The sequence below is a fragment of the Collinsella phocaeensis genome (assembly GCF_900119895.1).
Lineage (GTDB): Bacteria > Actinomycetota > Coriobacteriia > Coriobacteriales > Coriobacteriaceae > Collinsella > Collinsella phocaeensis.
In genome coordinates, this window is sequence record NZ_FQLR01000004.1 from 229,834 (window position 1) to 345,176 (window position 115,343).

Here is a 115,343-nt window from a genome sequence, read left to right on the forward strand (position 1 = left end):
CCGGGCAGCACCAAGGTCATCGAGTCCGTGGGCCTCACCGCCGACGACGCCGAGCTTTGTAAGGCCATGGAGGAGAAGGGCGTGAAGGTCTACTTCCAGAAGATCCCGAGCTCCGAGAACGTGTCCCTGTCCGCCGCACTTGCAAAGATGGGTTAAGCGATATCTATGGATTACAAGATCGCAATCGTTAACTCCTCGTCCTTCGGCACGCGCTTCCCCGATCAGATGGAGCGCCTCGAGAAGATCGGTACCGTCGAGCGCGTCCGCGTCGCCGGCACCGCCCACGGTGCCGAGCTGGCCGAGGCCCTGAAGGACTACAACATCGTCATCTCCTCGGTGACGCCGTTCTTCGACGCTGAGTTCTTCGAGCACAAGACCGACCTGGTCCTGCTCAGCCGCCACGGCATCGGCTACAACAACGTTGACGTCAAGGCGTGCAACGCCACCGGCTGCATCCTCACCACCGTCTCTCCGCTCGTCGAGCGCGACGCCGTGGCCGAGGGCGCCGTGGCCCTGCTCTGCGACGCCATGCGCCAGGTGAGCGACTCCCATGTGGCCGCTAACGACGGCCGCTGGGCCGAGCGCGCCAAGTTCGTGGGCAACGGCCTCTCTGGCAAGACCCTCGGCATCATCGGCTGCGGCAACATCGGTTCCCGCGTCGTCGAGATCCTGGCCCGCGGCTACGACATGAAGGTCCTCGCCTGCGACCCGGTCCACCACGACGAATGGGCTTCCAAGCTGGGCGTCGAGTTCGAGTACACCGATCTGGACACCGTGGTCTCCAACTGCGACGTCCTGACGCTGAACGCCGACCTCAACCCCACGTCGCTGCACATCCTGAACGCCGACGCGTTCGCCAAGATGAAGAAGGGCGTGTACGTCGTCAACAACGCGCGCGCCGACCTCATCGACCAGCCGGCCATGCTCGATGCGCTGGCGAACGGAACCGTCAAGGCCCTGGCCATCGACGTCATGCACGACGAGCCGCCTGCGCCCGACGATCCGTACTTCAACCACCCGCAGGTCCTCGTCTGCCCGCACATCTCCGCCTACACGGAGGAGTGCCTGCGCGGCATGGGCGAGAAGTGCGTGGGCGACGTCGAGCGCTTCGTCGCCGGCGAGGAGCCGGTCAACGAGATCCGCGCATAGTTGCACGTTGTCCGTTATGGCCTGCATCCCCGGTTTCCGTCGGGTGCAGGCCATTTTTATCGGGCGGGGAGGGCTGTCCCTTCCCGCACGGAGGTCCGCGGGGCGGATGTCCCGCGGGTCTCCTTACTCAAGGCAGGGAGGAGAAGCCACGTGAACCCCGTATCTGCGGTCATCTTCGATATGGACGGCCTGATCTTCGACACCGAGCGCATCTGCTACCAGATCTACCTCGAGGCCGCCCGCAGGTTCGGGTTCCAGATGACCCGCAACATGTACACCTGCCTCTGCGGTCGCACCGAGAAGGGGATTCTCGACGGCCTCGCCCGCGCCTACGGCCCCGAGCACGACGTCGCCAGCTGGCGCGCGTTCGTGCGCGAGCGCAAGGCTCCCGCCCGCGCGGCCCTGAACGGGCACGTCGGGAAGAAGCCGGGCCTGCTCGAGCTGCTCAGCTATCTCGCCGAGCGCGAGATTCCCTATGCGATGGCGAGCAGCTCCACGCGTGACGTGATCGACTCCTGCCTTGCGGGCGAGTACCTCACGCACGCGTTTCCCGTCATCATGGACGGCTCGATGGTCGAGCACGGCAAGCCCGACCCCGAGATCTTCCTGCGCGCTGCGGACGCCCTGGGCGTCGCGCCCGAGGACACGCTGGTCCTCGAGGACAGCCGTGCGGGGATCCGCGCCGCCAACGCCGGCGGCTTCATGTCCGGCTTCGTCTACGACGACATGTCGGACCTCCCGGAGGTGCACGAAGGGTTCCCCATCCTCGTCGAGTTCGAAGGGCCCGAGGCCATCGCCGCCGAGGCGCGCTTCACCTTCGACACGCTCGCCGACGCGGTCCCGTTCATCGAGGGATCGCGCACCTGCACCGACCGCTAACGTTTGTCAACGAAACGAGGCATCTGCACCATGGAGAAACTCGTCATCAATACCGATACCCGCAAGCTCTCGATGATCAGCGCGTCGTTCGTCCTGATCGCCGTCATCGTCGTGGCGCTCGGGTTCTCGCAGCAGTCCAACCCCTTCCTGATGGTCGTCTGCTGCGCCCTCGCGATCGCGCCGCTCGCCGGCGCCGTGAGCAACATCAAGAAGATCCGCGCGGCGGCCCCGCTGTTCGAGTTCACCGCCGACGGCGTGACCGACCTCACCAAGCCCGAGGACGTCATCACGCTGCCGTGGGACCAGGTCCTGGGCATCCAGCTCAAGGCCGCCAACAGCAACGACCTCATGCTCGACATCATGGGCTACAAGACCGCCGACCAGCACGACGTCGTGACGCCCGAGATGCGCGCGCAGATGGCCGCCAACAACTCCGACCGCGTCTACTACGCGCTCGAGCTCTCCGGGCTGTGGGTGCGCCGCAGCCGCGTGAAGGAGGCGTTCGAGTGGATCCGCGAGAACATCGTGCCCACGCATCCCCAGATCGCCGTCGGCGAGCTGGAGGACCCGCTGTCCAAGCTTGGAAAGAAGAAGGAGCAGTAACCCTGCATGCGGGTTCGGCCCGCATGCAGTCGGGAAGGAGGGACCATGCCGAAGCGCGCATTGCTCATGCATGAGGGCGACGACGTCGTCACCGTCATCGAAGCCGTCGCCGCTGGCGAGACCGTGAGGGTCGCCACGAAGGCCGGCGCGTACGCATGCGAGCTCGTGTCGCTCGAGGACGTGCCCCGGTTCCACAAGGTCTGCCTCTCCCCGCTGGCCCCGCACGACCTCGTCCGCAAGTACGGCGAGGTCATCGGTGAGGCGACTGCGCCCATCGAGCGTGGAGCCTATGTCCACACGCACAACATCGCGAGTTTGAAGACGGGGGTGCGCGCATGAGGGGATACAGAAGGCCCGACGGCCGCTTTGGGATCCGCAACCACGTGCTCGTGCTCTCGAGCGTGGGGTGCGCCAACATGGTGGCCCGCCGCATCGCCGAGAGCGTGCCCGGCTGCGTGGCGCTCGAGAACTCCAAGGGCTGCGGCCAGGTGGGGAGCGGCCGCGAGATCATGCGCCGCTGCCTGTTGAACCTCGCCGACAACCCCAACGTGTACGGAACGCTCGTCGTCGGCCTCGGATGCGAGACGATGAAGCCCTACGAGCTCGCCGCCGCCATGCGCGAGGCGGGCGACAAGCCGGTCGAGGTCATCACCATCCAGGACTGCGGCGGGACCGTCGCCGCTATCGAGGAAGGCGTCCGGCTCGCCCGCGGGCTCGCCGAGCGCGCCGCTCGCGTGGAGCGGGAGCCCATGGGCCTCGGCGACCTGGTCCTCGGCACCAACTGCGGCGGTTCGGACGCCACGAGCGGCCTTGCCGCCAACCCCGTGATCGGCCGGGTGAGCGATGCCGTCGTCGCAGCGGGCGGAACCGTCATGCTGGGGGAGACCACCGAGCTCATCGGCACCGAGGACATCCTCGCCGCCCGCGCGGCGACGCCTGAGGTCGCCGAGGACATCTACCGCATCGTGCACGGCCTGGAGCGCAGCTTCACCGAGGCGGGCGTGGACGTGCACGGCGCCAACCCGAGTCCCGGCAACATGGCGGGCGGCCTGTCTACGCTCGAGGAGAAGGCCCTGGGGGGCATCTCCAAGGGCGGCAGCTCGACGATTCGCCAGGTGGTCGCCTACGGCGAGCGCCCGAGCGAGCGCGGCCTCGTGATCATGGACACACCGGGCTACGACATCGAGAGCGTGTCGGGCATGTGCGCCGGCGGCGCGCAGGCGCTCATCTTCTCCACGGGCCGCGGCACGCCGATCGGCAACCCGGTCATGCCCGTCATCAAGGTTACCGGCAACTGCGAGACTTACGCCCGTATGCCCGTGAACATCGATTTCGACGCATCCGGCGCGGTCGAGGGAACGTCGACGATCGACGAGCTGGGCGCGGAGCTGCTCGGCCTGCTCGAGCGCGTCGCCAACGGCGAGCAGCCGGCGGCCGAGGCCCTGGGGATGAACGACTTCTCCATCTTCCACAACCAGGAGCTGTGGTGCACCTGCCTGCCGTGAGGCACGGGTCGTACCGCCCCTGTTGAATAGGAATGCAACCATTTCGAGAGAGGAATTGAAATGTCAGCTACCCAGTACATGATCGACAACGGCTTCTACGCGCAGCTCGAGAAGACGGGCGTCGTTCCCGTCGTCGTGCTCGAGAAGGTCGAGGACGCGGTGCCCATGGCCAGCGCCCTCGTCGCCGGCGGGCTTCCTGCCGCCGAGGTGACGTTCCGCACCGCCGCCGCCGCCGACTGCATCAAGAAGATGGCTGACGAGTGCCCCGACATCCTGGTGGGCGCCGGCACCGTCGTGAACCTCGAGCAGTGCAAGCGCGCCGTGGAGGCGGGCGCCAAGTTCATCGTCTCCCCGGGCTATGACGAGCAGATCATCGACTGGTGCCTCGAGAACGAGGTCAACCTCGTCCCCGGCGGCGTGACCCCGGCCGAGCTCACCTACCTCATCAACCGCGGGTTCGACATCACCAAGTTCTTCCCGGCCAACCTCTACGGCGGCCTCAAGGCCCTCGAGGCGCTCGCCGCCGTGTTCGTCGGCCATCGCTTCATGCCCACTGGCGGCGTGAGCCCCGACAACGTTCGCGAGTTCCTCGGTTCCAAGGCGATCATCGCCGCGGGCGGCACCTGGATGGTCAAGCCCAACCTGTTCGCCGACGGCGATTTCAGCCGCGTCGAGGCGCTTGCGGCCGAGGCCGCCGCTGCGGTCCAGGAGGTCCGCGACTAACCCTTCGGGTATCCCCGTGCCCACTGAGGACGCGGATACCGCCTGCGTGCGAGGGGTTCGACAGGCACGGAACGAGCCCCTTGCGCGCATCTGGGGTGCAAGCCGGGGTGAGAGAGCTCGGCTTGCGTCCTCTTTCGACCTCAATTTGGGGACAGGCACCGAATTGAGGTCTCGGCCCGCGGCGCCGCGTTGCGTGCGCCCGCGAGCGATGCCCGCGCCGTCGCGATGCGCGCCGCGGGCAGGTCTGAAGTCATCCACCTCATGGGGAACATCTAAGAGAGAGGATCATTCCCATGGCAGTTGCACTCGATACCGCAATCAAGTTCGGAGCCGGCCGCGTCCGCGCGGAGCAGGGCCTCATCGCCCAGCTCGGCGAGGAGATGGCCCGCTTCGGCAAGAAGATGTTCATCGTCGCCGGCCCCCGTTCCTGGGATGCCGTCAAGGAGCAGCTCGAGCCCAGCATGAAGGCTGCCGGCGTCGAGTGGGAGCTCGAGATCTACACCGGCTGGTGCTGCTACGAGGGCGCCGAGGAGCTCGCCGCCAAGGCGCACGCCGCGGGCTGCGACGAGATCGTGGGCGTCGGCGGCGGCAAGATCATGGACTTCGCCAAGGCTGTGGGCGAGGTCGCCAAGCTCGGCACCATCAACATCCCCACCTCCGCTTCCACCTGCGCTCCGTTCACCTGCATGAGCGTCATGTACACCGTCGAGGGCGGCAAGAAGACCTCCTGGCGCTTCGACCACGAGATCGACGCGGTCTACATGGACTACGACGTGATCGCCGCGTGCCCGCACCGCTACAACGCGGCTGGCATCCTGGACGCCATGGCCAAGAAGATCGAGATGCTCAACGGCCGTCCCGAGATGAAGCTCGACGACAACCCGATTGACGTCTTCACGGCGTACAACATGGCCGCCTACGTGTACGACGTGCTCGCCGAGCGCGGCCAGCAGGCCATCGAGGACAACCGCGCGGGCGTCTACACCAAGACCCTGGGCGACGTCGCGTTCCTCAACGTGATCACCACCGGCGTCATCGCCAACACCACCAAGAGCTTCCGTCAGTCCGAGCTCGCGCACGTCATCTACGACGGCGTCCGCACGCACTTCACGCATGAGGCCGCCGATGCGATCCACGGCGAGATCGTCGGCGTCGGCCTGTTCTGCCAGCTGTACTTCAACGGTCTCAAGGAGGCCGAGGAGGAGCTGCGCGCCTACATGAAGGCGATGGACCTGCCGACCACCCTGGGCGAGATCGGCATCGAGCCGACCGAGGAGAACATCGCGACCATCGAGGAGTACATCGTCAACTCCCGTCACTACAACAGCGACGACCCGGCTGATCGCGTGCGCCTGCACGAGGCCGTCCTCGAGATGGTCTAGCACGCATAACGTGCTAGAGTAAGGGATGCTCTGCCCGCTTTGGGCGAGGAGATAAGAGCGCGGGTGCGCGAGCTCCGCGCGGGAGAGAACAAAGGAGACCGCATGTATTCTCAGGAGACCACGATCGTTAACGCCACCGGCCTGCACGCCCGTCCGGCTTCCGCCTTCAGCAAGATGGCCATGGGCTTCAAGTCCAACGTCACCATCAAGAAGGCCGACGCCGAGGGCGACGGCGCCAACGCCAAGTCCATGCTGTCGCTGATGACCCAGGGTCTCGCATGCGGCACCAAGGTCGTCATCGCCGCCGACGGCGAGGACGAGCAGGAGGCCGTGGCCGCCCTCGTCGAGTTCATCGACGGCGGTTGCGGCGAGTAGCCCTTCGGCTTCTTACATACGCGTTATCGCATGAGCCCGGCAGGTCCCGTACCTGCCGGGCTTTTTATCTCGAGGAAGAGGCGGCGTGTCGTTGGGGGCCATTGGGGGCGTGCCCCTTTGGCGCACGCTGTAGGATGAGCCTCGCGGGTGTATCGGCTGTGCGCGTGCTGCAAAATGACGGAAGTATCGGTGTATCCCGCGCACCCGTTGCGGGGACCTGGCAAAAGGCGAGATAGCCGAGCGCTAAAAGTGGGTCACATAAACAGCCCGGAAGATCAACTCCGATAAATCCGTCATTTTGCAGCAACTGAGGTCCGCCGGTGCGCTGCGATGCCGCTGGCGCATGAAAATGCCCCCGGCATGTGGAGGCATGCCGGGGGCGAGGGGCGAGCGGTGCGCGTCTGCGATGCGCGCCGCGCGGGAATTTAGCAGCCGAGCAGGGCGCCGTCCTTGGCGGGGCCGACTTCCTTGAGGTAGCGGCGCAGGACCTTGCCCTTGAAGTCATGCACGACGGGCGTCCAGTTGGCGCGACGCGCCTCGAGCTCCTCATCGGAGACGTCGAAGGAGATGGCGTTGGAGGCCAGATCGATGTGGACGATGTCGCCGTCCTGGATGAGGGCGATGGGGCCGCCCTCAGCGGCCTCGGGGCACAGGTAGCCGACGGAAAGGCCGCCGGAAGCGCCGGAGAAGCGGCCGTCGGTGATGACGGCGGAACCCGGGATGCCCTTCATGATCTCGGTGACGCGGTGGAGCTCCTTCATGCCGGGGCCGCCCTTCGGGCCCTCGTAGCGGATGATGACCGCGGTGCCGGGCTTGATCTGGTCGGCGTTGTAGGCGGCGAAGCACTCCTCCTCGGAGTTGAAGCACATGGCCGGGCCTTCGAAGGTGTGCTGGTCGGCCGGCACGGCGCTGGTCTTGACGAGCGTGCCCTCGGGAGCGAGGTTGCCGTAGAGCACCTGGATGCCGTTGGCGACGGAGGCTGGGTCGTCCTGGGTGCGGATGACGGAGCGGTCGATCTTGATGTCCTCGGCGAGGTTCTCGGCGAGCGTCTTGCCGTTGATGGTCATGACGGAGGTGTCGAGGTCGCGCTCGATGGTCTTCATGACGGCGGGGATGCCGCCGGCCTTGTAGAGGTTGACGCAGGACATGTCGCCGTTCGGGGTGATGTTGGTGACCAGCGGCACGCGGCTGGTGGTCTCGGCGACCTGCGCCCAGGTGACCTCGAGGCCGAGCTCGGAGGCGATGGCCGGCAGGTGCAGCAGCGCGTTGAGCGAACCGCCGATGGAGGCGAGCAGCGTGACGGCGTTCTGGAAGGCGGCGGCGGTCATGACGTCGCTCGGCTTGATGCCGCGGCGGACAAGCTCGACGACGGCGGCGCCGGTGCGGCGGGCGAGGAAGCGGCGCATGCTGGTGGCCGCCAACACGATGTGCTGCCTGGCCGAGGCCCTCGGCCAGGCAGCACATCGTGTTGGCGGTGCCGAGGAACGGGCAGATGCCAGGGCCGGTGTAGTACTTCAGCGTGCCCTCGATGACCTCGTGCTCGGTGGCCTCGCCGCGCAGGAACGCGGCGCGCAGGGCCTTGGAGTCGCTCGGCTTGATCTCGTCGTAGCAGGGGCCCGCGGAGACGAGGGCGCCGGGGAGGTTGATGCGGCCGGCGGCCATGAGCATTGCCGGGACGATCTTGTCGCAGCTCGCCATGTAGACGACGCCGTCGAAGACGTTCTCGCCGAGGACCTGGGCCTCGACGGAGTCGGCGATGATCTCGCGGTGCGGGAGGCTGTAGTGCATGCCGGCATGGCCCTGGGCGATGCCGTCGCAGATGGCGATGGTGTTGAACTCGATGGGCTCGCCGCCGGCCTCGAGGATACCCTTCTTGACCTCGGACGCGAGCTGGCGCAGCGGCTCGTGGCCGGGGCACATCTCGTTCCAGCTGTTCGCGATCGCGATCAGCGGCTTGTCGGGGTTCTCGAGGGAGTCCACCGCAACGCCCGTGGAGGCGAGGTGGGCCTTGGTGATCGCCCTCTGGAACGGCTCGAGCTTATCGATGGCGCGAATCACAGCGGCTCCTTTCGTTGTGGCCCCGCAGGGCCGGTGTCGCACCGCGGGCGCGGCGCGCGATGACCGTGTCGATGGGCCCCGCAAGGAGGCTGCATCATCTTTATAGTCCGCGATTGCCCGGTGCTTTTCAAGTGTTTATCGCTAATCGGGGAAAATTATTTTTCGAACAAGAACACCAGCTCAAAATAGATTAATTAGGTAGATAGAGGATACATTTCATCAAGTTGCCGCGGCCTCAGTCAAAAGAATTTCGAATGCGTGGGAAACGCCGCCGCGCCCCATGCGCTCGGGCCTTGGTCGCGGTGTCGACAGGGGTCGGCGCGCAGGTATGCCGACTTCGCCCTCGTGGGCGGAATTCCCCGTGCAAGCCGGCTCGTCGGGAAATGCCCGACCTGTGGCCCTCCGGTGCTATCGCGTGGGCCTGTTCGGCGAATCTGGATGCCGATGGGAAAAGTCGGCAAAGTTGCGCGAGGCGGTCTGCCGAGAGCGTGAGCATAGGGCTGTAACCGCGAGAATGCGCTCGTCTTGCGAGCTCCAAGGGCACGGGGTACATGTTGGGCGTTGTGTCCTTGGAGCCGGGCCTGCATCTCAGGGTCGTTTCGCCAAAGGGCGGCATATGCGCGAGAGGAGGGTGGAGCGTTGCCATTCGAGAAGATACGTATCTCGATGAACCCCTCATCTTCTCGGCGTTCCGTCATTGCGATTTGATTAAGTTGCCGTCTCTTTTGTACGGATGATTTTCAGGATTAAGGACGAGTTGCGACGTCGAAAGCTGCGGGCAATCGGATGCTTCGCGCTGATTGGGAGCCAATTACTGATCGCATGCGACCGCATACCGATGCCAATCATGCGGAACAACGCATAAAACACCCACCGGAATAAGATGACAGGCGCCATGTAAGAGTGCGCCAATAAGGAGGAGGCCTCATGGATAGGCGAACGTTCCTTACATCTGTCGGTGCTCTTTTAGGTTTGGGGCTTGCTGCCCCAGCGAGGGCATTCTGCGACGAGTATGGTTGCCTTGTTCAGTTCTCACCAAGTCTTGCAGAGGAGTATGCCCTGGCTTTCGCAAGTTCTTTTGCGCCGGATAAAAGGCTTAAAGCTGAGCAGCCGATCCCAATGTGCGATGCCGATGGAAACATGATCGGATACGAAGTCGATTTCGTTGATGGGGGCGCGCCGTCTGGATATGTCGTATTGGACGTCACCTGCTCGAACCTTGTATCAAGGTTCTGCTTCGATGTGAACTGTGAGGGCGTGTATCGCCAATCGCTCAAGGCAAATACGCTGACGAGAGAGGTTTCCCCCTCGAGCAGTCCGGTACTAATAAAGCTGAATCCAATTGAATATGCCGCCACGCAGGATGGGGAGGAATGCCTGTACGTAAACAGTGGGATAGCTCTTCAAAAAAGCGAACGTATATCTAGGTCAGGACCGACCACAGAATGGTCAAAACTGATGGTCAGTAATATTTACTCGGGGTTCGACATAACGGAGACAATCTATGGGGCTCCGGTGGCAAACCTTACCGAATCATCGGTGGTGAGCCAGCTTAAGAGATATGCTTGCGGGGCCACCGCTCTATATTGCATAGCATGTTCGGTTCCCTATCCAAGTGCATTAAACTGGCAGAGATGGTTGATTGATTTCAACGATATCAATCAATATACGAACATATGGAACGATACCAATACAAGCGTCGACCACACGACCGGAGGCGTATCGTACGGAGAGACAAATACCAACGATATCGGGCTTGGATTCGCCAAATTCTGCGCACGACAGGGACGAGATATCGATTATACATACACTGCGGTCCCTTCTTATGAGGCGTTCAGAAATCAAGCAATGCTCGGCTGCCATTCCGTTTTCACGGGCGGAATAATACGAACCAGCACAGGTAAACGGGCTGGACACATTATGGCTGTTCAGGGCGTCGCTACATTCGGGCCAAGTGGAACTGGGACTAAAGACCAATATCTTTATGTGTATGACGGATGGTCTAATAACGTGTTCTTAGAATTGAATAGCCCTTCATACACTGACCGATATGCGACGTACTTCACATCATGAAGAAGGGCATCTTTAAAGACTGCGAGCCGCCGTATGGCGTGATTTTGGCGACCTTCTTCTGCATATGCTGCGTTGTGGCGGTTGCGATGTACATGCAGACCCAGAGGCCTTACGATACACACCCGATCCTGCGCCATGTCGAGGGAACGATTGAGGATATACGCCAATTGGACGGTAAGCAAGAGCTTGTCGGTGGGCATAAACTGCAACGGCGCTATGCAATCCTGACGGTCAAGGGGCTTGGCGAAGACCAGGATACGGTCTTCGAATTTACGATCACAAACGAAACGGAATGTGTCGAAGAGCTGGCGTTGGGAGATACGGTAGAGGTTGGCTTCATCTATGATTTGGGCGACACTGCGACAAGTTATCTTGCGAGGTCAGTTGGCAAAATAGGCGCAGGGCAAGAGCCGGGTGAAGAGGCTTCGACGCTGAGATGAGCATCGGGATGTCCGTCACGTGGAGCTGCATCTCAAAATCGGACGCGCGCCATCGCGATGGGACGACGAGGGCCTGATTCCGGATCTTATCCGGGGCCGGGCCCTTCATCAGCTCATTGCATGCGGGCGCGTCGGTCACAAGCGCTCGCCTTGGGCGGCTTGCCCCCGAGACGAATAGTGTTTGAGCCATCCGAGCGGTCGCACGCTCCATGCCCAGACGGCTGCCGCTTTGGCTATAGCTGCTACTATGGAAAACAGTTCTGAAACCCGATCGCGGATTGGAGAGCCATGGAGGCTTACAAGCAGGAGTTCATCGAGTTCATGGTCGAGTCCGACGTGCTCAAGTTCGGCGACTTCACCCTCAAGAGCGGCCGCAAGTCGCCGTTCTTCATGAACGCGGGCGCCTATGTCACGGGCGAGCAGCTCATGCGCCTGGGCGAGTACTACGCCCGCGCGATCCACGACAACTTCGGACTGGACTTCGACGTGGTGTTCGGCCCGGCCTACAAGGGCATCCCGCTGTCCGTCGTCACCGCCATCGCCATGCACAAGCTGTACGGCAAGGAGGTCTGCTACTGCTCCGACCGCAAGGAGGTCAAGGACCACGGCGCCGACAAGGGCGGCATGCTGGGCTACGAGCTCAAGGATGGCGACCGCGTGGTGATGGTCGAGGACGTGACCACCTCCGGCAAGTCCATCGACGAGACCTACCCCAAGCTCATGGCCGCCGCGAACGTTGAGGTCAAGGGTCTTATCGTGAGCCTCAACCGCATGGAGGTCGGCAAGGGCGGCGTGACCACCGCGCAAAAGGAGATCGAGGCCAAGTACGGGTTCCCCGTGGCGAGCATCGTGTCCATGGCCGAGGTCACCGAGCATCTGTACAACCGCGAGGTCGCCGGTCGCGTGGTGATCGACGATGGGCTGAAGGCCGCCATCGACGCCTACTACGAGCAGTACGGCGCGCGCGAGTAGGTGCCGCGGCATCGGTCGAGGTGCGACGGCGCATGCGGCCCGTCGGTCTTCCTGCCCGCAACGGGCGGGGACGGCCGACGGGCCGTTTTCTATGCGGATCGGCCGTGCGGACAGATTGCGCGCGGCCGGGTCGCGCGAGCGCGAACCCTGTCGCGTGCGGACGAGTCCGGTCCCCGTCCGGTTGACGGTGCGTGCGGGAAGGAAGCGAGGGCAGGCGGGTTCTTGGCGCCAGGCGCGCCGGTGTGGTGTTCAGCTGCCGTTTGGCCTGCTTGACTGCCCGCCTGCGCCACCGACGCGCATCCCACCATGCCGCTTGGATATAGTGGCGCCATGGTTGCGCGCCCGCCCGTCGGGCAGAATGAGACATGGAGGAGAACCATGAAGAGGAAACTTGCCGCGCTGCTGCTTGCCGTTCTGTGCGCGCTCGGTGCCGTCGGTCTGGTCGGCTGCGGCGGGCCGTCCGCCGAGGAGGTCATCCGCGAGGGCGTGACCGCTGAGTTCGAGGCGGTGGTGGACACCGAGTCCGAGGAGTATCAGGAGCTGGTCGACGCGCTCGAGCAGGCGGGCGACCTGGCGACGTACGGCGTCGACGAGAAGGCCTTCATGGACTCGATGTACGACGGCTTCGCGTACGAGATCGGTGACATCGCGGTCGACGAGGAGGCCGGTACCGCCGTCGTGGACGTGAAGCTCACCTGCAAGACCTTCGCCGAAATCTTCAACACGATGATGGGGGACGCGCTGGCACTCGCCGAGGACCCGGCGGCTGCGACCATGACGCAAGATGAGCTCAACGCCAAGCTCGGCGAGGTCATGATGGGCGCGGTCGATGGTGCCGAGCTGCAGGAGACCGAGCTCAAGCTCGATGTCGTTCGCGACGACGACGGCACGTGGAACTGGGACGACACGGCTGAGGACGAGGTGACCGCCGCGCTGATGGGCGACTTCTAGGCCCTTCGCGCGGCACGCGCGAGGTCCCGGCATCGCTCGCCGGGCGTCTGCGCTGCCTGAAAATCGACCTGCGCGATCGAGCGCTAGGGCTTTCGGGCCTCCCGACCCCTGGGTCGGGAGGCCCGATGCATGTCTCCGGCTGCGCCCGATGCGTGCCGCGGACGGACGGGGCGCGTGAACGTATCGCAACGATATGTCTCCAAACGGCTTCGTCCGCATCATGTAACAAAGAGGAAATCTGAAAACGCGAGCATTGACTCTGCCTAGCTAAAGCGCGAATATGCTTACCACCATACAGGGAGCGACGCGATACGGACCGCGCCGCCAATGGAAGAGAAGGTTATCGGACCATGAGCATGCAGCAGCTATCCATTATCAGCGTGATTATTTGACACGGGTTGGCATGCTCGAAGCCAGCCCGTGTAATAACGGGCGGCTGATAAGGACGAGGGCCGTCGACGCACATCGACGGCCCTCGTTTTCTTTTGATTCGATAGGCGTTCTTGGGAAGGGAAGCACATATGAACGGAATCGTATTGATGGTGGTGGCAGCGGCGGCGCTGGCTGTCGGATACCTCGGCTACGGCCGCTGGCTCGCCAACAAGTGGGGCGTCGACCGCGAGGCCATCACCCCGGCGCGCCGCATGGAGGACGGGAAGAACTTCTCCCCGGCGTCTGCCTTCACGGCGTTCTCGCACCAGTTCTCCTCGATCTGCGGAGCTGGCCCTGTCACGGGCACGATCGTGGCCATGGCGTTCGGCTGGCTGCCCGTCGTGCTCTGGGTGCTGGTCGGCGGAATCTTCTTCGGCGCCGTCCATGACTTCGGCGCCCTGTACGCCTCGATGAAGAACAACGGCAAGTCGCTCGCCCAGCTCATCGAGAAGTACATCGGCAAGACCGGCCGCCGCCTGTTCCTGCTCTTCTGCTGGCTGTTCTGCCTCATCGTCATCGCCGCCTTCACCTCCATGGTCGCCGGCACGTTCAAGTTCACGCCGGACGCCGCGGGCGCCGTCGACTTCACCAAGTCCTACGCCGCCGGCTGCGCGGGCACGATCTCGATCCTGTTCACCTTCGTCGCCATGGCGTTCGGCTGGGCCGTGCGCAAGTTCAACCTCACGGGCGCCAAGGAGTTCGTCACCGGCGTCGTGCTCATGGTCGCCATGTTCGCTGTCGGCATGCAGTTCCCCGTCTACCTCGACCTCAACGGCTGGATCGCCGTCGTGATGGTCTACCTGGTCTTCGCCGGCGCCATGCCCATCCAGACGCTCAAGCAGCCGCGCGACTACCTCACCTCCATCATGATGATCGTCATGATCGTCTGCGCCGTGCTCGGCATCGTGGTCCTCGGCGTCAAGGGCCAGGCCACCATCACCGCCCCGATGTTCACCGGGTTCACCACCGCCTCCGGCATGATGTTCCCCGTCCTGTTCGTCTCCGTCGCCTGCGGCGCGCTCTCCGGCTTCCATAGCCTCGTGTCCTCCGGCACCTCTTCCAAGCAGGTCGAGAACGAGGCCGATGCCGTCAAGGTCGGCTACGGCGCCATGATCGTCGAGTCCTTCGTGGGCATCCTCGCCATCATCGTCGCCGGCATCATGTTCTCCGACATGAACACCGCCGGCACCGGCGCCCTCAACGCCGGCGTCGCCTCCACGCCCTTCGCGATCTTCGCGACCGGCATCGCCCGCGGCATGCAGGCCTTCGGCATCGACGGGACCGTCGCCACCGTCTTCATGACCATGAACGTGTCCGCCCTGGCGCTCACCTCGCTCGACGCCGTCGCCCGCATCGGCCGCACGTCCTTCTCCGAGTTCTTCGCCGAGAGCAACGACGCCCTTGCGGTCGAGACCGCCAAGTCCGGTGCCATGAAGGTCCTGGGCAACCCCTGGTTCGCCACCGTGGTGACCCTGCTGCCCGGCCTCGCCCTCACTTTCGGCGGCTACCTCAACATCTGGCCGCTCTTCGGTGCCTCCAACCAGCTGCTGGGCGGCATGACGATGATCACCCTCGCCGTCTTCTGCAAGTGCACGGGCCGTTCCGGCTGGATGCTCTACGCCCCCGTCGCGTTCCTGCTGGTCTGCACCTTCACCTCGCTCGGCATGAGCATCATGGGCTGCGTCACCGCCCTGCAGGCGGGCGGCATGGCCGCCATGGCGACCGCCGGTCTGCAGCTCGTCTTCGCGGTGCTGCTCGTCGCCCTGGGCCTGATCGTCGCGGTCAACTGCCTGAAGGAGCTCGTGGGCAAGAAGTCCGGCTCCCTGCCCGATGAGGAGCCCGAGTGGAGCGAGATGGGCCGCGCCAACGTTCGCGCTCAGGCTGCCGAGGCGGCTGTGGGGTCCGACGCCGTCAACGCGTAGGATTCGGTTGGAAGCCAGTTGAGTTGCAACATAGTTTGAGACTCGGAGGGCCGGGTGCCGCAGGTGCGGTGCCCGGCCTTGTTTTGTTTGACCGCCCAGCCCGCGCTCGTTCTCAAAAAGGGGACAGGCACCTTTCTGAGAGGCGGCGAGGCGGTCGGTCCGCAGGCCCCGGCTTTTCCCACCTCAATTCGGTGCCTGTCCCCTTTTTGAGGCGAAGGTGACGAGCGGTGTGCGCTTGTGGTCCGGAGCTGCGGCATGAAAGATGCTCTACGGGCCGGGTTGGGGAGTCTCGTGGGCATAGCAACGGTTGGCGACCGCGGGAGTGCCTCCGGGCACGCGGCCCCCACCTCAATTTGGAACCTCAATTTAGTGCCTGTCCCTAATTTGAGGTGCGCGTCTCGCTGCGGGGCCTGGCGGCCCCTCGCGCGCTGCGCCGGAAAACGGCTCCGCCGTTTCCTCGGCTCCGCGCCCTCGCGGGTTCGAATCCCCGCGACGGGTACGAAAAACCCGGCTACCGTGAGATGGCCGGGCTGTTCTTTCTCTGGCTGGGGCAGAGGGATTCGAACCCCCGTAACCGGCACCAAAAACCGGGGTCCTGCCGCTGGACGATGCCCCAAGACGACGCTCGGCACCGCAGGGCGGCGCCGGCGCAACAAGTGTACCTAATCGGTCAGGGCGGCGCAAACGCCATCGAGCAGGCGAATCGCGAGCGTCTGGGCGTCGCTCGAGGTAAACATGCCGTCGTATCCGGTGAAACCGGTGAGCTCTATGCGTAGGTGCGCAGGACGCTCCTTGTTCGCGGCGAGCGCAGTGGAGATGCGCTGGGCCAAGTTGCTGCACTCCGCGAGGGTGATCGTGGGGCGCGGCGCGGCGTCGCTGGGGAGCTCGTGGCATGCGATCTCCAGGACGAGGTCTCCGTCTTCGGGCGCCTCGTCGTCGCAGAGCACCATGCCGCTCGTCTCCGTGGTCGCAGATGCGATGTTCCACATGCGCGACGCGACGTTGCGGGCGATGGGGTCCTCGCCGGTGAGCGCGATGCGGTACCGCTCGAGCACGTTGGCGGCGCGGGCGAACCCGATGCGCGACTCGGCCTCGGCCACGGAGGGCTTGCCCTCCCACACGTGATGCAGGCGCTGGATGTAGCTGAACGTGTCCTGGAACGCCATGCCGTCGGCGAACAGGCCGACGTTCTCCTGGAACTGCTGCAGCGCCGCCTCGGTATGGGGGCCGAAGTAGCCGTCGTCGGCGCCACATGCGAAGCCCAGGACGTTCAGGGCCTTCTGCAGGGCGCGGACGTCGGCGCCATGGAAGTTGGGGAGACGCAGGTACAGCGTGCGATCGCCCAGTTTATAGGACGCGTCGACCAGGGCTGACCAACAGGGGAGGTCGACGGCGCGCCCCTGCTCGAGCGCGGCGTCGCGCCGGAAGGCCTCTACGGCCGCGGCGGTGGAGGGGCCGAATGCCTGCTGCTCGAGCTCATCGGCATCGATTTCGTGGCCGAGCTGCACAAGGCGCGTCTGCACGTCCTCGACTGCGGCGCCCCGCATTCCCTCAACGATCGGTTCCATGCGAACCCTTTCTATTTCGACATCCGGGCGGCGGGCCCGGTGGGCAAACGTATTGAACAATCAGTTTACCAGCGAAGGCGCGCTCGCGTCGTTCGCGCGCCGGTTTGCGGCTTCCGCCCATAATAGTCGCACCGTCGGCAGTTCGTAGACAAAGCCGTTGCACAATGGTTCGCTGAAAAGGTCTGCGCGCCGGAGGCGACGCGCTGTTCGGCGAGGAGGGGCCTGCCATGACGGAGAATGCGGTGCGGCGCGGGGCCGCGGGGAAGCGACCGGGCGCGGACGATGCGTCCCGCCGTGTCGGGGGCGCCGGCGAGCGGGACGTCGCTGCGACCGCGGGCTCATCAGACCCGGCGAACGACGCGCGCATCCTCATCGTGGACGACGAGGAGGCCATCGCGGGCATGCTCGACGAGTTCTTCCGGATGGAGGGCATGCGCACCTCGGTGGCGACGTGCGGGGACCGTGCCCTCGGAATCGCCGGGGATGCCGATGAGGACGACCCTATCGACCTGGTGCTGCTCGATGTGAACATGCCCGGGATGGACGGTTTCGAGGTGTGCCGCCGCCTGCGCGAGCACCTTGCGTGCCCCATCATCTTCCTCACGGCGCGCGTGGAGGACGTCGACCAGATCGACGGGTTCGCGGCGGGAGCGGACGACTACGTGCTCAAGCCCTTCTCGCTGCCGGTGCTCGGGCAGCGCGTTCGCGCCCACCTCGCCCGCGAGCAGCGCAAGCGCGTCGCCGAGCTGGGGCGCGTGCGGTACTTCGGCTGCCTCACGGTCGATTACGGGGAGCGCGCGGTCGAGGTGCGCCGCGAGGGTGCGTCGCGTCCCGTCCCCCTCACGCGGACCGAGTTCGACATCGTCGCGCTGCTGAGCAAGAGCCCGGGGCGCGTGTTCGACCGCGACCTGATCTACGAGCGCGTATGGGGGTGGGAGGCCGAGGGCGACCCGTCGATCGTGCGCGAGCACATCCGCCGCATCCGCAAGAAGCTCACCGGCGCCGGGGCGGCCGAGGACTGCATCGAGACGGTCTGGGGCGTGGGCTACAAGTGGGCCGCGCGATGAAACGCGGGGCGCGGTGGCGCGACCGGCTGGGCGGCGAGGCCGCGCGCGCGGCGGACGAGCCCGGTGCGCGCACGGCGGCCGAGGACGGCGGGCGAAGTGCGGCCGACGACACGGGCCGTGACGGCCGGGATGCCGGCCCCGCCCAGCGGCCGGTTCCTTCGGGTCGGCGCGCCCGCGTTGCCCACTGGTGGCGCACGCGGCCCCTGGGCGTCACCTTCGGGGTGTACCTGGCGGTGTACCTCGTCGTCGCGACGGCGCTCACGTTCACCGCGATCAATGCGTTCGACAGCGAGGACATGTACCGGCGCTACACGATCGAGGTCGCCCTTTCCGACGGCTCCACGGTGCGCGGCGTGCCGGATTCGGGTCCCTACATCTACAACCCGACGACCGGCGAGCTTTTGCCCGCGACCGAGATCATGGTGCCGGGCGAGAGCTCCTACGCGGTGTTCGCGAGCTTCGACGCCGACGCGGTGCCGGCCTCCCGTCCTGCGGAGGACGAAGACTACCGCGAGGTGTACGCGACGGCCGACGCGCTGCGGCGCGGCCAGGTGGAGCTGTTCGACTGGGGCCTCAACTACAACGAGAGCTATGCGATGACCGAGGTCCTCGATTCCGACGAGCGCATCACCGCCAAGAACATCGCGTTCTACGATGCCGCCATGCGTGCGGGCCGAGCGGATGCGGTCGGGGCGTTCGAGCGGGCGACAGGGGTCGACCTGGCCGAGGTGTTCGGTGCGGAGAACGTGTCCAACGTCGCCTACTACGCGGATTCGATTCCCTCCGACGACCCGATCTACCGCATTCGGGTCGTGCTCACGGGAATCTTGCCGTTCGTGGTGTACGGAGGGCTCGCCTGGGTGATGTTCCGCCGGTTCTACCGCGTGCACATCGCCGCGCCGCTGGAGGGCCTCGGGGCTGCGGCGCAGCGTATCGCGGAGCAAGACCTGGATTTTTCCATCGAGCCGGTCCAGGGCAAGGAGCTCGGCGCGCTCGGCGCGACTCTCGAAGACATGCGCGCCTCGCTGCTTTCCGCCCAGCGCGAGCTGTGGCGCACGGCGGAGGAGCGCCGCCGGCTCAACGCCGCCTTCGCGCACGACCTGCGCACGCCGGTGACGGTCCTGCGCGGTACGGTCGATTTGGGCAGGATGCGCTTGGCGCGAGGGGCGGCCGTGGGCGAGGCGCAGCTCGATGCGCTGTCCGAGCAGGTCGACCGTTTGAGTCGATATGCCGACACCATGAGCGGGCTCACGAAGCTCGAGGACCGCGTGCTCGCGTGCGAGGGCGTTGCCGCCCGCGAGCTCGTGCGCCGCGTGCGCGCACATGCCGGCGAGGTCGTCGCGGCGCGCGGCGGCGGATTGCGGCTGGAGATGCTCGGCTCTGAATCCGGCGACGCGGACCTGCCGGGATCCCCCGAGGTCTCCGTCGACCTCCCCCTGGTGGAGGAGGTGCTCGAGAACCTGCTGAGCAACGCGTGCGGGCATGCGGCCTCCACGGTGCGCCTCGGCGTGCGCCTCGAGCGGCGGCCGCGGCGGACGACCTCGGCGTCCGGCGAAGATGGCGGCTTGATGGAGGAGGAACTTCAGCTCGTCTGCATCGTGGAGGATGACGGTCCCGGGTTCAGCGCCGAGGCGCTGCGTCGCGCATGCGAGCCCTTCTACAGCGAGTCCAAGTCTCTCGAGCACTTCGGCGTGGGCCTCAACATCGCGCACACGCTGACGGCGCTGCATGGCGGCGCTCTCGAGCTGGGGGTCGCCGATGTGGGCGGGGCGCGGGTCGTGGCTCGGTTCGCCTGCTGTGTCGTCGGCGGGGCAGAGTCCTCGCCCGACGCGGATGCGCGCCCGCAAGGTTGAGGTTTCATTTCTTGCCGACTGTTGACGGGGAGTTGACATTCATTTGAGACCCTCATGATGTTCCGAAATCCAGGAGGTGCATCATGGGGTTCAAGCAGATGGTTCCGGTCCCGGAGGCGGAGACGCCTGTCGTGTCCGAATCCGCGCCTGCGCGCCGCCCCGTTCTCGAAACCGCGACGGCCCGGCTTCGCGACGACCGCGCTCGAGGCGGGCATCGCGCCCGCCTGGTTCAGGGGTCCGCGCCGCGCCGCCGCGCGCGGCTCATCGCCTTCGCGGCGCTCGCTGTCGTCGCGGTCGCGCTGGCTGCGGCTTGCGTCAACTGGCTGCCGGCCGTATATGCCTGGCTGTCCGATCCCGCTGCGGTGCGTGCGTTCGTCGCGGAGCATGCGGTTCTCGCGCGCCTGGCGATCGTGGGCGTCAACGTGCTCCAGATCGTGCTGGCGTTTCTTCCGGGTGAGCCGGTCGAGCTTGCAAGCGGCTATGCGCTCGGATTCTTCGAGGGGACCGCGGCGTGCCTTGCCGCCAGCGCGATCGGTACCTCGATCATCTATCTTGCGGTCCGGCGCTGGGGCCACCGTGTCGTCGATCTGTTCTTCGACCAGGGGTATTTCGAGCGGTTCGACTGGCTGCACCGCACGCGCCGACTCGAGCTCATCATGCTCGCGGTGTTCCTCATCCCCGGGACGCCCAAGGATTTTCTCACCTACTTCGCGGGGTTGACGGACATGCGTTTCGGCACCGTCCTCGCGATCGCCACGTTCGGCCGCATCCCCTCGATCGTCACCTCGACGATAGCGGCGTCCTCGTTCGCGTCGGGGGATTACGGGCTCTTGGTCGGTGCGCTGGCAATCGCGGCGCTGCTGATCGCCGGGGGTGGCGTCGCGTATCGATACGTGCGTGCTCACGCGGAGCAGGATGAAACGTCGGATGCGGTTGCACGGTAGGCGCATGCCGCGGGCGCGTGGTTCGCACGGGCGCCGCGGACACGGTCCGAAACGGACACTGTGGGCATGTCCGGGCTGACGGTGCGGGAGTTTTAAGGTTTGATCGGATGGCAAGGGGAGAGACCCATGGAAGATGTTGTTATTGGGGCGACCGGACCCGAGCGTATCGGTACCGATGTTGCGCTGGACACGGTGGTCAACGCGGACGGCACGCTCGCCGGCGTGACGCCGCTGCGCGAGGACCGCGCGGCGCTCGCTTCGCTTGCGGTGCTCGTCGTGTCGGCGGCGCTGCTCGCGGTGTTCGCGTAGCGCATGGTTCCGCTGGCCCGGCGCGCCGAAGGGGGACGCGCCCCTTTTGGCGCGCCGGGCGAAATGACGTCGCCTTCCCCGCGCGATGCGGCGCGGTGCGGCCCGTGTGGCCGCCGGGCGTCCGCGGCACCAGGTTCGGAGTGGCGCCGCAGGGACGCGATGGGGCCGCGCGGCACCGGCGCGGGCGCGATACGGGGCCTGGTTGGGTGCAGCGCGGTGCCGCGCCGTGCGCGTCCCGAGCCAAAGCGGGCTCCCGGCGGCGTCGAATCCGAACAAGGTCGACGCTATAAGGGGGTTGGTCCTTGCTCTCACCCCCGAAGTGAGTGGATTTTAACGAGTCTCGGTTGAAGCCGTGCTTTGATGGGCGATTCGGTCGACATCTTCCCAGTTGAATGCTCTGTCAAGATAAAGCATAGAGAGTGGGTCCCTCAAAATCCACTCACTTCGGGGGTGAGACGTTCTTTTCGTCTTGGGAGCAGGCCTAAACCGAGCGCGCGTGGCGGTAGAATCTCCCCATCGAGACAACCTCCGTCGAAGGGGAGACGCATATGGATACGCGAAACGTCAGCATCGGCCTCATCGGGTTTGGAAACATGGCGAGCGCCATGGCGGACGGCTGGATCGCGAGCGGCGCGGTTGCCGCGGGTAACCTGCGAGCGTGCGCCGGGCGCTTCGAGGCCCTTATGCCCCGCTGCGAAGCGCGCGGCATGGTTGCGCTGCCCGATGCCGCCGAGGTGGTTGCCGCATCGGATGTCGTGGTCGTCGCGGTAAAACCCTACATGATCGAGGGCGTACTCGTGCCCGTGCGGGAGCAGCTCGCCGGCAAGGCGATCCTGTCCGTGGCCGCGGGCTGGAATTGCGAGGCGTACGAGCGCGTCATTCCGGGGACGAACCATCTGTCCACGGTTCCCAACACGCCCGTCGCGATCAACGAGGGCGTCATCGCTTGCGAGAAGGCCTCGACGCTCGATTCCGAGCAGCGCGATCTGGTCTTTTCGCTGCTCAAACTGCTGGGTTCCCCGATCGAGGTCGAGAGCCGCCTGCTGTCCGTCGCCGGCACCGTTGGCGGATGCTCGCCCGCGTTCATCGCGATGGTGATCGAGGCGCTGGGCGATGCGGCGGTCAAGCACGGCATCCCGCGCGCCACCGCGTACCAGATGGTGAGCCAGATGGTGGCAGGTACCGCCAAGCTGCAGCTCGCGACCGGCGCGCACCCCGGTGCGATGAAGGACGCCGTGTGCTCCCCGGGAGGGACCACCATCCGCGGCGTCGCGGAGCTCGAGGCCGCGGGCATGCGTTCGGCCTTCATCCGCGCGATTGATGCGATCGAGGGCTAGTTAGTCAGAGGGCCTTCCGAGGTGGAGGGCTCCGTGCCAAAGGGGACGGGCCCTCGCCAGAAGGGGCGTGCCCCAACGACATGTCGTGCCATGAGGGTACGCCCCTTCTGGCACGGGGCCTCGGCTGCGCGGGAAGGGCTGGGCGCCACGGAGCGAAAACGCCCCCGCCTCGCGCTCGATTGAGCGGAAGGCGGGGGCGCTCCTCAAAGTCCAAGGGACTGGCGGCCGATGCGCTACACCTTAGAACCAGCTGTCGTCATCGTCCGTCTTGGGGCCGCGGTCGACGTAGATCTTGTGCGTGCGCTTCTCGAGAACGAACGCGACGATCGCGAAGATGACGAGGCCCGCGACGAACAGCGTCGCCACGCCCTCGCGGGTTCCGAACAAAAAGGAAAAAATCGCGTCCATATCCTGCCTTCTCGCCTTCTCGACTGTGGAAAAACTCACACAAGTATATACTGGCCAGTGCATGCTCATTACGCCAACCTGAACGAACATCGCCCCGGGCGCGCCCGGGGTGTTCAGGCGAATACCGGAGGCATTATGCTCGATATCAAATTCGTCCGCGAGAATCCCGACGCCGTGGATGCGGCCATGTCTAACCGTCAGACCTCATGGGACCGCGAGAAGTTCTTCGCACTCGACGACGACCGCCGTGCCGTGATCGCCGAGGTCGAGGAGCTTCAGGCGACCCGTAACGCCGAGTCCAAGAAGATCGGCTCCCTCATGAAGGAGGGTAAGAAGGACGAGGCCGAGGCCGCCAAGGAGGCCGTGCGCCAGGTCAATGAGAAGATCGAGGGCCTGAGCAGCCGCCGTTCCGAGCTTGAGGCCGAGCTCGCCGACTTCATGAGCCGCCTGCCCAACATCCCGTGCGACGCCACTCCGGTGGGCGTGGACGAGACCGAGAACCCCGAGCGCCGTCGCGTGGGCGAGCCCCGTGACTTCGCCGCCGAGGGCTTCGAGCCCAAGGCCCACTGGGACCTGGGTACCGAGACCGGCATCCTGGACTTCGACCGCGGCGCCAAGCTCTCCGGCGCCCGCTTCACGGTGCTCTCCGGCGCCGGCGCCACGCTCGACCGCGCGCTGCAGAACTTCTTCCTCAACACCCATATCTCCCGCGGCTTCACCGAGTTCATCCCGCCGGTCATCGTCAACCGCGAGATCATGTACGGCACCGGCCAGCTGCCCAAGTTCGAGGACGACGCCTACCACACCGGCGAGGACCAGTTCCTGATCCCCACCGCCGAGGTCGCGCTCACCAACCTGCACGCCGGCGAGACGCTCGACGCCTCCCAGCTTCCGCTGCGCTACACCGCGGGCACCCCGTGCTTCCGTGAGGAGGCCGGTTCGGCCGGTCGCGACACGCGCGGCATCATCCGCCAGCATCAGTTCACCAAGGTCGAGATGGTCAAGTTCGCCCGTCCCGAGGAGTCCGATGCCGAGCTCGAGAGCATGGTGGCCGAGGCCGAGTTCATCCTGCAGCAGCTGGGCCTGCCGTACCGCGTGATCAGCCTCTGCACCGGCGACCTGGGTTTCTCGGCCCGCCAGACCTACGACATCGAGGTCTGGCTGCCCAGCTACAACGCCTACAAGGAGATCTCCTCCTGCTCCAACTGCGGCGACTTCCAGGCCCGTCGCGCGAACATCAAGTACCGCGATCCCGAGAACTTCAAGGGCACGCGCTTCGTGCACACGCTGAACGGTTCCGGCCTGCCCACCGGCCGCACCATGGCCGCCATCATGGAGAACTACCAGAACGCCGACGGCTCCATCACGGTGCCCGAGGTCCTGCGCCCCTATATGGGCGGCATCGAGCGCATCGAGCCGCTGGCGTAGCGGTCGCGCGTCGACGCGTGTTTCGGGGAGGCGCCCATCCGGTTGTTCGGGTGGGTGCCTCTTTCCTTTAAATCCCTGGACCCCGCGATTCTTTTCGCCGGAAATGCCGACGTCGCGGGCGCTGCGACTGCGCGGGCCCGCCGGCCTAGCGGTCAGAGAAGAACCGCAGGGCGTTTTCGCCGCACAGCTTGGCGGTGATCTCCATGCCGAAGCGGGAGTTCAGAAGCTCCTGGAACGGCGGCATGTCGGAGGCGGTCCGGATAAACTCGGGCGTGTCGCATCCGTCGAAGTCGCTGCCGAGCGCCAGCACGTTCTCGCCGCCGCGCTCGAGGAACCGGTCGATGTGGCGAGAGAGGTCGTCGAAGTCCGGCGCGCCGCCTTCGGCGATGAAGTCGGTGCAGAAGTTGAGGCCCACGAGCCCGCCGCGTTCGCGAATGAGGTCGAACTGCACATCGGTAAGGTTGCGGGGGTGCCCGCAGACTGCGCGGCTGTTGGAATGGCTGGCGACGAGCGGGACGTCTGCGGCTCGCGTGACCTCCGAGAAGCAGCGGTCGTTGAGGTGGGAGACGTCGATGGCCATGCCCGCCTGCTCCATGCGGCGAAGGGCTGCAAGCCCCGCTCCGCTCAGCCCCTCGCCGGTGTCGTGCCCGCTGGCAAGGGGCCCTGCCGCGTTCCAGCTGAGAGACGCCATGATGACGCCGGATCGCGCGGCCGCATCGACATAGGAAGGGTCGAGCGCGAAGAACCGGGCGTTCTCAACGGTGCGCAGGGCCGCGACCTTGCCGCTGCCGAGCAGCTCCCTGGCCTCGGCGCCCGTGCGCGCGAACGCGACGCGCTCCGTATTTTTCGAGACCTGCCGGTCGAGATAATCCCCGACGTGCCGAAAGAACGCGAGGGACTCGGTGCAGGAGAGCTCATCGGGGATGAAGCAGGCGAAGCATTGCGCCCACGGGGTCGCGCCGATGCGGTCCAAAGACACCTGGCAGCGGTTGGACCCGAGTTCCCGGCAGGCAGACGGTTGCAGTTCGTCCCCCGGACCGTAAAACGGCATGCCGCAGCTGAGCTTGAGCGATTCCGGAAGCGCTTGCCATGCTAGGCGGTCCGCGGTGTCGCAATGCAGGTCGAAAACGGCGTGAGCCATGTGTCCCCCAATCCTCTGCCTTTCAGCCTAGCACGAGAATCGAGGATAGGGAGGGTAGGCTCGAAGTCTAAAAAACGAACACAAGTTCTCACGAACATACGTTTGTATTTCGGATATACTGGATCCAAGGCGAACGGGAGACGGGAGTTGCGATGGATGCAGAGTTTGTAACCGATGCCCTGCTGTTCGAGAGCGAGCGGGACGAGGAGCGGGTCCGTATAGTATGCGGTGTTACCCCGGAGGGGGAGGTCGTGATCGTGCAGAGGACCTCAGGCCCCTTGACCTTATGGTGCTTCGAGGAGGAGGTGCACGACGTGGAGGTGCGCATCGCGGAATCGCAGGCTCCCGTTCTCCTGGGGCGTCTGGGGATGGAGAGCATCGAGAAGATACCGGCGGCCCTTCAGATTCGTTTTGCCGGCTACGACAGTGCCCTGCGCATCCGGGAATTCTGTCGTGAGGAGGGCGTGCCGTATGAGGTGCGCGAGCGTCAGGTCTGCCGGTAGGAGGTGCGGCGATAATTATTTCAAAAAAATCTTGCAATTTAGCTTGACGGAGTGCGGGTGTGATGGCATTATATTCACTGCATTGCGGCGTTACCTCAGCTGGATAGAGGGTCTGACTACGAATCAGAACGTCACAGGTTCGAATCCTGTACGCCGCACCAGTTGAATTGCAAAGGACACCTTCGGGTGTCCTTTTTCTGTCTAAATGGCCTTGCTGGAGGGGCGTCGCCGCTGGCCCAGGTTTTTCTGCCCGGGCTCGCTCTTGTTGTCCGGCCGGGGCGGCTGCGCATCATGGTGTTCCTGCCGTCTAGGTGAGCGCGGCGTTAGCGGGATGCGCGATGAGCGGGTCGCTGCTCCGGCATGCCAAAGGGCGTGCGCTGCCTTTCGGCATGCTGCCTCGGAGCTTGGGGTCAGCGCCCTTTCGGTTGCGCATCCGTCCGGTGTCCGGGCACGCCGTTTCGCACGGATGCGTCGGCAAGCACAAAACGGGTGCGGCGGAGTGCACAAATCGGCGTGCGCGCGATTTTACCCGTTCTTCAGGTTGGCGGCATCCAAAGCGATGCTATGCGTTATGGTGAACAAGAAGTGGACAACCGGGAGGCGATTCATATGGCCGCGGACTTTGGTATTCGGGAAAGCGATGCGCACGGGCCGGTGGCGGTTCACACAAGGCGCGGTATCTCGAGGAATTCGACCGATCTCCCTGCTCTGACATCGAATGATCCTATCTATCTGCAGCTGGCGGCCATCATGCGTGAGCGGATTTTTTCGAAGCGATGGACCGCTGGGAGCAAGATCCCCTCGGAACATGAGCTCATGGAAGTGTTCGGCGTCGCGCGCGGAACGGTGCGTAAGGCGTTGAAGTCCCTGGTCGACGAGGGATTGCTGGTTCAGGTGCGCGGCAGCGGCACGTATGTCGCGGAACCCGGCATCTCGCATCCGGCGGGCGTGCGCCCGCTCTCCTTTGCCGACTCGTTGCGCGAGCAGGGAAAAGAGTTCGAGACGCACGTGCTCGAGCAGAGCGTTTCCCCGGCGAGCGTTGAGGTGGCGGCGGAGCTTGGCATCGAGGAGGGCGTCGAAGCCATGTTCATGCGGCGCGTGCGCACGGTGGACGGAGAGCCCATCATGTGCCAGGAGAGCTGGCTCAATCTGCGGGAGTGCCCCGGCTTGCTGAATATCGACTACACGAAGGAGTCGCTGTTCAACGCCGTCCAACAGTGCTCCGGGCGCAAGATCAAGATCTCCCACATGCGCTACAGCGCGCGCACGGCGGGCATCGAGTACGGCGAGCTGCTCGGCTGCAGCGAGTCGGCTGCATTGCTGCTGCTGGAGCAAAACATCTGCCTGGAGGACGGCGTCTGCATCGAATGGACCTACACGTGGTTCAAGCCGGGCCAGACGATCGTCGGGACTGCGGAGCAGGCAGATTAACCGGAGCGCGCTGCGGGTTTTCCGACGATGTCGGTGCATTTGGCTGCGCCGTTCAAGAGGAAAATCCGACCATTCGTGGAGTATGGCTTCATATGAGGCACACAAAGCTGTTCATGGTGGTGTATACAACTGGATGTACACAGTGAGGTGTACAACTAGTCCACTAGTTGTCCAGCGTCAGCCGGACAGCGGGGCAGAGAGTAGAGAGGCTTGATGCTATGGAGAAAACTCAGCTCAGGACGCCGTTCTTCGTGGTGAACCCCAAGTCGTACCTGTACGGCGAGGAGATTTACGCGCTCGCGAAGAAGACCGATGAGCTTGCGGCCAAGTACGATTTCGACGTGCTGTTCACCGCTCAGCTTATCGACCTTCCGCACATCATCGAGACCTGCCCGCACCTGATTCCGTGCGCTCAGCACATGGAGAGCCTCAAGCCCGGTCGCGGCATGGGCCACGTGCTCCCCGAGGCGCTTGCCGCCGCGGGCGTCAAGGCGACGTTCCTCAACCATGCGGAGAACCCCTGCACCGTTCACGAGCTGGCCTCCACCATCGCACGCGCCAACGAGGTGGGTATCCTCACCGTCGTGTGCGCCGACTCCGTGGAGGAGGGCGAGTGGATCGCCGGCCTGCACCCCGATGTCATGGTGTGCGAGCTCACGAGCCTCATCGGCACCGGTCAGGTCGCCGGCGAGGATTACATGCGCGCCTCGACCGAGGCCGTGAAGGCCGTCTCCCCGCAGACGAAGGTGCTGCAGGCGGCGGGTATCTCCACCGGCCAGAACGTGTACGACGCCATCAAGTACGGAGCCGACGCGACGGGCGGCACCTCCGGCATCGTCGCCGCCGAGGATCCGTTCGCGACGCTTGACGAGATGTTCGAGGCGCTCGACCGCGCCCGCACCGATTTCTGCAAGGAGGCGTAACGCATGGCCGTTTACAAGGAAACCGTGAAGATGGAGACGCTCGCCGGCAAGCCGACGTACGTCGACGTCACCGCTTCGGTCGCAGCCGCCGTCGAGAACTCTGGAATCAAGGAGGGCGTCGTCACCGTCATCTCCTGCCACACCACCTGCGCGGTGTTCTCGGAGGAGTTCGACCACGACTACACGCCTGCGGGCGACACCTATCTCCAGGCCGACCTGAATGCCGGCCTCGAGCGCGTGTTCCCCGAGCAGCACGACTGGAACACCTACCGCTATCCCGGCCTGCGCCACTTCGAGGAAGTCGAGTCCTGGCCCAACCTGGACGCATGGCTTCCGGGCGGCGACCGCACCATGCTGTGGAACGGCGACGCGCACCTGCGCTCGACGCTGATCGGCAGCAACCAGACCTTCGAGGTCGCCGACGGCAAGCTCGAGATGAACGGTCTGGCGAGCATCTACTTCGTCGACTTCGACCGCACCCGCGAGCGCACGCGCAAGGTGAAGGTCGTGGTGATGGGCGAGTAGTCCAGCGCTTTCATCCGGCAACGGAGAACCGGGTTGTCCGTAGGGCTTGGGAAATATTAAGAGCTGCCGTTTGCCAATTACCGCGCAGTCGCCTTCGCTTCAACGGGTAACCTTTAGCAATACACTTGTTCCGAAAGGAGAAAAACATGAAGAAGATTCTGTTGGCTTGTGGTTCCGGCATCTGCACCTCCACCGCTGTGCACAAGAAGGTTGAGGAGATGCTGAACTCCAAGGGCTACGCTGGTCAGTTCGAGATCACCCAGTGCAAGGTGTCCGAGGCTCCCGCGAAGTCCCCCAACTTCGACTTCCTTATCGCCACGACCATGGCGCCCGCCGGCCTCCAGTGCCCCTACGTCAACGGTATTCCGTACCTGACGGGCGTTGGAACCGCGGCTGCCGAGGAGCAGATTCTGGCCCTTATGGCTGAGTAGCCCACTGCCGTCAAGGGATCACCCGGCTAAAAACTAGCGTTGTGTTGGAAGGGACGCACGTCCCCAGGATAACTTTGTCTATTTTGAAAGGGGAGAGAACGCTGTGGACGCAATTCTTGGGTTTTTCTCGTTCATAAACTCGTTGGGCGTATCGGTCGTTATGCCCATCGTAATTACGATTCTTGGCTGCGTGCTCGGTGCGGGGTTCGGTAAGAGCCTGCGCGCCGGCCTTACCGTCGGCATCGGTTTCATCGGCCTTAACCTCGTCATCAATAGCCTGCTCGGCACGACGCTTGCTCCTGCCGTTCAGGAAATGATCGAGCGCTTCGGCTTCAGCCTGTCGGTTATCGATGTCGGCTGGCCCGCTGCCGCCGCCATCGCGATGGGTTCGGTCGTTGGTACCATCATCATCCCGCTCGGTCTCATCGTTAACATCGTCATGCTTCTGACGAACACTACTCAGACCGTCGATGTCGACATCTGGGATTATTGGCACTTCGCCTTCACGGGTGCTCTTGTTGCCATCGTTACGGATAACATCGCGATGGGTGTTATCGCTGCGGTGCTGAACATGATCATCATCATGGTTCTCGGCGACTACACCGCTCCGCAGGTCGAGAAGTCTCTGGGTATGCCCGGTGTTTCTCTTCCGCACGGCTTCACCACTGCTTATGCCCCGATTGCCATGCTCTTCAACTGGATTTTTGACCACATCCCTGGTCTCAAGGACATCAACATCAACGTTGATGAGCTTCAGCAGAAGTTCGGCATCTTTGGCGAGCCCATGATCATCGGTACCGTCATCGGTCTCGTTATCGGCTCCCTTGCGTACTGGAACGGTGCTGACATTCAGACTTCTCTGGTCAGCGTTCTGACCACGGGCGTATCCCTTGGTGCCGTTCTGGTTCTTATCCCGAAGATGGCTGCCCTGCTTATGGAGGGCCTGATTCCGATCAGCGACTCCGCTTCCGAGTTCGTCCAGAAGCGCTTCAAGAACCGTGGCAAGATCTATATCGGTCTCGACTCCGCCGTGGGCGTTGGTCATCCGACCACCCTTACCATCGCCTACATCCTGGTGCCGCTGATGATCGTTCTGGCCGTCGTGCTCCCGGGCAACAAGGTCCTGCCTTTCGCCGACCTTGCGGTTGTTCCCTGGATGTTCGTCCTTATTACCCCGATTGTTAACAACAACGGGTTCCGCGGCATCCTGATCGGTATCGTTGTTCTTGCTGTCGGCCTGTACATCGCAACCGATCTCGCTCCGCTCATCACTACCGCCGCCAACAACGTCGGGTTCGATGTCGCCGGTGCCACCGGTGCTGCTGATACCATGATTTCTTCCATCTGCGACGGCGCAAACCCGCTCACTTGGGTTATCACTCGCCTGAATGGTTGGCTCGGTTATCTTGGTGCCGGCATCGTTGCCGTGGTCGCCATCGCCATGGCCGTCTGGAACCGCGCTCGCATCCTCAAGGAGGCCAAGGCCATGCATGAGGTCGAGGCGTAAGTTATCCTACAAAGCTGGTTGAACGCAGGGCTGATTTTATCGGATAGGACCTGGCGCGTACGAACTGTGTGCGCCAGGTCTTTTTGAAACGGGGCGCTATGAAGACGACGTATAGCTATCTCAAGCGTTATTTCTTTATCGAGGTGACCTTAACGGGAATAGTGTGCCTAGCGGCCCTTGTTGTGTGCCCCTATCTTGCCTATAAAGGCATTGTGCCCGGAATCATGATCGTTTTGATGGTTCCCGCCGCCTATCAGGTGTGGAATACCTTCATTGCGATTGCGAATCCTGAAACGGTTGAAATCGATGAGGAGGCTATTTCTTTTTCGGCTTGGGGGAGAACCGACCGATACGCGTGGAGCGACGTAAGGTCGTTTCGTGTTAGGGAGTTCCCTTCTGCTGGAAAGATGTACATCAGGATCAACGACAGCAGTCTTTTCAAGGGACGTTATTGGCTCCAGACTCGTGTCATGACCGATGGCAGGGAGCTATTCCAGAGGATCTGCGATCTGGAGTTCAGAATTCATCCGGATACGCTTAAGGCGCGCGCTAGGAGGGTTAACTCCGAATACCTCGAAGCCGAGAGCGCTTCCGGCGGAGATCGGCCGAAGAGCCGTCGCCACGATCGCAAGGGTAAAAAGCGCTAAGGACAATTCGAATGGGGTGATTTTGCCCCCATGACAGCTGCATTGGGAAAAGCCGGAAAATCAGGAGGGAAAGGAATGTTTGACGCACAAAAGAAGGACGTTTTGAACGCCGCTCTCAAGCTCGACCGTTACGGTCTTATCGCGCTGTCGGGAGGGAACGTGAGTTGGCGGATGGATTCCGGAGAGGTTCTTGTCACGCCTTCAGGCATGATTTATGACGAGATGGTTCCTGAGGATATACTCGTTGTTGACCTCGAGGGAAACATCATCGAGGGGGAGCGTAAGGCTTCCGTGGATACCGAGGCCTTGCTGTATATCTATAAGAACATGCCGCAGGTAAACGCCGTGATTCATACGCATCAGCCTTATGCCACTGGTTTGGGTCTCGTTATGGATGAGCTTCCCTGCAATCTGTCGACCATGGCGAATGCGACCGAGGGACCGGTTGCCGTTGCGGAATATGGTGATCCAGGCAGTCTCTCCATGGGTGTAGAGGCTGTAAAGGCGATCGGCGATCGGCTCGCAGTCGTCTTGAAGCACCATGGCGTCATTGCGGTGGGTCGAGACCTTCGGCAAGCGCTGTTCTCTTGCGTCTATCTGGAGGAGGCGGCAAAGACCGTTTCCGTGGCGCTTTCGACGGGCATGCCTATGGCGACCATGACCCAGGAGCAAATTGACGAAGCCGTCGCCGTGTTCCATCGATATGGGCAAAAGCCGATCGACGAAGAAGAATAAGACTTGACCGCGGTCGTTAGACCTTGGAGTCGTTATCTGAAAGGAAGGAACCACCATGCTTGTCAACCTTCGTGACATCTGCGCCATCGCCGAGCAGAACAACATGGCCATCGCGGCGTTCAACACGCCGAGCCTCGAGGCCGTCCGCGCCGCGATCGACGCCGCCGAGGTCACGGGCTACCCCGTGATCATCCAGCACGCCGAGTGCCACGACGACATCACGCCGCTCGACGTCATGGGTCCCGCGATGGTCGCGCTCGCCGAGCGTTCGACCGCGCAGGTCTGCGTGCACCTCGATCACTGCGAGAACCTGTCCTACATGCGCCGTGCGCTCGAGATGGGCTTCAACGGCGCGATGTTCGACGGCTCCGCGCTTCCCTACGAGCAGAACGTCGCCAACTCCGCCCGCGCCGCCGCCATGTGCGCGAGCTTCGACTGCGGCCTCGAGTGCGAGCTCGGCAGCCTCGGCGCCCGCGAGGGAGACCTGCTCTCGGACGGCGCCGCCGCGACCGAGGGCGGTTCCGGTGCGACCTACACCGACCCGGACCAGGCGCTCGATTTCGTCGCCTCCATCGGCCTCGACATCCTCGCGTGCTCCTTCGGTACCGTGCACGGCCTGTACCGCGGTGAGCCCCAGCTCTCCTTCGAGGTGCTCGACCAGATCCGCGACCGCGTCGAGGTCCCGCTGGTCATGCACGGCGGCTCCGGCGTGTCCGACGAGGACTACCGCAAGGCCATCGATGCGGGCATCCGCAAGATCAACTACTACACCTACGGCGTGAAGTACGCCGGCGAGACGGTCTGCGACCTCGTCCAGGCGCGCCGCGCCGACGACCCTGCCGCTGTCGTGTACTGGCACGATATGACCGCCGCCGCGTACAAGCGCCTGCTCGAGGACTTCACCCAGGTCATTCGCGTCTTCGCCAACGGCGCCGAGCCGCTCGCCTAGCCACCCCCTGAAGGCCGCGGGGGCCGATGCGCGCCCCCGCGGTCCTTTGTATGTTCGCCCGCCGGGAACCCGGCGCGGTGGCCCCGTCCGCAAGCGCGGGGCAGGATTCAACCGAAAGGACCGTTATGTCTGCCGTGGATACCAGCCTGTTCAAGCCGGAGCTCGTCTTTTTCGACTTCGATGCGACCGACCGCGAGGACTTCTTCAAGAAGCTCGGCGCCGAGCTCAGCTCGCGCGGCTACATCAAGGACACGTGGTTCGATGCCATCATGGAGCGTGAGGCCAACTATCCGACCGGCCTCGGCTGCCAGGCCATCAACGTCGCGATTCCGCATGTCGACCCCGAGCACCTCGCCAAGCCTTACATCGCCGTCATCAAGCCGAAGAACCCGGTGGTCTTCGAGCCGATGGGTGGCATGGGCGATCCCGTCCCCGCTGAGCTCATCGTGAACCTGGGCCTGCTCGCTCACGCCGAGGGCCAGGTCTTCATTCTTCAGGCACTGATGGGCATTTTCATGGACGAGGCTTCCTGCGCCGAGATCCTGGCTCAGGACACGCCCGAGTCCATGGTTGAGACCATGGTGAAGTTCTGTAGCTAGAGGTTGCGCAACATAGGTCGTTTCTCATCGAGGGGCTCGCTTCGGCGGGCCCCTCGCGCTGTGTATCTGGGATATTCGGCGCAAGCTGCCGCGGCGACCACGTGCGTTTGTGCAAAAAGGGTTTGTATAAACGGTTCCCCCTCGAAGTGAGTGGATTTTTTAGGAGCTGCGTTATATACCGGCTGAACCCGGGGAGTTGCGACCCTAATTCCCCAGGTGAATGCTGCACTAAAATAAAGTGTACTTGGCATGTACCGAAAAATTCACTCACTTCGCGGGGTAGAGCATAAGCCGGTCCCTGTTGACGCGCACATCGGTTCGGCCGATCTGAAACCGGTTTGGGTATTGGGCTATTCATCTATATGGCACAGAGTCTCTATCAATTAAAGCGTGCAATGAAGTAGCATTAGGGAAACTTGACCTCAACGGCGCCTTGTGCGCCTCATCGAACTGAACGGAACGATACGATGGAGACTCCCTCATCCGAACAGCGATCGCGCGCCTTCGTGCGCCCCGGCGCTGTGGCCGACGTGCTTACCGCGGTCGAGCGCGATCCCGACCTGCTCGATTGTGACCTGGCTCTTCTCGACGAGCGCGCCGACGCCTTCGTGCTCCCCGATATGTCGCCCGCCGAGCTGCGCGCCTCATATACGCGCGCGGCGATCGAGCTCACCTCCCCGGAGGCGCCGCGCTGGGAGTTCGTGGCGGCGCGCCTGCTCGCGGCGGACTTCGCCGCCGAGCTTGAGCGCGAACAGGCGGAACGAGGCCTGGAGGGCTTCGTGGACAAGGTTCACTACCTGGTGGGGGAGGGGCTGTACGGCTCCTATATCGTCGAGGGGTACTCGGATGCGGAGCTTGCCGAGGCGGCGTCTTTCATCGACCCGTCGCGCGATGCGCTGCTCACCTATTCCGGCCTCGACCTGCTGCTTCGTCGCTATATCATCCGCGACCGCGCGCATCGGCCCCTCGAGAGCCCGCAGGAGATGTTCCTCGGCATCGCGCTGCACCTTGCGTTGAAGGAGCCCGTCGAGGTCCGCCTCGAATGGGTCCGCCGGTTCTACGACATGCTGAGCAGGCTCGAGGTCACGATGGCGACGCCCACCATGAGCAACGCCCGCAAGCCGCATCATCAGCTGTCGAGCTGCTTCATCGATACCGTGCCTGACAGTCTGGAGGGCATCTACCGCAGCGTGGACAACTTCGCCCAGGTGAGCAAGTTCGGCGGGGGTATGGGCATGTACCTGGGGCACGTCCGCGCCGCAGGCGGAAGCATCCGCGGATTCGAGGGGGTCGCCGGCGGCGTCATCCGGTGGATCCGCGTCATCAACGACACCGCCGTCGCCGTCGACCAGCTCGGTATGCGGCAGGGCGCCGTGGCGGTGTATCTCGATGCGTGGCACCGCGACCTGCCTGAGTTCCTGCAGCTGAGGACCAACAACGGCGACGACCGCATGAAGGCGCATGACGTCTTTCCCGCGGTCTGCTATCCCGACCTGTTCTGGCGCCTGGCGGAAGAGAACCTCGATGCGCCCTGGTACCTCATGTGCCCGCATGACATCGAGCAGCACCGGGGGTATCGCCTGGAGGATTTCTGGGGTGAGGAGTGGGAGCGCCGCTACCTCGCGTGCGTGGACGACCCGCGGATCGAGAAGCGCACCGTGACGGTGAAGGACATCGTGCGCCTGGTGCTCAAGAGCGCGGTCGAGACGGGAACCCCCTTCGCGTTCATGCGCGACACGGTGAACCGCGCCAACCCCAATCCGCATGCCGGCATGATCTACTGCTCCAACCTGTGCTGCGAGATCGCCCAGAACACGAGCGAGATCGAGACCGTCTCGCGCAAGGTCGAGACGCGCGAGGGGGATACCGTGGTGGTGACGGAGACACGTCCCGGAGATTTCGTCGTCTGCAACTTGGCGAGCCTCTCGCTCGGCCACCTGCCCGTCGAGGACGACGCGCATCTCGCGCGCACGGTGGAGACGGCGGTGCGCGCGCTCGACAACGTGATCGACCTCAACTTCTACGCGCTGCCGTACGCCAAGATCACCAACAGGAGGTACCGGTCGGTGGGTCTCGGTGCATCGGGCTACCACCACATGCTCGCGAAGCGCGGTATCGGCTGGGAGACCGAGGAGCATCTCGCCTTCGTCGACGAGCTGTTCGAGCGCATCAACCGCCATGCGATCGAGGCGTCGTGCGCGCTGGCGGCCGAGCGCGGGCCCTACGGGCTGTTCTGCGGCAGCGACTGGCAGACGGGCGCGTACTTCGAGAAGCGCGGCTACGTGTCCGATGCGTGGCGTGAGCTGGCGGCGCGCGTCCGGGTGCACGGGATGCGCAACGCCTACCTCATGGCGGTCGCGCCGACGAGCTCCACGTCCATCATCGCGGGGACCACGGCGGGCCTGGACCCCGTCTTGCGCAAGTTCTTCCTCGAGGAGAAGAAGGGCTCGGTGCTGCCGCGCGTGGCGCCCGACCTCTCGATGCGGACCTATTGGTACTACAAGCCCGCGCACCTGATCGATCAGATGTGGTCCGTGCGCGCCGCCGGCGTGCGGCAGCGCCATATCGACCAGGCGCAGTCGGTGAACCTGTACATCACGGACGAGTACACGTTGCGCGGCGTGCTCGCGCTGTATCTCGAGGCATGGCGAAGCGGGGTGAAGACGGTGTACTACGTGCGCAGCAAGTCGCTGGAGATGGCGGCCGCCTCCTGCGAAAGCTGTTCCGCCTGACGGCGCGCCCCGGGCGCCCGCCCGTACGGCATGCGTCGGTCGCGCATGTCAGGTGACGCTCCTCGCTTGTCGCGCGTCCGGGCGTCTGGGATCGGCGCGCGGCTTGGATCCAACCCGTCGCGTGCCGCGCTCCGTGCGTGCCCGCCTCCCTCGCCTTCTCTTCTAGAAAGGACCTTCCATGACGCTCGACCCCTGCGCTCCGCTCGCGGCGCGCCCGCTCTTCAACCCCGAGGGCGACACCGACGTGCGCGCCCGCCGCATGATCGGCGGCAACACCACCAACCTCAACGACTTCAACAACATGCGGTACGGCTGGGCTTCTGAGTGGTATCGCCAGGCGATGAACAACTTTTGGATCCCCGAGGAGATCAACCTCACCCAGGATCTCAAGGACTACGCCCGCCTGACCTCCGCCGAGCGCACCGCGTACGACAAGATCCTGTCGTTCCTCGTGTTCCTGGACTCGCTGCAGTCCGCGAACCTGCCGAACGTCGCCGAGTACATCACCGCCAACGAAGTCAACCTCTGCCTCACCATCCAGGCGTTCCAGGAGTGCGTGCACAGCCAGAGCTACAGCTACATGCTTGATTCCATCTGCAGTCCCGAGCAGCGCAACGACATCCTGTACCAGTGGAAGACCGATGAGCGCCTGCTTGCGCGCAACACGTTCATCGGCGAGCGCTACAACGAGTTCCAGCGCGACCGCAGCGCGTCGGCGCTGGTGAAGGTGCTCATGGCCAACGTCATCCTGGAGGGCGTGTACTTCTACTCCGGATTCCTGTTCTTCTACAACCTCGCGCGCATGGGCAAGATGCCGGGCAGCGCGCAGGAGATCCGCTACATCAACCGCGACGAGAACACGCACCTATGGCTGTTCACGAACATCATGCGCGAGCTGCGCGAGGAGAATCCCGAGCTCTTCGGGGAGCGGGAGGTCGCCGAGCTGCGCGCGATGCTCGACGGGGGAGTGCGCCAGGAGATCGCGTGGGGGAGCTACGTGATCGGGGACGAGATCGAGGGCCTGAGTGCGTCCATGCTCGAGCGCTATATCACGTACCTGGGCGAGCTGCGCTGGCATGCGCTCGGGCTGGGTGACGAGGCGGCGCCGCGCGTGGCGGACGATATGGCATGGGTGCTGCAGCACGCGGATCCCAACATGGTGAAGACCGATTTCTTCGAGGCGCGCTCGACGGCCTATGCGAAGGCGACGGCCCTGGTGGACGACCTGTAGACGCCACGCACCGAGGCGCGTGCCAAAGGGGACGTACCCTAACGGCACGTCGAACGTTCAGCTGTGCCATTAGGGTGCGTCCCTCTTGGCGAGGGCCTGTCCCTTTGGCACGAGGCGGCGGCCCCGCTAACGTCAACTTCCTGACGTTAGCGGGGCCGATCCGATTCTAACGTCAAAAAACGGGCAAAACTTGACGTTAGAAGTTGATAGCCTGCTCTAACGTCAACAAGCTGACGTTAGAGCAGGGGCTGTTCGCCTTGGTCGCACCTCTATCGCCGACCGTTGCCGGACGGGGCAAGCGGCTTTCGATGGTTCTCCCACTCCGATCCAAGCCATTCGATGCGTGCAGGCCTTCGAGTCTCGAGCCGACATCGACGTGATTACGGTCGACGCAGGCGGCGAATCGCTCCGGCAAGCAGGGAGCCCGCGCCCAGCACGATGGCGCTCAGCGGCCCGGCGGTGGAAGCGTCGCCCGTTGTGGGCAGGCCCTCTGAGGAGCCGTCGGAGTGGTTGTCGTCTGGGGCGCGGTTGCCGCCCTGGTCATTCTGGTCGTCGCCACTCTGGTTGCCGCCCTGGTCACCGTCGTTTCCCGACCCGTTGTCGTCCTGATCCTGGCCGTTGCCGTTGTCCTGGTCTCCTGAACCGTCGTTGCCGGAGCCGTTGCCGCCCTGGTCGCCATCCTGACCCTGGTTGTCTCCGCCCTGACCCTGGTCTCCACCCTGGTCACCCGTGCCGTTGCCGCCCTGGCCTTGGCCGGCGTCGCCCTCCTGGCCATCGGCCGCGATCTCGACCGCGAGGGGCTCCTCGCACACCACGGGACCCAGGCCCGGCAGGCCCGTGACCCGGGCGAAGGCGTAGTAGGTCCGGCCCGGGGTCAGGTTCGTGAATACCGGGTCGGTCGTCCACGCGTTCAGGGGGTTGCCCTGCACCTGCTCGCCGCTCTCGGAAGCCGCCGTCGCGGTGAACGCCCCGGGGCAACCTGCTCCTCGCACAGGGCGTACTCGACCGCGCCATCGAGCCCTTCTGCTCCGTTCACCTGCGCAGATAGCCTCACGGACGTATCGTCGATCTTCTCGGCCGCGATGGCGACCGAGGCGCCGCGGGGTGCGACGTCGATGCTCAAGGGGATCCTGAGCGTGCGGCTCTGCTGGCCCTCGGCGCCGCGATAGGTCACCGTCGCGTCGGCGCTGTACGAACCGGCCGCGAGCCCGGCGGCGGGGCGCACCGTCCACGATGCGTCGCGGGAACCTGCGGCGATCTCGCGGGAGCCCTCGCCCTCGATCACGAAGCCGTCCCCTTCGATCGTCACGTCCTCGATCACGGCTGTCGCCTTGCTGGTATTGGACAGGTCGAGCGGCAGCGTCGGGCGCTCGTCGTCGGCGTACCCCGATTTCAGGCTGTCGAATGCGATCGGCTGCGACTCGAGTCCCGGCGCGTGGACCTCGTAGACGTCGAACAGCGCCGCGCGGTGGTGCTAAACGTTCGGCGTGCCGTTAGGGTACGTCCCTTTTGGCGAGGGCCTGTCCCTTTTGGCACACGGCGGTGGTGGGGGAGGGGCCGCGTGGTTCTGTTATCGATGGGAATGGATGAGTCTCTGTCGGCTGCCGTAGGCTCCGCAGCAGAAATCGCGTTTGAAAAAAAATGAAATCCCTCCATGTCAAAAAGTGGGACAAGCATGCGGATGTCGCACCTCGGCATGTAGGACCGCGGGTCGCCGTGCAAAGTGCATCGGACCGCCGCACCGTTGTAGACCCCCTATAAATCAGCAGGTAAACCATTAAAAATGGGTGGTCATTCGAGCGTTGGCAGATTGTGGCTCCTATGCGAAGTTCCCGTGAAGCGTTCTCATATTTCCATCGTCGAACGAGGAAAAACGCCCAGAGGCTGAGGAAAAGTTGCAGGGGGGGGGCTCAGTGCTATGGTTCCCGAGAGCTCGCTTTTGCGAAGAGTGGGCTTTAATTTGGGATGGAACACGTGGTCTTGGCAGAGGGCGAAGTCGGTTGCGATGACGCATGGCTGCGAGCGATGAGGCTCGCCCCTTCCGGCCACGCGATGGGGATGATAGGGTTGTTCGGGCGGATATGGAATGCGATTCTGGTCGCGTTGACTGTCGCTGCTGCTGCGCTCGTTGTTGCTTTCGCGGGGGTCCGCCTGGTCGGATTGACCCCCTATGCCGTCCTGTCCGGCTCGATGGAGCCGGAGCTCCCCGTGGGATCCCTCGTATATGTGCGCGCGGTCGACCCGTCTGAGGTCGTTGTCGGCGACACCATCACGTTCAAGCTTGAGTCGGGCACGCTGGTGACCCACGAGGTCTATGAGATTGATGCCGCCGCACGTGAATTCAAGACGCACGGCATCGCCAACGTTGATTCAGAAGGAAATATCTCGCCCGATGCGGCTCCGGTCCCATGGTCGAGCCTGGTGGGCTCGGTCGTGGCGTGCGTGCCGCTTCTGGGCTACGTCAACGTGTTCGTCACGCAGCCGCCGGGGGTCTTCATGGTGATCGCCGGCGTGGCCGTGGTGATAGGCGTGAGCATCGTGATCGAGCTGGTGGGTACCGGCAGGCGCGACAAGCGGGAGGCGGCCCACGCCCCCAAACACATGAGGTGACACTGGGCGCAGCGCGTCTTTGTCATAAGCAGTTCAGGTCCGATAGGAGAAAGGAAAGCGGACATGGAAGAGAAACGTACGAACCGCAAGAGGGTGGGCCTGCTGGCTGCGCTCGCTATGTGCTGCGTGCTGGCGGTGGGTGCCGGCGTCATGGCGTGGTTTAGCGCAAATGATGAGGTGAGTAACGTCTTCTTGAGTGGCGACGGCATCACCGATCCCGAGGTTAATCCCAAACCCGATCCTAATCCTGATCCCAACAAGCCGATCGCCCCCGATCCCGACCCAAATAATCCGGTTGTTCCTGATCCCAACAAGCCTCATTTGAACGGCAATATCATCGAGACCGAGTGGCAGCCGAATTCAGCCATTTCCGCTGAGTCTTCCGTGGCGAAGAACCCGAACATCGGCATCGGTAAAACCAGCAAGCCCGCTTACGTGTTCGCTGAGGTCGAGAACGGCCTTGGGGCCGGAACGTACTTCATTCTGAATCCCGGCTGGGAAGCTGTGAACGCTACGAGCTATGACGGCACAAAGGGATGGGCTGCGATCCACGCGAACGATCCGGACAAGCAGGGCAAGGCCTACACCTCCGGCCTCTTTGTCTATGTTGGTGAGAACCCGCAGGGCTCCGATGTTACCGACAGGATGGCGCTTCTTGAGTCCAAGACGGTTACCGGCAAGGACGGCAAGTGGGGCGCCTACACGGGTGAGCTTTTCTCCAAGGTTTACGCTGGAAATAAAGCTGAGATTACCGGTAACAACCAAGATCGCAAGATGGACGTAAAGGCGTTCCTTGCGGCAGCTTCCAGCGATGGCGAGTTTACTGGCGCCAGCGCCTCTGAGGCCAAGGCCGAGATCCTTGCGGCTGCCAAGGCTTGGTGGACGACTAGCAACAACAACTAGCGACCTGCGATAGGCGCTAAGGAGCGCAGATGGGGAGTTCGCTCCCCTCTGCGTTCCTGCGTCTGCGTTTTGCTGTGGAAAGGACCTGCGTGATGAGCTCAGAGAGGGTCGAGCGCGCAAATCAGACGCATGCGGCGGAGGAGGCTGCGCCATGCGTCTCCCCGGAAACGGATGGGTGCTCCGACGCGGTTGACGTTGCGGCATCGGATTCCCCTTGCGCCGAGCGTCCTCGTTCTCGCCGACGGAGCGCCTTCGCTGTGGCGTGTCTTGCGCTCCTCGCCGTTGCGCTCACCGCGCAAGTTCTTTCGTCCATCGTACGTGAGCGTCCTTTCGCGAGCATGCTGACGTTTGGTAATGCTGATATCCAGCTCTCGATAACCACCCACAACCAAAACGGCGACGAGGTTTCCGCTGAGGACGGTCAAGAGATTCCCGTCGGGACCGTGCCCCTTGACCGCCGCGTGAGCGCGACCAACACCGGCTCTCAGCCGCTGTGGGTGCGTGTGCGCTTGGCGTTTATGGCCGAGGCGGGCGACAAAGAGTGGGATATCGCCGAGCTTTCCGATTTCTCTGTTAATACCGATGCATGGGTGCAGCGTGGAGAATGGTTCTATCTGCTGGATCCGCTTGAGGCGGGCGAGACTTCCCCGGTGCTCATAGACGGATTGACGGTTGACACTGCGGCGGCTGCGCAACAATACGGGTCGCATTCGTATCGCCTGTCCGCTCATGCATCTGCTGTCCAGTGCAAAAACAATGCGAACACGGTACTTGAGGCTGAGGGATGGCCGGAATGAGTGGTGTTATGCGTAGACGTGCGGAGGCGGGCTTCCCTATGAAGGATCATAAGAAGAGTGTGGCACAGCGGATGGCTGCCGTGCTGGGCGCGCTCGTCCTGGCGGTCTGCTCGCTCGCGGCGCCTCAGAGGGCGCTGGCCCTCGACCTCGGTGCCGATCCCATCCTGGTGCACAACGTCGATGAGACGATCGAGCTCATCAAGCAGTCGCGCGGCATGGTGGACGGAAACTACATGAGCTTCAAGGGCAAGACGATCGCGCTCGAAGCCGACATCGATTTCAAGTCCATTCCCGACGGCGAGGGAAAGATCGACCAGATCATCACCGAGCTGGGGTCGCTCACCTTCGGCGATAAGGACCATCCCTTCAAGGGCGAGTTCGACGGCCGCGGCCACTACATCAAGCACCTCGACTACCATCGCGACCTGTGGAAACCCAAGGCAAACACCGGCCTGTTCAGCTTCACCGAGGGCGCCTACCTGCATGACGTGCACTTCTCCGATTGCTACGTCGGCGCGGATTTCCGCGGCGGCGTGCTGGTGGGCCAGGCCAGAAACACGCGCATCGAATCGGTGCGCATGGAGGACTGCACCATCTCGGTCACGCCGGCCAACAACGCGGTGTCGCTCATCACCAACGCGGGCGTCATGGGCGGCATCATTGCGGGCGAGATGCTCGACAAGTCGTACATGTACGACTGCACCGTCCAAGGAGGCCGTGCGGTGAACAACTCCGTCGTCGCCGTCTCGGGCCTGGGCGGCGAGGGCCTGTACCTGGGCGCGCTCGTGGGCTCGGCGGAGGATTCCCAGATCGAGTACTGCCGTGTGCTCCCCAATAATCAGTACTACATCGATCGGGCGGCGAAGCCGGATACCAGCGTGTACGCTCGCGACGACAGCGGCCATTACAAATATCAAACCGAGGTCTACAACCGCTACGAGGTGGCGGTCGGTGCCGTGGCTGGCCAGAGCGTGTATGCCGGCGGCATCGTGGGCTATACCAACGACGTCGATGTGGTGGACTGCTTCTCCACTGCTTGGGTGCATACCTGGGTCGCCAACTACGTGGGCGTGGGCTCGGGCAACATCGGCTACGTGGGCGGCATCATCGCGCACGCGAAGAGCGAGAACGAGGGCGCCAACGCGAGCCAGGTCATCCGCTGCCATTACGCCGGCAACATGGAGAGCTACCAGTGGAACGCCGTCGCCGTCATCCCCATCATCCAGAGCAACGTGTATCTGTCCGGCCTGGTGGAGCGCGACTGGAACGAGGATACGGGTCTCTACAACTCGTACTTCAAGCGTAACGATATCGTGGGCAAGGACTCTGCCATCAAGCCGCATCCCAACGGTTACGTACGCGCCTGGGGCGACTGGCTTGGCCTCAACTACAGCGGCGGCGAGCACGGCCCGTCTGCCCAGGGCTTCAGCTACGGCCCCATCGTGGACGACGCGAAGTACGCCGACCGCCTGTTCTGGGAAGGAGAGGGCTACGACTTCGAGGGAGACGAGGTGCGCCTCTCCACGATCGACAACCAGATCCCCGGTCATGTGAACAAGTGGATCATGGACGACTACCTGGGCATCCCCGTCCACGGTGACTCCGTGAAGGCCACGCTCGACTTCCCGGGCGCGGGTGACGTGACTATCTCGAAATCCACGCTCGGCAAAGAGCAGAAGACGGCCGACCCCTACAACTTCGCAGTGCAGCCGGTGAGTGCCAACGAGACGAAGCTTACGTTCACGGCAACGGTGAACAGCGATGCGGGCAGCGATGCGCTCAAGATGGTGTCTTCCGCCGACAACGAGGGCTTCCGCTTCCAGGGCTGGTTCCGTAACGGCGACGTGACGGTGAACCATATCCAGCAGGGCAACCACGCGTTCTTCGACCCCATGGTGCCGCCCGAGCCGAACGGCGAGCAGGTGAGTGCCGAGCTTAAGCACGTGGCGACCAACTCTGGAACGGGTGCCGACGAGGGCGCCCAGTTCTCGGACAACGACCTGTTCGTCGCATATCACCAGGCCCAGGTGCTGTTCCATGACGTGAAGGGCGGCGTGATCGACAAGGGCAGCTCTGCAACGGAGGCGACGCCGCAAACGGATGACGATTGGTACAACCACCAGGACGCGCTGCCCGGCGTGGGCGAGCCGCAGGCCGACCGCGAGGGCGGCGAAAACGCTCCGGTGGCCGGTGCCGCGAAGTTCCTGGGCTGGACCACGCGCCCCAACCCGGCGGACGACGAGGACGGTTGGTCCAACGTGACTGTGTCCGACCTCAACTCGATGAAGGCGGCAGGTGAGTTCTTCGAGGGCGGCGAGTCTATCGAGCGCCCCATGGACCTGTACCCCGTCTACGCATCGCTCGCCGCGAACATCAACGTCATTGCCGAGGGCCACGAGCTCGATTCGACCAGTTCGGATCTGAATGTCCGAGAAGGCGTTGTTCAGGCTACGGTCACTGCGAAAGACGGGAAATACGAGCTGGGAATCAACGGCCTCGGTGCCGAAGGCGCATTGCCCGATGGCTACCGCTTCCTGGGTTGGTACGAGGTTGAACTTGACGAACAGGGCAGCCCCATTGTTGATTCGACACACGATGGTGTGCTTTTGTACGACGAAAGCAAATGGAACAACGAACAGAATGAGCTGCCGGCTACGACTACGAGTGCAACTGTGTACAAACACGGGCTCAAGCTGTCCGCCGACGCCACGTACGTCATTCCCGATTCCGTCGATTTGACGCAGAAGCATTGCTATATAGCGCGTTTTGAATATCGGGTGGACTATTACGTCATGGATCCCAATCCCATCAAGGATACTGAGTGGTCGAAGCCTTATTTGCTTGCATCCGTTTGGGAGCCGTACCTGGGCAAGTTTGACAATATTTCCGGTCCGTATTTTTACGACTGGAAACACGATCACTGGACGCTGGATAAGATAGAAGGATGCGAAGGGTCCGACGCTCATCTTGCCCAGAATCAGCTTGTCGAGGGTGTGGTCTCCTCCGTGCGAGTGAACGGGCATAATGTTGATGTTGGCGGTCATGCTAACTACGGAATAGACATCTATACTGACTTCCCGAATTCTGCCGACATGTGGACCGAGCACTTGGCGAGCAACGGGCTATTCGAGGTGCATGCTAAAACTCACGAGGGCTTTCAACTCATGGGTGGAACGTGGGTGCGCACGAACGACCATGACTACCATGTAAACAGCGCGCATAACGAAGCGCCGCATGAGTATTCATGGAAAATGGGAATCATGCTCGGCACCGCGCAGTATTGGGTCGAGGCACGCTTGGCGGCAGAGGTCGATTTCATGGACGCCGCCGGCACCGCTGATGCACCCGCTCCTGTAACCGTGACGCGCGGCTATGAGAAATACGAGAACTATGATCCTACAACCGGGGCGTATGAGAACAACTATCAGCCGGTGTTGATGAACGAGGACAAGACGTACACATATCGCTATCCCGTTCGCGAGGGATTCGTGGTAAGCGAGTCGGATGAGACCCCCATGAGCGCTGTTCAGTGCGATGACAAGGGCGACCCCCTGACCACCACGAGCAAAGCGTCTCCGAGTAACGAAGAGATGCAGCAAAAGCGCCCCAATTCGCTGTTCTTGGGCTGGATCGATAAGAGCGAGATTGTGCACGGTACCATGACGCAGGCCGAGTACGACACGGTGTACGACGAGACCACGCGTATGGCGAAGGTGAGTCTTGATGTCATCGCACCGTATCTGGTGACGGAAAAGACGCTGTGCGAGCGTCCCATGCAGCTCTACCCCGTGTATGCGGATTATAGCTATGACACCACGACCAACATCACGCGTGGCACGAATTTGACCGACCCGGCGAATCCGACGGCTGCCGAGGTCCGCAACCCTGACGGTACCAAGACGCTGACGCTTGCGGCCGATGTCGATACCGATACGGCTGCGGCATACACCCTTACCTCGTGGACGGTCGAGAGCCCCGAGGGCACCGTGATCGACACCGTCCGCGCAACGAACGATACGGGTGCGCCGGCGATGAGCGGCGGCAAGCCCGTGAGCAACGACAACGCGAAGCTCGTCTACACCATTGAGGCCAGCTCTCACTACGTATTCGTGGCCAACTACGAGGCGAATGCGGCTACCCAGCTCGACGTGACGTACCATGTGCGTCCTTCCGATGGAGCGGATTCCGGGACTAAGGTCGTCGCCAAGACGGCGGGTGACCCGCTCGGTCGCGGCCCGGCGCCCGAGTTCAAGGTGAACGATGCTGCCTTCGTGGGCTGGACCGAGCAGCAGCCCGCCGATGGCGCCGAGTACCTCATGTTCGACAGTGCCGACGCCACCAAGATGGTCGACAAGTACATGATCGTCGAGCGTCCGATGGAGCTGTGGCCGGTGTACCGCACCGTCACGACGGGCGGGGAGGGCGACATGGACGCCAACGTCCGCGTGAACTCGAATATCGATGCCGTGCACGCGGACCCCGACGACCATCGCCGCGCCACGGTGACGACCGTCGACACCCCGCAGGGGGCGCAAGCCTACGTGGCCCTCGAGGCCGATGCGGTGGACGGTTATAAGTTCATCGGCTGGTACAGGGACTTCAAGAAGCTTGAGGTCGGCACCGACGGCAACGTCGAGGTTGCCGGCACGCCTGTGCCCGGCAACCGCGTGACGGGCGACGAGATGTTCGCCGGTTACCTCTACACCGCGGTCTACCAGAAGACACAGGTATACAAGGTGGTCTACCACTTCCCGGACGGGTCCTCGTCCACCGTGGAGCTCGACGAGGGCGATACCACCGCCTTCGTGCAGCAGGTCCGTCCCCCCAAGCTTGATGAGGGCGGCAAGCCGATCATCGGTCCCGACGGCAAGCCCGTGCTGGGCGATCCGGTCGACGCCGTGGTCGTCGGCGGCGAGGAGACGGCTGCCATGGAGGGCTTCCTGTCCAAGAAAGACGCCGAGGGCAAGGTGAAGGAGCTCTTCAAGGAGTGGGAGTGGAAGAAGCAGGATGGCACCACGGTTGCGTGGGATGCGTTCTGTAAGACACCCATCGTGCAGAGCATGACGGATGCGAATGCGACCGAGATGCACCTGTATCCGGTGACGCACCGCCTGAACGCGCTCGATCAGAAGGGCGATCCGTACGCCGCCTCCAACCTGGTGTGGCAGATCGACCCCGAGGCGCTCGCAAGCGATGTGGCGGATCCCAACGCCGCCGACGCGAAGCCTGCGGTGAAGATCGCCTTTGGTCCGCGCACGCTCTATCTGGGCAACCAGCTCACCATCCATATGGCCGAGGTTCACTATGTCGCAGGCGCGCAGCCGACCGAGACGCCTATGAACGACAAGCTCGTCGCCCTCTACGACAACTTCGACTTCACCACGGCCAAGCAGCTTGACCGCAAGGTGACGGGCGTGTCGACAACGGAAGACCCGACTCCCGGCGATGGCAACGCCATCTTCCACTTCGACACCACAGGCTCCCTCACGATCGAGAAGACCGCACCGCTCACGGCGGCGGGCTCAACCTTCACCTTCACGGTAACCGAGTGCAACGAGAAGGGCGAGGTCGCGCAGGGTGCCAAGAGCGCGACGGTCACCATGACCGCGGTGGACAACGGCAAGGGTGCCGCGACCGCCATGGAGACGATTGCCGTGCCGTGGGGCTACTACAAGGTCGTGGAGACCGGCTGGGGCTGGCGTTACGCGCCGACGTATCAGTTCCTCGAGGGCGGCATGACCGTCGAGGGCCGGCCCGACAACGTGGTGCTCGTTCGCAGCCAGGGTACGGCAAGAGTGACCAATACTTTGACGAACGACGAGTACCTCGACGGTGAGGACCGTGCAAAGAACGTGTTCGGAGTCGGCAGGAATCCGGTTGAGAATGGAGGTGGGCGCTGATGGCGATCGGCAAGCGCGATAGGGACCGTCTTGGGGAGGGCACGCCTCAGGGCTCCCGGGGCGCCCATTTCCGCCCCGTCGGCAGCGCCGATGCGTGCGGGTGCGCTGGGGAGCCGACGCAGGGGAGCGCGCCGGTGCGTCGCGGCGGCCGGCGCCCCCTCAAGCGCGCCGCGATCGTCGCCGTCGCCGTGCTCGCCATGTGCGGTGTCGGCGGCGCGGTGGCGTGGTTTGGAGTGCAGGACAACGTGCTCAACACGTTCACGCGTGGCGAGATAAAGCCGAGCATCGAGGAGACGTTTGATGCGGACTCGACCGTCAAGCAGGATGTCTTTGTGACCAACAGGGGCACGGCCCCCGCATACATGCGCGCCGCTGTCTCCATCTACTGGGAGGATGCCGCGGGCAACCAGCTGTGGGATGCGCCGCAGGAGGGCCAGGACTATTCGATTGCGTGGGGCGATGCCCTTACGGCGTCTACGGGTGAGCGCTGGATCAAAGGCGCCGACGGCTATTACTACTGGTCCGTGCCCGTGGAGGCCGGTAGCACGACGTCGAATCTCATCAAATCGGTAGAGAAGCGCGGTGATCACGGGGACAAGCACCTTGTGGTCGATATCGCGACGCAGGCCTTGCAGGCCAATTTGTCTGCCGGCGAAGGGTTCGACGCGGTGTGGTCGGCATCGAGTGGCCTGAAGGTCGGTGCCGACGGCGCCTTGGTCCAAAAGACGACGAACTAGGGGGGAGCCATGGTGAAGAAGTTGTTTGCAATGATGGCCGCCGCCTGTGCGTGCGCGCTCGCCCTCGGCTCGCCGTCTGCCGTCCTTGCAGTGCCTGCCGATGGCAACCCGGCGGTGGTGTACGACGGCGCGGCGAAGGCTTGGCACGGCGAGAACCTGCAGGAGCAGAATGTTATCGCGACGGTTGCCGATGTTATGCCCGGTGACGCGCTCACGCAGGAGTTTCAGCTGATCGTTCGCCATGTCGAGCGCGGCGTGACGCTGAGCATGCGCCCCGATGCGTCCGCCTCGACGCTGGATGCTTTGGGTGATGCGGCGATTGAGGTGCGCGACGCCGCGGGTGCGCTCGTCGCGCAGGGAATGCTCGCCGAGCTTGCTTCGGCGGAGGGGGCGCCTCTTGCCCTCGGTGCCTATACCGCCGATAGCGCTCGGGGCCTGCGCATTACGATGACGGTGCCCACGAGCCTCGGCAACGAGGCGCAAGGCCAGTCGTATGAGATCAAGTGGATCTTCACCGCCCAAGAAGATGGCGAGAGCGTATCGGCGGGGTCCGACGATCTCCTTGCGCAGACGGGCGACGACCCGCTGAACGTCTATGGTCCGATCGTGCTCGGCATTCTGGGCGTTCTGCTGATCGCAGGCGCCATCGCGCTCACGAAGCGCCGGTAGCCCAAGGCCGGCCGCGCCATCGGCCGTGCCAAAAGGGACGTACCCTAATGGCACGCTGAACGTTTAGCCGTGCCGTTAGGGTCTGTCCCTTTTGGCGAGGGTCTGTCCCTCTTGGCACACGGCGGTGGCGCTGTTGGATACGCCGTTCACGGATAAGAACAATTGAATAATGAAATACCCCCATTTCGGTTCTGGCTGGAAATGTGTCTGCGCCTTACAATGCGACGTAAGGCTGCTGTCGTGTTGCATAGCTTATAAACCTATGCGCATAATAGGTAAATAAAAGCAACGCACCATCTGCGCAGCGCACTACGTAGTTCGGAGGTACGGCGTGTTCGGGATATGGGGGAAGCGGGAAGCGGGCGACTGCACGCATCGCCCGCGGAGAAAGACTCATCTGATGGCGCCGGCGCTCGCGGGCATCGCGCTCGCGGCGACCGTTATGACGCAGACGGCGGTTGCGAACCCGCTGGACGATCTTGCGTCGTTGCTCGGCTTCGGTGATGCCGCACCGGCGGCTGCAGGCGATCACGTGGTGGACGACACGGTCTCGCCTTCGGGCACCACGATCGATCTCTTCGATTATTGGCTCACGACCGAGAAAGGTCCCGAGAATCCGGCGAACCTGACGTCTGCTGGCATCAACAGCGGAAATCAGCTCTGGTTCTCCGGCGGCATGCCCGAAGGCTCCGGCTCGGATTTCGGTAAAACAATCAACCACTACACCGGGCGGGGTAAGGGTCCGTATTTTGGCATCGTATCGAATAGCTTGGGAGACGACGGGTATCCGTCGCTGCAGGAGGGTAAGCGGTACAGGCTGGGATACAGAGATTACGAGACGCGCTCGCAGTCCCTTGCCTACCTCTTCAACCCGCTCGTTTCGAACACGTACAAGAAATCCTACCCGAACGCGACCGGTCTGCTGCAGCTGGATGCAGACGGCTACTACTATTACGACTCGAGGCAGAACTTCGCGTCTTACGACAAGGACGCCGGCCGCTTCGTGCTCTATGACGGGGCGGCAGTGGATGGCTCCGGCTTTGCGGGCAGCACGAAGGGTATGTTCTTCCCCTTCAACACGGCCGAGCAGGTGTTTACGAACGAGAGTCTCAACGGCAGCGGTCCGCTCGAAAGCACGGTGGGTCCCGGCGGCCTCAACCACTATTTCGGCTTGAGCATGACGAGCTACTTCATGCAGCCTGCTGGCGGTAAGTCGAACGGCAAGGACATGGTGTTCGAGTTCTCCGGCGACGACGACGTGTGGGTGTTCATCGACGGCAAGCTCGTGGGCGACGTGGGCGGCATCCACGAACGCGTTTGGCCTGAGCATCAACTTCGCGACGGGCGACATCAGGATCTTCAACACGAGCACCGCGGGTGGCAGCGAATATGAGGGCTGGGACTACAAGAAAACCTCGTTGCAGGAGATTTTCGGCAGTGAAAACCTGGAAAACGGAACGTTCAAAGCAGGTTCGTATCATACCCTCAAGTTCTACTACCTTGAGCGCGGGTCCGGGCCTTCCAACTTGAGCCTCAAGTACAACCTGGTGGACATCCCCGCGAGCACCATGACCAAGGTCGACCAGCTGGGCAAGGGCGTTCAGGGTGCCGAGTTCAAGCTGTACCAGACGGATGCTGCGTACGAAAACGAGAAGCTCATCGGCTCGGGCGTCACCGACGCGACCGGTAGCTTCACGTTCACGGACGCCAACACCGTGCCCATCAACTTCATGAACCTCAACGCGTCCGGCATCAGCCATTACGTGCTGAAGGAGACCAAGACCCCCGAGGGCTATCGCAAGAGTCCGGACGCGCGGCTCAAGTACGTGACGAACGCCGACAAGTCCATAGGTTTCCTGCTGTCCGACAACTACTGGGAGTCGGGTGTCTACGCGCGCCCCGAGCAGGTGGTGACTATCGCCGGCGGTACCGTTAAGGAATACGGCAACGGGCGCGAGATCGAGGTCGGGGACGGCAACGTCTTCGCCGTCATCCTCAAGCGCGACCGCTCCGTTGACGATATGAATGCATGCTGGCATGCGGTGTCGGGTAACTCCGTTGCCGGCTGGACGGTATCCAAGAACGCGATCACCTCGACGACGCAGCTCGCCGATGTCCAGAAAGTCTACTTCGAGAAGAACGAGGACGGCAAATACGTGGCCGACCTCAAGGAGCTTCCCGGCGATCCCGAGCAGTACTACTCCATGGTGAGTAAGGAGAATCAGGACGCCGGCAACTTCGATTACACCGTCGCCTTCTACGCGTATGACGGGAAGAGTAACATCAGCCGCCTCGACACGAGTACTCAGTACTTCCAGCGCCAAAGCGCGGCGAACCTGCACGTGACCGACATCAAGAATATGCTCCATGTCCAGAAGGTTGACGACGCCGGGACGCCGGTGAATGGCGTCACCTTCAATTTCTACCGCTCGAACCAGATGATCGAGGCGGACGGGAAGCTTGCGCCCCGCGCGGGCGAGGATCCCGCATTCACCGGCAAGACGCAGGACAACCGGAACAATAATGACGCGACCATCAAGATGGACGGCATGCTGTCGCTCGGTCCGCTGAGCCCCGGGACGTACTATCTGGTGGAGGATGCCGACAAGGCTCCGAAGGGCTATATCCCCAACGATGCCGTCGTGCGCGTCATCGTGGACGACGAGGGCGTGCACGCCGACGCCGGCGTGGAGGGCGATGGCGTCGTCACGCTGGGAGGCATCGGTTCGCTCGTCGACTCGATGAGCCAGTTCGGCGTCAAGGACGATATCGATATGACCCTGTACCGGGTGATCGCCACGAAGGCGACGTCCACAGCTTCCGATGCGGACGGCGATGGTGCGTACGCGCTTGATGCGTGGAAGCCGGGCACCGATACGGTGACGATGGAAAACCGCCCCGGTTCTGCGTACTTGGAATACGTTCCGGTCGACTCCGGCATCAAAGCGCCTGCATTCACGGTGGATACAGGCTACGTGCGCGCCATGGTGTCGCAGGCGAAAAAGCCGGATACGTCCGACTTGGGCTTGGCCAACTGGACCGATCTGTCCAAGGTGGCGAACAAAAACCTGAGCGCCCTGTTCACGGGGACGAACATCGTCCGCATCACCAACGAGCGCACGGCATCGGTCGCGGTGAGAAAGGAGGTCGCGGTCCCCGAGGGCTTCGAGCTGAGCAAGGACGCAAAAGTCCGTGACTTCACGCTGACGTTCACGTTTGGAGATCTTGGAACGTTGCCGGCCGACACCGCATTCGACGCTGCGACGTTCGCGGTGGATGAGAATGGTGCCGAGCATCAGGCCGGTAACGATTACACCATCAAGTCTGGAGATACCCATACCCTGAAGCACGGTGAGACCATCAAGGTCTACGGCTTGCCCAACGGGGCGTCCTATAAGGTGGAAGAGTCGCCCGATACCCTGTACCCGCAGACGCAGCCTGCAGACGGGGGCGCCATCGCGGGCGAGGTCGTTGCAGGCGAGACGCAAACGGGCACGTTCGTGAACACGTATACGCCGACCCCTGCCACTGTCGATGAGAAGGCGTTCTCGTACGAGAAGCACTTCAACCTCATGAAGGCCGTCAAGCAAGCTGATGGCACCTATAAAGAGGAGATGCAAGAGCTGGATGGCGCGTGGGAGAAGTTCTCGCCGGCCGATGCCACGTTCACGATGCTCTTGGCCGAGGTGAAGGAAGGCGCCGATGCGACCGAATGCCCCTTCCCTGATGGTGCGACCACGTCCGAGAAAGACGGAAGCACGTTCATGACGAAATCGGTCATGCGCACGTCTAACTCGGGGGGAGCGTCGGGGAGCTTCGGGTCCATCACGTTCGATCGGCCGGGTACCTACACCTACCTCATCACGGAGGATTTGTCCGGCACGCTCGTCGACGGCATTACGTATTCACGAGCGAACTACCGCGTTATCGTGACGGTGAAAGACAAGGAAGGGAAGCTCGAGGCTTCAGTTGCCAAGTTCCAGACCTTCGGCGAGGCGGGTGTCGAGCTCGACACGCCGCTGTCGCTCGACGCCGCCAAGCCGGTGACGTTCAACAACAGCGCGGCGTACGATTCGATAACGCTTGGCCCCAATGCGTATAAGCAACTGGTCGACACGACGGATGGTCGTGCCCTCGCTGCCGGCGAGTTCACCTTCGGCGCCGTTCCGATTACCGAGGGTGCGCCCATCCCGACTGATCAGAACGGCAATCCGCTTCCGACGGACACCGACGTGAACGGGACCCAGTATTACAAGTCGACGAACGACACGCTGGGCTACATCGCGTTCGGCACCGCCACGTTTACCCAGGAACACGTCAAGACAGGCGACTCCGCAGCGTATGTGTACAAGCTTTTTGAGGTTATCCCCAGTGATGCCGTCAATGCGAGCGTGGATGGCGGGAAGAAGAGCTATGCAGAAGCCGACGAGGTCCAGCGAGCGCAGGCCGGCTGGACCAAGGATGGCGTGACCTACGACAGCTCTGTGTACTATGCGCGCGTCACCGTGAAGATCGATGACAACAGCACCGATAACGTGAATCACGTGACCGCCGCGATCAGCTACCACGAGTCGCCGGAACCGGACGCTGCCGTCATCATCGGCAACAGCGTTACGTTCAAGAACGTGTACGACCCTGTCGACGCGGTCCTTGCGGGCGACGCCCGAATCAAGGGCCAGAAGACCCTCAAGGGCCGTGATGCCCTTGAGGGCGAGGCGTTCACCTTTGAACTGACGGCGTTCGATGACTTCACCAAGCAGGCGCTTAAGTCCGACGCGCTCGTCTTCGGTTCCGACAAGACCGCAACGGAGTTGACCGCGCAAGCGAAGGGGGCGAAGAACGGCGAACCGTGCGGCTTCGCCTTCGATGCCGATATGACGTTCTCGAAGGTGGGAACCTACCGCTTCGCCATCAAGGAGATGGTGCCCGGCGACCCGGCTGCCAACATGACCTACGATCCCACCACGGCTGAGGCCGTGGTGACAATCACCGATGCCGGCGGAAAGCTCAAGGCAGAGGTGAGCTACATCAACCCCCAGGCCCCGTCGATCGTCGATCAGGCGGTCTTCACCAACGTCTACCATGCGGAAGGGGCCCTTGCTGAGGGTATCAAGGTGAGCAAGGTCCTGACGGGCCGCGCGATGAAGGCCGGCGAGTTCTCCGCGACGGTTGTGGGGATCGACAACACCGCCGGCAATACGACCGACGACGATGCGAACGCGAGGCTGCCGAAGGCGGACACCGAGATTTCGTTCCCCAAGGCTTCTGCAGGTTCGCCGGTGAGCAAGAAGATTCTGGGCGATATCCTCTTCACCCAGGAAGACGCCGGCAAGACGTTCTCCTATATCGTTGCCGAGGATGTTCCTGCGGAGGGAATCGATACCGCGGGCGTGTCCTACGATCGCTCCCAATACCGGGTGGACCTTGCAGTGACGGATACGGGCACCGGCAAGCTTTCCGTCACGCCGACCGTCACCAAGATCGTCGATCGCGATGGGAAACCCCTGGCTGGCCTCGGGACGGTCCCGGCGGTGTCGTTCGAGAACCGATACGAACCTGCCCAGACGGTCATCGAGGACACCGCGGGCGCGCTGCCCTTGACCAAGAAGCTCTCGGGCCGCGGTTGGCTGGATACGGACAAATTCGAGTTCTCGTTGACCGCGAAGTCCCTGAACGGCAAGACGGATGCGGACTCGCTGACAAAGATCCCGATGCCTAAGGACGCGCGCGCCGTGGTCACCAAGGATAGCGCGCCCCATTACGACAGCACGACGGGCGCTGTCCTCGATGCGGCGATCAAGGACTTCGGGTTCAAGGGCATCACCTATACGCAGGCGGGAACCTATGTCTACGAGGTCCGCGAGGTCATTCCCGACGATGCGACGAATCCGGATGTTCCGGGCAAAACGTATGGGCTGGCAGGTGCCGATGAGCGGGCCAAGGCTGGCTGGACCAGGGGCGGCGTGACCTATGACAGCGCGATGGTCGCGACCGTCACCTGCGAGGTCAAGGACAACCTCACGGGTCAGCTGTACGTCGAGGCAAGTTGCGAGCCGGCGGCCGTTCCGACCTTCACCAACACGTACACCCCGGGCGCCGTCGAGATGGACCCGGCCGCCGCTGGCTTCTCCTTCACCAAGGTCCTTAAGGGCAAGGCGTGGGACGGCGACGAGTTCGCCTTCACGCTCAAGGGCGCCGACGGCGCACCCATGCCCGAGGCCGACCCGGACGCCGGCGTGACCGCCAACGGCGACGGCACGCTCACCAAGACGGTTTCGGCCGCCATGCGCAAGGCCGACGGCTTCGATGCGGCGGACTTCGGCTTCGGGCCGATCCGCTTCGAGAGGGCCGGGGTCTACGCCTACACCGTGCGCGAGGTCGTCCCCGAGGGCGAAGCCGCCAACCCGGGCATCGCCTACGACGGCCACGCGGCCAAGGTGAAGGTCACCGTGACCGACGACGGCTCCGGCAACCTCGCCGCGACCGCCACGGTCGAGGAGGGGACTTTCACCAACAGCTACGCCACGGGCGCGGTGGACTTCGACGCCGCGGCTGGCCTGCAGATCGTCAAGAACATGACCGGCAAGGCCATTGCCAAGGATGCATTCTCCTTCACCGTGGAGGGCATGGACGACGAATCCGCGGCGAAGCTCAACGGCGGCCACAAGCTCACGGTGGGCACCGCCGGCGCACCGCTTGTCGGAAACACAGCAACCGAGACCCTTTCGGTCGCCACGAAGCTCTCCTTCGCGCAGGAGGATGTCGGTAAGACCTACCGCTACACGGTTTTCGAGGCCGACGGCGGCAAGATCATCGACGGCGTGACGTACGATGGCGCGAAGCACGAGCTCGCCTTCGCGGTGACGGACGGCGGCTCGGGTGTGCTCGAGGTCGCGGTCTCGCTCGACGGCGAGAAGGTGGCGACGTACACCGGTGCCGCGTCCGGCGCACGGGTGGCCGACCCCGTCACCGTGACCTTTAACAACAGCTACGACGCGGGTTCCGTGGACGTGGGCGGGGATGGCGCCGCGGCGATCAAGGCGCACAAGACCCTGACCGGCCGTCCGCTTGAGGCCGACGAGTTCTCCTTCAGCGTGGTCAACACGCTGGACGATGCGGCCGAGCCCGTGACCCGCGGCACCAACGACGCCCAGGGCGATATCGCCTTCGAGCCGATCGCCTATACGGTTGAGAAGCTCAACGGAGACGTGGCGGCAGGTCTCGCCGCCTACGCGGACGGCGTCTACACCTACACCTACACCGTCTCCGAGGACATCTCGTCGCTGCCGGCCGGCGTGACCCCGGTCGCGGCGTCCTTCACGGTCAAGGTCCTCGTGACCGATAGCGGCACCGGTTCGCTCGACGCCCAGGTGGTCTATCCCGAGGGCTCCGACGGCTCACTGGAGTTCCGCAACGCGTACGGGACGGGCGTCGGCGGCTCTGCCGAGCTCGCCGTGGGCGGTACCAAGGTGCTCAAGGTTGAGGGCGGTGAGACCGCCCCGGATATCGCGGGCAAGTACACCTTCACCCTCACCGGCTCCAAGGACGCTCCGATGCCCGAGGGCGCCAAGGACGGCGTCAAGACGGCTGTCAACGACGCATCCGGCTCTGTCGACCTCGGCACGATCTCCTACACCATGGAGAGCGTGTTCGGATCCGGTTCGGGCGAGCGCACCAAGACGTTCGACTACACGGTGACGGAGTCCGGCGAGGTGCCGGGCGTCGTCAACGACCCCGTCTCCAGCCGCGGCTTCACCGTGACCGTCACCGACAACGGGGACGGCACGCTGAGCGCCGTGAGCTCGGAGAAGCCGGGTGCGCAGTTCGCGTTCACCAACACCTATGCGGTCGAGCCTACCCCGTCGTCCCCGACCTCCGCGGGGCTCACCATCACCAAGACCCTGAGCGGCCGCGACATGCTTGCGGGCGAGTTCGCGTTCCAGCTGGTGGACGCAGCGGGCAAGGTCGTGAGCACGGGGACGAACGATGTGGAAGGCAAGGTCGAGCTGCCTGCCGTGACGTTCACCGAGCCGGGTGACTTTGCGTACACGTTGCGCGAGGAGACGGGTGACGCCGCTGGCGTGACCTACGACAACCGGGCATACAGCCTGCGGGCGCATGTGGCCGACAACGGTGACGGAACGCTCGCGGTGACGTGGACCTACGGCTCGGACGACGCCAAGGAGCTCAAGGCCGAGTTCAAGAACGAGTACGCGGTGGCGCCCAGGACGATCACGTTCAACGCCGCCAAGGTCCTGACCGGTCGTGGGCTGCGCGAGGGGGAGTTCTCCTTCCAGCTGTACGACGGCGCGGGCACGCTGCTCCAGACGGTCAAGAACGGAGCTCCGGTCGAGGGCGGCTACGCCCCGGTCGTGTTCGATGCGGTCACGATCGATCGCGCGGGAGCGTATGACTTCCGGATCGTCGAGGTCGCGGGCGACGCCGAAGGTATCGAGTACGACAAGACCGAGTTCACGTATCACGTGGTCGCAAGCGATCTGGACGAGAAGGGCAACCATACCGGCAAGCTCGAGTTCGAGATCACGGAGGGCGAGACCGGCGCACCGGTCTTCCGCAACACGTTCAGCGGGACCGACGGACCGGGCGGCGGCGATACGCCGGGCGGCACCGGAACGACGCCGGGAACCGGTTCGGGTGGCGGATCGCTCGTGGCGACGGGTGACGACTCCATGTTCGCCATCATGGGCGTTGGGGCCGCGGGCCTCGTCGCGGTGGTCGCCGGCATCGTCGTGGCGAAGCGGCGCAACCGCCGATAGCCATTGATCCAAAGGGGGTGGACCTCGTGTGAACTGCGCCCCAAAACTTGGACGCGCTAAATCATAACCGCTAGGCGGCCTTCCGAAGGGCCTGCTCCCGGAACTCAACCGGGGTCAGGCCCTTCAGCTTGACCTGGCGCCTCACGTGGTTCCAGCGGCGGATGTAGGACTCGAGGTCCGCCTTGAACTCCTCGAACGTGTCCCAGTCGCGGCCGCGAAAGAACTCGTCCTTCAGATGGCCGAAGACCTGCTCGGTGGCGCCGTTGTCCAGGCAGTTGCCCTTGCGCGACATGCTCTGGACGAAGCCGTTCTCCGCCAGCGCGCCGACGTAGGCCGCGTGCCGGTACTGCCAGCCCATGTCGGAGTGCAGGACGGGCGCCGTAGCGCGAACGGCTGCAGCAAAAAGCGCCCGCCGACTCAACCGAGCCGACGGGCGCTAGGCGTCAACGCTGTGCCGGAGCGGGGATTACTCGCCCAGCAGCTCCTTCTTCATGGAAGCGGCGGCCTTCTTGCCGGCGCCCATGGCGAGGATGACGGTAGCGGCACCGGTCACGATGTCGCCGCCGGCCCACACCTTCGGGTTGGAGGTGCGGCCGTCCTCGTCGGCCTCGATGAGGCCCCAGCGGTTGAGGTTGAGGTCGGCGACCAGGCTTGCGAACGGGTTCGCGCGCGTGCCGATGGCCGTGATGGCCACATCGCAGGGAATCTCGAATGCGGAGTCCTGGACGGGCACGGGGCGGCGACGGCCGGAGGCGTCCGGCTCGCCGAGCTCCATGCGCTCGAGCTTGACGGAGGACACGAAGCCCTGCTCGTCGGCGATGAACTCAAGCGGGTTGGACAGCTCGAGGATCTTCACGCCCTCCTCCTTGGCGTGATGCACCTCGGCCAGGCGCGCGGGCATCTCGGCCTCGGTGCGGCGGTAGGCCAGGGTGACGCTCTCGGCGCCCAGGCGCAGCGCGGTGCGCGCGGCGTCCATGGCGACGTTGCCGCCGCCGAAGACGACGACGTTCTTGCCGTGGCGGATCGGGGTGTCGTAGACGGGGAAGTCGTACGCGTGCATGAGGTTGGTGCGCGTGAGGTACTCGTTCGCGCAGTACACGCCGGGCAGGTTCTCGCCCGGGACGTGCAGGAAGCGGGGCAGGCCCGCACCCACGGCGAGGTACAGGGCATCGAAGCCCTCCTCGTTGAAGAGCTCCTCGGCATCGAACAAGCGGCCGGCCACGGAGTTGTACTCGAAGTGGACGCCCAGCTGCTCCAGGCCGTCGATCTCGCGCTTCACGATCGCCTTGGGCAGACGGAACTCGGGGATGCCGTAGGTCAGCACGCCGCCGCCGGTGAAGAAGGCCTCGAAGACGGTGACGTCGAAGCCCTCGCGGGCGAGCTCGCCGGCGCAGGCGATGCCGGACGGGCCGGAACCGACGATAGCGACCTTCTTGCCGTTCTTGGGCTTGCACACGGGTGCGCGGCCGACCTCGGAGGCCATGTCGCCCACCATGCGCTCGAGCTGGCCGATAGCGACGGCCTCGCCCTTGCGGCCGAGGATGCACTTGCCCTCGCACTGGTTCTCCTGCGGGCACACGCGGCCGCAGACGGACGGCAGCAGGTTATCGCCCTTGATGGTCTCGAGCGCGCCGGCCCAGTCCTCCTCGCGGATGCGACGGATGAAGCCGGGGATGTTCACGCCGACGGGGCAGCCCTCCATGCAGAGGGGCTTCTTGCAGTCGAGGCAGCGGTTGGCCTCGGCGATGGCGTTCTCTTTGGTGAAGCCGGTATCGACCGGGCGGAAATCGCACGCGCGCTCGGCGGCGGGCTCCTCGTTGGGAGCGGTGCGCGGGGCGCCGATGTTCGGGCGATACTTCTTTACTTCTGGCATGCGCAGGCCTCCTTGTGACGAGCGACGGATACGGCCTCTTCACCGCGATAGGTGGCCTGGCGGGCGGCAAGGTCGTCCCAGTCCACGGCGCTGGCATCGAAGTCCGGGCCGTCGACGCAGGCGAACTTGGTCTCGCCGCCGACCTCGACGCGGCAGCAGCCGCACATGCCGGTGCCGTCGACCATGATGGGGTTGAGGCTGGCGATGATCGGGATCTTGTGCTCGCGGCAGGTGCGCGCGGAGAACTTCATCATCGGGACGGGGCCCACGCAGAAGGCGTGGTCGATCGCGTTGGTCTCGCACAGGCGCGCGAGCGGCAGCGTGACGACGCCCTGCTCGCCCATGGAGCCGTCGTCGGTGGTGACGTACAGGCCGGCGAGCGGCAGCGCGTCGAACTGCTCGTGCAGGATGAGCAGGTCCTTGGTGCGGGCGCCCATGATGACGTAGACGTTCTTGCCCTGCTCGCAGAGCATGCGGGCGACGGGGTAGGCGATAGCCAGGCCGACGCCGCCGCCGATGACGGCCACGGAGTCGCCGTCGACCTCGGTCGGCATGCCGAGCGGGCCGGTGACGTCCTTGATGTAGTCGCCCTCTTCGAGCTGGGACAGGCACTGGGTGGTCTTGCCGATCACCATGAAGATGAACTCGATCCAACCCTCCTCGGCGTTCCAGTTCGCGAAGGTGAACGGCACGCGCTCACCCGTCTCGTCGACGCGCACCATGAGGAACTGGCCGGCGTGAGCCTTCTTGGCCATCCTCGGAGCGTGGACGCGGAACTCGAAGACCTTCTCCGAGAACTGCGTCTTCTTCAGGATCTGGTACATACAACCCCTCTCTACCTTTTGAGGCGCCGGGCCCTATGACGTGGGACGGCGTCTCGGTTGCGACCATGTCCGGTGTGCGCGCGGGCGCATGCCCGGCGTTTGCGCATACCGCTTTCAGTATACCCCTGAGGTTTCTCAAACTGCTTGCGCGAAGGGAGATTCCGGTGGAGGGGAGGGGCGTCCCCGGCGTGCGGTCATCGTCGGCGGCGGGTGGAGGGTAAAGCGTTTTTATCTGCTTACATGACGGGGCGGCCGGCCCGGGTGGGCACGGCCGCCCCGAAGGTGGCGGGCTGGTGCGCGCAGGTGCGCGATGACGTCGCGGGTGCGCTGGCGGAGCCGGGCGAGCTTAGTGCTTGCCGTTGCCCGCCGCGCCCCCGTTGACGTGGTCGCGCGCGTAGACGACGCCCTGCGTGAGGGCGAGCCTGGCGGCGTCGGCCGCGCGGTTGCAGGTATCCTGGAACGCCTCGAGCTCCTTGGGCCGGAACTGCTTGAGCACGAAATCGGCGACGGCCATGCGCCCCGGGGGGTTGCCGATCCCGACGCGGATGCGGGAGAAGTCGCGGCTCCCCATCTTGTCGATGATGGAGCGCAGGCCGTTGTGGCCGGCATGCCCGCCGCCGACCTTCACGCGCACGTCGCCCTCGGGGATGTCGAGCTCGTCGTGGATGACGAGAAGCTCGTCGGCGGAGATCTTGTGCTGCGCGCACAGCTTGGAGATGGGGCCTCCGCTCGTATTCATGTAAGACTGCGGCTTGACGAGCAGGACCTCGCGGCGGCCGCCCCCCGCATCAGGGTCGTGGACCTGGATGGAGGCAACCTCGGCGCCGAGCTGGTTTTTCCAGTACGTCACGTTGGCCTGGCGAGCGAGTTCGTCGATCGCCTGGAAGCCGGCGTTGTGGCGGGTGTCGGCGTACTCGTCGCCCGGGTTGCCGAGTCCGGCGACCATGCGGATCTTCTTAGGTTGGGCTGCTGCCATGGCGTTCCTTTCAGATGGTTTCCACCCATAGTGATGGGCGCGCCTGTCCCTGTCAAACGAACGGCAGCGCGAGCGCGGTGGGGACATGTCGGTTTTTGCGGGGTTTTCGATGGGACTGAACGAGCGCCGATCCGCCAAAGGGGGTCTATACAATGGGAATAAATAGAAACCCCCTAGTTATTTGGACAAATCTGCCAGATAATGACGATCGAAGCGCAGACTGTCCCTTAAAAAGGGGGTCAGAAAAATAAAAATGAGCGGGTTTGGCTCTTTTTTGGGTGCTAAGAGACCATATCCTATCGATCCCTATGAATACCAACATCCTGTAATCGTCATTATCTGGCAGATTTGTCCAAAAAAGCAGGGGGTTATTGAAAAAAGTAAATAAGACAACCCCCTTTTATGCGCGATAGGCGGCTAGATTGCGCGGAGTCCGCTCGCGCGGCGCATGCTGTTGAGAAAATCGAGCTGGCGCGACCTGTAGCCATTGATGCGGTAGCGGAATCTCATCCCGGCGCGCTTGTAGATGGTCGCTGCGATGGCCTCGAGCGCGCTCAGGTTGCGCATCTGCGCGCGATCGAGCACGATCACGTCGATACCCATTGCCTTGAGGCCGTTGTTGCGTCGGTTGTCGTGCAGCTGCGATGATTCCTGTTCGTGGTAGGCGCCGTTGTATTCGAGAACCAGGCGTGCGCCCGGTATGAACGCGTCGGCGATGGCGTAGGGGATGCCGCCGGAGGCGTCTCGGGCTCGTTCGTCGTATCGGATGGTCTCGTTGAGGAGGATACCGCCGGGCAGGCAGCAGACCCCGAATCCTCCGTATCCCATGGGAGCGCCAAACATGCCGTACATGATCGACTCGCAAGGCGATGCCGCGCCCGGGGCGGCGAGACGCACAGCCTGGGAAAACGCCCTATACTCAGAGCTTTTGCCCCATGCGGCGACATTGCCGAGTTCGCGCAGCGTGACCGCGGGTTCGCATCGGTAGTGCGCCTGGTCGACAGAAAGGTCCACGGGGCTATCGCCGCCTTGTTCGGGGCCAATGTATCGGGAGTGGCCTGCGTCGACGAGGCCTGATTCACCCGGGTCGGGCCAGATGCCGCCGTGGGCGATGGGATGCGTCGCCGCTTCGGGCAGTGAGTACGTTCCCAGCAGCTCCATGAGCAGCGGGAGGACCTCGCCCGCGTTGCGGCCCGCCGAGCAAAGCAGGGCGGTGAAGGCGGGGCCGGTGGTGTAGAGGCCGTGACCCAGGTTCACGAGCGCATCGGAGGGCAAGGGTCGGGAAAGCGCATGGCAGCGAATTCCCGGAAAGCGGCGGCGATGGATCGAGGCGCCGATCAGGCAGTCGATTGGGGAGCACGGCCCGTCGTCGAGCGCGCCGAGCCGTGCAAGTTCGTCAAGATCCAGGGAGGCTCGGCTGGGGAGCGCATCGAGAAGCACGCGCCTTTGTTCGGAGCGTCCGAGGTGGCTCGGCAAATGGGCGGCGTTGACCCGTCGCGCGCGCCGGAGCGCGCGAAGGGCGGTGAGATGTGACAGAACAAGTGCTTCCATGCGTCGACGCTAGCACAGGACCGCGGTTCGCGCCGTCACGTGAGGCGCGGCGCACGGCGAGCGGTTTCGCGGTTTGGAAACGGTTAGGCACGTTCAACAGCTGAAACATAGCCGTCTTGTGGATGGAGGCGGCAATCGACGAACGGGGGGGGCGGGCGAGCGAAATCCCTTGCAAATAAAGATAACCTAGGTCAACTTATGGCGGTTGGCAAGGAGGGGCGCGGGTGGCGGGCAAACGGTGCGGGGGCAGGCGGCGGACCGACGGTGCGGCGCGGGCGCGTCCGCAGGGAGGGCTCGCACCATGCATCCGAGAATACGAAGGGACCGGTATAAAACCGATTCTGGTGGTCGAAATCGTTTCTGCACTCATGGGGCCTGCGTGCCTGGCCGCGCTGTGCGCGGGCGCGCTGCGGTTTCGGGCGCGCGCCCGTTCCATGAAGAGGTATCGCATGCGCGGGGTCGCCCTGCTCGTTGCGGGCGGTGTGCACGGTGTCGCGGCAAGCGCGTATGCCTCGGGTGCCCATCCGCTGGCGTACGCATGCGGATGGGCCTCGCTCGCTGCGCTCGCGGCGTGCGGCGCGAGCGCTCTTCCGTCCGTGCGCGCAAAGGCGCCGCGTGCCGTTCGGTGGCATGTCCCCTGTTCGTCGTGGGTGTCGCGCTGTTCGCCGCCCACGCGGTGCTCGGCCGTATGTAGCGCGCCGCGGCGCACGGCGCATGGAGGCGGCCGAAATGCTGCGCGATCCAGCCCAGCGGCGCGAACCCGATGGGCGGTGCGATTGCGCGGTGAGGGCGGCTGCGGCCATCCGGTCGCCGCGGCGGCGGGATCTACGGAAAGGTGCCTTCTGCGCGCGCCGGCGTCGGTCGGCGGCACCAAGGGAGGCGCACGGGCGGAAACAGGGAGGCGCGCGGGCGGATACGGCAAACGGCCGGCGGCCCGTGCGGGCTGCCGGCCGTTCTGGCCTGAGGTATGGCTGCGGGGCGCGATCGAACGGACCGCGCTCGCAGGGCGCGACGAGAGCCCCGTGGCCGAGGCCTTACGCCTCGGGCACCTCGTAGACGGCGTCGTCCGCCGCGGGCTCGACGTCGACGGTGAACGACCCCTCCGCGTCGACGCCGAGCGCGATGGCGTCGCCCTCGCGCACACGGCCGTCGATGATCGCGCGTGCGATCGCGTCGACCACCTCGCGCTGGATGAGGCGCTTGAGCGGGCGCGCGCCGAACACGGGGTCCAGGCCGCCCACGGCGAGCATCTGCTTGGCCGCCGGCGTGATGGAAAGCGTCATGCGCTCGCGGGCGAGGCGCTCGCGGACGTCGGTCAGCTGGATGTCCACGATCTTCTCGATCTGGGCCATGCCGAGCGGGTGGAACACCACGATGTCGTCGATGCGGTTCAGGAACTCGGGCCTGAACGTGTGGCTCATGGCCTCGTCGACGCGGCGGCGCATCTCCTGCTCGTCGGTGCCGGAGAGCTCGGCGATCGCGTCGGAGCCAACGTTGCTCGTCATGATGACGATCGTGTTCTTGAAGCTTACCTGGCGGCCCTGGCCGTCGGTGAGGCGACCGTCATCGAGCACCTGGAGCAGCACGTTGAAGACGTCCGGGTGAGCCTTCTCCATCTCGTCGAGCAGGATCACGCTGTAGGGCCTGCGGCGCACGGCCTCGGTGAGCTGGCCGCCCTCGTCGTAGCCCACGTATCCCGGAGGCGCGCCGATGAGGCGCTGGACGCTGAACTTCTCCATGTACTCGGACATGTCGATGCGAACGAGCGAGCGCTCGTCGTCGAACAGGCACGCGGCGAGCGCCTTGGCGAGCTCGGTCTTGCCCACGCCGGTGGGGCCCAGGAAGAAGAAGCTGCCGATGGGGCGGTCGGGGTCGGCGAGACCCGCGCGGCTGCGGCGGACGGCGGCGGCGACGGCGCGCACGGCCTCGTCCTGGCCGATGACGCGGCGGTGCAGCTCGTCCTCGAGGCCTTGGAGCTTCTCGAGCTCACCCTGCATCATCTTGGCCACGGGCACGCCGGTCCACGAGCTCACGACCTCGGCGATCTCGTCGGAGGTGACCTCCTCCTTGAGCGCGCCCTCGCCCTCCTTCTGCTGGGAGAGCTGGTCCTCGCCGGCGCGGACCTCGGCCTCGAGGCCGGGGATCACGGAGAAGCGCAGCTCGGAGGCGCGGGCGAGATCGCCGTCGCGCGTCGCGCGCTCCTCTTCGCTGCGGGCCTCGTCGAGCTTGCCCTTGAGCTCCTGGACGCGGTCGATGGCGTTCTTCTGGTTGAGCCAGCCGGCCTTGGCCACGTTGAGGCGCTCCTGCGTCTCGGCGATGTCCTGGCGCAGCGCTTCCAGGCGCTCGGCGGAGGCGGCGTCCGTCTCCTTCATGAGGGCCTGCTCCTCGATCTGCATCTGCGTGAGCTGGCGCGTGATGGCGTCGATCTCGACCGGCATGGAGTCGAGCTCCATGCGCAGGCGGCTCGCCGCCTCGTCGACCAGGTCGATGGCCTTGTCGGGCAGGAAGCGGTCGGCGATGTAGCGGCTCGAGAGGTCCGCGGCCGCGACCAGCGCGCCGTCGGTGATGCGCACGCCGTGGAAGATCTCGTACTTCTCCTTCAGGCCGCGCAGGATCGACACGGTGTCCTCGACGGTCGGCTCTCCCACGAAGACCTGCTGGAAGCGGCGGGCGAGCGCGGCGTCCTTCTCGATGTACTTACGGTACTCGTCGAGCGTGGTGGCGCCGATGGCGTGCAGGTCGCCGCGGGCCAGCGCCGGCTTCAGGATGTTGCCGGCGTCCATGGAGCCCTCGCTGGCGCCCGCGCCCACGATGGTGTGGAGCTCGTCGATGAACAGGATGACGCGGCCGTTCGCCTTCTCGACCTCCTTCAGGACGGCCTTCAGGCGGTCCTCGAACTCGCCGCGGAACTTGGCGCCCGCGACGAGCGCGCTCATGTCGAGCTCGATCAGGTCGCGGTCGCGCAGGGTGCTGGGCACGTCGCCGGCGACGATGCGCTGGGCGATGCCCTCCACGATGGCCGTCTTGCCCACGCCGGGCTCGCCGATGAGCACGGGGTTGTTCTTGGTGCGGCGGGAAAGGACCTGGATGGTGCGGCGGATCTCCTCGGTGCGGCCGATGACCGGGTCGAGCTTGCCCGCGCGGGCGAGGTCGCAGATGTTGCGGCCGTACTGCTCGAGCGCCTCGAACTCGGTCTTGGCGTCGGCGGAGGTGACGCGGTCGTCGCCGCGCAGCTCCGTATAGACCTCCTCGATGCGCGCGCGCGTCACGCCGGCGTCGGCGAGGATGCGGCCGGCGTCGCCCTTGTCCTCGGCGAGCGCCATGAGCAGGTGCTCGGTGACGACGAAGCTGTCGCCCATCTTGGAGGCCTTCTTCTCCGCGTTGTCGAGCACGCGGACGAGGCCATGCGAAAGGCTGGCCTCTGCGCCCTCGACCTTGGGGGAGCGCGCGATGGCGTCCTCGGCTGCGGCGGTGAGGATCGCGGGGTCGGCTCCGATGCGCTCGATGATCACGGAGATGTTGCGCTCGCCGCCGGTGAGCAGCGCCGCGAGCAGGTGGATGGGCTCCACCGCGCCGGCCTGCGCGTCCGAGGCGATGCCGATGGCGTTCTGCAGCGCCTCCCGCGAGGTCATGGCAAGCTTGTCGATTCTCATGGAATCTCCTTCCTGGCGACCGTGTGGGCCCCCGCCCGATGTGGGCGCCTCAATTTGGGGACAGGCACCGATTTGAGGTCTCGCTGCGGGGCGCCAATCGATTTGAGGAGAGGCGCCGATTCGGGAGGCGTCTCGTAACGCCCGCACCTCCTGTTGGGAACGGTTCCCGCATCGAGGTCTGGCCCTCGGGTCGCGCTCGGCCGCCCTGCGGGGCGGCACATGGTTCTATCGAGATGTATTGTTGCCACCCCTGCGCCGTTCTATACAGAAATCTAAGTCTCTTTATATAAGATTTCTTAAGTGTTTCTATGTGTGCATGCTTGTCCGTCGAGAGGGGGACCCTTGCGGCATCGCGCCGTCTGCCGATGCGCTATCATGGGCGGCATGGATACTCAGTATGAAAACATAGCGGGCTCGGACTACGAGGACCCCTGCATCCGCGCGGAGAACGAGGACGACGACGGCTACGACCCGTATTCGGACCGCCGCCCCGACCCCGAGCCGCTCTTCGAGCGCGACCCCTGGGGCTGACGTCCGCGCACCGATCGCTTTCGCGCGCATGGCGCGTGCCGGTTGACGCGCCCGCCGCTCGGGACGAAAATGAACGATACCCTCTTTCGCGCTCACCTCTCGTGAGGAGGTAGCGCATGAACCTGTTTATCGAGCATGCCCCGGCCCAGGCTGGGGAGGTTTTCGTGCCGACGGGCACGCCGCGCAGGCCGAGCGCGGCGGAGGCATCGGCCGGCCCGGCGGCTCCTGGGGTCCCTGCTGCTCCGGCTGCCCCGGTCGCCGCAGCCGATCTGGAAGAGCCCTCGCCGCACGGCACGGGGCGGATCGCGCCCGTGCGCCGGTCGGGCTACTCGCTCGCGCAGGAGACGTACCGCAAAGAACTTGATTTCGACCGTGCGCGGTCCCGGAGGAAGAAGCGCGCCGGCGTCGCGCGCGCGGTCGCCGCGGCCCTGCTGGTCCCGCTGCTGCTCCTGGCATCGTTCGTCTTCGCCTACACGCTGACCTGCATCCTTCAGGGGGCGACGCCCGAGGAGGTCGGCCAGATGCTCGCCGCGCTCGCGCGACGCGCCCTGGCGCTCCCGGGCATGCTCGCGCGCGGGTAGGCCGTCGGCGCGGGCGTAATCCCGGCGTCGCGGCCGGTTCGCGTCGGACCATGGCGCAGGCGCGCTGCCGGTGCGGCCGGCCCGGTGGGGCGCGGGCGCGGGTGCGGGAGCGGCCTGCGGCGCGGGGCGCGGTCCCGCGCGCCGCCGCGGGGCACGCTGCGAGGCGGGAAGGGTTTCTGCGGGAGCTCGAATATAATGGCCGCATGAGATGATGCGCCCGACGGGATGCCGCGGGTGCGAGACGAGGATGGGGCTCAGATGGGCAGCGAACTCACAGTGATCCTTGCCGTGACGGTCGCGGCGTGCCTCGCGGCGGCGGTGTCCGCCGTCCTGGCCCTGCGCGCGCGGGTCTCGGCGGCGGAGCGGGCGGCGTCGCTCGCGCGCGTCGAGGACGAGCTCGATCGCGCGCTCGCGGCGCTCGACGCCATGGGTCGCGCGACCGAGCGGGTGGCCGGGGCGGTCGCGGAGGCGAGCCGCCGCGCCGCGGCCGGCGACGCGCTGGATCAGGAGCGTCACGACGCGACGGTGCGCGAGCTCCATAGGCTGGGCGCGCAAAACGATGCGTTCCGCCGCGAGACGGCCGAGCGCCTGGACAAGAGCCGGGAGGCGGCCGACGCGCGGCTCGGGGAGGTCCGCGCCACGGTGGACCGCCAGCTCGAGGCGGTCCGCGCGGACAACGAGCGGCAGCTCGAGCGCATGCGCGCGACGGTCGACGAGAAGCTCGCCCAGACCCTGAACGACCGCCTGGGCGCGTCGTTCAAGCAGGTGAGCGACCAGCTCGAGGCCGTGTACCGCGGGCTGGGGGACATGCGGAGCGTCGCGGCGGGCGTGGGCGACCTCAAGCGGGTGCTCGGCAACGTCAAGACGCGCGGCATACTGGGGGAGGTGCAGCTCGGCGCGATCCTCGCCGACATCCTCGCCCCCGACCAGTATCTGGAGAACGTCGCCACGAAGCCGGGCTCCACGGAGCGCGTCGAGTTCGCCGTGAAGCTGCCGGTCTCCGAGGGCGATCCGGTGCTGCTGCCGATCGACGCGAAGTTCCCCGGGGACACCTATGAGCACCTGCGCGATGCGGTGGAGTCGGCCGACGCCGATGCCGTCGCCGCGGCGCGCCGCGCCCTCGAGCAGGTCATCCGCAGCGAGGCCCGCGACATATCGACGAAATACATCAGCGTGCCCGAGACCACGGGCTTCGCGATCATGTTCCTGCCGTTCGAGGGCCTCTACGCCGAGGTCGTCGACCGTCCGGGGCTCGTGGCCTCGCTCCAGCGCGACTACCAGGTGAACGTGGCGGGTCCCTCCACGATGGCGGCGATGCTGAACAGCCTGCAGATGAGCTACCAGACGTTCGCCTTCCAGCGCCAGGCCGACGAGATCCAGAAGGTGCTCGCGGCCGTCAAGGCGGAGTTCCCGAAGTACCAAGGCGAGCTGCGCCGCGCGCTCAGGCAGATCGAGACGGCGGGGCGGACGGTCGACGGGATCATCAACACGCGCACGAACGTGATCGAGCGCAAGCTCAGGAGCGTGACGGCCATGGAGGATGAGGTCGAGGCGGCCGCGACCCTCGGCTTGGACGAGGCAGTGGGCTTCGGGGCGGGGGAACACGAGGACGAGGAGGACTGATATGCCGCGCGAGACGAATGCAGCGAAGCGGGAGCGCGCGATCGAGGTGTGCCGCCGGCTGAACGAGCGCTACGGCCCGGTCGAGTGTTTCTTGGACCATGCGACCCCGTTCAGGCTGGTCATCGCGGTCCTGCTTTCGGCGCAGACGACGGATGCCCAGGTGAACAAGGTGACGCCGGAGCTTTTCGACCGGTGGCCGACGCCGGAGGCGATGGCGGGGGCGACCTATGAGGAGCTGTCCGACGTCATCAAGTCGCTCGGGTTCTACAAGACCAAGGCGAAGCACTGCATCGCCTGCGCCCAGATGATCGTCGCCGACTACGGCGGCGTCGTGCCCGCCGACATGAAGGAACTCGTCAAGCTTCCCGGCGTGGGGCGCAAGACGGCGAACATCGTGCTCAACGTCGGGTACGGGATCGTCGACGGCATCGCGGTGGACACGCACGTGAACCGCATCGCGCACCGGCTCAGGCTCTCGCCCAAGACGCACGAGAAGGAGCCGCTCAAGACCGAGCAGGACCTGCTCAAGATCTTGCCGCGCGAGTACTGGAACGACGTGAACCACCAGTGGATCATGCTGGGCCGCGAGATCTGCGACGCGCGCAAGCCGCTGTGCGGCGACTGCCCCCTGTCGGATATCTGCCCGAGCGCGGGGGTAGGGGCGTAAGGGCCGGCGTGCGCACCGCCCCGTGCCCTTCCGGGCGGGCCGGTGCGCACGTTCTCGCCGGGCGGCTCGCCCCGCGCCGTCCCCCCCGCCCTCGCCGCATCGACGCGGTGCGGGCGCCGCGCGCGGCCGTCGCGTAAAGATGGGATAAAACTCGAGCTCGCCGTCCCGCGATCCGAGCCGGCGGATGCTACCATCGACAGCCGTTTGCGCGCCCGTGCGGCGCGCTCGAGGAAGTCGAGGGGGGCATATGAAGAAGAGTCTGATCGCGCTGGCCATGGGTTCGTTCGTGCTCGGGTTCGCCGAGTTCGTGATGATGGGGATCCTTCCGGTCGTCGCCGAGGGCGTCGACGTGAGCGTTGCCTGGGCGGGTAATTTCATCACCGCGTACGCCGTGGGCGTGTGCGCGGGCGCCACCATGCTCGTGGTGGGCCGCCGCGTGCCGCCGCGCGACCTGCTCGTCCTGTTCATGGCGATCTGCCTGGCGGGCAACGCGCTCGCTGCGATCTCGGGCGACCCGACGATGCTGTTCGTCGCCCGGTTCGTCTCGGGCCTGCCGCACGGCGCGTACTTCGGCACGGCGACGCTCGCCGCCAAGATGCTCGCCGACCCCGGTCGCGAGGGCGCGGCCGTCTCCACGATGGTGCTCGGCCAGACGCTCGCCAACACGGTCGGCGTGCCTGCGGGCACCCTGCTCGCCGGGGCGTTCTCCTGGCACGCGGCGTTCGTCTTCGCGGCCGCTTGGGCGGCTGCGGCGCTTGCGCTCATCGTGCGCTGGGTCCCGCGGCTCGACCCCATTCCCGATGCCGGCCTTGCGGGCCAGTTCGCGTTTCTCAAGGCCCCCGGCCCGTGGCTCATCCTGGGCGCGGTGCTCCTGGGCAACACCGGCGTGTTCTGCTGGTGGAGCTACGTGTCGCCCTGGGCGGTTTCGATGGGCGGGTTCGCCGAGGCGGCGGTCCCCGGCCTGCTCGTGCTCGCGGGCGCCGGCATGGTGGTGGGCAGCACGCTGGGAGGTCGTGTCGGAGATCGGTTGACGCCGGGCGTCGCCGCTGCGCTGGGCCAGTCGATGACCGGGCTGGGGCTGCTGCTCCTGTTCCTGTTCGGCCACGGGCCCATCGCCTGCTGTCTGTTCATGTTCCTGTGCTCCGTGGGGCTGTTCTTCGTGTCGAGCCCTCAGCAGATCCTGATGGTCGAGGTGGGGCAGGGCGGCGGCGAGCTGCTGGGCGGCGCGTGCGTGCAGATCGCCTTCAACGGCGGCAACGCCATCGGCGCGCAGGTGGGCCAGGCCGTGCTCAACACGGGGGCTCCCTACAACTGGCTGGGGTTGGCGGGCGTCCCGTTCAACGTGGTCGCGGTTGCTCTGCTCGCGCTGTTCGCCGTGCGATTCGAGTGCCGCTATCACCTTGCGGCCACGGGTCGCGCCTAAGGGTGCGCGCCTTCGCCCCGGCGCGGGCTGCCCGCCCGCGGCCGACGGTCCGCTACGCTACAATCTCGGATAGATAATCCATGCGAATCACCCGCCCGGCGCGCCCGGGCGGGTTTTGCGCGTTCGAGGAAGACGAGGTCGTCCGCAGATGCTCATCAACCGCATAGCCGCACAGCTCTACACCGCCGAGGGGCCGCAGGTCATCGAGGCCGCGCTGGACGCGGGCAAGGACGCGACGCTCGCGGTCTCCCAGTCCGGCCGCATCCTCGCGGCCGCCGCGCAGTTCGCTCGCCGTCCGCGCCCCACGGTCTGCATCGTGTCGGGCGAGGACGCCGCCGAGCGCGCCGCTCGGGCGCTCGTGGCTTACGTGGGCCCGGAGCACGTGGCGCGGTTCCCCGAGCGCTGCGACCTGCCGTGGAAGGACGCCGAGCCCGACGGCGCCGTTATCGCGGCGCGCTGCTCGGCGCTCGGCCGCATCGCCGCGGGCGACGCCTGCATCATGGTGGCGAGCGCCCGCGCCCTGCTGCGCTGCGTCCCGCCGGCGCAGAGCCGCTACTGGGCCTCGACCGTCTTCACGGTGGGGGAGGAGGTGCCGTTCGAGCGCGTCCCCGAGCAGCTGGTGGGCATGGGGTACGCCAGCGCTCCCGCGGCCGACGCGCCGGGGCTCTTCCGCGTGCAGGGCGACACCATCGACGTCTACCCCGGCCAAGGGGGCTCCCCGGTGCGCATCGAGTTCTTCGACGACGAGATCGACCGCATCCGGCGCATGGTGCCCTCGACGGGCCAGACGATCGCCGACGAGGAGTCCGTCGAGATCTTCCCGTGCCGCGAGCTCGCCCTCACCGACGACGCGGTGCACCGCATGCACGTCGCGCTGTACCAGGCGTCCCAGGCCGACACCGAGCTTGCCCGGCTGCTCGAGATGGTGGACGCGCGCATCGCCGTGCCCGAGCTCGACCGCTTCATGCCGGTGATGTACGAGCAGACGGTGAGCCCGCTGGCGCACGTGCACCCGTCGGCGCTCGTGGTGCTCGCCGAGCCGCGGTCGCTGTTCGACGACTGCATGCGCGCCTACGAGGAGCTGGAGCGCCGCGCGGAGGACGCCAAGATCGCGCGGCTGGACGGCCTCTACGTCCGCCCGCAGGAACTCGATTTCGGCGCGCAGCAGCGCCTGAACTACGTGAGCCTCATCCGGGCGGGCGGCGCGGTGACCGCGGAGCTCAAGATCGAGCAGCCCGCGATCGCCGGGTCGGACACGCGGTTCATCAGCCGCCTCAAGGAGATCGTGAGCAACCGGTTCGCCTGCGTGTTCGCCGCGCCGGACCGCGGCGCGCGCGAGTCGCTCGAGCTCTCGCTGACCGACGAGTCGATTCCGTTCGAGGAGTCGCTCGCGTCGGCCCCGGAGAACGCCGGCGCCCTCGGGGGCGGCCGCGTCGTCTCGAGGCTGCAGATCAGGCAGGCGGACCGCCTGAACGCTCGGAGCATCGAGGACGAGGCCGTGCGCACCGCCGCGCGGAGCGGCGATGCGGCGGAGCCGGCGCCCACCATCACGCGCGGCCGCGTGACCTTCACCGACGCCGCGCTGCCCGCCGGCGTCGTCGTGCCCGAGGCCCATCTCGCGGTGCTCTCCATCGCCGACCTCAACGCCCGCATGGACGCCAAGCGCGGTCGCCGCGCCCGCCGCCGCGTCGACGTGACCGAGGTGACCTTCCCCTTCAAGCCGGGCGACTACGTGGTGCACGCCACGCATGGCATCGCCCTGTTCGCCGAGATCGTCCGCCAGGAGGTCGACGGCCGCGAGCGCGACTACTTCCTGCTCGAGTACGCCGGCGGGGACAAGCTGTTCGTGCCGCTCGAGCAGGTCGATCGCATCACGCGCTACATCGGGCCGGACGGCGACAACCCGCGCCTCACCCGCCTCAACACCGCGGACTGGACGCGGGCCACCAACAAGGCGCGCAAGAGCGCCAAGAAGCTGGCCTTCGACCTGGTCGACCTGTATACGCGCCGCAGCTCCATCACCGGCGTGGCGTGCCCGCCGGACACGCCCCAGCAGGTCGAGATGGAGGAGAGCTTCCCGTACGACGAGACGCGCGACCAGCTCGACGCCATCGCCGACATCAAGGCGGACATGGAGGCGCCCAAGCCCATGGATCGCCTGCTGTGCGGCGACGTGGGCTTCGGCAAGACGGAGGTCGCGCTGCGCGCGGCGTTCAAGTGCGTCGACTCCGGGCGCCAGGTGATGGTGCTCTGCCCCACGACCATCCTCGCCCAGCAGCATTTCGAGACCTTCTTCGAGCGCTTCGCGCCCTTCGGCGTCGAGGTCGACGTGCTCTCGCGCTTCCGCACGCCCGCCCAGCAGCGGCGCGCGCTCGCGGCGTTCGCGGAGGGGCGCGTGGACGTCCTGGTGGGCACGCACCGCCTGCTGTCCTCCGACGTCAACCCGCACGAGCTCGGTCTCGTGATCATCGACGAGGAGCAGCGCTTCGGCGTGCAGCACAAGGAGCAGCTCAAGAACCTGCGCGAGCAGATCGACGTGCTGACGCTCTCCGCGACGCCCATTCCGCGCACCATGCAGATGGCCATGAGCGGCGTGCGCGACATGAGCCTCATCACGACGCCGCCCACCGGCCGCAGGCCCGTCGCGGTGCACGTGGGGGAGTACGACCCCGACGTGGTGAGCGCGGCGATCCGCCTGGAGATGGAGCGCGGCGGGCAGGTCTACTACGTGTCCAACCGCGTGAAGACCATCGATGACGCGATGGAGCGCGTGCGCGAGGCGGCGCCCGAGGCGCGCGTCGGCGTGGCGCACGGCAAGATGAGCCCGCGCGAGGTGGAGGACGTCATGCTGCAGTTCGCCACCAAGAAGATCGACGTGCTCATCGCGACGACGATCGTGGAGAGCGGCATCGACAACGCGAGCGCCAACACGCTCATCATCGAGGACTCGCAGCGCCTGGGCCTGGCGCAGCTCTATCAGCTCAAGGGGCGCGTGGGACGCTCCTCCACGCAGGCGTACGCGTACTTCATGTTCCCCGGGGAGCTGCCGCTCACCGAGGAGGCGACGGCGCGCCTTATGGCGCTTTCCGAGTTCCAGGACCTGGGCAGCGGCATGCGCATCGCCATGCGCGACCTGGAGATCCGCGGCGCGGGCTCCCTGGTGGGCGCCGAGCAGCACGGCAACCTGTCGAGCGTGGGCTTCGACCTGTTCACGCAGATGCTCGGGCAGGCGGTCGCCGAGGCGCGCGGGGACGACGACGGCGCGGTCGAGCAGGCGGGGATCGCGATCAACCTGCCGGCCGACTTCTATCTGGACGAGGAGTACGTTCCCGCCGTGGACCAGCGCGTGCTCGTGTACCGGCGCGTCGCGGCGGCCGAGGACCTCGAGGCGGTCGACCGCGCGCAGGAGGACTGCGAGGCGGCGCACGGCATGCTGCCGGAGGCGGCGCTCAACCTGTTCGACCGGGCGCGTATCCGCATCCGGGGCGAGCGCATGGGCCTGGAGAGCGTGTCGCTCACGGGCGGGCGCCTGGTGTTCATGGGGGTCGACGTGCCCAAGAAGGTCGCGTTCGACCTCAAGGGCCGCCTGGGCGCGACGGTCTTTCCCAAGAGTCGGAAGCTCTCGGTGCCGTGCCGTGCGGGAGCGGGGACCGGCAGCGGCGTCGGGCGCGGCATCAACGTGGGCGCCGGCGGCGTCGGCGCGGTCCAGGCGGCGCTCGCCGTCATCTGCCAGCTGGGCGCCACGGGCGACGACGACTGACGGGCGTCGCGCCGGGAAAGCCGGCACCCTCGTTCGCCGACCGGGCGGCATGGGTGCAGGCGGCCGGTCGGCAAGCGGCATGCGGTCGGCAAGGCGCGCAGCGGAGAGGGGCGTCGCCCGCGCGGTGAATGGGCCCGCGCGAACGGCGTCCCTTTCGTTCGATGCGGTGGCGCGTGAGCATGGTCCGTCGTTCGTCAACTCACGTCAAAGTGGGTTTATAAAATGACAATAATTCGTAACCCCCTGCATTTTTGGACAAATCTGCCAGATAATGACGATGGAACAGGCGCCGAAGCTGCGCAAAGCGGGTCGACATGAGAGGAAAAGCCCCAAATGCAGGCTCATAAGGCCGCAGGCAGCGCGAAATCCCTTGCAATCATAAAAACAACCCCCATAGCATCGTCATTATCTGGCAGATTTGTCCAAAATGATGAGGGGTCAATCTAAAAATCAAAATAACAAACCCTCTTCTTCCGGTGCGCGGGCCGGTTGAGGGCGGCGACTCGGCGCCTGGCAGCATGCTGTGAGCAAGGATACCGCCCCGACCTCCCATGCCGGGAAGCCGGGGCGGCTCGGGCGCGCGGATGTGCGGTGCGGTCGGGGGCGCCGTTACCACCAGGTGAGGCGGCCGATGTTCTCGCGGATGTGAGCGCAGCTGGCATGGAAGCGCTCCAGCTCTTGCTCGGAGAGGTCGAGCTCGAGCACCTGCTCGACGCCGTTGCGGCCGATGATGCACGGGAGCGAGGTGAAGATCCCCTCCTCGCCGTATTGGCCCTCCATGAGGGTGGAGGCGGCCATGACCGCATGCTCGTCGTGCAGCACGGCGGCGACCACGCGGACGGCGGCGTTCGCGACCGCGTACTCGGTGCACTGCTTGCCCGCATAGGTCACGTATCCGCCCTGGCGGCCCTTGTCCTCGACCTCGTCGAGGTCGAACGCGAAGCGCTCGGGGGCCTCCTGCGCGAGTTCGGAGAGCAGCTTCCCGGAGATGCTCGCCGCCTTCCAGGCCGCGAGCTGCGAGGCGCCGTGCTCGCCGATCATATAGGCGTTGATGGACTTGGGGTCGAGCCCGCCGCACGCGAGCGAGATCTGGGCGCGCAGGCGCGCGGAGTCCAGGCCGGTGCCCGAGCCGATGACGCGCTTGGGATCATGGCCGGTGAGATGCCAGATCTCGGTGCACACGACGTCGCACGGGTTGGCGATGGAGACCCAGATTCCCTTGAAGCCGGCGTTCTCGATGCGCTCCGCGAAGGTGCGGCAGGCGTCGGTCGTGTAGAAGAGCTCACCGTCGCGGTTTCCCGCCGCGAGCGCGACCTTGCCGGCGGCATTGACGATGATGTCGCAGCCCGCGAGCTCCTCGTAGGCGTCGCCGCAGTTCACGATGCGCGCGTTGTACGGGCAGAAGGCGAGCGAGTCGAGCAGGTCCTGGGCCTCGGAGGCGACCTTCTGGGCATCGATGTCGGCGAGATAGAGCTCGTCGACGAGTCCCTGCAGCAGCAGGCTGTTGGCGACATGGGTGCCCACGTGTCCCAACCCGACGATTCCGATCCTACGTGCCTGGCTCATGAAAACCCCTCTCTTTCGCACGGTAAAGTGCTCCCATTCTAGAGATATCTGTGCGCGCAGGGTCCGGGAATCAGATGCGTAACAATCGCGGCATGGGTTTCGGCTCGGCTGAGGATCGGCACGTCGCACGGCAGCTAGCGCCCGTCGTCCTCGCGCAGCTCGTTGGGCCTCGGCGTTCGTCGGGCGTGGCGCGCCGGCTTGTCGGGGTCGGGCACCGCGGTGGGCACGGGCTCGTCCACATGGCCATGCCACCAGCCTCCGACGAAGTTGTCGGTGCGGAAGACGTTGATCACGGCGCCGGGGTCGACCTCGCAGACAAGCGCGATGATGTCGGCGGACTCGTAGGTCGAGATGACGGTGTGCAGCAGGTACATCTTCTCCCGGCTGTAGCCGCCGATGACCTCGGCGCAGCTGATGCCGTGCTGGAAGCGCTCGATGTAGGCGTCCATGACCTCCTCGGCGCGCTTTGTGGTGATCTGGAGCGTGACGCGGTCGTAGCGGTGGTAGAAGCTGTCGATGGACTTGGTGGCGATGAACTGGAACACGATGGAGTAGGCCGCGTTGTCCCATCCGAACAGCATGCCGAAGACCACGAGCAGCAGGCAGTTGCCCGCGAAGATGAATCCCCAGATGGTCTTGCCGGTGCGGTTCGACACGAGCAACGCGATGAAGTCGGTGCCGCCGGTGGAGGCGCCGGCCTTGAGGGCGATGGCGATCGACAGGCCGGAGATGAACCCGCCGAAGATGACGAGCATCATCTTGTCGCCGAGGAGCGGATCGAAGTTCAGTACGTTGAGCAGAAGCGACGACAGCGCGACCTGCGCCATGGAGAAGATGACGAAGCGCTTGCTGATGGATCCCCAGCAAAGGGCGGCTACGGGAATGTTGAGCAGCAGCATGCCCACGGACGTGGAGATGTGCACCCCGCCGAGCGAGGTGATCTGGTTCACGAGGACGGCGATGCCCGTGAAGCCGCTCGGGAGCAGGTTGGCGGGCTCGACGAACGCCTGGATGAGGAACGTCTGCAGGAGGGCGGACAGCGCGACGGCGATCGCGGTGATGATGCGGCGGACGACGGTGAGGCGCGCAAGCTCGAGCGCGCGGTCGGTCAGGGTGTCGATGGCGCTTGCCATGGGCGTTCCTTTGCGGCGGGTCGGATGGTGCGGAGGCAGATTCTATCACGTCGGCACCTTCCGATGCGCCATGTGAGGCGGGCCCGCATGCCGAGCACGGATACAGCATGCGGGCCCATGGGAAGGGGTGCGGTCGGGCGAGGCGCGGCGATGGCGTCGGCTGCGGGAAATGCATCGCGGAAACGGCCGGGAGACGCCGCGCAGGCTGTGTCCCGCCGTTCGCGCATCCACGACAAAGTGTAGACTCGCAACGTAATTCGGATTGTATCTCTAGGTAAACGGTAGGTTGATTCCGTGGGCGCCGGAAAAGCGCCGGCATGCGGTCGGCGGCGGGCCCGGGCGGGCGCTCGCCCGCAGGGTGCGCCGGCAGCCCGTGCGGTCGGCGGGCGGGCGCGCGGACCGGCGCGCGTCCCGCCGCATCCGTCCTCGGCGGGCGTCCCCTCGGCAGGGTATGATGGCCGGTACCGGTACGGAAGATACGGGAAAGGTGGGCCGGATGGCGATGGACGAGGCGCGCGCGGCGCTCAAGCGGTATTTCGGATACGATGCGTTTCGGCCCGGGCAGGAGCGGCTCGTCTGCGCCGTGCTCGAGGGGCGCGACGCGCTGGGCGTCATGCCGACGGGTGCCGGCAAGTCGGTCTGCTACCAGGTCCCCGCCCTCGTGCTGCCCGGCATCACCTTCGTGGTGAGCCCGCTCGTCTCGCTCATGGGCGACCAGGTCCGCGCCCTCAAGGAGGCGGGCGCCCGCCCCAGCTTCCTCAACTCCACCCTCACCCCGGCGCAGCAGAACACGGTGCTCAAGCGGGCGTCGGAGGGCTGGTACCAGATCATGTACGTCGCCCCGGAGCGCCTGGCCGACCCGCGCTTCCTCGCGTTCGCCCAGCAGGCCGCCGCTCCGGGCGGCATCGGCATCCCGCTCGTGGCGGTGGACGAGGCGCACTGCGTCTCGCAGTGGGGCCAGGACTTCCGCCCCTCCTACCTGGAGATCGCGAGCTTCATCGAGGCGCTGCCGCAGCGCCCCGTCGTCGCGGCCTTCACCGCCACGGCGACCGAGCGGGTGCGCGCGGACATCGTCTCGATGCTGGGCCTGCGGGCGCCCGAGTCGGTGGTCACGGGCTTCGACCGGGCGAACCTCTTCTTCGGGGTCGAGGAGATGGGGGACAAGGCCAAGGCGAGGTGGATCTGCGACTACGCGCTGTCGCATGCGGAGGAGAGCGGCATCGTCTACTGCGCCACGCGCAAGGCGACCGACGAGCTCGCCCTCACCCTCGCGGACGCACTGGAGCCGCAGGGGATCGCGGTGGCGCGCTACCACGCCGGCATGTCGCCCGCCGAGCGCACGGAGGCACAGGCCGCCTTCATCGAGGACCGCGCCCCGCTCATCGTGGCGACCAACGCGTTCGGCATGGGCATCGACAAGCCCAACGTGCGCTACGTCATCCACCACAACGTGCCGGAGAGCATCGAGGCCTACTACCAGGAGGCGGGCCGCGCCGGCCGCGACGGCGACCCGGCGAGCTGCCATCTGCTGTGGAACGGCAGCGACTTCCGCCTGCGCCGCTATTTCATCGAGCGCGACCAGGAGGATGAGCATGCGGACGAGGCCGCCGCGGAGCGCTCGCGGCAGAACCGCTACCGCCTGCTGGCCGCCATGGAGGGCTACTGTCAGACGACCGGCTGCCTGCGCGCCTACATCCTGCGCTACTTCGGCGACAACGGGGCCCTGGGTGTCGAGCGCACCGGTTCGGGCGCCGGGACGGAGGGTTGCGGCTCCTGCTCCAACTGCACGGGCAGTTACGAGGCGGAAGACGTCACGGAGGCCGCCCGCGCGGCGGTGCGCTTCGTGCAGGCGTGCGGCGGCCGTTTCGGCAAGGCGCTCGTGGCCGACGCTTTGCACGGGGCCAACACGGAGAAGGTCCGCTCCTGCCGGCTGGACGGGATGCCGGGCTACGGCTCGCTGTCCGAGATGCCGGTCGGCGCGATCAAGGACGTGCTCGGCCAGCTCGTGGGGCGCGGGTACCTGGCGCAGAGCCAGGGGCAGTACCCGGTGCTCGGGTTGGGCGAGCGCGCCGTCGAGGTGCTGGCGGAGGACGCGGACGCGCCGTTCTCCTTCACGGTGAAGCGCCGCGCGCGCACGGGCCGTGCCGCCGAGCGGGCGCGTCGCGCGGTGGACATGCTGCGGGCCGAGGCGGGCGGTGCGACCGGGCGCCTGGGTGATGACGCGGAGCTGTTCGAGCGCCTGCGCGAGGTGCGCCGCGAGATCTCCGCCGAGCGCGAGCTGCCGGCCTACATGGTCTGCACCGACAAGGCGCTGCGCGGCATGTGCCGCCGGCGCCCGCAGACGCGCGACGAGCTGCTCGAGGTCCCGGGGATCGGCGAGAAGAAGGCCGACGAGTTCGGGGATGCGTTCCTCTCCGCCATCGCGGCGTTCGAGGATCTGCGGGAGTAGCGGGGGCAGGCTGTCCGGCCGGGCCGGGCCGTTGCTTCGAGGTCCCGGTGCGCATGGCGCCTCGCGACGATGGTTCTCAATAGGGCTTTTTGCTACAGGGCGGAGCAGGCGTTTGTCCTGGGAGCGGATGCGGTTGCGTCGCATGGCCGTCGTGTTGCTCGGGTGGGCGTTGTTCACGTGGGGCCGTGCATCGACCGTTGCCGGCGGGCGTTCATGAACGGGCGCCGCGGCGACGAGCCCGCATGCGTCGAATGGGTGCGCACGCGGGCGTTGCGGGGCGGCGTCCGCGTCTTCGTCGCGCCGCGATACAATGAGGGTTCACGCGAGTGTATCCAGAACCCCGGCGCATCGATCGATCGCGCACCGTTTTTCGAAGCAAGAAGGAGACCGCGCATGCCCATCCGTATTCCCGACGCGCTTCCCGCGACCGAGACCCTGAAGCGCGAGAACATCTTCGTCATGACGGAGTACCGGGCCCTCCATCAGGACATCCGCCCGCTGCGCGTACTCATCTTGAACCTCATGCCCACCAAGATCGCCACCGAGACGCAGCTCATTCGCAAGCTCTCCAACACGCCGCTGCAGATCGAGGTGGAGCTGCTCCGCACCAGGAGCCACGAGGCGACGCACGTGGCGCCCGAGCACCTCGAGGCCTTCTACCGCACGTTCGACGACGTCGTCGACGAGCACTACGACGGCCTCATCATCACCGGTGCGCCGGTCGAGCAGATGCCGTTCGAGGAGGTCGACTACTGGGACGAGCTGTGCCGCATCATGGATTGGTCGACGACGCATGTACACTCGACCCTGCATATCTGCTGGGGCGCCCAGGCGGGCCTCTACCACCACTACGGCATCGATAAGCATGACCTGCCGCAGAAGGCGTCCGGCGTGTTCGAGCACCGTATCGTCAAGCCCTCGAGCCCGCTGGTCCGCGGGTTCGACGACCGCGTCTGGGCGGTCCACTCGCGCAACACCGACGTGCGCGTCGCCGATGTCGAGGCCGAGCCCGAGCTGGAGATCATCGCGCTCTCCGACGAGGTGGGCCTCTACATCGTCAAGTCGCGGGACAGCCGCCGCTTCTTCGTGTTCGGGCACCCCGAGTACGATCGCGACACCCTTGCCCAGGAGTACGCGCGCGACCTCGCCCGCGGCATCGACCCGCAGGTCCCCGCCAACTACTTCCCCGACGACGACCCGACGCGCGAGCCCCGCTGCACGTGGAGGTCGCAGGCGCAGCTGCTCTACACCAACTGGCTGAACTACTACGTCTACCAGACGACGCCCTACGACATTCAGTGCGCGGGCGCCTAGGGCGCGTCCGGCTGCGCGCGGTTTCGCTTCCCGACGTTCCGTCCTGCCGGGGCCGTGCCGTCCCTGCCCTGCCCGCATGGTGCGGTTCCGGCTGCTGCGCCGCCGCCCTCGGCGCGGGTGAGATGGGCGGTCCGCCGGGTCGATTTGCTGCAAGATCGCGGATTTCTGTTTTGCCATGCGTGTGGACGCATTTAAACGCCTGGCGGGATGGGCAAATCCCCCAGGTAAGCCTTCATGAGATTTGCCCGGGATGCCCCTTGTGCGACACGGGGCCGAGAAATCCGTCATTTTGCAGCACGGCCGAACGTCGCTGCCAGATTGGGCCGCTGCCCGCCTGTGAAAAGGTTCACCCTGCGTGACATGACGGTTAGCCATGGCTAATATATACAGGTACCGCAACACGTATGGGGAGGATCCGCCTGTATGAGACTCGATGAGCTCGAGATAGGGAAGGACGCCGTCGTCGCGTCCGTCGATTCGGACGACGCCGCGCTGCGCCAGCACATCTTGGACATGGGGCTCACGCCGGGCACCGAGGTCACCATGATGAAGTACGCCCCGATGGGCGACCCCGTGGAGATCCGCCTCCGCGACTACGAGCTCACGCTCCGTCGCGCGGACGCCGCGCGCATCGAGCTCGTCGACGTGCATGATGCCCACAACGTCCCGCGCGAGAACCCCGGCGGCGCGCCGACCGATCACCCGGCGTTCGGTGAGTGCGCGCGCCGTCCCCGTCTGGGGCGTGCGGGCGTGGAGGCGGGGGCTCCGCTTTCGCTTGCCCTCGTGGGCAACCAGAATTGCGGCAAGACCACCCTTTTCAACCAGCTGACGGGGTCCAACCAGCACGTGGGAAACTTCCCCGGCGTCACGGTCGACCGCAAGGACGGCCAGGTCAAGGGTTGTCCCAACGTCACGATCACCGATCTGCCCGGGATCTACTCGCTGTCTCCCTACACGAGCGAGGAGGTGGTGAGCCGCCGGTTCATCCTCGATGAGCGCCCCGACGCGATCGTCGACATCGTCGACGCCACCAACATCGAGCGCAACCTCTACCTCACGCTCCAGCTCATGGAACTCGACCGGCCCATGGTCCTCGCGCTCAACATGATGGACGAGGTCGCGGCCAACGGCGGCTCGGTCGACGTCAACCGGCTCGAGCGGATGCTCGGCATCCCCGTGGTGCCCATCTCCGCGGCCAAGAACGAGGGGACGTCCGAGCTGGTCGAGCACGTGCTGCACGTCGCGCGCCATCGCGAGCTGCCGGGCAGGCAGGACTTCTGCGCTGCGGACGGCCCCGACAAGGGCGCGCTGCACCGCTGCATCCATGCCGTCATGCACCTCGTCGAGGACCACGCCAAGCACGCCGGGATCCCGCCGCGCTTCGCCGCGACCAAGCTGGTCGAGGGCGACGAGCTCGTGCGCGGCGCTCTCGGGCTTGACGCCAACGAGCTCGACGCGCTCGAGCACATCATCTCGCAGATGGAGGAGGAGTCCGGCACCGACCGCTTCTCCGCGCTCGCCGACATGCGCTTCGCGTTCATCGGGGCCGTGTGCCGCACCTGCGTGGTCAAGCCCCGCGAGAGCCGCGAGCACAAGCGCTCGGTCGCCATCGACCGCATCCTCACGGGGCGCTTCACGGCGTTCCCCGCGTTCCTGCTCATCATGGGACTCGTGTTCTGGATCACCTTCGGCTGGCTCGGCGCCTGGCTGCAGGGCCTCATGGAGGAGGGCGTCGCGTGGGTCACGGACGCCGTCGCCGCCGCGCTCGCGGCCGCGGGCGTGAACCCGGTGGTGCAGTCGCTCGTGATCGACGGCGTCTTCGCGGGCGTGGGCAGCATGCTCTCGTTCCTGCCCCTCATCGTGGTGCTCTTCCTGCTGCTCTCGATGCTCGAGGATTCCGGATACATGGCGCGCGTCGCCTTCGTGATGGACAAGGTGCTGCGCCGCTTCGGCCTGTCGGGGCGCAGCTTCGTGCCGATGCTTGTCGGGTTCGGCTGCAGCGTGCCGGCCATCATGGCGACGCGCACCCTGCCCTCCGAGCACGACCGCAAGATGACGGTGATGCTCACGCCCTTCATGAGCTGCTCCGCGAAGCTTCCCGTCTACGGCCTGCTCACCGCGGCGTTCTTCGCGCGCGGCAGCGCGCTCGCCATGGTCTCGTTGTACCTGATCGGCATCGCGGTGGGCGCCGTCGTCGCGTTGATCTTCAAGCGCACGGCGTTTCGCGGCGAGCCGGTCCCGTTCATCATGGAGCTTCCCAACTACCGCCTGCCGTCCGCCAAGACCACCGTCATGCTCGCGTGGGACAAGGCCAAGGACTTCATCACGCGCGCCTTCACGATCATCTTCGCCGCGAGCGTGGTCATCTGGTTCCTGCAGACCTTCGATATCCGCCTCAACGTGGTGAGCGACCAGTCCCAGAGCATGCTCGCGGGGCTCGGTGGCCTCATCGCGCCGCTGCTGGCGCCCCTCGGGTTCGGCGACTGGCGCGCCTCCACGGCGCTCGTCACCGGCCTGCTCGCGAAGGAGAGCGTGATCTCCACGTTCGCCGTGCTGCTGGGCACCGAGTCCGCGTCCGCTTTGAGCGGCTTGTTCACCCCGTTCACCGCCTACGTGTTCCTGGTGTTCACGCTGTTGTATCCGCCCTGCGTGGCCGCCATCGGCGCGGTCAAGGGCGAACTGGGGCCCAAGTGGGCCGCGGCCGTCTTCGCGCTCCAGTGCGTGGTCGCGTGGGTCGTTGCGTTCGCCGTGCGCCTTGCCGGCATGGCGCTGGGCCTCGCGTAGCCGACGGCCGTGCCAAAAGGGACGTACCCTAATGGCACGACTAAACGTTCGGCGTGTTATTAGGGCCTGTCCCTTTTGGCACGGCCGGCGTGGATCGGGCCTTTCCCGCCGACTGGCCTTATGCTCCGCAGGCTTCTGCATCCCGGCGCCTGCGCGGTTCCCAGCGCGCCTGCGTCCTCCATGGGGGATGGCGCGGCCAAATACGATGAGTAAACGAAAATCGGGTGCCGACAGGTCGTCGGCACCCGGTTCTTGCGTCTGCACGCTTTGCGCGGGGATCGCTCAGGCGTCCCCGCGGCTACTCGGAGGTGCTTTCCCCGTCGGTCGACGGACCGGTGGAGATGTAGATCCAGATCGTCGTGCCCTTGGCCTGCTTGCCGCTCGGGCTGTACTTGATCACGCGGCCCTCCTCCACGGTGTCGCTCGCCGTGGGGACGGGGTTGTAGCGCAGTTCCGCGTTGGAGATGGCGTCCTGCGCGTTCTCGGCGATCATGCCGGTGAGCCCGAGCGCGTCGACGTCGACCTTGTCGTTATCGGGGTTCGCGCCCTTGGAGACGACGACGGTGATCGTGGTGCCGTCGGCCTGCTTGCCGCTGGGGTTCCAGCTGATGACGTAGCCCTTGTCCACATCGGAGCTGTACTCGCTCTCGACGCTCATGCCGAAGCCCGCGCTCTCGAGGGCATCCCGCGCCCCGCTCTCCGTGAGGCCGGTGAGGTCGGGCACGGACACGCTGTCGGGGCCGGTGGAGATCACGAAGTCGACGGTGGATCCCTCGTCGACCTGCTCGCCGGCTGCAGGGCTCTGCTCGATGATGGTGCCCGCCTCGGCGTCGTCGGCGCGCTGCTGGACGTTGCCGGTCTTGAGGCCGGCCTTGGTGATCATCTTGCGGGCGTCGGCCTCGTCCTTGGCGGCGGAGAGGTCGGGCACCTGGGTCTTGTCGGCGGGCTTGGGACCCTTGGAGATGGTGATGTCGACCTTGGAGTCCTCGTCGACCTTCTTGCCGGCGCTCGGGAAGGTCTCGCAGACCTGGCCCTCGGGATAGGTGTCGCTGTACGCGGCGTCGACGTTGCCCACCTGGAGCTTCTCGTTCTTGAGGCTCTCGACGGCCGCCTCCTGCTCAAGGCCGAGGAGGTTGGGCACCGCGATCTGCTTCGCGGGGGAGAACAGGCCGCTGACGGCGAACACGGCGATGGCGACCGCTGCGACCACGGCGACGACGATGCCGGCGATCTTGCCCTTGCTCATGCCCTGCTTCTCCGGCTCGTAGCTGCCGGTGCTTTGCGCCTGCGCGCGCACCGAGCGGCCGACCGCGGTGTTGGCGGCGCCGCCGACGGGACGGGCCATGGTCTGGGTGGAGTCGGGCATCACGCGGGTCTCGGTGGCGCCCATGCCCGCGGCCGCGCCGATGACGCGCGTCGGCTCGGGGACCTCGACGGTGCGGCCCGCGAGGTAGCTGTTGAGCACCTGGCGCAGCTCGTCGGCGGACTGGAAGCGGTTGGCGGCGTCCTTCTCCATGCAGCGCAGGATGATGCGCTCGAGGTCGCCGTCGACGCCGGGGTTGATCTGGCTGGGGGGAACGGGCAGCTCGTTGACTTGCTTGAGCGCGACCGAGATCGCGTCGTCGCCGTCGAACGGCACCTGACCGGTGGCGCACTCGTACATCACGACGCCGAGCGAGTAGATGTCGCTCGTGGGTCCGAGCTCCTGGCCGCGCGTCTGCTCCGGGGAGACGTAGTGCGCGGTGCCCAGCACGTTGTTGTCTTGGGTGAGGTGGCTGTTCTTGGCGCGGGCGATGCCGAAGTCCATCACCTTGATGTTGCCGTCGGGCTGCACCATGATGTTCTGCGGCTTGATGTCGCGGTGCACGATCTCGTGCCGGTGCGCGACGGAGAGCGCGGAGCAGATCTGGCTGCCGATCTGGGCGACCTTCTTGGGGTCGAGCGCGCCGTGGCTGCGGATGCCGCTCTTGAGGTCGGTGCCGCGCAGGTACTCCATCACGATGTAGTACGTGTCGCCGTCCTTGCCCCAGTCGTACACGCCCACGATGTAGGGGCTCTGAAGGCCGGCCGCCGCCTGCGCCTCCTGCTTGAAGCGCGCGGCGAAGGTCGCGTCGCCGGCGTATTGCGGCAGCATGATCTTCACGGCGACGGTGCGGTCGAGCACCTGGTCCGTCGCGCGGTAGACGCTCGCCATGCCGCCTGCGCCCACCTTGTCCTTGAGAAGGTACCTACCTCCGAGCAATCGCTGCGATTCCGCCATCTGTTCTACTCCTCATCAATCCGATGCAATCGCGTGCATGTCGATCCATAGTTGCCGTGTGCCGGCGCCGGTGCGAACGGCACGGGTTCTCGCTGCCCCCACGGCCTCGTGCGGGTCCCGACGGGGCGGGATCGCCGAGGGCCGGACGTATCGTACATGCGCGGGCAGCGGACGTGCCGTGCGCGTGCGGTATCCAAGATGCGCATCCCCATGGCATCACGCTCCCTGGGCGGCGAGGGCGACCTTGAGCACCTGGCCCGCGATCGCCGCGGCCGAGAGTTCGCTCGGGTCGTTCTCGCTGTAGTTCTCGATCATGACCGAGATGGCCACGGTGGGGGTGTCGTAGGGGGCGAAGCCGACGAACGCGGTGTTCACCTGGTCGGCCGTGGCCTCGGCGGTGCCGGTCTTGCCGGCGACGTCAACGCCGGCGATGGACGCGGCGGTGCCGGAGCCCTCGTCGACGACGGCGAGCATCGCGCGCTTGACGTCGGCTGCGGTGGCGGCGCTCACGGCCTGGCCGAGCGAGCGGGCCTGGGTGGTCTTGACCACGGTGCCGGTGGGCGAGAGGATCTGCTCCACCACGTAGGGGTTCATCGCGAGGCCGTTGTTGGCGATCGCGGCGACCATCACGGCGTTCTGCATGACGGTGGTCTGGGGGCCGGGCGTGTGGCCCTGGCCGACGGGCTGGCCGGCGCCGGCCCAGGCGAGCTCCCACTCCGTCATATCGGAGGCCTCGGGCAGGATCGATGCCGTGGTGGTGAAGTCCAGGCCGAGGTTGCTGCCGTAGCCGAAGGCGCGCCCGTAGTTGACGAGCGCCTCGGCGCCCACCTCGTCGGCCACCTGACCGAACGCGGTGTTGGAGGAGTAGGCGAAGGCCTTCTCAAGGCTGAGGGTGCCCAGGTCCTCGTTGAGGTGGTTGACCACGTCGGCCCCGCCGATCTCCATCGACGCCGGGGCGCGGTAGGTGGTGTCGAGCGTCGCGGCTCCGGAGTCCAGCGCGGCGGCGAGCGTGATCACCTTGAAGGTCGAGCCGGGCGTGTAGAGCGCCTGCGTGGTGCGGTCGAAGAGCGACTCGCCGGTCTCGGCGCCGCTCATGAGGGCGGAGACGTCGGAGTTGGTGTAGCTGGGGGCGCTCGCCTTGGCGAGCACGGCGCCGGTTCTCGGGTCGAGCACGACGATGGCTCCGGATTTGCCCGAGAGCGCCTGCTCGGCGGCCGCCTGGATGCGCGAGTTGATGGTCAGCTGCACGGAGTTGCCGGGCTGCGAGATGCCGGCAAGGGAGCTCACCGCGTTCTGCCAGCTCGAGTAGTCCTTGCTGCCGGTGAGCGTGGCGTTCATGCTCGACTCGATGCCGCTCGATCCGTACTGGTTGGAGTAGTAGCCCACGGTGTGCGCCGCGAGGTTGCCGTTGGGGTAGGAGCGCAGGTAGGTGCCGTCCTCCTGCTGCACGGACTCGGCGAGCGTGAGGCCGTCGCTCGTGATGATCGAGCCGCGCTTGACGTAGGCGGCGCGCATGATGGTGTGGTTGTTGCCGGCCATGGACTGGTAGTCCTTCGCCTTGATCACCTGGATATAGGTGAGGTTGCCGATGAGCACGGCGAACAGCGCGGTGAAGAGGAAGACCTCGCGGGTGAGGCGCTTGGAGAGCTCGACGCGTCCCAGCACGCCGGATTCGGGCGTGTCCAGGGTGCGGCGGCGCAGATGGGAGCCGCGCGACGCCTGGGGCCTGCGGGCCTCCTGCTGCGCGGGGCGCCCGCCGAGCAGGCGCGCGCTGAGCGAGCTGGGGCTGCCGCCCGCCGAGACGATGCCCGTGCCGTCGAGCTCGACGGCACGCCCGGTCGCCTCGTCGCCGGCGCGCATGAGGATGGCGACGATGACGAAGCTCGCCAGGAGCGAGGAGCCGCCCTGGCTCATGAAGGGGAGGGTGACGCCGGTCAGCGGGATGAGGCGGGTGACGCCGCCCACGATGAGGAACGCCTGGAAGGAGATGGCGGCGGTGAGGCCGCTCGCCACGAAGGCGGAGAGGTCGGATTTGGCGCGGGCCGCGACGGTGAGGCCGCGGACGGCGAACAGCATGAAGCCGAAGAGCACCGCGGCGCCTCCAAGCAGGCCCATCTCCTCACCGATGGCGGAGAAGATGAAGTCGGACTCGACGACGGGGATGAGGTCGGCCATGCCGCGGCCGATGCCGGTGCCCACCAAGCCGCCGTCGGCCAGCGAGTAGATGGACTGGACGAGCTGGTAGCCGGTGTCCTGCGCGTCGGCGAACGGATCGATCCACGTGGCGAAGCGCACGCGGACGTGGCCCATCACGAAGTACATGCCCACGGCGCCCACGACGAGCATGAGCATGCCGATGATGACGTAGCTCACGCGGCCGGTGGCGACGTAGAGCATGATGAGGAATATCGTGTAGAACAGCAGCGCGCTGCCCAGGTCGCGCTCGAACGCGACGATGAGCAGGCAGACGCCCCATACCACGAACAGGGGCATGAGCAGGCGCAGGCGCGGGATCTTGATGCCTAGGATGGAGCGGTTGGAGATGGACAGCAGCTCGCGGTTCTCGGAGAGGTAGCCCGCGAGGAACAAGACGATGAAGATCTTGGCGAACTCGCCGGGCTGGATGGTGAAGCCGCCGATGCGGATCCACAGCTTCGAGCCGTACATCTCGGTGCCTATGAACATGGGGAGCAGCAGCAGGATGATGCCGATGACCCCGAAGGTGTACTTGTAGCGCCGCACCGCGTCGAGGTTCTTGATCGCGGCGAGCGTGATCACCATGCAGGCGATGGAGGCGAACAGGATCATCAGCTGGCTCATCGCGAGGTTGGGCGCGAGGCGGGTGACGAACGTGATGCCGACGCCCGAGAGCAGGAACACGACGGGCAGGATCGCCGGGTCGGCGCCGGGGGCGAAGATGCGCGCGGCGATGTGCGCCGCGGCGAACGCGGCGAACAGGCCCAGGGGCACGGCGAGGGTGGTGAAAGACAGCTCGGTGCCGGTGGTCACCACGTAGAGCGCGTAGAGGAGGGTCACCGGGAATGCCGCTGCGATCAGCAGGAAGAGTTCGGTGTTGCGTCGGCTGCCCATATCATGCGCCTCCTTCGGGGGTATCGGGGGTATCGGGGGTATCCGCAGCGGCACGGAGGCGGAGGCGCCCGCGTCTGCGGCTGCCGCCGCGTCGGCATCGGCCGCCTCCGCCTCCGTGCCGCTGCGGATGGTCGCGGCGTTCGCGGCGAGCTCGGCTTGCTGCTCGTCGATCTGGCTGCGATAGGCGGAAAGCGTGTCGCGCGCCTCGTCCAGGCTCGCCTGGGGGATGCCCTCTTCCAGGCGAGCCTGGGTGTCCTCGGGGAGGTCGGCGAGCTCGATGCTCGTGGACTCCTCGAGCGAGCTCAGCTCGAAGCCGAATACGCTCACGGGCGAACCACGGTACACGGCGACGGTGTCGCCGTCGCAGCCCAGGTAGATGGAGCCGGCCACGGAATGGGCCATCCACGCGACGGCGATGAGCAGCACGGCGAGGATCGTCCCGGCGCCCACCAAGAAGTTGCGGCGCCTGCGGCGGGCGAGATCGGCCATGCGGCCGTCGTCGACCACGTCGATGACGATGACCGTGACGTTGTCGCCGCCGCCCGCGGCGAGCGCGGCGTCCACGAGGTTGTCGGTGCACATCTGCGGCGTGGCGGACTGCACGGCGATGTCCTCGATGTCGTTGTCGGGGATCATGCTCGACAGGCCGTCGGAGCACAGGATGAGGCGGTCGCCCTCCTCGATGTTCAAGGAGAAGTGGTCGGCGTACATGGCCGGGTCCGACCCGAGCGCGCGGGTGATGACCGAGCGGTTGGGGTGGACGCGGGCCTCGTCGGCGGTGATCTCGCCGGCGTCGACGAGCTCCTCGACGTAGGAGTGGTCGCGCGTGATGCGGATGAGGGTGCCCTCGTGGAGCAGGTAGGCGCGCGAGTCGCCGGCGTGCGCGATGGCCACGGTGGTGCCCTCGATGTAGGCGGCGGTGGCGGTGCAGCCCATGCCCGGGCGGCCCACGCCGTTGACGGCCGCCTCGATGACGGCGGTGTTGGCCGCCTCGACGGCGGCGGCGAGCAGGGCGGGGTCGGCCGTGTCGGGAGCGGCGGCCGCGATGGTCTCGACGGCGATCGCGCTCGCGACCTCGCCCGCGGCGTGGCCGCCCATGCCGTCGCAGACGGCGAACAGCGGCGAGGCCACGAGATAGGAGTCCTCGTTATGGTTGCGGACGCATCCCACGTCAGAGCGCGCGCCCCACATGAGCGAGGTGGTCGTGCCGGCGTCGTAGGTGGAATCCGTCTCGATGCGGTCGTCCGTGACGGGGGCGAAGCTCTGCGTGCTGCCGGGGTCGGAGAGCTTCGCTTCGACCTGGACGACGTCGATTTCCGCGGTGTCCTCGGGCGCGGCGGGGTCGGGGACGGCCCGGGGCGCGGGCGCGCCCGGGTGGGGCCCGGGCTCGACGGCCTCGTCCTCGGGACGTCGAGCCCGGGTGGGGCCCGGGCTCGACGGCCTCGTCCTCGGGAAGCGTCGGGTGCATGCCGGGCAGCATCGTGATGGGGTCTTCCGTGCCGGGAGCCTGCGCGGGGGCCTGAGGAGCTTCAGGGCCGGCGCCGTCCGCTGCACGGGCGCTGCCGTGGATCGCGCTGTCGCTGAAGAACGCATCGTCGTCGCTCGCGACGGGCGCGGCCTCGGTCTCGCTCGGGATGGGGGCGTCTGCGAAGTGCGCCCGCGCGGAGGACGGCGCGTCCGGCGCCTGGTCCCCGTCGCGCGGCGCCATGTCGTCCGCGGCGGTCTCGGAGCCGGCCGACACGGATGCGGTGGCCGCGACGGCGGCGGAAGCGGCGGCGGCAGCGGCGGCGGCAGCGGCGGCCGCCGCGAGGAATTCCTCGTCTTCGGCCTGGATCTCCTCGGGCGTGCGGGTGTCGACGTCCGGCGCGGCGGCGAAGAGGTCGCCTGGCGCGCCCCCTCCCGTAAATACGGGAGAACCCGCCGGCTCGGCCTGATCGGCGTCGAGCGCGGCGGGGGCGTCGGCGAAGTCCACGACGGGCTGGGGCGTGAGCTCCGATATCGGGCTCAGGTCTGCCCCGGCGCCGCCGGTCGCGGGCGAGGTTGTCCCCTCGGCCATCATCGGCGGTTCACTTTCATCACGACGTCGCCGATCTGCACCTCATCGCCCTCGCGGAGCGTGGCGGGCTCGACCAGCTGGCGGCCGTTCACCAGGGTGCCGTTGAGGGAGTTGAGGTCCTCGATCACGAGCGCGGGGCCCTGCAGGGAGAAGCGCGCGTGGCTCGCGGACACGAAGGGCTCGTTGATGCAGATGTCGGAGCTGGGCGAGCGGCCCACGATGACGGGGCCGAGCATGTCGACGTGGATGCCGCGGATGCCGCGGGGGCCCTTGTCGACGTCGATCGTCCAGATCGCGGAGTCGCGGCGCTGGCCGCGCACGAGGCCCACGCCGGTCTTCATGACGGCGATGAGGAAGATGTAGAGCACCACGACCAGGACGATGCGCCCGGCGAAGAGGATGAGGTCGATCATGGGATCTTACCCCCTGAACTCGTAGGTCGTAAGGCCGAAGGTGAGCAGGTCGCCGCTGCGCAGGGGGCAGCGGGTGATGCGGCGGTTGTTGACGAGGGTGCCGTTGGTGGAGTTGAGGTCCTCGATGGTCCAGTCTGAGCCCGTGAAGGTGAGCTCGGCGTGGCGGCGGCTCACGTTGGGGTCGCGCAGCACGACGTCGGCGGCGGCGCGCTCGCGCCCGATGGTGCAGCGCGCGGCGGCGATCGGGAGCACCTCGCCGGTGACGACGTCGCGGAGCTGGGCGATCGGGGCGGCCTGCTGCGGACGCGGCGCGGCGGCGGGGACGGCGGGGACGATGTCCTGGGGCGCGAAGGGGTTGGGCTGGGCGGCGGGCTGCTGGGCCGGCGCCGGGGCCGGCCGGGGCTGCTGGTGCGGCTGCGGCGCGGACACGACCCCCATCTGGGCGGCGAGCCCCGCCTGGTAGGCGCGCTCCTCGTCGTAGAGGCGGGCGAGGGTGGGGGCGTCGACGTTCTCGGCGAACACGGAGAACTTGCCGCTCTTGAGGGATGGGTCGATCATGAAGCGGACGAGGGGCTCGCCCACGAAGGCGTAGCCGCGCTTCTCGGCGCTCGCCTTGACGAACTCGCCGACCTCGCGCGTGAGCTGCGGGTAGTAGGGGGCCATCAACGGGTCGTCGTCGTTGGCGATGAGGATCGTGTAGAGCGCCGGCGCGGTGTCGACCCCGCCCACCACAAGGGTCTGGCCCTCCATCTCATGGGCGGCCTGGCGGGCGAGCTTCTTGAAGGAGAACGGTGCGCGCGCGGCACCGAAGATACCTGCGACGTGGTCTTCGAAGGTGTTCAGGAAATTCACGAACGATCACACTCCGGACGGTCTTTGCGATAGCCGAATAGATAGACATAAAGCCAAATAAGTATAGATGAAGCCGCGCCGACGGCGACCGCGCAGGCCACCTGCGCTGCCGTCAAGCTGGCAATTTCCATAGGGTGTGCAAGAGCGGGGAGCGCGCACCCGAGGAAGAGGACAAGCCCGCAGGCGGCCAGCAGCCAGGCTGGCGGCCGGGCGCCCTCGCGCACGGCGCGGGCGCGGTCGACGAGGCGGGCGGCGACGGCCGAGACGAGGCAGCACGCCGCGACGCCGACCAGGAAGGGCGGGTCGGCGAGCGCGGCCGCGAGCTCCCCGACGCCGAGGCCCGCGCCCGGCGCCACGGCATGCGAGAGCCGCGCGGCGACGGCTCCCAGCGCGAGGGAGCCGGCCGAGGCGGCGCCTCCGAGCGTGAGCGCGGCGAGGGAGGCGGCGATGGGGAGCGGCGCACAGGCGCCTTGGGCCGAAAGCCCGAGCGCCCAGGCGGCCATCAGCACGCAGGAGGCCTGCCCGGGGGCGCGGCCCCATACGAGCCACCAGCCGCTGGCGGCGGCGAGGACGAGGACGGCGGCGGGGACGGTCGCCAGGGGGTTACCCGCGGACACGGAAGCCATGATCAGACCGGTGAAGGCGAGCGCGGAGCCGATCTGCGGCGCCGCCGCGGCCGCCGCCCCGCATGCGATGGAGACCGCGAGGACGGACGCGGGGTCGATGCCGCCGAGCGCGCCGAGCGTCGCGGCGCAGATCGCCGCGAGCGAGACGCCCGAGACGGCGCCCGAGAAGATGCGCCGCGCGGCGGGCCAGCGGCTTCCGAGCAGGCCCTCCTCGGGGTCGATGTCCCAGCCCCGCTCCTCGGCTGCTGCCGCCTGCTCGCGCTCCTCCTCATCGTCCGAGGTCAGCTGGGCGATGATGCGCGCGAGGCTGCGTCGCCCCTCGCGCACGCTGCCGAGCTCGGAGCAGAAGCGCTCGCCGAATGCGGCGACGTCGGCGGTCCGCTCGTCCGCCTCGGGGGAGAGTGCGGCGAGCAGGGCGTCCTCGGCCGAGGCGGGGAGGTCGGGCAGCAGGTCGCTCGGCGCCTCGACGCCCCGGGTGATGAGGTTGAGGGATTCGAGCGGGTCGGCGGCGCGGAAGGGCGCGGTGCCGCAGAGCGACTCGTACAGGACGCACGCGAGCGAGAAGACGTCGCTGCGCTCGTCGACGCGGTCGCCGCGCAGCTGCTCGGAGGACATGTAGCCGATGGTGCCTCCGCGCGCCCCTCCGAACCCGGCGGCGCTCGTCAGCTTCGCCATGCCGAAGTCGGCGAGCTTGACGGTGCCGTTGCGGTCGATCAGGACGTTGGCGGGCTTGATGTCGAGGTGCAGGGCCCCGTTCTCGTGGGCGTAGGCGAGGGCCTGCGCGAGCGCGTCGGCGATGCATGCGGCCTCGTCGAAGGTGAGCGAATGGCCGTCGACCTGCGCGAGGAACTCCTCGAGGCTCATGCCGTCGACGTACTCCATGACGAGGTAGGCGTATGCGGCGTCGTAGGTGAAGTCGATCATCGAGACGATGTGGGGGTGCGGCAGCATGCTCGCGGTGCGCGCCTCGGCCAGGGCGTCGGCCATGATGTCGGCCCCGTGCGCCCCGTGCGCGAAGAGGGGGATGCGCTTGATGGCGACACGGCGCTGCAGGCGGCTGTCGAGGCAGATCTCGACGCTGCCGAAGCCGCCGGACGCCCGCGTCTCGAGCGGCCGGTAGCGGCGGAGCAGCCCGGTCGCGCCGGCGCCGGGTTCGGGCACGCGTCGCGCGGCCCGGGAGGGTTGTTGAGATGGAAACAGCGGCATGGCTTCCTTGTGCGTTTGAGGTACGTGTGCGGCATGGCCGTCGCTGCATTCTACCACGCGGGTCTTCCCGCCGTCGCGCCCCTCAAAAGGGGGACAGGCACCAAATTGAGGTCCGGGATGCGGGCCGTGCGCGCCTTGCGCCGCAGTCTCGCCTCCACGGGGACGCCCGCCCTCTCAATTAGGGGAAAGGCACGTTTTCGAGGCGGGGGACGCCGGGCGGGCTCGGGGCGCGCCGGACGGGGCGTCCCGATCCGTTGGGGACGTACCCCCCCCGCGGCGCGCCCTTTGGCGCGCCGGCACCTCCACAAGCGGGTCGAACCTTCCCCATCTCCCAAATGGGGCGCCCGCGTCCCATGCCGCCGGCCCGCCCCGATCGGTGCCGCCGCGCCCCGCCGGCCCGCGCGGACATGTATCATGAGTCGGAACGAGATCGCCGCGTCGGCGGCGCGCGGAGGGGAGGGCACATGGACGACGGCCAGAGGCTTGCGGCCTACGACGCCTTCGCCGCGGGCGTTCGCTTGGAGCTCGAGCGCACATCCGGCCGCATGGATGAGCTCCGTGCGGCCGGCCAGGTGAAGACGGCGACGTATCGGCAGCTGTTCGCCAACCGGGCGACGTTGCGCGACATCGATCGCCGCCTCGCCGAGCGCGGGCTGTGACGCGTACCGCACATCAGGACGTAAAGGAGGACCCGGTGGAATCGCTCTATAGGAAATACCGGCCGCTCACCTTCGAGAGCGTGGTGGGCCAGCAGCACATCGTGTCTACCCTCGAGCACGCCGTGGCCGAGGGGCGCCTGTCCCATGCCTACCTGTTCTGCGGCCCGCGCGGAACGGGCAAGACCACCATGGCGCGCATCCTCGCCAAGGCGCTGCTGTGCCAGGGGGCCGAGGCGGCGCGGGCGACGGGCGCGTCGGGCTGCATGGCGTGCGGCACCTGCCCCGAGTGCGAGGCGATCGCCGCCGGCACGCACCCGGACGTCTACGAGCTCGACGCGGCGAGCCGCACCGGCGTCGACAACGTCCGCGAGGAGATCATCGGCTCGGTGAACTTCGCCCCGGTGCGCGGCGCCTACAAGGTCTACATCATCGACGAGGTCCACATGCTCACGGCGGCCGCGTTCAACGCGCTGCTCAAGACGCTCGAGGAGCCCCCGAGCCATGTCGTGTTCGTGCTGTGCACCACCGATCCGCAGAAGATCCTCGAAACCATCCTGTCGCGCTGCCAGCGCTTCGACTTCCACCGCATCTCGAACGAGGACATCGTCGGCAGGCTGCGCTGGATCTGCGAGCAGGAGGGCTTCTCCTACGACGACGAGGCGCTCGAGATGGTGGCGCGCCATGCCCGCGGCGGCATGCGCGACGCGCTGTCGACCCTGGAGCAGCTCTCGGTGTTCGGGGACGGCTCCGTGCGCGTCGACGACGCGCGGTCGCTTCTGGGCGAGGTCTCCGGCACGGTGCTCTCCGCCTTCGCCTCCGGGATCGCCGCGCGCGACGTGGCGGGGCTGTTCGCCCAGGTGCGCGCGCAGGTGGAGGGCGGAAGCGACCTCATGGAGTTCACGCGCGATGCCGTGGCGCACGTCCGCGACGTCTACACGGCGTGCGTGGCGGGGGACCGTCCGGAGCTGTTCGACGGCACGCCCGAGGAGGTCGCGTCCCTGGTGGAGGAGGCGCGCCTGTTCGAGGGCCCCGACCGCCTCGCCCGCGTCCTGACGGTGCTGGACGACGCCGCGATCGAGATGCGCACCGCCTCCGCCCCGCGGCTCGTGCTCGAGATCGCGCTCCCCCGCCTCGCCCGCCCGCAGAGCGATCTGACGCTCGAGGCCCTGGCGGAGCGCCTCGATCGGCTCGAGGCGCAGGTCGCCGCAGGGGTGGCGAGCGCGCCCATGGACGCCGCGGGCCTCATGGGCGCGTCCGGCTCGGCCGCCGCTTCCCGCGCGGCGTCGCCTTCCAAGCCGGAGCCCGACCGCCGCGCCCCCGCGAACGCGGCTCCCGCGCGCGACCGTGCCGACCTGCCGTGGAACGCGTCGCGTCCCGCCGGCGGCGCGGCGGCCCAGCCCGGCCCCGCCGCTCCGGCAGCCGTTGCCCCAGCGCCCGCGCCCGTCTCCGGCGGCGCCTCCGGCCAGCGTCCGGATCGGCCTTCGTCTGCGGCCCCGGCCGCGGATTCGCGCCCGGCGGCCGATCCCGGCACCGCCTCGATCCCGGCCCCCGCGCCCTCTGTCGCCCCTGCCGCCGCGGCGCCCGCCGCGTCCGCTCCGGGGCGAGCCTCCGCTCCGGCGGCCGCCTCCTCGGCAGCCGAGCCCCCGGCACCCGTCTCGCCCGCGCCGGCCGGTCCTGCCGCCGCGCCCCTGGAGGCCGGCGACCTGCAGCGCAGATGGTCCGAAGTGGTCAGGCGCGTCACCGCCGCCCAGCCCTCTCGCGCCGGCCTGCTGCTCCATGCGCGCGCGACCGCCGACGACGGCGACCGGCTCGTGGTGGGCCTTCCCGCCGGGTCGGGCTTCGCGATCAAGATGCTCGGTCGCCCCGATTCCCATCAGGTCATCGACCCGATCGTTCGCGAGGTGTTCGGTCCGCGCGAGGTTGAGTACGTGATGGAGGGGGCGCCCGCGTCCGCCCCGGGCGCAGGGCCCGCCGCGGACCCCGCGCGCACGCCGGACCAGAGCTCGCCCCAGCCTTCGTTTGCGCCTTCTGCCGCCGCCCCTGGCCCGCCGCTGCGCCGGGGGCGGTGCCCTGGTCGGGCCGCGCCGGGGGCGAGAGCCATGTGCCCAAGACGCCCGACGAGGCGCGGGCGATGCTCGGGGACGTGTTCGGGCCGGGCGTCGTCTTCAAGCCCGTCGACGGGGAGTAGCCGGTTCCCGAACGGGGCGCCCGCGCGCCCCGCATGCCCCACGAGCGCTTCATATATCCCGTGGGCGCACATGGTACGATTCCGATGATTGTTTTGACGCGCGCCCGCCGCCGCACGGCTTGCGGGCGCGCACGCGTGAAGGGGAGTGCCCATGGCCGGCATGAACATGCAGCAGATGATGAAGCAGGCGCGCAAGATGCAGGAGCAGATGGTCGCCATGCAGGAGCAGCTCGCCACCAAGACGGTCGAGGCGAGCGCCGGCGGCGGCATGGTCAAGGTGAGCGTCAACGGCAACATGCAGCTCGAGAGCGTCACCATCGACCCGGACGCCCTCGATCCCGAGGACGTCGAGATGCTCCAGGACATGATCGTGGCCGCCGCCAACGAGGCGATCCGCGGCATGGGCGACATCGCGAACCGCGAGATGGGCGCCATCACCGGCGGCATGAACATCCCGGGCATGCCGTTCTAGGCCGCCGTCCGCAGAGCCGATATGAGTGCCGACCGCAGCCTTCAGATCCTCCTCGACGAGCTGGGACGCCTGCCGGGCATAGGCCCGAAGAGCGCCCAGCGCATCGCCTACCACCTGCTCGAGGCGGACGCCGACGAGGCGCGCCGCCTCGCCGAGGCCATCCTGCAGGTCAAGCAGCAGGTGCATTTCTGCAGTCGCTGCTTCAACTACGCCACGGGCGACGAGTGCGCCATCTGCGAGGACGCCTCGAGGGACCGCGGGCGCATCTGCGTGGTCGCGGAGCCGCGCGACGTTTCGGCTATCGAGCGCACCGGCAGCTACCGGGGCCTCTACCACGTCCTGGGCGGCGTGATCAACCCGATGGAAAAGATCGGCCCCGACCAGCTCACCGTGCGCGAGCTGCTCGCGCGGCTGGGCTCCGAGGACGTCGAGGAGGTCATCATCGCCACGAACCCCAACATCGAGGGCGAGACCACGGCGAGCTACCTCGCGCGCACCATCAAGCCGCTCGGCGTCACGGTGAGCCGCCTGGCGAGCGGCCTGCCCGTGGGCGGCGACCTCGAGTACGCCGACGAGCTCACGCTCGGCCGCGCCATCGAGGCGCGCCGCGCCCTCTAGCCCTCGCCGCCATCGCTTTCGTCGCGCCCCGTCCCGCTCGTGTCCGGACGGGGCGCTATCATCCGAATCCCCGTCGAACCGTCAGGAGATGCCATGCCGCAGGAACTGCCCTGGGAGAGAAACATGCGTGCCGCGCAGCAGGCCGGGGCCCCGGTTCCCTCGCGCGCGGGCGCCCGTCCCGCCGCTCCCGTCCAAGGCGACCTGTTCGGCGGCGCCCCGGCCCCGTCCGCGCATGCGGTCCCCTGGCCCGTCGCCCCGTCGGCTCCCGCCGCGCCCGAGCCCGAGTCCGTCCCGCTCGATGCCTACGATGCCCCCGCGCCGTCGCGGCCGCAGCCCCCGCGGGTCGATATCGACTCGCTCAACCCCGCGCAGCGCGACGCGGTGCTCACCACCGAGGGCCCGCTGCTCGTGCTCGCGGGCGCCGGCTCCGGCAAGACGCGCGTGCTCACGTTCCGCATCGCGCACATGATCGCCGACCTGGGAATCCGCCCGTGGCAGATCCTCGCCATCACCTTCACCAACAAGGCGGCGGCCGAGATGCGCGAGCGCCTGGGCGACCTGCTGCCCGGGGCGACGCGCGGCATGTGGGTCTGCACGTTCCACGCGATGTGCGTGCGCATCCTGCGCGAGGACGCCGACCTGCTGGGGTACACCGGCCAGTTCACGATCTACGACGACGACGATTCGCGCCGGATGGTGCGCGAGATCATGACCTCGCTGGAGATCGACCAGAAGCAGTATCCCATCAACATGATCCGCGGCAAGATCTCGACCGCCAAAAACGCCATGGTCTCTCCGGAGGAGATGGCCGCGCGCGCCGGGAGCCCGCAGGAGGAGAAGGCGGCCCGCGTGTACGCCGAGCTCGAGCGCCGCCTGCGCGCCGCGAACGCGATGGACTTCGACGACCTGCTGCTCCGTGCCCTCGAGCTGCTGCGCACCCGCCCCGAGGTGCTCGAGAAGTACCAGGAGCGGTTCCGCTACATATCGGTCGACGAGTACCAGGACACCAACCACGTGCAGTACGAGATCGCCAACCTCCTGGCGGCCAAGTACCAGAACCTCATGGTCGTGGGCGACGACGACCAGTCGATCTACTCGTGGCGCGGCGCCGACATCTCCAACATCCTCGACTTCGAGAAGGACTTCAAGTCCGCCAAGGTGGTCAAGCTCGAGCAGAACTACCGCTCGACGGGGCACATCCTCGCGGCGGCCAACGCCGTGGTGCGCCATAACTCCCAGCGCAAGGACAAGCGGCTGTTCACCGATGCGGGCGATGGCGACAAGATCCAGGCCTACCAGGCGAGCGACGAGCGCGACGAGGGCCGCTGGATCGCCTCGGAGATCGACAAGCAGCACGATGCCGGGACCGGCTACGACGACATGGCGGTCTTCTACCGCACGAACGCCCAGTCGCGCATCCTCGAGGACATGTTCCTGCGCGCCGGCGTGCCGTACAAGATCGTGGGCGGCACGCGCTTCTTCGACCGCGCCGAGATCCGCGACGTCATGGCGTACCTCAAGCTGGTGGTGAACCCTGCCGACGAGATGAGCGCGAAGCGCGTGATCAACACGCCGCGCCGCGGCATCGGCGCCACCTCCATCGCCAAGATCGAGGGGCTCGCGCGCGCGAACGGCTGCTCCTTCTTCCAGGCGTGCGAGCTCGCGTGCGCCGAGACCTCGCTGCTCTCGGCCAAGGTGCGCGGGGGCCTGGCGGATTTCGTGAGCATCGTGCGCGAGGGGCGCCGCATGGACGGCGAGCTCAAGGACGTCGTCGACGCGATCGTCGAGCGCTCGGGCCTCCCGCGCGCCTTCCGTGCGGAGGGCACGATGGAAGCCGAGAGCCGTGCCGAGAACATCCAGGAGTTCATGGGCGTCGCCGCAGAGTTCGAGGAGACGCACGAGGATATCGAGGGCACGCTCGAGAGCCTGGCGGAGCTGCGTGCCGCGGGCGTGGCGGACGTACCCGAGGACGCGCCCGCCGGCGTCCCCGCGATGCCGGACGCGGCGGACATGCCGCTGGACGCGGCCCTGGCGTCGGCTGCCCCGGCCCTGGAGGCCACGCTGGCCGATCCCGCCATGGAGCCGGCGGCCTCGGCGCCGAGCGCGGCAGCCGTCGCCGCGGCCGAGATCGAGCGCACGTACGGCCCGCTCGCCTGCGCCGCGCTGCCCGCCCTCATGGAGTGGCTCGCCCTGCGCAGCGACCTCGACGCGCTGTCGGGGCAGACGAGCGCGGTGACGATGATGACGGTCCACTCGGCGAAGGGCCTCGAGTTCCCGGTCGTCTTCGTCGCGGGCATGGAGGAGAGCATCTTCCCGCATGTCGCGGGCTGGTCGGACGACGATCCCGCGAAGCTGGAGGAGGAGCGGCGCCTGGCGTACGTCGCCATCACGCGCGCCCGCAAGCGCCTGTTCCTCACCTATGCCGCGACCCGGCGCACCTTCGGCTCGACGCAGGCCAACCCGCGGTCCCGCTTCATGGACGAGATCCCCGAGGAGCACATCGAGTTCTCGGGCATCGGTTCCGCTGGCTTCTCGGGCACGGGCTGGGAGAAGCGCGGCGACCGGCGCGGCACGTTCGGGTCGGGCCAGGGCTCCGAGATGTACGGCGGCCGGGTGTTCGGCTCCTACACGCGCTCCACGCCGGGTGTGCAGCGCCGCGGCGCGATCAGCCCCGACGCCGGCCGCGTGGCAACCGTCTCCGAGGGCGGTCCCGCGACGTTCGGGTCGGGCGCGGGCTCGACGCGGCCCCGTGCGAAGGCGCCGGCGGTCGAGCAGCGCAGGCCCGACGCCGCCGCTGCCGCCGCGGTCTTCGCCGCGGGCGATGCGGTGAGCCACAAGACGTTCGGCCCCGGCACCGTGATCTCGGTCGACGGTGACATGATCGAGGTCCAGTTCGAGCGCAGCGGCAAGACCAAGAAGCTCATGAAGGGGTTCGCGCCCATCGTCAAGCTGTAGGGCGGGCGACGCGGCCGATCGCATGGACCGGGGGCGGCGTCCTCCTTCTCCGCACGTCGCCCCCTTGGTCCCTCCCGCCGTCCCGCGCGGTGGGAAGCGCGCCGCTCTGCTAAGGTGGAAGCTTCCCGTACGACGAAGCGATCGGAGCGGCCGTGGCGCGCAAGTCCCTCACCCCCAAGCAGTCCCTCTTCGTGGGGATCACCCTGTTCTCGATGTTCTTCGGCGCGGGCAACCTCATTCTGCCCCCGCTGCTCGGCCTGCAGGCGGGCGCCTCCGCGGTGCCCGCGATGGCGGGCTTCCTCGTCACCGGCATCGGCCTGCCCATGCTGGGCATCATCGCCGTGGGCCTGGCGGGCACCATCCGCGAGCTCGCGTCCCGCGTCCATCCCGTCTTCGCGCACGTGTTCGTCGCCGCGGTGTATCTCGCCATCGGTCCCTGCCTGGCGATTCCCCGCACCTCGTCCACCTCGTTCGAGATGTTCGAGCCGCTGCTTCCCGCGACGGTCTCGCTGGAGACCGCGCGCCTCGTGTTCTCGGTTGCCTTCTTCGCCGTCGCGCTCCTGCTCGCCATGCACCCCAACGCCCTCACCAAGCTGCTCGGCCGCATCACCGGCCCCGCGCTCATCGTCCTGCTCGTCTTCGTGATCGGCTCGGCGCTGTTTGACCCCGCCCCCTCGCTTCCGGCGGCGCAGGGCGCCTATGCCGCCGCGCCCGCCATGTCGGGATTCCTCACGGGCTATCAGACCATGGACCTGCTCGCCTCGCTCACCTTCGGCATCGTGATCGCCGCGAACATCCGCGAGCTCGGCATCACCGACGACGGCGGACTGGTGCGCGAGGTCTCGCGCGCCGGTGTGTTCGCCGGCCTGTTGATGGGCGTCATCTACTGCGGCCTGGCGGTGGTCGGCGTCAACATCGCCGCCGACCTTCCGGGCGCCACCAACGGTGCCGAGATCCTCGCCGCTTCGGCCGGCGCCCATTTCGGGACGGCCGGGACGGTGGTGGTCGCGGTGATCTTCCTGCTCGCCTGCCTCAACGTGTGCATCGGCCTCATCAGCTGCTGCGGGTCGTATTTCGCCGACGAGTTCCCCCGCGTGCCGTACCGCGCCTGGGCCATCGGCTTCGCCGTCTTCTCCTGCGCGGTCTCCAATTTCGGCCTCGACGCCATCCTCACGTTCTCCGTGCCGCTGCTCAACGCCCTGTATCCCATGGCGATCGTCTTGGTGCTGATGGGCATGATGCACAAGGGGTGCGACCTCGTCCCGTGCGCGTGGCCCTGGGCCGTGGGACTCACGAGCGTCGTGAGCGTCGCCACCGCGCTGCGCGACGCGTTCTTCGCGGGCGCCTGGCTTCTCTTCGACGCGCTGCCGTTCGCCGACATGGGCATGAACTGGGTCGTTCCCGCGCTCGTCGGCATGGCGATCGGCGTCGCCGCATCGGGTTGGCGCCGCGGCGGGGCCGACGCCGCGTAAGGCGCCTGCGCACCGCGCGGTGCAAATCGGCTGCGGGCATCTCGTCGGCTGCTGCAGTTCCGCCTCGTCGCGCACCGATGCGTCCATAGGCGCTGTGGGGAGGGTGCCGCATCGCCGAGGCGTCCGCACCCGCGAGCCCGTGCACATCCGGTGGCGATGCATGCGGCCCTTGCGGCGAAGAGACGCGACCGCCGTTTCGCCGGGGGCGTATCATGGTCCCGTTCGGAAGCGGGCCCGGCGCGCGCCGGGGGAAGGGGGCTGACATGCCCGAGGCTCAGCAGTACTACATCGGGATCGACGTGGGCGGCACGTCCGTCAAGCTCGGCCTGTTCGACGCGTCGGGAGAGCTGCTCGCACGCGAGAGCGTGCCGACTCCCTCGCTTGCCTGCGCGGAGGGCTACGCTGCGGTGGTGGGCGGCATCGAGCGGCTCATGGGGTCGCAGCGCCAGCCCATGCTCTTCGTGCGCGGCATCGGCCTGGCGATTCCCTGCCCGGTGCCCGCGAGCGGCGTGATCACGGTCGCGGCGAACATCGAGATCGACGCGCCGGCGCTCATGGCGGCCCTTCAGGACCGGTGCTCCGGCGCCGCGATCCGCTACGTCAACGACGCCAACGCCGCCGCCATGGGCGAGCTGTGGCGGGGGAGTGCCCGGGGCCATCGCAGCATGGTCATGGTGACCATAGGGACCGGCCTGGGCGGCGGCGTGGTGGTGAACGGCGACGTCGTCGACGGCGCGTTCGGAGCCGGCGGCGAGATTGGCCACATGTGCGTCAATCCCGCCGAGGAGCGCATCTGCGGCTGCGGCAGGCGCGGGTGCCTCGAGCAGTACGCGTCGGCGACGGGCGTGGTGAGCAACTACCTGCGCGCGTGCGGGCGGGCGGGCGTCGAGCCCGTCGAGCTTGCCGGGCCGAGCGACTCGCGCTCGGTGTTCGACGCCGCGCGCTCCGGCGACGCCGCCGCGCTCGCCGCGATCGATACGACCGTGGACTACCTCTCCCTCGGCCTGCAGATCGTCTCCGCCGTGGTCGATCCGGAGGTCTACGTGATCGGAGGCGGAGCGTCGGCGGGGGCCGACCTGTTCCTCGATGCCCTGCGCGAGCGGTTCGCGGCGCGCGCCTTCCCCGCGAGCTCGAAGTGCGCCATCGAGGTCGCCGAGCTGGGGAACGACGCGGGCATCTTCGGCGCGGCCTACGTGGCCCTGCGCGCCGTGCAGCGCGAGGCGTGAGGCGCAGGGGGCCCGAGCCCGCGGTGCATGCCGCCGCGTGCGTTCGTGCTACCATGGGACGCGTTTGGGATCGATATCAACCCACAGGGAGGAACCCACATGGCAAACGTCCTCGTCTTCGGACACCAGAATCCCGATAACGACGCCATCATGTCGTCTGTCGTCCTGTCCCAGCTGCTCAACCAGCTCGAGTACCAGGGCAACACCTATACCGCCTGCTGCCTGGGGCCGCTGCCGGCCGAGTCCGCCAAGCTGCTCGAGGACGCCGGCGTGCCCGCCCCGACGCTGATCGACGCCATCGAGCCCGCCGACGAGGGCGAGGAGGCCCAGCTCGTCATCCTCACCGACCACAACGAGCCCGGCCAGTCCGTCGCCGGCCTCGAGAACGCCACCATCTTCGGCGTCGTCGACCACCATCGCTTCGGCGACTTCACCACCGCCGCCCCGCTGCACATCGTGGCGCTGCCTTGGGGCTCCTCCTGCTCCATCGTGGCCAAGCTGTTCGAGGTCATGGGCGTGGCGCCCACGGATACGCAGGCCAAGCTGCTGCTCTCGGCCATGATGACCGACACCCTTATGCTCAAGAGCCCCACCGCCACCGATGTGGACGCCGCGATCGCCGCGAAGCTCGGCGAGCAGCTCGGCGTCGACCCGGTCAAGTTCGGCATGGAGGTCTTCCTCACCCGTCCGTCCGGCTCCTTCACCGCCGCCGAGATGGTGGGCAACGACATCAAGATGTTCGAGGTCGCCGGCAAGAAGCTCCTCATCGGCCAGTACGAGACGGTCGACAAGTCCCGCGCGCTCGGCATGATCCCCGAGATCCGCGAGGCCATGCGCGCCTATGCTGCCGAGAAGGCCGCCGACGGCATCGTGCTGTGCCTCACCGACATCATGGAGGAGGGCTCCCAGGTCCTGCTCGAGGGCGACACCGAGGCCGCCCAGAAGGGCCTTGAGATCGCCGACGTCGCCGAGGGCGTGTGGATGCCCGGCGTGCTGTCCCGCAAGAAGCAGGTCGCCGCGCCCATCCTCGCCGCCAACTAGTACGTCGGCCGGGAGCGCGCCCGCGTTCGGGCGGCAGCGTCATTCGACCCGATGAAAAAACGCCTCGCGGTCCGTCTGGGCTGCGAGGCGTTTTGCTTGGAGGGGGCGTGGGGCGCGTCAGCGAATGACCGCCGAGGCGAGGTAGATGATGTAGAACATCACGAAGACCAGGCCGCAGCGGCGGGAGAAGGTCCGCGTCCTGCCCACGAAGGTGAACACCACCATGCAGACGGAGAAGATGGCGATGAGGGCGAGGTCGAGGTTGTAGACCGGGTTGAACGCCAGGGGCGCGAAGAGCGCCGGGGCGCCCGCGACCAGCAGCAGGTTGGTGATGACGGAGCCCATGACGTTGCCCACGGCGGTGTCCGCGTTGCCCTTGAACGCGGCGACGGAGCTCGTGACGAGCTCGGGCAGGGCCGTGCCGACGGACACGATCGTGAGGCTGATGAGGACCTGGCTCACGCCCAGGGCGCTCGCGATGGCGACGGCGTTGTCCACGACGAGGTCGGCGCCCATCTTGAGCAGGCCGATGGCGATGACGATGAAGAGGACGTCCTTCGAGATGTTGCCGGTGTCCTCGTCCTGTGCGGGGCTCTCGCCCTCGTCCTCAACCTCGCGCATGCCGGCGATGACGCTGTTGGCGATGAACAGGACGAAGAGGGTGAGCAGGATGGCGCCCTCGATCGCGTTGATGGAGTTGTCCGTGTTGGCGAAGAGGGCGAACACGAGGACGGCTCCGATGCTCATGGGGACCTCGACGCGCGTGGTGCGATGGGCCAGGTTGAGCGGCACGATGATTGCGGAGACGCCCAGGATGAGCAGCAGGTTGGCCATGTCGCTGCCCATGATGTTGCCCACGGCCATGCCGGAGTTGCCCGAGAGCGTCGAGGTGACGCTCACGAAGACCTCGGGCATCGAGGTGCCGACGGCGCAGATCGTGAGGCCTGCGACGCGGTCGGACATGCCGAAGCGCTTGCCGATATGCGTGGCGCCCTCGACGAGCTTGTCGCCGCCGAGGACGAGCATGGCGATGCCGAGGATGACCAGGGCGAAATTCAAGACCATATCGTGGTTCTCCTGTCTCGGAAAGGAAGGCCCGATCCGTTCGTGATGGATGCGATGGGTGGCGCCGGCGGGGTGCCGGCGTGGCGCCGATGCGGGGCACCGACTCAGAAATCGGCACCTCCGCTGAGCGGGGATGCCGAGACGTTCACGTGTGCTTGCGGGTGATGCACGATTCCATAGTACCCAAAATCATGGGCATATCGGAGGGTTTCGCCAGTTAATGGACGTTTTATGGGCGATGTGCGCCGGCGCCGCGCACCCTGCCGTGCCAAGAGGCGTGCCAAGAGGGACGTACCCTAACGGCACGCCGAACGTTTAGCCGTGCCGTTAGGGTACGTCCCTCTTGGCGAGGGCCCGTCCCTTTTGGCACGCGGCGGCTCGGGCGGGCATCCTTGCGCACCGTGCCGAGATGCCGGTGCCGGAAACCGTATTTTGGATTCGCCGTGGAACCGATAATGAACATATGTCGTATATATATCGGGGCTGGGTAGGATTGAAGGGGATTCGACAGCGGGGCCGCCTCATCGGGCGGGCCGAACGATCCGATCCCGCACGGGGCCCTGCGGCGCCCCGACGCTCGCGGGACGGGGCGAGGAGGGCCATGGACGCACGCGAGCAGCTGTTCAACGAAACCCAGCGCAAGCGCATAGCGCGCCGCGACGTGAGGGAGCGCATCTACGAGAACGGGACCATCGCCGCCGCGGTGATGGTGCTCGCCGCGGTCGCGGCGGTGATCTGCGCGAACAGCGACGCCTACGAGCAGGTCCACCGCTTCCTCATGGAGCCCATCCACATCGGTCTCGGCGGAAGCGCCGTCGCGATCTCCATCGAGATGTTCGTCAACGACTTCCTCATGGCCATATTCTTCCTGCATGTCGGCATCGAGCTCAAGTACGAGATGACCGTGGGCGAGCTGCGCCGGCCCCGCCAGGCCCTGCTGCCCATGCTTGCCGCCCTAGGCGGCGCGGTCGCCCCGGCATGCATCTACGCGCTGTTCAACAAGGGTGGCGCGATGCACGGCTGGGCCATCCCGATGGCGACCGATATCGCCTTCGCGCTCGGCGTCCTGTCGCTGCTGGGGGACCGCGTGCCGTCCGGCGTGCGCGTCTTCTTCTCGACGCTCGCAATCGCCGACGACCTGATCTCCATCGCGGCGATCGCGATCTTCTACGGCCAGAGCCCCGATATGCTCTGGCTCGCGGGCGCGGCGGCGGCGACGATCGCGCTGTTCTGGCTCAACCGCACCCAGCACTTCCAGCTGGCGCCGTACCTGCTGCTCGGCGGCGTCCTTTGGGTCTGCCTGTTCAAATCGGGGGTGCACGCGACGCTCGCCGGCGTGATCCTGGCGTTCGCGGTGCCGGCGCGCTCGGGGCTGAGGCTCGACAACCTCGGTGCGTGGATGCGCGACTACATGCCCGACATGTACGACCGCTACGACGAGGGGGCGCACATCCTCGACCAGCAGGACTTCACGGACGCGACGTTCGGCGCCGAGCGGGTGATGCGGCGCGTGACCCCGCCGCTCATGCGGCTCGAGCGCATGGTCGCCGCGCCGGTGAACTTCATCATCCTGCCCCTGTTCGCCTTCGTGAACGCCCAGGTGCGCCTCGTCGGCGTGGACATGCTGCAGCTGGCCCTCGATCCGGTCGCGCTGGGCACGTATTTCGGCATGCTTCTGGGCAAGCCGCTCGGCATCTTCGGGATGACGCTGCTGCTGGTGCGCACGGGCATCTGCGACCTGCCCCGCGGCGTGCGGTGGGGCCACATCGCGTGCGTGGGCATCTTGGGCGGCATCGGGTTCACGATGTCCATCCTCATATCCGGGCTGGCGTTTCCGGCGGATCCCGGCGAGGTGCTGGCCGCCAAGGCCGCGATTCTCGCCGCGACGGTGAGCGCCGCCGCGGTGGGTATGGCCGCCATGGCCCGCGTGTGCGGGAGGGGCGCGAAGCGGCCCGACGTCGCCTGAGCCGTCCGCCGGCGTGCCGTTAGGGTACGTCCCTCTTGGCACGCGCCGGCGAGCGACCCGCGGCGCCGGGGCTACTCCACGGTGCCATAGGCGCTGGCCCAGCCGTGGGCCGCGAGCGCGGAGTTGATCTGGTCGCACAGGCGCTGTCGGTCGTAGGTTCCCGGGGGCAGGAGGTTCACGATCTCGAGTAGGTCGGCGGATAGGTCGAGGATCTCGGCCTGCACGACGATATCGAGACGTTCGATGGAGGTCCGACCGCCCGCGAACATGCCGTCCACGAGGCGCTGGAGCTCGCCGAACTCCTCGGATTGAAACGATCCCATCTGCATGATTCCTCCAAGGTCGCCGGACGTGCGCCGTGCGCGACGAAACGATGGCTATACTTTAGCGAGACTGATTGTATCCTGCCGAAGGGGGAGCGAAACCATGCAGACGATCTACCAGAAGATGGGCCCCGCCGAGCTCGACGCGGCCATCTCCGACCTCGAGGCGCAGGTCGCCGAGGTCAAGGCCCGCGGCCTGGCGCTCGATATGGCGCGCGGCAAGCCGTCGCCCGCGCAGGTCGACATCTCCCGGCCCATGCTCGACATCCTGGGCTCCGACGCCGACCTTACCGACGGGGGCGTGGACTGCTCCAACTACGGTTGCTTCGAGGGCATCCCGTCCGCCCGCCGTCTCGCTGGCGAGTTCCTCGGCGTGCCCGCCGAGCAGACCATCGTGCTGGGCGCCTCCAGCCTGAACATCATGCAGTCCGTGATCGTCCACTACTGGGAGAAGGGCGTCCCCGGCTGCACGCCCTGGCATAAGCTCGAGGACGTCAAGTGGCTCTGTCCGGCCCCCGGCTACGACCGCCACTTCGGCCTCACCCAGGACCTCGGCATCGAGAACGTCCCCGTCCGCATGACGGAGACCGGCCCGGATATGGACGAGGTCGAGCGCCTCGTCGCCTCCGATCCCTCGATCAAGGGCATGTTCTGCGTCCCCAAGTACTCCAACCCCACCGGCGTCACCTATTCCGACGAGACGGTCCGCCGCCTCGCCACCATGGAGTGCGCCGCCCCGGATTTCCGCATCGTGTGGGACAACGCCTACGCCGTGCACGACTTCGGCGATGAGCCCGAGGTCCTCGCGAACGTGTTCGACTACGCGCGCGAGGCCGGCAACGAGGACCGCATCCTGGCCGTCGCGTCGACTTCCAAGATCACCTTCCCCGGCGCGGGCATCGCGTTCTTCGGCTCGTCCCCGGCGAACGTGACGGAGGTCGCCAACACCCTCAAGGTCGGCCTCATCTCCGCCAACAAGCTCAACCAGCTCCAGCACGTGCGCTTCATGCCGACGCTCGACGACGTCCGTGCCCATATGCGCAAGCACGCCGAGTTCCTCCGCCCGCGCTTCGCCTGCGTCGAGCGCAGGCTCGAGGAGGGCCTGGGCGGCACCGGCTGCGCCACCTGGACGCATCCGAACGGCGGCTACTTCGTCTCGTTCGACGGGCCCGAGGGTTCCGCCAAGCGCGTCGGGGCCCTGTGCGCCGAGATGGGCGTCAAGCTGACCCCTGCCGGCGCGACCTGGCCCGGCGGCAAGGACCCGCGCGACACCAACATCCGCATCGCGCCGAGCTATCCCAGCGTGGAGGAGCTCGAGGCGGCGCTCGACGTGCTCGTGCTCGCCGTCAAGCTCGTGTCCGCCCAGCTCGCCCGCGACGAGCGCGCATAGGGCGATGCCGCGGCCGTCGCGCCGTCCCGTTTCCTGCCGTCGCCTCGCCGACGGCGCTACGCAATCGTGAGGAGTCGATCCATGGATCTCGCAATCACCGTCAATCCAACCCCGGAGCGCTACCTGGTCGCGGTCTCGGGCGAGGTGGACATCTCCAACGTGCCCGCGCTCCGCGATGCCATCAACCTGGCGCTCGAGCAGCCGCCCGCGGTCGTCGAGCTGGATTTCTCCCAGGTCTCCTACATCGACTCGACCGGTATCGGCGTGCTGGTGGGTGCGGCGCACCATGCGCGCGAGCACGAGAAGCAGCTCGAGGTGACGCATGCGCAGCCCAACGTGATGCGCGTGGCGCAGCTTTTGGGCGTGGACGAGCTCATCGGCATCACGGCGTAGACGGCCCGGGGCGCCGTCGGCCCCGTGCTGTGAAGGCGCGTCCCCTTTGACATGCGGAAGGGGCCGTGCGACGAGGGTGCGTCCCTTCGGGCGCGCGAGGCGCCCGGTCGCGCCAAAGGGGTGCGTTCCGCGTGGCGCGCCTTACGGTGTCCTAACGTTTCGACGGCGCTTCCCGCAGAGGCGGCGCATGCCGTCGGGGTATACTCATACAACTTGTCTATTCGGGCCCGGCTCCACGCACGCCGGGCCCGTCCACAGAGTGCGTGGAGGTCACACGTGTTAGGAATTGGCTCAACAGAGCTGGCGATCATTCTCCTGTTCGCCTTTCTGCTCTTCGGACCGGATAAGCTGCCGCAGGCGGGCCGCACCATCGGCCGCGCCCTGCGCCAGTTCCGCGAGACGCAGGAGAAGCTGACGAACGTCGTGCAGACGGAGGTCGTCGACCCCATGGCGGCTGCCGCCAAGGCGCCGGTCAAGAAGGGTTCCGACGCCCCGGCCGACGACGACGGCGACCTGGATGTCACCGCGTCCGACGCGCCGCGCCGCAAGGAGACCTTCGCCGAGCGCCGCGCCCGCCTCGCTGCCGAGAAGGCCGAGGCCGAGGCGGCTGCGGCCACGGAGGCCGGCGAGGACGCCGACGCCCCCGCTATCGCATCCGAATCCGAGACCGCGGGCGCGGATGCGCAGCCCGCCGACGCCCCCCAGGCCGACGCGCCCGAGGACGCCGCCGCCCCCATTGAGCCCGCCGAGCCCGAGGTTCCCGCAGAGCCCTCGATCGAGGACCTCTACGCCCGCCGCCCGTCCCGCCGCGCCAAGCGCGCCGCCGCGCCCGAGCAGGCCGCGCCCGAGCAGGCCGAGGCTGAGCCTGCCGCCGAACCCGAGCGGACGTCTGGTCAGGCCGAGGCCGCCGAAAGCCCGGCGTCCGATTCCGAGGAAGGGGGTGAGTGCTGATGCCGATCGGTCCCGCTCGCATGCCGCTGTTCGACCACCTCGGAGAGCTGCGGCGCCGTCTTACCATCGTCGTCGTGTCCGTTATCGTCGCCACCGTCGTGATGTACTTCGCCACGCCGGTGCTCATCGATATCCTCAAGGACCCGATCATGCCTTCGCTGCCCGAAGGGTCCGACTTCGTGATCACCACCTCGCTCGGAGGCTTTTCGATCAAGTTCGGCATCGCCATCAAGATCGCGATCGTGATGTGCACCCCGATGATCGTCTGGCAGATCCTGGCCTTCTTCCTGCCTGCGCTCAAGCCCAACGAGCGCCGTTGGGTCGTGCCGACCGTGCTCGCCGCGACGGTGCTCTTCTTCGTGGGCGTCATATTCTGCTACGCCTTCATCGTCCCCGCCGGGTTCGAGTGGATGATCGGCGAGACCAGCACGATCGGCCAGGCGCTGCCCGAGCTGCAGGACTACATCAACATCGAGATCCTGCTCATGATCGGCTTCGGCGTGGCCTTCGAGCTTCCGCTCATCGTGTTCTACCTGGCCGTCTTCCATATCGTTCCCTACACGGCGTTCCGTGCCGCCTGGCGCTACATCTACGTCATCATGCTGGTGGTCTCCGCTTCCATCACGCCGGATGCCAGCCCCGTCACGCTGCTGTTCATGTATGCCGCCATGCTCTCGCTGTACGAGATCGCGCTCGCCGTAACGCGCTTCGTGGTGGTTGCGCGCGAGGGCAAGGCCGGCCTGTCCGGCAGCCGCCTCAACTTCCTCGCCGACGACGAGGACGAGGACGACGAGTAGCCTCCCACCCGCTATTCGCTCCAAGGCCGCGTATCCCGAGCCGGGTGCGCGGCCTTTTTGCTGTCGCGGTGCGGCGTGGGGTCGTGCGCGCTGGGTATCGGACGTCGAGCGGGGCGGAGTGTTTCGAGCCGCCGGGGTTCCGATGGGGGCGCAAGCCGTGATTCAGCGGGCTGCGGCGCGCTATGCCGGGCGCTCAAGGCCTATCCATCACGTTTTTCGTACGCGAACCGGAATCTGCGGAGTAGGCCGAAATCGCATACGGTTCCTACCAGGTCTTTCCCTGATCGCTTGAGGTGCTCTACTCCGCACGTTCCAGAGTTGATACGAAAAACGTTATAGATCGTATCGGGCGGACGCCGAAGGCCTAATCCAGCTTGAATCATCCGTGAGGGCGGCGCCTTTATTTTCGAGGCATTGCGATCGAGCCGTGTCGATGGTCGCCGGCCGACCGCCCCGGGTGGCCGTCTTCCCCCTGCCCCCTGCCCCGAAGAGGGCACGGTGGGCGCTACCCTCCTGCGGGCACTCCGAATCGCCCGCCGCGCACCTGCCGCGTGCGCTGCGGGGGCGCAGGATGCCTGTGCGGGGCGAGGCGTTCTCTGCGCGCACATGGACGGGTCGCGCCGGCTGCAGGCGCTCGGTCGCCCTCCCATGCAAGCCTCGGTTGCTTACCGATCGGGGGTCCGTCCATGGGGCTAAGGCGGCGGATGCGGTGCCCGCGGAGGACGTAGCAAGGTCGCCGTGAAAGACGGCACGGCTCACGCGGCGTCCGATCGCACGCGTGCGCAGGAAGACTCGTGCCTGCCGATAGACGCTTGCCCGCACTCGGGTAACGCGCCGCATAAATCGTGGTTTTCTGTTCACTTCGGGCAACTACCCTATACTGTGGACCACATGAATATATAGAGCGAGATGAAGGAGCCCTCTTGAAGCTCGTCGTCGCAGAGAAGAATATCGCCGCCCAGAAGATTGCCCAGCTGCTGTCCGATGCCGGCGCGCCCAAGAACGATAAGGTCTACAACACGCCTGTCTACCGGTTCTCGGTGGAAGGGGAGGAGTGGGTGTCGATGGGCCTCGCAGGCCACATCCTCGCCCCCGATTTCCCCGACGAGATCCTTTTCGACAAGAAAGCGGGCTGGTACGGCCTGACCGAGGATGGCGAGGTGCTGCCCGCGGGCGTCCCCGACGGCCTCGCCCGCCCGCCCTACGACACGAAGCGCAAGCCCTTCCTTGCCAACGGCATCAACATCAAGGGCTGGAAGGTGGAGAGCCTGCCGTACCTCACCTGGGCGCCCATCGTCAAGAACCCCGCGGAGAAAGAGATCATCCGCGTCCTCAAGAACCTTGCCAAGAAGGCCGACGAGGTCATCATCGCGACGGACTTCGACCGCGAGGGCGAGCTGATCGGCTCTGACGCCCTCAACATGGTGCGTGAGGTCGCTCCCGAGCTCCCGGCCCGGCGCGCCCGCTACTCCGCCCTCATCAAGGGCGAGGTGACCGAGGCCTTCGCGAACCTGGTCGAGCTCGACCAGGACCTGGCCGACGCCGGCGAGTCCCGCCAGTACATCGACCTCATCTGGGGTGCGGTCCTCACCCGCTACCTCACGCTCGCCAAGTTCGGCGGTTTCGGCAACGTGCGTTCCGCCGGCCGCGTGCAGACCCCCACGCTCGCCCTGGTGGTCGAGCGCGAGCGCGAGCGCATGGCGTTCGTGCCCGAGGACTACTGGCAGATCCGCGGCATGGGCGAGGCGTCCGGTCAGGAGTTCAAGATCGCGCACACCACGGCGCGCTTCACGGACAAGGTCGCCGCCGAGACCGCGTTCGCGCACGTCGACGGGGCCACCGCCGGCACCGTCACCGCTGTGGCCAAGCGCAGCCGCAAGCAGCAGCCCCCGGTGCCGTTCAACACCACCGCGCTCCAGGCGGCTGCGGCGGCCGAGGGCATCAGCCCCGCGCGCACCATGCGCATCGCCGAGTCCCTCTACATGAGCGGTTTCATCTCCTACCCTCGCGTCGACAACACGGTGTACCCCAAGACGCTGGATATCGAGGGCATTGTGCAGGGCCTCGCATTCGGCACGCCCGCGCTCGCGCCCGTGTGCAAGAAGGTGCTCGCCGGACCGCTCAAGCCGACGCGCGGCAAGGTCGAGACCACCGACCACCCGCCGATCCATCCCACCGGCCAGGGCGATCCCACCACGCTCGACGGCGGTCAGCTCAAGCTCTACAACCTCATCGCCCGCCGCTTCCTGGCGACGCTCATGGGGCCCGCGACCATCGAGAACACCAAGCTGTCGATCGACGTCGCCGGCGAGCCCTTCGCCGCAAGCGGCGACGTGCTGGTCGAGGCGGGGTTCCGCGAGGCGTACCCGTACGGCCTCAAGCGCGATGAGCAGCTGCCCGCGCTCGCGCAGGGCGATGTCATCGACGTGCACGACATCAAGCTCGAGGCCAAGCAGACCGAGCCGCCTGCGCGCTACAGCCAGGGCAAGCT

Annotated in this window: 85 protein-coding genes, 2 tRNA genes and 2 pseudogenes (2 of these 89 only partly in view); 64 read left to right on the plus strand and 25 right to left on the minus strand. The window is 66.5% G+C overall.

What is annotated here, in order from left to right; genetic code table 11:
* From BQ7355_RS03140 to BQ7355_RS03180, 9 genes are all read left to right on the plus strand, one after another.
* Nucleotides 1–156 carry the final stretch of a PTS sugar transporter subunit IIB gene (locus BQ7355_RS03140; RefSeq protein ID WP_072414892.1) on the plus strand. Its footprint begins 336 nt before the window's first position, so the window shows 156 of its 492 coding nt (coding positions 337–492); its start codon lies beyond the left edge, outside the window; it ends in the stop codon at nucleotides 154–156.
* Between the two features lie 9 nt (nucleotides 157–165).
* Nucleotides 166–1,149 (plus strand): NAD(P)-dependent oxidoreductase, encoded by a 984-nt coding sequence (locus tag BQ7355_RS03145; protein ID WP_072414893.1) that lies wholly within the window; start codon nucleotides 166–168, stop codon nucleotides 1,147–1,149.
* A 150-nt stretch (nucleotides 1,150–1,299) separates the two neighbouring features.
* Nucleotides 1,300–2,028, plus strand: coding sequence for an HAD family hydrolase (locus BQ7355_RS03150; protein WP_072414894.1), 729 nt, complete (start codon nucleotides 1,300–1,302; stop codon nucleotides 2,026–2,028).
* 30 nt (nucleotides 2,029–2,058) lie between these two features.
* Entirely contained in the window at nucleotides 2,059–2,631 is a 573-nt protein-coding gene (locus BQ7355_RS03155; RefSeq protein WP_072414895.1) for a hypothetical protein, read from the plus strand.
* A gap of 45 nt (nucleotides 2,632–2,676) precedes the next feature.
* A complete protein-coding gene (locus BQ7355_RS03160; RefSeq protein ID WP_072414896.1) occupies nucleotides 2,677–2,970 on the plus strand; it encodes a UxaA family hydrolase in 294 nt (97 codons plus the stop codon).
* Entirely contained in the window at nucleotides 2,967–4,136 is a 1,170-nt protein-coding gene (locus BQ7355_RS03165; protein ID WP_072414897.1) for a UxaA family hydrolase, read from the plus strand. The genes BQ7355_RS03160 and BQ7355_RS03165 overlap by 4 nt, the downstream gene beginning before the upstream one ends.
* 60 nt (nucleotides 4,137–4,196) lie before the next feature.
* Entirely contained in the window at nucleotides 4,197–4,859 is a 663-nt protein-coding gene (gene eda, locus BQ7355_RS03170) for a bifunctional 4-hydroxy-2-oxoglutarate aldolase/2-dehydro-3-deoxy-phosphogluconate aldolase (RefSeq protein WP_083581517.1), read from the plus strand.
* 293 nt (nucleotides 4,860–5,152) lie between these two features.
* On the plus strand, nucleotides 5,153–6,241 hold the full coding sequence (locus BQ7355_RS03175) for an iron-containing alcohol dehydrogenase family protein (protein WP_072414898.1): 1,089 nt from the start codon (nucleotides 5,153–5,155) through the stop codon (nucleotides 6,239–6,241).
* Between the two features lie 102 nt (nucleotides 6,242–6,343).
* Nucleotides 6,344–6,616, plus strand: a complete 273-nt coding sequence (locus tag BQ7355_RS03180) for an HPr family phosphocarrier protein (RefSeq protein ID WP_072414899.1) — start codon at nucleotides 6,344–6,346, stop codon at nucleotides 6,614–6,616.
* Nucleotides 6,617–7,041: 425 nt separating this feature from the next.
* Here BQ7355_RS03180 and BQ7355_RS09205 read toward each other — a convergent pair whose 3' ends face one another.
* A complete protein-coding gene (locus BQ7355_RS09205; RefSeq protein WP_205407554.1) occupies nucleotides 7,042–8,037 on the minus strand; it encodes a dihydroxy-acid dehydratase domain-containing protein in 996 nt (331 codons plus the stop codon).
* 70 nt (nucleotides 8,038–8,107) lie between these two features.
* Nucleotides 8,108–8,536, minus strand: a pseudogene (locus BQ7355_RS09430) (dihydroxy-acid dehydratase domain-containing protein); the annotation flags it as partial.
* Between the two features lie 1,065 nt (nucleotides 8,537–9,601).
* Between BQ7355_RS09430 and BQ7355_RS09045 the strand changes: the two are divergent.
* The 5 genes from BQ7355_RS09045 (at nucleotide 9,602) to BQ7355_RS03205 (ending at nucleotide 15,464) form a co-directional block, all read left to right on the plus strand.
* Nucleotides 9,602–10,747 (plus strand): hypothetical protein, encoded by a 1,146-nt coding sequence (locus BQ7355_RS09045; RefSeq protein WP_143761701.1) that lies wholly within the window; start codon nucleotides 9,602–9,604, stop codon nucleotides 10,745–10,747.
* On the plus strand, nucleotides 10,744–11,187 hold the full coding sequence (locus tag BQ7355_RS03190) for a hypothetical protein (protein ID WP_072414900.1): 444 nt from the start codon (nucleotides 10,744–10,746) through the stop codon (nucleotides 11,185–11,187). The genes BQ7355_RS09045 and BQ7355_RS03190 overlap by 4 nt, the downstream gene beginning before the upstream one ends.
* Before the next feature lie 288 nt (nucleotides 11,188–11,475).
* Nucleotides 11,476–12,159, plus strand: a complete 684-nt coding sequence (gene pyrE / locus BQ7355_RS03195) for an orotate phosphoribosyltransferase (RefSeq protein ID WP_072414901.1) — start codon at nucleotides 11,476–11,478, stop codon at nucleotides 12,157–12,159.
* Between the two features lie 378 nt (nucleotides 12,160–12,537).
* Nucleotides 12,538–13,110, plus strand: a complete 573-nt coding sequence (locus BQ7355_RS03200; protein WP_072414902.1) for a hypothetical protein — start codon at nucleotides 12,538–12,540, stop codon at nucleotides 13,108–13,110.
* A gap of 521 nt (nucleotides 13,111–13,631) precedes the next feature.
* Complete coding sequence (locus tag BQ7355_RS03205) at nucleotides 13,632–15,464, plus strand: carbon starvation CstA family protein (RefSeq protein ID WP_072414903.1); 1,833 nt, start codon at nucleotides 13,632–13,634, stop codon at nucleotides 15,462–15,464.
* Nucleotides 15,465–16,006: 542 nt separating this feature from the next.
* Here the strand turns inward: BQ7355_RS03205 and BQ7355_RS03210 are convergent.
* Together BQ7355_RS03210 and BQ7355_RS03215 are read right to left on the minus strand one after the other, a co-directional pair.
* Nucleotides 16,007–16,080, minus strand: a tRNA-Gln gene (locus BQ7355_RS03210).
* A 46-nt stretch (nucleotides 16,081–16,126) separates the two neighbouring features.
* Nucleotides 16,127–17,032, minus strand: coding sequence for a peptidoglycan-binding domain-containing protein (locus BQ7355_RS03215; RefSeq protein ID WP_205407555.1), 906 nt, complete (start codon nucleotides 17,030–17,032; stop codon nucleotides 16,127–16,129).
* 227 nt (nucleotides 17,033–17,259) lie between these two features.
* Between BQ7355_RS03215 and BQ7355_RS03220 the strand changes: the two genes are divergently transcribed.
* The 5 genes from BQ7355_RS03220 to proC all read left to right on the plus strand — a co-directional run bounded on the left by BQ7355_RS03220 (nucleotide 17,260) and on the right by proC (nucleotide 22,542).
* Nucleotides 17,260–18,099: a response regulator transcription factor gene (locus BQ7355_RS03220; RefSeq protein WP_083581519.1), complete on the plus strand. Its 840-nt coding sequence runs from the start codon at nucleotides 17,260–17,262 to the stop codon at nucleotides 18,097–18,099.
* The gene (locus BQ7355_RS03225) at nucleotides 18,096–19,952 is read left to right on the plus strand and encodes a HAMP domain-containing sensor histidine kinase (protein WP_240307299.1); all 1,857 of its coding nucleotides are present in this window, start codon (nucleotides 18,096–18,098) and stop codon (nucleotides 19,950–19,952) included. The genes BQ7355_RS03220 and BQ7355_RS03225 overlap by 4 nt, the downstream gene beginning before the upstream one ends.
* 83 nt (nucleotides 19,953–20,035) lie before the next feature.
* Nucleotides 20,036–20,896: a TVP38/TMEM64 family protein gene (locus BQ7355_RS03230; protein ID WP_240307300.1), complete on the plus strand. Its 861-nt coding sequence runs from the start codon at nucleotides 20,036–20,038 to the stop codon at nucleotides 20,894–20,896.
* A 126-nt stretch (nucleotides 20,897–21,022) separates the two neighbouring features.
* A complete protein-coding gene (locus BQ7355_RS03235; RefSeq protein ID WP_072414905.1) occupies nucleotides 21,023–21,205 on the plus strand; it encodes a hypothetical protein in 183 nt (60 codons plus the stop codon).
* A gap of 548 nt (nucleotides 21,206–21,753) precedes the next feature.
* A complete protein-coding gene (proC, locus tag BQ7355_RS03240; protein WP_072414906.1) occupies nucleotides 21,754–22,542 on the plus strand; it encodes a pyrroline-5-carboxylate reductase in 789 nt (262 codons plus the stop codon).
* 240 nt (nucleotides 22,543–22,782) lie between these two features.
* Here the strand turns inward: proC and BQ7355_RS09190 are convergent, their stop codons facing one another.
* The gene (locus BQ7355_RS09190; protein ID WP_162840630.1) at nucleotides 22,783–22,950 is read right to left on the minus strand and encodes a DUF6724 family protein; all 168 of its coding nucleotides are present in this window, start codon (nucleotides 22,948–22,950) and stop codon (nucleotides 22,783–22,785) included.
* A gap of 135 nt (nucleotides 22,951–23,085) precedes the next feature.
* Between BQ7355_RS09190 and serS the strand changes: the two genes are divergently transcribed.
* Nucleotides 23,086–24,378, plus strand: coding sequence for a serine--tRNA ligase (serS, locus tag BQ7355_RS03245; protein WP_072414907.1), 1,293 nt, complete (start codon nucleotides 23,086–23,088; stop codon nucleotides 24,376–24,378).
* Between the two features lie 145 nt (nucleotides 24,379–24,523).
* Here the strand turns inward: serS and BQ7355_RS03250 are convergent, their stop codons facing one another.
* The gene (locus tag BQ7355_RS03250; RefSeq protein ID WP_072414908.1) at nucleotides 24,524–25,519 is read right to left on the minus strand and encodes a dipeptidase; all 996 of its coding nucleotides are present in this window, start codon (nucleotides 25,517–25,519) and stop codon (nucleotides 24,524–24,526) included.
* Nucleotides 25,520–25,671: 152 nt separating this feature from the next.
* Between BQ7355_RS03250 and BQ7355_RS03255 the strand changes: the two genes are divergently transcribed.
* The 13 genes from BQ7355_RS03255 (at nucleotide 25,672) to BQ7355_RS03315 (ending at nucleotide 37,732) form a co-directional block, all read left to right on the plus strand.
* Nucleotides 25,672–26,022 (plus strand): hypothetical protein, encoded by a 351-nt coding sequence (locus BQ7355_RS03255; RefSeq protein ID WP_072414909.1) that lies wholly within the window; start codon nucleotides 25,672–25,674, stop codon nucleotides 26,020–26,022.
* 84 nt (nucleotides 26,023–26,106) lie between these two features.
* Nucleotides 26,107–26,183 (plus strand) — tRNA-Arg (locus BQ7355_RS03260).
* A 352-nt stretch (nucleotides 26,184–26,535) separates the two neighbouring features.
* Nucleotides 26,536–27,453, plus strand: a complete 918-nt coding sequence (locus BQ7355_RS09435) for a GntR family transcriptional regulator (protein WP_275886585.1) — start codon at nucleotides 26,536–26,538, stop codon at nucleotides 27,451–27,453.
* A gap of 218 nt (nucleotides 27,454–27,671) precedes the next feature.
* Nucleotides 27,672–28,376, plus strand: a complete 705-nt coding sequence (locus BQ7355_RS03270) for a triose-phosphate isomerase (protein ID WP_072414910.1) — start codon at nucleotides 27,672–27,674, stop codon at nucleotides 28,374–28,376.
* Nucleotides 28,377–28,379: 3 nt separating this feature from the next.
* Nucleotides 28,380–28,901, plus strand: coding sequence for a YjbQ family protein (locus BQ7355_RS03275; protein ID WP_072414911.1), 522 nt, complete (start codon nucleotides 28,380–28,382; stop codon nucleotides 28,899–28,901).
* 146 nt (nucleotides 28,902–29,047) lie between these two features.
* Nucleotides 29,048–29,332: a PTS sugar transporter subunit IIB gene (locus tag BQ7355_RS03280; protein WP_072414912.1), complete on the plus strand. Its 285-nt coding sequence runs from the start codon at nucleotides 29,048–29,050 to the stop codon at nucleotides 29,330–29,332.
* 103 nt (nucleotides 29,333–29,435) lie between these two features.
* The gene (locus BQ7355_RS03285) at nucleotides 29,436–30,839 is read left to right on the plus strand and encodes a PTS galactitol transporter subunit IIC (protein WP_072414913.1); all 1,404 of its coding nucleotides are present in this window, start codon (nucleotides 29,436–29,438) and stop codon (nucleotides 30,837–30,839) included.
* 98 nt (nucleotides 30,840–30,937) lie between these two features.
* A complete protein-coding gene (locus BQ7355_RS03290) occupies nucleotides 30,938–31,486 on the plus strand; it encodes a hypothetical protein (RefSeq protein ID WP_072414914.1) in 549 nt (182 codons plus the stop codon).
* Between the two features lie 30 nt (nucleotides 31,487–31,516).
* Nucleotides 31,517–32,221, plus strand: a complete 705-nt coding sequence (locus BQ7355_RS03295) for a class II aldolase/adducin family protein (protein ID WP_240307301.1) — start codon at nucleotides 31,517–31,519, stop codon at nucleotides 32,219–32,221.
* A 55-nt stretch (nucleotides 32,222–32,276) separates the two neighbouring features.
* Nucleotides 32,277–33,170 carry a class II fructose-bisphosphate aldolase gene (locus tag BQ7355_RS03300; RefSeq protein ID WP_072414916.1) on the plus strand — a complete coding sequence of 298 codons (894 nt, stop codon included), beginning with the start codon at nucleotides 32,277–32,279 and terminating at the stop codon, nucleotides 33,168–33,170.
* Nucleotides 33,171–33,295: 125 nt separating this feature from the next.
* Entirely contained in the window at nucleotides 33,296–33,769 is a 474-nt protein-coding gene (locus tag BQ7355_RS03305; RefSeq protein WP_072414917.1) for a PTS sugar transporter subunit IIA, read from the plus strand.
* Nucleotides 33,770–34,236: 467 nt separating this feature from the next.
* Nucleotides 34,237–36,501 carry a ribonucleoside-diphosphate reductase subunit alpha gene (locus BQ7355_RS03310; RefSeq protein WP_072414918.1) on the plus strand — a complete coding sequence of 755 codons (2,265 nt, stop codon included), beginning with the start codon at nucleotides 34,237–34,239 and terminating at the stop codon, nucleotides 36,499–36,501.
* 178 nt (nucleotides 36,502–36,679) lie between these two features.
* Nucleotides 36,680–37,732 carry a ribonucleotide-diphosphate reductase subunit beta gene (locus BQ7355_RS03315; RefSeq protein WP_072414919.1) on the plus strand — a complete coding sequence of 351 codons (1,053 nt, stop codon included), beginning with the start codon at nucleotides 36,680–36,682 and terminating at the stop codon, nucleotides 37,730–37,732.
* 380 nt (nucleotides 37,733–38,112) lie between these two features.
* Here the strand turns inward: BQ7355_RS03315 and BQ7355_RS03320 are convergent, their stop codons facing one another.
* Together BQ7355_RS03320 and BQ7355_RS03325 are read right to left on the minus strand one after the other, a co-directional pair.
* On the minus strand, nucleotides 38,113–38,724 hold the full coding sequence (locus BQ7355_RS03320; protein ID WP_143761703.1) for a hypothetical protein: 612 nt from the start codon (nucleotides 38,722–38,724) through the stop codon (nucleotides 38,113–38,115).
* On the minus strand, nucleotides 38,643–39,053 hold the full coding sequence (locus tag BQ7355_RS03325; protein WP_072414921.1) for a hypothetical protein: 411 nt from the start codon (nucleotides 39,051–39,053) through the stop codon (nucleotides 38,643–38,645). Before BQ7355_RS03325 ends, BQ7355_RS03320 begins: the two co-directional genes overlap by 82 nt.
* A 659-nt stretch (nucleotides 39,054–39,712) precedes the next feature.
* Here BQ7355_RS03325 and BQ7355_RS03330 point away from each other — a divergent pair.
* The 8 genes from BQ7355_RS03330 (at nucleotide 39,713) to BQ7355_RS03365 (ending at nucleotide 58,125) form a co-directional block, all read left to right on the plus strand.
* Complete coding sequence (locus BQ7355_RS03330; RefSeq protein WP_240307302.1) at nucleotides 39,713–40,342, plus strand: signal peptidase I; 630 nt, start codon at nucleotides 39,713–39,715, stop codon at nucleotides 40,340–40,342.
* Nucleotides 40,343–40,405: 63 nt separating this feature from the next.
* On the plus strand, nucleotides 40,406–41,245 hold the full coding sequence (locus BQ7355_RS03335; RefSeq protein ID WP_072414922.1) for a SipW-dependent-type signal peptide-containing protein: 840 nt from the start codon (nucleotides 40,406–40,408) through the stop codon (nucleotides 41,243–41,245).
* Nucleotides 41,246–41,502: 257 nt separating this feature from the next.
* Nucleotides 41,503–42,042, plus strand: a complete 540-nt coding sequence (locus BQ7355_RS03340) for a hypothetical protein (protein WP_143761705.1) — start codon at nucleotides 41,503–41,505, stop codon at nucleotides 42,040–42,042.
* 59 nt (nucleotides 42,043–42,101) lie between these two features.
* Nucleotides 42,102–47,942 (plus strand): hypothetical protein, encoded by a 5,841-nt coding sequence (locus BQ7355_RS03345; RefSeq protein ID WP_143761707.1) that lies wholly within the window; start codon nucleotides 42,102–42,104, stop codon nucleotides 47,940–47,942.
* Nucleotides 47,942–48,679, plus strand: coding sequence for a hypothetical protein (locus tag BQ7355_RS03350; protein ID WP_072414925.1), 738 nt, complete (start codon nucleotides 47,942–47,944; stop codon nucleotides 48,677–48,679). Before BQ7355_RS03345 ends, BQ7355_RS03350 begins: the two co-directional genes overlap by 1 nt.
* A gap of 30 nt (nucleotides 48,680–48,709) precedes the next feature.
* Nucleotides 48,710–49,348 carry a hypothetical protein gene (locus tag BQ7355_RS03355; RefSeq protein WP_072414926.1) on the plus strand — a complete coding sequence of 213 codons (639 nt, stop codon included), beginning with the start codon at nucleotides 48,710–48,712 and terminating at the stop codon, nucleotides 49,346–49,348.
* 400 nt (nucleotides 49,349–49,748) lie between these two features.
* A complete protein-coding gene (locus BQ7355_RS03360; RefSeq protein ID WP_072414927.1) occupies nucleotides 49,749–50,741 on the plus strand; it encodes a PA14 domain-containing protein in 993 nt (330 codons plus the stop codon).
* A gap of 25 nt (nucleotides 50,742–50,766) precedes the next feature.
* A complete protein-coding gene (locus BQ7355_RS03365; protein ID WP_072414928.1) occupies nucleotides 50,767–58,125 on the plus strand; it encodes a Spy0128 family protein in 7,359 nt (2,452 codons plus the stop codon).
* 70 nt (nucleotides 58,126–58,195) lie between these two features.
* On the opposite strand, the gene BQ7355_RS03370 is transcribed toward BQ7355_RS03365, so the two are convergent.
* The 6 genes from BQ7355_RS03370 to clpB form a co-directional block, all read right to left on the minus strand.
* Nucleotides 58,196–58,483 (minus strand): IS3 family transposase, encoded by a 288-nt coding sequence (locus BQ7355_RS03370; RefSeq protein ID WP_205407556.1) that lies wholly within the window; start codon nucleotides 58,481–58,483, stop codon nucleotides 58,196–58,198.
* A gap of 108 nt (nucleotides 58,484–58,591) precedes the next feature.
* Nucleotides 58,592–59,998, minus strand: a complete 1,407-nt coding sequence (gltA, locus tag BQ7355_RS03375) for an NADPH-dependent glutamate synthase (protein ID WP_072414929.1) — start codon at nucleotides 59,996–59,998, stop codon at nucleotides 58,592–58,594.
* Nucleotides 59,986–60,822, minus strand: coding sequence for a sulfide/dihydroorotate dehydrogenase-like FAD/NAD-binding protein (locus BQ7355_RS03380; RefSeq protein WP_072414930.1), 837 nt, complete (start codon nucleotides 60,820–60,822; stop codon nucleotides 59,986–59,988). The genes gltA and BQ7355_RS03380 overlap by 13 nt, the downstream gene beginning before the upstream one ends.
* 346 nt (nucleotides 60,823–61,168) lie before the next feature.
* Nucleotides 61,169–61,798 (minus strand): aminoacyl-tRNA hydrolase, encoded by a 630-nt coding sequence (gene pth, locus BQ7355_RS03385; protein WP_205407557.1) that lies wholly within the window; start codon nucleotides 61,796–61,798, stop codon nucleotides 61,169–61,171.
* Nucleotides 61,799–62,215: 417 nt separating this feature from the next.
* Nucleotides 62,216–63,349 carry a PDDEXK family nuclease gene (locus tag BQ7355_RS03390; RefSeq protein ID WP_072414932.1) on the minus strand — a complete coding sequence of 378 codons (1,134 nt, stop codon included), beginning with the start codon at nucleotides 63,347–63,349 and terminating at the stop codon, nucleotides 62,216–62,218.
* A 1,034-nt stretch (nucleotides 63,350–64,383) separates the two neighbouring features.
* Nucleotides 64,384–67,002 (minus strand): ATP-dependent chaperone ClpB, encoded by a 2,619-nt coding sequence (clpB, locus tag BQ7355_RS03395; protein WP_072414933.1) that lies wholly within the window; start codon nucleotides 67,000–67,002, stop codon nucleotides 64,384–64,386.
* A gap of 384 nt (nucleotides 67,003–67,386) precedes the next feature.
* Between clpB and BQ7355_RS09155 the strand changes: the two genes are divergently transcribed.
* From BQ7355_RS09155 to mfd, 6 genes are all read left to right on the plus strand, one after another.
* Nucleotides 67,387–67,533: a hypothetical protein gene (locus BQ7355_RS09155; protein WP_159430436.1), complete on the plus strand. Its 147-nt coding sequence runs from the start codon at nucleotides 67,387–67,389 to the stop codon at nucleotides 67,531–67,533.
* Nucleotides 67,534–67,649: 116 nt separating this feature from the next.
* The gene (locus BQ7355_RS03405; RefSeq protein WP_072414935.1) at nucleotides 67,650–68,114 is read left to right on the plus strand and encodes a hypothetical protein; all 465 of its coding nucleotides are present in this window, start codon (nucleotides 67,650–67,652) and stop codon (nucleotides 68,112–68,114) included.
* Between the two features lie 258 nt (nucleotides 68,115–68,372).
* Nucleotides 68,373–69,737, plus strand: a complete 1,365-nt coding sequence (locus BQ7355_RS03410) for a DNA recombination protein RmuC (RefSeq protein ID WP_072414936.1) — start codon at nucleotides 68,373–68,375, stop codon at nucleotides 69,735–69,737.
* 1 nt (nucleotide 69,738) lies between these two features.
* The gene (gene nth, locus BQ7355_RS03415; RefSeq protein WP_072414937.1) at nucleotides 69,739–70,404 is read left to right on the plus strand and encodes an endonuclease III; all 666 of its coding nucleotides are present in this window, start codon (nucleotides 69,739–69,741) and stop codon (nucleotides 70,402–70,404) included.
* Nucleotides 70,405–70,651: 247 nt separating this feature from the next.
* Nucleotides 70,652–71,827: an MFS transporter gene (locus tag BQ7355_RS03420; protein WP_072414938.1), complete on the plus strand. Its 1,176-nt coding sequence runs from the start codon at nucleotides 70,652–70,654 to the stop codon at nucleotides 71,825–71,827.
* Between the two features lie 148 nt (nucleotides 71,828–71,975).
* Nucleotides 71,976–75,587 (plus strand): transcription-repair coupling factor, encoded by a 3,612-nt coding sequence (mfd, locus tag BQ7355_RS03425; protein ID WP_072414939.1) that lies wholly within the window; start codon nucleotides 71,976–71,978, stop codon nucleotides 75,585–75,587.
* A gap of 609 nt (nucleotides 75,588–76,196) precedes the next feature.
* Here the strand turns inward: mfd and BQ7355_RS03430 are convergent.
* Entirely contained in the window at nucleotides 76,197–77,153 is a 957-nt protein-coding gene (locus BQ7355_RS03430) for a lactate/malate family dehydrogenase (RefSeq protein WP_072414940.1), read from the minus strand.
* Nucleotides 77,154–77,287: 134 nt separating this feature from the next.
* Nucleotides 77,288–78,286, minus strand: a complete 999-nt coding sequence (locus BQ7355_RS03435) for a YitT family protein (protein WP_072414941.1) — start codon at nucleotides 78,284–78,286, stop codon at nucleotides 77,288–77,290.
* A 496-nt stretch (nucleotides 78,287–78,782) separates the two neighbouring features.
* On the opposite strand from BQ7355_RS03435, the gene BQ7355_RS03440 reads away from it, so the two are divergent.
* The 3 genes from BQ7355_RS03440 (at nucleotide 78,783) to feoB (ending at nucleotide 84,833) form a co-directional block, all read left to right on the plus strand.
* Nucleotides 78,783–80,735, plus strand: a complete 1,953-nt coding sequence (locus tag BQ7355_RS03440; RefSeq protein ID WP_072414942.1) for a RecQ family ATP-dependent DNA helicase — start codon at nucleotides 78,783–78,785, stop codon at nucleotides 80,733–80,735.
* A 393-nt stretch (nucleotides 80,736–81,128) separates the two neighbouring features.
* Nucleotides 81,129–82,049 carry a homoserine O-acetyltransferase MetA gene (gene metA, locus BQ7355_RS03445; protein WP_072414943.1) on the plus strand — a complete coding sequence of 307 codons (921 nt, stop codon included), beginning with the start codon at nucleotides 81,129–81,131 and terminating at the stop codon, nucleotides 82,047–82,049.
* 423 nt (nucleotides 82,050–82,472) lie between these two features.
* A complete protein-coding gene (feoB, locus tag BQ7355_RS03450) occupies nucleotides 82,473–84,833 on the plus strand; it encodes a ferrous iron transport protein B (protein WP_072414944.1) in 2,361 nt (786 codons plus the stop codon).
* Nucleotides 84,834–85,131: 298 nt separating this feature from the next.
* Here the strand turns inward: feoB and pknB are convergent, their stop codons facing one another.
* The 7 genes and pseudogenes from pknB to BQ7355_RS09215 all read right to left on the minus strand — a co-directional run bounded on the left by pknB (nucleotide 85,132) and on the right by BQ7355_RS09215 (nucleotide 95,336).
* Complete coding sequence (gene pknB / locus BQ7355_RS03455; protein WP_072414945.1) at nucleotides 85,132–87,093, minus strand: Stk1 family PASTA domain-containing Ser/Thr kinase; 1,962 nt, start codon at nucleotides 87,091–87,093, stop codon at nucleotides 85,132–85,134.
* Nucleotides 87,094–87,309: 216 nt separating this feature from the next.
* Nucleotides 87,310–90,183, minus strand: a complete 2,874-nt coding sequence (locus BQ7355_RS03460; RefSeq protein WP_072415883.1) for an FtsW/RodA/SpoVE family cell cycle protein — start codon at nucleotides 90,181–90,183, stop codon at nucleotides 87,310–87,312.
* 570 nt (nucleotides 90,184–90,753) lie between these two features.
* Nucleotides 90,754–91,374, minus strand: a pseudogene (locus tag BQ7355_RS09335) (PP2C family protein-serine/threonine phosphatase); the annotation flags it as partial.
* Nucleotides 91,355–92,239 (minus strand): hypothetical protein, encoded by an 885-nt coding sequence (locus BQ7355_RS09340; protein ID WP_240307303.1) that lies wholly within the window; start codon nucleotides 92,237–92,239, stop codon nucleotides 91,355–91,357. The pseudogene BQ7355_RS09335 and the gene BQ7355_RS09340, both read right to left, overlap by 20 nt.
* Entirely contained in the window at nucleotides 92,239–92,652 is a 414-nt protein-coding gene (locus BQ7355_RS03475) for an FHA domain-containing protein (protein ID WP_072414947.1), read from the minus strand. The genes BQ7355_RS09340 and BQ7355_RS03475 overlap by 1 nt, the downstream gene beginning before the upstream one ends.
* A gap of 6 nt (nucleotides 92,653–92,658) precedes the next feature.
* Nucleotides 92,659–93,504: an FhaA domain-containing protein gene (locus BQ7355_RS03480; RefSeq protein ID WP_072414948.1), complete on the minus strand. Its 846-nt coding sequence runs from the start codon at nucleotides 93,502–93,504 to the stop codon at nucleotides 92,659–92,661.
* Entirely contained in the window at nucleotides 93,501–95,336 is a 1,836-nt protein-coding gene (locus tag BQ7355_RS09215; protein WP_072414949.1) for a serine/threonine-protein kinase, read from the minus strand. The genes BQ7355_RS03480 and BQ7355_RS09215 overlap by 4 nt, the downstream gene beginning before the upstream one ends.
* A 464-nt stretch (nucleotides 95,337–95,800) precedes the next feature.
* Between BQ7355_RS09215 and BQ7355_RS03490 the strand changes: the two genes are divergently transcribed.
* From BQ7355_RS03490 to BQ7355_RS03525, 8 genes are all read left to right on the plus strand, one after another.
* Nucleotides 95,801–95,995: a hypothetical protein gene (locus tag BQ7355_RS03490; RefSeq protein ID WP_072414950.1), complete on the plus strand. Its 195-nt coding sequence runs from the start codon at nucleotides 95,801–95,803 to the stop codon at nucleotides 95,993–95,995.
* Between the two features lie 35 nt (nucleotides 95,996–96,030).
* Nucleotides 96,031–98,271: a DNA polymerase III subunit gamma/tau gene (dnaX, locus tag BQ7355_RS03495; RefSeq protein ID WP_072414951.1), complete on the plus strand. Its 2,241-nt coding sequence runs from the start codon at nucleotides 96,031–96,033 to the stop codon at nucleotides 98,269–98,271.
* 63 nt (nucleotides 98,272–98,334) lie between these two features.
* Nucleotides 98,335–98,655, plus strand: coding sequence for a YbaB/EbfC family nucleoid-associated protein (locus tag BQ7355_RS03500; protein ID WP_072414952.1), 321 nt, complete (start codon nucleotides 98,335–98,337; stop codon nucleotides 98,653–98,655).
* Nucleotides 98,656–98,676: 21 nt separating this feature from the next.
* Nucleotides 98,677–99,273 carry a recombination mediator RecR gene (gene recR / locus BQ7355_RS03505; protein ID WP_072414953.1) on the plus strand — a complete coding sequence of 199 codons (597 nt, stop codon included), beginning with the start codon at nucleotides 98,677–98,679 and terminating at the stop codon, nucleotides 99,271–99,273.
* A gap of 93 nt (nucleotides 99,274–99,366) precedes the next feature.
* Nucleotides 99,367–102,228, plus strand: coding sequence for an ATP-dependent helicase (locus BQ7355_RS03510; protein WP_240307304.1), 2,862 nt, complete (start codon nucleotides 99,367–99,369; stop codon nucleotides 102,226–102,228).
* Nucleotides 102,229–102,380: 152 nt separating this feature from the next.
* On the plus strand, nucleotides 102,381–103,700 hold the full coding sequence (gene brnQ / locus BQ7355_RS03515; protein WP_083581524.1) for a branched-chain amino acid transport system II carrier protein: 1,320 nt from the start codon (nucleotides 102,381–102,383) through the stop codon (nucleotides 103,698–103,700).
* A 263-nt stretch (nucleotides 103,701–103,963) separates the two neighbouring features.
* Complete coding sequence (locus tag BQ7355_RS03520; RefSeq protein ID WP_072414955.1) at nucleotides 103,964–104,926, plus strand: ROK family protein; 963 nt, start codon at nucleotides 103,964–103,966, stop codon at nucleotides 104,924–104,926.
* Between the two features lie 99 nt (nucleotides 104,927–105,025).
* Nucleotides 105,026–105,967, plus strand: a complete 942-nt coding sequence (locus BQ7355_RS03525; RefSeq protein WP_072414956.1) for a DHH family phosphoesterase — start codon at nucleotides 105,026–105,028, stop codon at nucleotides 105,965–105,967.
* Nucleotides 105,968–106,084: 117 nt separating this feature from the next.
* Here the strand turns inward: BQ7355_RS03525 and BQ7355_RS03530 are convergent, their stop codons facing one another.
* Complete coding sequence (locus tag BQ7355_RS03530) at nucleotides 106,085–107,032, minus strand: calcium/sodium antiporter (RefSeq protein ID WP_072414957.1); 948 nt, start codon at nucleotides 107,030–107,032, stop codon at nucleotides 106,085–106,087.
* Between the two features lie 601 nt (nucleotides 107,033–107,633).
* Here BQ7355_RS03530 and nhaA point away from each other — a divergent pair.
* Entirely contained in the window at nucleotides 107,634–108,998 is a 1,365-nt protein-coding gene (gene nhaA / locus BQ7355_RS03535; RefSeq protein ID WP_072414958.1) for a Na+/H+ antiporter NhaA, read from the plus strand.
* A gap of 71 nt (nucleotides 108,999–109,069) precedes the next feature.
* Here nhaA and BQ7355_RS03540 read toward each other — a convergent pair whose 3' ends face one another.
* A complete protein-coding gene (locus BQ7355_RS03540; protein WP_072414959.1) occupies nucleotides 109,070–109,327 on the minus strand; it encodes a hypothetical protein in 258 nt (85 codons plus the stop codon).
* Nucleotides 109,328–109,424: 97 nt separating this feature from the next.
* On the opposite strand from BQ7355_RS03540, the gene BQ7355_RS03545 reads away from it, so the two are divergent.
* The 5 genes from BQ7355_RS03545 to BQ7355_RS03565 all read left to right on the plus strand — a co-directional run.
* Complete coding sequence (locus BQ7355_RS03545) at nucleotides 109,425–110,711, plus strand: aspartate aminotransferase type Ic (RefSeq protein ID WP_072414960.1); 1,287 nt, start codon at nucleotides 109,425–109,427, stop codon at nucleotides 110,709–110,711.
* A gap of 81 nt (nucleotides 110,712–110,792) precedes the next feature.
* Nucleotides 110,793–111,104, plus strand: a complete 312-nt coding sequence (locus BQ7355_RS03550; protein WP_072414961.1) for an STAS domain-containing protein — start codon at nucleotides 110,793–110,795, stop codon at nucleotides 111,102–111,104.
* Between the two features lie 276 nt (nucleotides 111,105–111,380).
* Nucleotides 111,381–112,055 (plus strand): Sec-independent protein translocase subunit TatA/TatB, encoded by a 675-nt coding sequence (locus BQ7355_RS03555; RefSeq protein ID WP_072414962.1) that lies wholly within the window; start codon nucleotides 111,381–111,383, stop codon nucleotides 112,053–112,055.
* Nucleotides 112,055–112,852 carry a twin-arginine translocase subunit TatC gene (gene tatC, locus BQ7355_RS03560; RefSeq protein WP_205407558.1) on the plus strand — a complete coding sequence of 266 codons (798 nt, stop codon included), beginning with the start codon at nucleotides 112,055–112,057 and terminating at the stop codon, nucleotides 112,850–112,852. The genes BQ7355_RS03555 and tatC overlap by 1 nt, the downstream gene beginning before the upstream one ends.
* Before the next feature lie 923 nt (nucleotides 112,853–113,775).
* Nucleotides 113,776–115,343: the 5' portion of a DNA topoisomerase I gene (locus BQ7355_RS03565; RefSeq protein WP_072414963.1), read on the plus strand. Its footprint extends 1,033 nt past the window's final position; the window shows 1,568 of its 2,601 coding nt (coding positions 1–1,568); its start codon is at nucleotides 113,776–113,778; its stop codon lies beyond the right edge, outside the window.

Coding starts and splice junctions, on each gene's coding strand:
- BQ7355_RS03145 (WP_072414893.1), top strand. CDS start 166: ATGGATTACAAGATCGCAATCGTTAACTCCTCGTCCTTCGGCACGCGC.
- BQ7355_RS03155 (WP_072414895.1), top strand. CDS start 2,059: ATGGAGAAACTCGTCATCAATACCGATACCCGCAAGCTCTCGATGATC.
- BQ7355_RS03160 (WP_072414896.1), top strand. CDS start 2,677: ATGCCGAAGCGCGCATTGCTCATGCATGAGGGCGACGACGTCGTCACC.
- BQ7355_RS03165 (WP_072414897.1), top strand. CDS start 2,967: ATGAGGGGATACAGAAGGCCCGACGGCCGCTTTGGGATCCGCAACCAC.
- eda (WP_083581517.1), top strand. CDS start 4,197: ATGTCAGCTACCCAGTACATGATCGACAACGGCTTCTACGCGCAGCTC.
- BQ7355_RS03175 (WP_072414898.1), top strand. CDS start 5,153: ATGGCAGTTGCACTCGATACCGCAATCAAGTTCGGAGCCGGCCGCGTC.
- BQ7355_RS03180 (WP_072414899.1), top strand. CDS start 6,344: ATGTATTCTCAGGAGACCACGATCGTTAACGCCACCGGCCTGCACGCC.
- BQ7355_RS09045 (WP_143761701.1), top strand. CDS start 9,602: ATGGATAGGCGAACGTTCCTTACATCTGTCGGTGCTCTTTTAGGTTTG.
- BQ7355_RS03190 (WP_072414900.1), top strand. CDS start 10,744: ATGAAGAAGGGCATCTTTAAAGACTGCGAGCCGCCGTATGGCGTGATT.
- pyrE (WP_072414901.1), top strand. CDS start 11,476: ATGGAGGCTTACAAGCAGGAGTTCATCGAGTTCATGGTCGAGTCCGAC.
- BQ7355_RS03200 (WP_072414902.1), top strand. CDS start 12,538: ATGAAGAGGAAACTTGCCGCGCTGCTGCTTGCCGTTCTGTGCGCGCTC.
- BQ7355_RS03205 (WP_072414903.1), top strand. CDS start 13,632: ATGAACGGAATCGTATTGATGGTGGTGGCAGCGGCGGCGCTGGCTGTC.
- BQ7355_RS03215 (WP_205407555.1), bottom strand. CDS start 17,032: ATGGAACCGATCGTTGAGGGAATGCGGGGCGCCGCAGTCGAGGACGTG.
- BQ7355_RS03220 (WP_083581519.1), top strand. CDS start 17,260: ATGACGGAGAATGCGGTGCGGCGCGGGGCCGCGGGGAAGCGACCGGGC.
- BQ7355_RS03225 (WP_240307299.1), top strand. CDS start 18,096: ATGAAACGCGGGGCGCGGTGGCGCGACCGGCTGGGCGGCGAGGCCGCG.
- BQ7355_RS03230 (WP_240307300.1), top strand. CDS start 20,036: ATGGGGTTCAAGCAGATGGTTCCGGTCCCGGAGGCGGAGACGCCTGTC.
- BQ7355_RS03235 (WP_072414905.1), top strand. CDS start 21,023: ATGGAAGATGTTGTTATTGGGGCGACCGGACCCGAGCGTATCGGTACC.
- proC (WP_072414906.1), top strand. CDS start 21,754: ATGGATACGCGAAACGTCAGCATCGGCCTCATCGGGTTTGGAAACATG.
- BQ7355_RS09190 (WP_162840630.1), bottom strand. CDS start 22,950: ATGGACGCGATTTTTTCCTTTTTGTTCGGAACCCGCGAGGGCGTGGCG.
- serS (WP_072414907.1), top strand. CDS start 23,086: ATGCTCGATATCAAATTCGTCCGCGAGAATCCCGACGCCGTGGATGCG.
- BQ7355_RS03250 (WP_072414908.1), bottom strand. CDS start 25,519: ATGGCTCACGCCGTTTTCGACCTGCATTGCGACACCGCGGACCGCCTA.
- BQ7355_RS03255 (WP_072414909.1), top strand. CDS start 25,672: ATGGATGCAGAGTTTGTAACCGATGCCCTGCTGTTCGAGAGCGAGCGG.
- BQ7355_RS03270 (WP_072414910.1), top strand. CDS start 27,672: ATGGAGAAAACTCAGCTCAGGACGCCGTTCTTCGTGGTGAACCCCAAG.
- BQ7355_RS03275 (WP_072414911.1), top strand. CDS start 28,380: ATGGCCGTTTACAAGGAAACCGTGAAGATGGAGACGCTCGCCGGCAAG.
- BQ7355_RS03280 (WP_072414912.1), top strand. CDS start 29,048: ATGAAGAAGATTCTGTTGGCTTGTGGTTCCGGCATCTGCACCTCCACC.
- BQ7355_RS03290 (WP_072414914.1), top strand. CDS start 30,938: ATGAAGACGACGTATAGCTATCTCAAGCGTTATTTCTTTATCGAGGTG.
- BQ7355_RS03295 (WP_240307301.1), top strand. CDS start 31,517: ATGACAGCTGCATTGGGAAAAGCCGGAAAATCAGGAGGGAAAGGAATG.
- BQ7355_RS03300 (WP_072414916.1), top strand. CDS start 32,277: ATGCTTGTCAACCTTCGTGACATCTGCGCCATCGCCGAGCAGAACAAC.
- BQ7355_RS03305 (WP_072414917.1), top strand. CDS start 33,296: ATGTCTGCCGTGGATACCAGCCTGTTCAAGCCGGAGCTCGTCTTTTTC.
- BQ7355_RS03310 (WP_072414918.1), top strand. CDS start 34,237: ATGGAGACTCCCTCATCCGAACAGCGATCGCGCGCCTTCGTGCGCCCC.
- BQ7355_RS03315 (WP_072414919.1), top strand. CDS start 36,680: ATGACGCTCGACCCCTGCGCTCCGCTCGCGGCGCGCCCGCTCTTCAAC.
- BQ7355_RS03335 (WP_072414922.1), top strand. CDS start 40,406: ATGGAAGAGAAACGTACGAACCGCAAGAGGGTGGGCCTGCTGGCTGCG.
- BQ7355_RS03350 (WP_072414925.1), top strand. CDS start 47,942: ATGGCGATCGGCAAGCGCGATAGGGACCGTCTTGGGGAGGGCACGCCT.
- BQ7355_RS03355 (WP_072414926.1), top strand. CDS start 48,710: ATGATGGCCGCCGCCTGTGCGTGCGCGCTCGCCCTCGGCTCGCCGTCT.
- BQ7355_RS03360 (WP_072414927.1), top strand. CDS start 49,749: ATGGCGCCGGCGCTCGCGGGCATCGCGCTCGCGGCGACCGTTATGACG.
- BQ7355_RS03370 (WP_205407556.1), bottom strand. CDS start 58,483: ATGGGCTGGCAGTACCGGCACGCGGCCTACGTCGGCGCGCTGGCGGAG.
- gltA (WP_072414929.1), bottom strand. CDS start 59,998: ATGCCAGAAGTAAAGAAGTATCGCCCGAACATCGGCGCCCCGCGCACC.
- BQ7355_RS03380 (WP_072414930.1), bottom strand. CDS start 60,822: ATGTACCAGATCCTGAAGAAGACGCAGTTCTCGGAGAAGGTCTTCGAG.
- pth (WP_205407557.1), bottom strand. CDS start 61,798: ATGGCAGCAGCCCAACCTAAGAAGATCCGCATGGTCGCCGGACTCGGC.
- BQ7355_RS03390 (WP_072414932.1), bottom strand. CDS start 63,349: ATGGAAGCACTTGTTCTGTCACATCTCACCGCCCTTCGCGCGCTCCGG.
- clpB (WP_072414933.1), bottom strand. CDS start 67,002: ATGAGAATCGACAAGCTTGCCATGACCTCGCGGGAGGCGCTGCAGAAC.
- BQ7355_RS09155 (WP_159430436.1), top strand. CDS start 67,387: ATGGATACTCAGTATGAAAACATAGCGGGCTCGGACTACGAGGACCCC.
- BQ7355_RS03405 (WP_072414935.1), top strand. CDS start 67,650: ATGAACCTGTTTATCGAGCATGCCCCGGCCCAGGCTGGGGAGGTTTTC.
- BQ7355_RS03410 (WP_072414936.1), top strand. CDS start 68,373: ATGGGCAGCGAACTCACAGTGATCCTTGCCGTGACGGTCGCGGCGTGC.
- nth (WP_072414937.1), top strand. CDS start 69,739: ATGCCGCGCGAGACGAATGCAGCGAAGCGGGAGCGCGCGATCGAGGTG.
- BQ7355_RS03420 (WP_072414938.1), top strand. CDS start 70,652: ATGAAGAAGAGTCTGATCGCGCTGGCCATGGGTTCGTTCGTGCTCGGG.
- mfd (WP_072414939.1), top strand. CDS start 71,976: ATGCTCATCAACCGCATAGCCGCACAGCTCTACACCGCCGAGGGGCCG.
- BQ7355_RS03430 (WP_072414940.1), bottom strand. CDS start 77,153: ATGAGCCAGGCACGTAGGATCGGAATCGTCGGGTTGGGACACGTGGGC.
- BQ7355_RS03435 (WP_072414941.1), bottom strand. CDS start 78,286: ATGGCAAGCGCCATCGACACCCTGACCGACCGCGCGCTCGAGCTTGCG.
- BQ7355_RS03440 (WP_072414942.1), top strand. CDS start 78,783: ATGGCGATGGACGAGGCGCGCGCGGCGCTCAAGCGGTATTTCGGATAC.
- metA (WP_072414943.1), top strand. CDS start 81,129: ATGCCCATCCGTATTCCCGACGCGCTTCCCGCGACCGAGACCCTGAAG.
- feoB (WP_072414944.1), top strand. CDS start 82,473: ATGAGACTCGATGAGCTCGAGATAGGGAAGGACGCCGTCGTCGCGTCC.
- pknB (WP_072414945.1), bottom strand. CDS start 87,093: ATGGCGGAATCGCAGCGATTGCTCGGAGGTAGGTACCTTCTCAAGGAC.
- BQ7355_RS03460 (WP_072415883.1), bottom strand. CDS start 90,183: ATGGGCAGCCGACGCAACACCGAACTCTTCCTGCTGATCGCAGCGGCA.
- BQ7355_RS09340 (WP_240307303.1), bottom strand. CDS start 92,239: ATGGCCGAGGGGACAACCTCGCCCGCGACCGGCGGCGCCGGGGCAGAC.
- BQ7355_RS03475 (WP_072414947.1), bottom strand. CDS start 92,652: ATGATCGACCTCATCCTCTTCGCCGGGCGCATCGTCCTGGTCGTGGTG.
- BQ7355_RS09215 (WP_072414949.1), bottom strand. CDS start 95,336: ATGCCGCTGTTTCCATCTCAACAACCCTCCCGGGCCGCGCGACGCGTG.
- BQ7355_RS03490 (WP_072414950.1), top strand. CDS start 95,801: ATGGACGACGGCCAGAGGCTTGCGGCCTACGACGCCTTCGCCGCGGGC.
- BQ7355_RS03500 (WP_072414952.1), top strand. CDS start 98,335: ATGGCCGGCATGAACATGCAGCAGATGATGAAGCAGGCGCGCAAGATG.
- recR (WP_072414953.1), top strand. CDS start 98,677: ATGAGTGCCGACCGCAGCCTTCAGATCCTCCTCGACGAGCTGGGACGC.
- BQ7355_RS03510 (WP_240307304.1), top strand. CDS start 99,367: ATGCCGCAGGAACTGCCCTGGGAGAGAAACATGCGTGCCGCGCAGCAG.
- BQ7355_RS03520 (WP_072414955.1), top strand. CDS start 103,964: ATGCCCGAGGCTCAGCAGTACTACATCGGGATCGACGTGGGCGGCACG.
- BQ7355_RS03525 (WP_072414956.1), top strand. CDS start 105,026: ATGGCAAACGTCCTCGTCTTCGGACACCAGAATCCCGATAACGACGCC.
- BQ7355_RS03530 (WP_072414957.1), bottom strand. CDS start 107,032: ATGGTCTTGAATTTCGCCCTGGTCATCCTCGGCATCGCCATGCTCGTC.
- nhaA (WP_072414958.1), top strand. CDS start 107,634: ATGGACGCACGCGAGCAGCTGTTCAACGAAACCCAGCGCAAGCGCATA.
- BQ7355_RS03540 (WP_072414959.1), bottom strand. CDS start 109,327: ATGCAGATGGGATCGTTTCAATCCGAGGAGTTCGGCGAGCTCCAGCGC.
- BQ7355_RS03545 (WP_072414960.1), top strand. CDS start 109,425: ATGCAGACGATCTACCAGAAGATGGGCCCCGCCGAGCTCGACGCGGCC.
- BQ7355_RS03550 (WP_072414961.1), top strand. CDS start 110,793: ATGGATCTCGCAATCACCGTCAATCCAACCCCGGAGCGCTACCTGGTC.
- tatC (WP_205407558.1), top strand. CDS start 112,055: ATGCCGATCGGTCCCGCTCGCATGCCGCTGTTCGACCACCTCGGAGAG.